The 96978-nt window shown below is 72.8% G+C and carries 88 protein-coding genes, 1 rRNA gene and 1 pseudogene (1 of these 90 only partly in view); 38 read left to right on the plus strand and 52 right to left on the minus strand.

Features of this window, described 5'->3' with window-relative positions; translation table 11 throughout:
• The 3 genes from ACFY3J_RS26785 to ACFY3J_RS26795 all read left to right on the plus strand — a co-directional run.
• A protein-coding gene (locus ACFY3J_RS26785) for a TetR/AcrR family transcriptional regulator (RefSeq protein ID WP_384175239.1) crosses the window boundary here: on the plus strand, positions 1 to 56 show its 3' portion. It extends 586 nt beyond the left edge of the window; 56 of the gene's 642 nt are visible here — the last part of the coding sequence; its start codon lies off the left edge, out of view; it ends in the stop codon at positions 54 to 56.
• Between the two features lie 46 nt (positions 57 to 102).
• Positions 103 to 837 (plus strand): ArsR/SmtB family transcription factor, encoded by a 735-nt coding sequence (locus ACFY3J_RS26790; RefSeq protein WP_384175237.1) that lies wholly within the window; start codon positions 103 to 105, stop codon positions 835 to 837.
• A 75-nt stretch (positions 838 to 912) separates the two neighbouring features.
• A complete protein-coding gene (locus ACFY3J_RS26795) occupies positions 913 to 1839 on the plus strand; it encodes a DMT family transporter (protein WP_376545143.1) in 927 nt (308 codons plus the stop codon).
• Positions 1840 to 1860: 21 nt separating this feature from the next.
• Here ACFY3J_RS26795 and ACFY3J_RS26800 read toward each other — a convergent pair whose 3' ends face one another.
• The 5 genes from ACFY3J_RS26800 to ACFY3J_RS26820 all read right to left on the minus strand — a co-directional run bounded on the left by ACFY3J_RS26800 (position 1861) and on the right by ACFY3J_RS26820 (position 7496).
• Entirely contained in the window at positions 1861 to 2943 is a 1083-nt protein-coding gene (locus ACFY3J_RS26800) for a Zn-dependent alcohol dehydrogenase (RefSeq protein ID WP_384175234.1), read from the minus strand.
• 14 nt (positions 2944 to 2957) lie between these two features.
• A complete protein-coding gene (locus tag ACFY3J_RS26805) occupies positions 2958 to 4346 on the minus strand; it encodes an aldehyde dehydrogenase family protein (RefSeq protein WP_384175232.1) in 1389 nt (462 codons plus the stop codon).
• Positions 4347 to 4480: 134 nt separating this feature from the next.
• Positions 4481 to 5857: an ABC transporter ATP-binding protein gene (locus tag ACFY3J_RS26810; RefSeq protein WP_390841894.1), complete on the minus strand. Its 1377-nt coding sequence runs from the start codon at positions 5855 to 5857 to the stop codon at positions 4481 to 4483.
• 359 nt (positions 5858 to 6216) lie between these two features.
• Complete coding sequence (locus ACFY3J_RS26815; RefSeq protein ID WP_384175228.1) at positions 6217 to 6852, minus strand: TetR family transcriptional regulator; 636 nt, start codon at positions 6850 to 6852, stop codon at positions 6217 to 6219.
• 68 nt (positions 6853 to 6920) lie between these two features.
• Positions 6921 to 7496, minus strand: coding sequence for a hypothetical protein (locus ACFY3J_RS26820; RefSeq protein ID WP_384175226.1), 576 nt, complete (start codon positions 7494 to 7496; stop codon positions 6921 to 6923).
• Positions 7497 to 7639: 143 nt separating this feature from the next.
• On the opposite strand from ACFY3J_RS26820, the gene hmgA reads away from it, so the two are divergent.
• Genes hmgA through ACFY3J_RS26835 form a run of 3 tightly spaced genes read left to right on the plus strand, consistent with a single transcriptional unit; the run spans position 7640 to position 10932 of the window.
• Complete coding sequence (gene hmgA / locus ACFY3J_RS26825) at positions 7640 to 8956, plus strand: homogentisate 1,2-dioxygenase (RefSeq protein WP_384175224.1); 1317 nt, start codon at positions 7640 to 7642, stop codon at positions 8954 to 8956.
• A gap of 27 nt (positions 8957 to 8983) precedes the next feature.
• Complete coding sequence (locus ACFY3J_RS26830) at positions 8984 to 9733, plus strand: GntR family transcriptional regulator (protein WP_390841895.1); 750 nt, start codon at positions 8984 to 8986, stop codon at positions 9731 to 9733.
• A gap of 26 nt (positions 9734 to 9759) precedes the next feature.
• Positions 9760 to 10932: a type ISP restriction/modification enzyme gene (locus ACFY3J_RS26835; protein WP_384175220.1), complete on the plus strand. Its 1173-nt coding sequence runs from the start codon at positions 9760 to 9762 to the stop codon at positions 10930 to 10932.
• Positions 10933 to 10939: 7 nt separating this feature from the next.
• Here ACFY3J_RS26835 and ACFY3J_RS26840 read toward each other — a convergent pair whose 3' ends face one another.
• Positions 10940 to 11653, minus strand: coding sequence for a TetR/AcrR family transcriptional regulator C-terminal domain-containing protein (locus tag ACFY3J_RS26840; RefSeq protein WP_384175218.1), 714 nt, complete (start codon positions 11651 to 11653; stop codon positions 10940 to 10942).
• Between the two features lie 64 nt (positions 11654 to 11717).
• Here ACFY3J_RS26840 and ACFY3J_RS26845 point away from each other — a divergent pair, with 64 nt between their 5' ends.
• The 3 genes from ACFY3J_RS26845 to ACFY3J_RS26855 all read left to right on the plus strand — a co-directional run bounded on the left by ACFY3J_RS26845 (position 11718) and on the right by ACFY3J_RS26855 (position 14952).
• A complete protein-coding gene (locus ACFY3J_RS26845; RefSeq protein ID WP_390841896.1) occupies positions 11718 to 12686 on the plus strand; it encodes an ATP-binding cassette domain-containing protein in 969 nt (322 codons plus the stop codon).
• Complete coding sequence (locus ACFY3J_RS26850) at positions 12683 to 13465, plus strand: ABC transporter permease (protein ID WP_390841897.1); 783 nt, start codon at positions 12683 to 12685, stop codon at positions 13463 to 13465. Before ACFY3J_RS26845 ends, ACFY3J_RS26850 begins: the two co-directional genes overlap by 4 nt.
• 290 nt (positions 13466 to 13755) lie before the next feature.
• A complete protein-coding gene (locus ACFY3J_RS26855) occupies positions 13756 to 14952 on the plus strand; it encodes a CaiB/BaiF CoA transferase family protein (protein ID WP_390841898.1) in 1197 nt (398 codons plus the stop codon).
• A 43-nt stretch (positions 14953 to 14995) separates the two neighbouring features.
• On the opposite strand, the gene ACFY3J_RS26860 is transcribed toward ACFY3J_RS26855, so the two are convergent.
• The 3 genes from ACFY3J_RS26860 to ACFY3J_RS26870 form a co-directional block, all read right to left on the minus strand.
• A complete protein-coding gene (locus ACFY3J_RS26860) occupies positions 14996 to 15262 on the minus strand; it encodes a hypothetical protein (protein WP_384175210.1) in 267 nt (88 codons plus the stop codon).
• Between the two features lie 115 nt (positions 15263 to 15377).
• Positions 15378 to 16190 (minus strand): anti-sigma factor domain-containing protein, encoded by an 813-nt coding sequence (locus ACFY3J_RS26865; protein WP_384175207.1) that lies wholly within the window; start codon positions 16188 to 16190, stop codon positions 15378 to 15380.
• Positions 16187 to 16729 carry a sigma-70 family RNA polymerase sigma factor gene (locus ACFY3J_RS26870; protein WP_141362409.1) on the minus strand — a complete coding sequence of 181 codons (543 nt, stop codon included), beginning with the start codon at positions 16727 to 16729 and terminating at the stop codon, positions 16187 to 16189. The genes ACFY3J_RS26865 and ACFY3J_RS26870 overlap by 4 nt, the downstream gene beginning before the upstream one ends.
• A gap of 208 nt (positions 16730 to 16937) precedes the next feature.
• Here ACFY3J_RS26870 and ACFY3J_RS26875 point away from each other — a divergent pair, with 208 nt between their 5' ends.
• From ACFY3J_RS26875 to ACFY3J_RS26890, 4 genes are all read left to right on the plus strand, one after another.
• A complete protein-coding gene (locus ACFY3J_RS26875; protein ID WP_390841899.1) occupies positions 16938 to 18497 on the plus strand; it encodes a DUF4331 domain-containing protein in 1560 nt (519 codons plus the stop codon).
• A gap of 127 nt (positions 18498 to 18624) precedes the next feature.
• Positions 18625 to 20268: a tetratricopeptide repeat protein gene (locus ACFY3J_RS26880; protein WP_390841900.1), complete on the plus strand. Its 1644-nt coding sequence runs from the start codon at positions 18625 to 18627 to the stop codon at positions 20266 to 20268.
• Positions 20265 to 20471, plus strand: a complete 207-nt coding sequence (locus ACFY3J_RS26885; RefSeq protein ID WP_390841901.1) for a hypothetical protein — start codon at positions 20265 to 20267, stop codon at positions 20469 to 20471. The genes ACFY3J_RS26880 and ACFY3J_RS26885 overlap by 4 nt, the downstream gene beginning before the upstream one ends.
• Positions 20468 to 21958, plus strand: coding sequence for a nickel transporter (locus ACFY3J_RS26890; RefSeq protein WP_390841902.1), 1491 nt, complete (start codon positions 20468 to 20470; stop codon positions 21956 to 21958). Before ACFY3J_RS26885 ends, ACFY3J_RS26890 begins: the two co-directional genes overlap by 4 nt.
• A gap of 113 nt (positions 21959 to 22071) precedes the next feature.
• Here the strand turns inward: ACFY3J_RS26890 and ACFY3J_RS26895 are convergent, their stop codons facing one another.
• Entirely contained in the window at positions 22072 to 22881 is an 810-nt protein-coding gene (locus tag ACFY3J_RS26895; protein ID WP_384175199.1) for an SGNH/GDSL hydrolase family protein, read from the minus strand.
• A gap of 261 nt (positions 22882 to 23142) precedes the next feature.
• On the opposite strand from ACFY3J_RS26895, the gene ACFY3J_RS26900 reads away from it, so the two are divergent.
• The 6 genes from ACFY3J_RS26900 to ACFY3J_RS26925 all read left to right on the plus strand — a co-directional run bounded on the left by ACFY3J_RS26900 (position 23143) and on the right by ACFY3J_RS26925 (position 31823).
• On the plus strand, positions 23143 to 23568 hold the full coding sequence (locus ACFY3J_RS26900) for a hypothetical protein (protein ID WP_384175197.1): 426 nt from the start codon (positions 23143 to 23145) through the stop codon (positions 23566 to 23568).
• 1 nt (position 23569) lies between these two features.
• Entirely contained in the window at positions 23570 to 24664 is a 1095-nt protein-coding gene (locus ACFY3J_RS26905) for a GNAT family N-acetyltransferase (RefSeq protein WP_384175195.1), read from the plus strand.
• 392 nt (positions 24665 to 25056) lie between these two features.
• Complete coding sequence (locus ACFY3J_RS26910; RefSeq protein ID WP_384175193.1) at positions 25057 to 25887, plus strand: glycosyltransferase family 2 protein; 831 nt, start codon at positions 25057 to 25059, stop codon at positions 25885 to 25887.
• Positions 25884 to 26972 carry a glycosyltransferase gene (locus ACFY3J_RS26915; RefSeq protein WP_390841903.1) on the plus strand — a complete coding sequence of 363 codons (1089 nt, stop codon included), beginning with the start codon at positions 25884 to 25886 and terminating at the stop codon, positions 26970 to 26972. Before ACFY3J_RS26910 ends, ACFY3J_RS26915 begins: the two co-directional genes overlap by 4 nt.
• On the plus strand, positions 26969 to 27784 hold the full coding sequence (locus ACFY3J_RS26920; RefSeq protein ID WP_384175189.1) for a polysaccharide deacetylase family protein: 816 nt from the start codon (positions 26969 to 26971) through the stop codon (positions 27782 to 27784). Before ACFY3J_RS26915 ends, ACFY3J_RS26920 begins: the two co-directional genes overlap by 4 nt.
• The gene (locus ACFY3J_RS26925; RefSeq protein ID WP_384175187.1) at positions 27777 to 31823 is read left to right on the plus strand and encodes a lipopolysaccharide biosynthesis protein; all 4047 of its coding nucleotides are present in this window, start codon (positions 27777 to 27779) and stop codon (positions 31821 to 31823) included. The genes ACFY3J_RS26920 and ACFY3J_RS26925 overlap by 8 nt, the downstream gene beginning before the upstream one ends.
• Positions 31824 to 31853: 30 nt before the next feature.
• Here ACFY3J_RS26925 and ACFY3J_RS26930 read toward each other — a convergent pair whose 3' ends face one another.
• Positions 31854 to 33272 (minus strand): xylan 1,4-beta-xylosidase, encoded by a 1419-nt coding sequence (locus tag ACFY3J_RS26930; protein WP_390841905.1) that lies wholly within the window; start codon positions 33270 to 33272, stop codon positions 31854 to 31856.
• A gap of 143 nt (positions 33273 to 33415) precedes the next feature.
• Here ACFY3J_RS26930 and ACFY3J_RS26935 point away from each other — a divergent pair, with 143 nt between their 5' ends.
• Complete coding sequence (locus ACFY3J_RS26935) at positions 33416 to 34510, plus strand: DUF5925 domain-containing protein (RefSeq protein WP_384175183.1); 1095 nt, start codon at positions 33416 to 33418, stop codon at positions 34508 to 34510.
• A gap of 37 nt (positions 34511 to 34547) precedes the next feature.
• Positions 34548 to 35339 carry a DUF72 domain-containing protein gene (locus ACFY3J_RS26940; protein ID WP_390841906.1) on the plus strand — a complete coding sequence of 264 codons (792 nt, stop codon included), beginning with the start codon at positions 34548 to 34550 and terminating at the stop codon, positions 35337 to 35339.
• Between the two features lie 21 nt (positions 35340 to 35360).
• Here the strand turns inward: ACFY3J_RS26940 and ACFY3J_RS26945 are convergent, their stop codons facing one another.
• On the minus strand, positions 35361 to 35732 hold the full coding sequence (locus tag ACFY3J_RS26945; RefSeq protein ID WP_384175179.1) for a GntR family transcriptional regulator: 372 nt from the start codon (positions 35730 to 35732) through the stop codon (positions 35361 to 35363).
• Positions 35733 to 35818: 86 nt separating this feature from the next.
• Here ACFY3J_RS26945 and ACFY3J_RS26950 point away from each other — a divergent pair, with 86 nt between their 5' ends.
• Together ACFY3J_RS26950 and ACFY3J_RS26955 are read left to right on the plus strand one after the other, a co-directional pair.
• Positions 35819 to 36748, plus strand: a complete 930-nt coding sequence (locus ACFY3J_RS26950) for a GNAT family N-acetyltransferase (protein ID WP_384175176.1) — start codon at positions 35819 to 35821, stop codon at positions 36746 to 36748.
• On the plus strand, positions 36729 to 37247 hold the full coding sequence (locus ACFY3J_RS26955) for a DUF402 domain-containing protein (protein WP_390841907.1): 519 nt from the start codon (positions 36729 to 36731) through the stop codon (positions 37245 to 37247). Before ACFY3J_RS26950 ends, ACFY3J_RS26955 begins: the two co-directional genes overlap by 20 nt.
• 21 nt (positions 37248 to 37268) lie before the next feature.
• On the opposite strand, the gene ACFY3J_RS26960 is transcribed toward ACFY3J_RS26955, so the two are convergent.
• Positions 37269 to 37895: a class I SAM-dependent methyltransferase gene (locus tag ACFY3J_RS26960; protein WP_390841908.1), complete on the minus strand. Its 627-nt coding sequence runs from the start codon at positions 37893 to 37895 to the stop codon at positions 37269 to 37271.
• Positions 37896 to 38035: 140 nt separating this feature from the next.
• Here ACFY3J_RS26960 and ACFY3J_RS26965 point away from each other — a divergent pair, with 140 nt between their 5' ends.
• The gene (locus ACFY3J_RS26965) at positions 38036 to 38170 is read left to right on the plus strand and encodes a hypothetical protein (protein ID WP_361416568.1); all 135 of its coding nucleotides are present in this window, start codon (positions 38036 to 38038) and stop codon (positions 38168 to 38170) included.
• Between the two features lie 22 nt (positions 38171 to 38192).
• On the opposite strand, the gene ACFY3J_RS26970 is transcribed toward ACFY3J_RS26965, so the two are convergent.
• Entirely contained in the window at positions 38193 to 38654 is a 462-nt protein-coding gene (locus ACFY3J_RS26970; protein ID WP_384175731.1) for a GNAT family N-acetyltransferase, read from the minus strand.
• 212 nt (positions 38655 to 38866) lie between these two features.
• Between ACFY3J_RS26970 and ACFY3J_RS26975 the strand changes: the two genes are divergently transcribed.
• Entirely contained in the window at positions 38867 to 39940 is a 1074-nt protein-coding gene (locus tag ACFY3J_RS26975; protein WP_390841909.1) for a lytic polysaccharide monooxygenase, read from the plus strand.
• A gap of 60 nt (positions 39941 to 40000) precedes the next feature.
• Here the strand turns inward: ACFY3J_RS26975 and ACFY3J_RS26980 are convergent, their stop codons facing one another.
• Entirely contained in the window at positions 40001 to 40861 is an 861-nt protein-coding gene (locus ACFY3J_RS26980; RefSeq protein ID WP_384175171.1) for an esterase/lipase family protein, read from the minus strand.
• Positions 40862 to 41046: 185 nt separating this feature from the next.
• Positions 41047 to 41493 carry a MarR family winged helix-turn-helix transcriptional regulator gene (locus ACFY3J_RS26985; protein ID WP_384175169.1) on the minus strand — a complete coding sequence of 149 codons (447 nt, stop codon included), beginning with the start codon at positions 41491 to 41493 and terminating at the stop codon, positions 41047 to 41049.
• A 100-nt stretch (positions 41494 to 41593) separates the two neighbouring features.
• Between ACFY3J_RS26985 and ACFY3J_RS26990 the strand changes: the two genes are divergently transcribed.
• Positions 41594 to 41968 carry a cupin domain-containing protein gene (locus ACFY3J_RS26990; RefSeq protein ID WP_384175167.1) on the plus strand — a complete coding sequence of 125 codons (375 nt, stop codon included), beginning with the start codon at positions 41594 to 41596 and terminating at the stop codon, positions 41966 to 41968.
• 17 nt (positions 41969 to 41985) lie between these two features.
• On the opposite strand, the gene ACFY3J_RS26995 is transcribed toward ACFY3J_RS26990, so the two are convergent.
• The 7 genes and pseudogenes from ACFY3J_RS26995 to ACFY3J_RS27025 all read right to left on the minus strand — a co-directional run bounded on the left by ACFY3J_RS26995 (position 41986) and on the right by ACFY3J_RS27025 (position 51835).
• Positions 41986 to 42993, minus strand: a complete 1008-nt coding sequence (locus tag ACFY3J_RS26995) for a hypothetical protein (protein WP_384175165.1) — start codon at positions 42991 to 42993, stop codon at positions 41986 to 41988.
• Positions 42990 to 46457 carry a DNA polymerase III subunit alpha gene (locus ACFY3J_RS27000; RefSeq protein ID WP_390841910.1) on the minus strand — a complete coding sequence of 1156 codons (3468 nt, stop codon included), beginning with the start codon at positions 46455 to 46457 and terminating at the stop codon, positions 42990 to 42992. The genes ACFY3J_RS26995 and ACFY3J_RS27000 overlap by 4 nt, the downstream gene beginning before the upstream one ends.
• Positions 46458 to 46682: 225 nt before the next feature.
• Positions 46683 to 47762 carry a S1 family peptidase gene (locus tag ACFY3J_RS27005; protein ID WP_390841911.1) on the minus strand — a complete coding sequence of 360 codons (1080 nt, stop codon included), beginning with the start codon at positions 47760 to 47762 and terminating at the stop codon, positions 46683 to 46685.
• A gap of 257 nt (positions 47763 to 48019) precedes the next feature.
• Positions 48020 to 48848: pseudogene (locus ACFY3J_RS27010) on the minus strand (slipin family protein); the annotation flags it as partial.
• Between the two features lie 169 nt (positions 48849 to 49017).
• Positions 49018 to 49923 carry a S1 family peptidase gene (locus tag ACFY3J_RS27015; protein WP_384175159.1) on the minus strand — a complete coding sequence of 302 codons (906 nt, stop codon included), beginning with the start codon at positions 49921 to 49923 and terminating at the stop codon, positions 49018 to 49020.
• Positions 49924 to 50193: 270 nt separating this feature from the next.
• Positions 50194 to 50535 (minus strand): hypothetical protein, encoded by a 342-nt coding sequence (locus ACFY3J_RS27020; protein ID WP_384175157.1) that lies wholly within the window; start codon positions 50533 to 50535, stop codon positions 50194 to 50196.
• A gap of 103 nt (positions 50536 to 50638) precedes the next feature.
• Positions 50639 to 51835 (minus strand): DUF5685 family protein, encoded by a 1197-nt coding sequence (locus tag ACFY3J_RS27025; protein WP_384175155.1) that lies wholly within the window; start codon positions 51833 to 51835, stop codon positions 50639 to 50641.
• A 290-nt stretch (positions 51836 to 52125) separates the two neighbouring features.
• Between ACFY3J_RS27025 and ACFY3J_RS27030 the strand changes: the two genes are divergently transcribed.
• Entirely contained in the window at positions 52126 to 52563 is a 438-nt protein-coding gene (locus ACFY3J_RS27030; RefSeq protein WP_225076049.1) for a cell division protein SepF, read from the plus strand.
• Between the two features lie 35 nt (positions 52564 to 52598).
• Here ACFY3J_RS27030 and ACFY3J_RS27035 read toward each other — a convergent pair whose 3' ends face one another.
• The gene (locus ACFY3J_RS27035; RefSeq protein ID WP_384175153.1) at positions 52599 to 53810 is read right to left on the minus strand and encodes an acyl-CoA dehydrogenase family protein; all 1212 of its coding nucleotides are present in this window, start codon (positions 53808 to 53810) and stop codon (positions 52599 to 52601) included.
• A gap of 133 nt (positions 53811 to 53943) precedes the next feature.
• Positions 53944 to 55545, minus strand: a complete 1602-nt coding sequence (locus ACFY3J_RS27040) for an MFS transporter (protein WP_390841912.1) — start codon at positions 55543 to 55545, stop codon at positions 53944 to 53946.
• A 291-nt stretch (positions 55546 to 55836) separates the two neighbouring features.
• On the opposite strand from ACFY3J_RS27040, the gene ACFY3J_RS27045 reads away from it, so the two are divergent.
• On the plus strand, positions 55837 to 57039 hold the full coding sequence (locus ACFY3J_RS27045; protein WP_384175149.1) for a hypothetical protein: 1203 nt from the start codon (positions 55837 to 55839) through the stop codon (positions 57037 to 57039).
• Between the two features lie 238 nt (positions 57040 to 57277).
• On the plus strand, positions 57278 to 58315 hold the full coding sequence (locus tag ACFY3J_RS27050; protein WP_384175147.1) for a phosphatase PAP2 family protein: 1038 nt from the start codon (positions 57278 to 57280) through the stop codon (positions 58313 to 58315).
• 39 nt (positions 58316 to 58354) lie between these two features.
• Here the strand turns inward: ACFY3J_RS27050 and ACFY3J_RS27055 are convergent, their stop codons facing one another.
• Together ACFY3J_RS27055 and ACFY3J_RS27060 are read right to left on the minus strand one after the other, a co-directional pair.
• Entirely contained in the window at positions 58355 to 58570 is a 216-nt protein-coding gene (locus tag ACFY3J_RS27055; RefSeq protein WP_281155720.1) for an I78 family peptidase inhibitor, read from the minus strand.
• Positions 58571 to 58973: 403 nt separating this feature from the next.
• The gene (locus ACFY3J_RS27060; RefSeq protein ID WP_390841913.1) at positions 58974 to 59690 is read right to left on the minus strand and encodes a transglycosylase family protein; all 717 of its coding nucleotides are present in this window, start codon (positions 59688 to 59690) and stop codon (positions 58974 to 58976) included.
• Between the two features lie 542 nt (positions 59691 to 60232).
• Between ACFY3J_RS27060 and ACFY3J_RS27065 the strand changes: the two genes are divergently transcribed.
• Together ACFY3J_RS27065 and ACFY3J_RS27070 are read left to right on the plus strand one after the other, a co-directional pair.
• Positions 60233 to 61066 (plus strand): hypothetical protein, encoded by an 834-nt coding sequence (locus tag ACFY3J_RS27065; protein WP_384175142.1) that lies wholly within the window; start codon positions 60233 to 60235, stop codon positions 61064 to 61066.
• A gap of 37 nt (positions 61067 to 61103) precedes the next feature.
• Entirely contained in the window at positions 61104 to 61478 is a 375-nt protein-coding gene (locus ACFY3J_RS27070) for a hypothetical protein (protein ID WP_384175141.1), read from the plus strand.
• Between the two features lie 71 nt (positions 61479 to 61549).
• On the opposite strand, the gene der is transcribed toward ACFY3J_RS27070, so the two are convergent.
• From der to aroH, 5 genes are all read right to left on the minus strand, one after another.
• Entirely contained in the window at positions 61550 to 63034 is a 1485-nt protein-coding gene (der, locus tag ACFY3J_RS27075; protein ID WP_384175139.1) for a ribosome biogenesis GTPase Der, read from the minus strand.
• Positions 63035 to 63101: 67 nt separating this feature from the next.
• Complete coding sequence (locus ACFY3J_RS27080; protein WP_384175137.1) at positions 63102 to 63845, minus strand: lysophospholipid acyltransferase family protein; 744 nt, start codon at positions 63843 to 63845, stop codon at positions 63102 to 63104.
• Positions 63803 to 64498, minus strand: a complete 696-nt coding sequence (cmk, locus tag ACFY3J_RS27085) for a (d)CMP kinase (RefSeq protein ID WP_384175135.1) — start codon at positions 64496 to 64498, stop codon at positions 63803 to 63805. The genes ACFY3J_RS27080 and cmk overlap by 43 nt, the downstream gene beginning before the upstream one ends.
• 89 nt (positions 64499 to 64587) lie before the next feature.
• On the minus strand, positions 64588 to 65673 hold the full coding sequence (locus ACFY3J_RS27090) for a prephenate dehydrogenase (RefSeq protein ID WP_384175133.1): 1086 nt from the start codon (positions 65671 to 65673) through the stop codon (positions 64588 to 64590).
• A complete protein-coding gene (gene aroH / locus ACFY3J_RS27095; protein ID WP_225076036.1) occupies positions 65670 to 66032 on the minus strand; it encodes a chorismate mutase in 363 nt (120 codons plus the stop codon). The genes ACFY3J_RS27090 and aroH overlap by 4 nt, the downstream gene beginning before the upstream one ends.
• A 217-nt stretch (positions 66033 to 66249) precedes the next feature.
• Here aroH and ACFY3J_RS27100 point away from each other — a divergent pair, with 217 nt between their 5' ends.
• A complete protein-coding gene (locus ACFY3J_RS27100; protein WP_384175131.1) occupies positions 66250 to 66723 on the plus strand; it encodes a Rieske (2Fe-2S) protein in 474 nt (157 codons plus the stop codon).
• A gap of 22 nt (positions 66724 to 66745) precedes the next feature.
• Entirely contained in the window at positions 66746 to 67438 is a 693-nt protein-coding gene (locus tag ACFY3J_RS27105) for a DNA polymerase beta superfamily protein (RefSeq protein ID WP_384175129.1), read from the plus strand.
• A 25-nt stretch (positions 67439 to 67463) separates the two neighbouring features.
• Here ACFY3J_RS27105 and ACFY3J_RS27110 read toward each other — a convergent pair whose 3' ends face one another.
• From ACFY3J_RS27110 to ACFY3J_RS27150, 9 genes are all read right to left on the minus strand, one after another.
• A complete protein-coding gene (locus tag ACFY3J_RS27110) occupies positions 67464 to 68525 on the minus strand; it encodes a pseudouridine synthase (RefSeq protein ID WP_390841914.1) in 1062 nt (353 codons plus the stop codon).
• Positions 68525 to 69199 (minus strand): SMC-Scp complex subunit ScpB, encoded by a 675-nt coding sequence (scpB, locus tag ACFY3J_RS27115; RefSeq protein ID WP_384175125.1) that lies wholly within the window; start codon positions 69197 to 69199, stop codon positions 68525 to 68527. The genes ACFY3J_RS27110 and scpB overlap by 1 nt, the downstream gene beginning before the upstream one ends.
• Positions 69196 to 70329: a segregation and condensation protein A gene (locus tag ACFY3J_RS27120; protein WP_390841920.1), complete on the minus strand. Its 1134-nt coding sequence runs from the start codon at positions 70327 to 70329 to the stop codon at positions 69196 to 69198. The genes scpB and ACFY3J_RS27120 overlap by 4 nt, the downstream gene beginning before the upstream one ends.
• Before the next feature lie 497 nt (positions 70330 to 70826).
• Positions 70827 to 71396, minus strand: coding sequence for a hypothetical protein (locus ACFY3J_RS27125; protein WP_384175123.1), 570 nt, complete (start codon positions 71394 to 71396; stop codon positions 70827 to 70829).
• Positions 71381 to 72517, minus strand: coding sequence for a ParA family protein (locus ACFY3J_RS27130; protein WP_384175121.1), 1137 nt, complete (start codon positions 72515 to 72517; stop codon positions 71381 to 71383). The genes ACFY3J_RS27125 and ACFY3J_RS27130 overlap by 16 nt, the downstream gene beginning before the upstream one ends.
• 400 nt (positions 72518 to 72917) lie before the next feature.
• Positions 72918 to 74042, minus strand: coding sequence for an alanine dehydrogenase (gene ald, locus ACFY3J_RS27135; RefSeq protein WP_141362313.1), 1125 nt, complete (start codon positions 74040 to 74042; stop codon positions 72918 to 72920).
• Between the two features lie 135 nt (positions 74043 to 74177).
• Positions 74178 to 76265: a tetratricopeptide repeat protein gene (locus tag ACFY3J_RS27140; RefSeq protein ID WP_384175118.1), complete on the minus strand. Its 2088-nt coding sequence runs from the start codon at positions 76263 to 76265 to the stop codon at positions 74178 to 74180.
• Positions 76266 to 76425: 160 nt separating this feature from the next.
• Entirely contained in the window at positions 76426 to 77052 is a 627-nt protein-coding gene (locus ACFY3J_RS27145; protein WP_384175116.1) for an NUDIX domain-containing protein, read from the minus strand.
• 85 nt (positions 77053 to 77137) lie between these two features.
• A complete protein-coding gene (locus ACFY3J_RS27150) occupies positions 77138 to 78805 on the minus strand; it encodes a CTP synthase (protein WP_225076028.1) in 1668 nt (555 codons plus the stop codon).
• 515 nt (positions 78806 to 79320) lie between these two features.
• On the opposite strand from ACFY3J_RS27150, the gene ACFY3J_RS27155 reads away from it, so the two are divergent.
• Together ACFY3J_RS27155 and ACFY3J_RS27160 are read left to right on the plus strand one after the other, a co-directional pair.
• Entirely contained in the window at positions 79321 to 81123 is a 1803-nt protein-coding gene (locus tag ACFY3J_RS27155; protein ID WP_384175725.1) for a glycoside hydrolase family 15 protein, read from the plus strand.
• A 116-nt stretch (positions 81124 to 81239) separates the two neighbouring features.
• Positions 81240 to 82907, plus strand: coding sequence for a PucR family transcriptional regulator (locus tag ACFY3J_RS27160; RefSeq protein WP_384175114.1), 1668 nt, complete (start codon positions 81240 to 81242; stop codon positions 82905 to 82907).
• Between the two features lie 3 nt (positions 82908 to 82910).
• Here the strand turns inward: ACFY3J_RS27160 and ACFY3J_RS27165 are convergent, their stop codons facing one another.
• The 5 genes from ACFY3J_RS27165 to ACFY3J_RS27185 all read right to left on the minus strand — a co-directional run bounded on the left by ACFY3J_RS27165 (position 82911) and on the right by ACFY3J_RS27185 (position 88896).
• Positions 82911 to 84041 carry a glycosyltransferase family 4 protein gene (locus ACFY3J_RS27165; protein WP_390841915.1) on the minus strand — a complete coding sequence of 377 codons (1131 nt, stop codon included), beginning with the start codon at positions 84039 to 84041 and terminating at the stop codon, positions 82911 to 82913.
• A gap of 961 nt (positions 84042 to 85002) precedes the next feature.
• A complete protein-coding gene (gene recN / locus ACFY3J_RS27170) occupies positions 85003 to 86754 on the minus strand; it encodes a DNA repair protein RecN (protein ID WP_384175110.1) in 1752 nt (583 codons plus the stop codon).
• Between the two features lie 90 nt (positions 86755 to 86844).
• Complete coding sequence (locus tag ACFY3J_RS27175; RefSeq protein ID WP_384175108.1) at positions 86845 to 87750, minus strand: NAD kinase; 906 nt, start codon at positions 87748 to 87750, stop codon at positions 86845 to 86847.
• Positions 87747 to 88562 (minus strand): TlyA family RNA methyltransferase, encoded by an 816-nt coding sequence (locus ACFY3J_RS27180; RefSeq protein ID WP_384175106.1) that lies wholly within the window; start codon positions 88560 to 88562, stop codon positions 87747 to 87749. Before ACFY3J_RS27180 ends, ACFY3J_RS27175 begins: the two co-directional genes overlap by 4 nt.
• Before the next feature lie 7 nt (positions 88563 to 88569).
• The gene (locus ACFY3J_RS27185; protein ID WP_390841916.1) at positions 88570 to 88896 is read right to left on the minus strand and encodes a hypothetical protein; all 327 of its coding nucleotides are present in this window, start codon (positions 88894 to 88896) and stop codon (positions 88570 to 88572) included.
• A 42-nt stretch (positions 88897 to 88938) separates the two neighbouring features.
• On the opposite strand from ACFY3J_RS27185, the gene ACFY3J_RS27190 reads away from it, so the two are divergent.
• Complete coding sequence (locus ACFY3J_RS27190) at positions 88939 to 89286, plus strand: SCP2 sterol-binding domain-containing protein (RefSeq protein WP_384175102.1); 348 nt, start codon at positions 88939 to 88941, stop codon at positions 89284 to 89286.
• On the opposite strand, the gene ACFY3J_RS27195 is transcribed toward ACFY3J_RS27190, so the two are convergent.
• From ACFY3J_RS27195 to ACFY3J_RS27210, 4 genes are read right to left on the minus strand one after another with little or no spacing between them, the layout of a single operon-like run.
• Positions 89270 to 90154 carry an ABC transporter ATP-binding protein gene (locus tag ACFY3J_RS27195; protein ID WP_390841917.1) on the minus strand — a complete coding sequence of 295 codons (885 nt, stop codon included), beginning with the start codon at positions 90152 to 90154 and terminating at the stop codon, positions 89270 to 89272. The genes ACFY3J_RS27190 and ACFY3J_RS27195 overlap by 17 nt on opposite strands.
• Positions 90151 to 91239, minus strand: coding sequence for a FecCD family ABC transporter permease (locus tag ACFY3J_RS27200; protein WP_384175098.1), 1089 nt, complete (start codon positions 91237 to 91239; stop codon positions 90151 to 90153). The genes ACFY3J_RS27195 and ACFY3J_RS27200 overlap by 4 nt, the downstream gene beginning before the upstream one ends.
• Entirely contained in the window at positions 91236 to 92279 is a 1044-nt protein-coding gene (locus ACFY3J_RS27205) for a FecCD family ABC transporter permease (RefSeq protein WP_384175096.1), read from the minus strand. Before ACFY3J_RS27205 ends, ACFY3J_RS27200 begins: the two co-directional genes overlap by 4 nt.
• Before the next feature lie 58 nt (positions 92280 to 92337).
• Complete coding sequence (locus tag ACFY3J_RS27210) at positions 92338 to 93363, minus strand: HAD-IIA family hydrolase (protein ID WP_390841918.1); 1026 nt, start codon at positions 93361 to 93363, stop codon at positions 92338 to 92340.
• A gap of 73 nt (positions 93364 to 93436) precedes the next feature.
• Here ACFY3J_RS27210 and ACFY3J_RS27215 point away from each other — a divergent pair, with 73 nt between their 5' ends.
• Positions 93437 to 94729 (plus strand): DUF1015 domain-containing protein, encoded by a 1293-nt coding sequence (locus tag ACFY3J_RS27215; RefSeq protein ID WP_384175092.1) that lies wholly within the window; start codon positions 93437 to 93439, stop codon positions 94727 to 94729.
• 87 nt (positions 94730 to 94816) lie between these two features.
• Here the strand turns inward: ACFY3J_RS27215 and ACFY3J_RS27220 are convergent, their stop codons facing one another.
• Complete coding sequence (locus ACFY3J_RS27220) at positions 94817 to 95620, minus strand: hypothetical protein (protein ID WP_390841921.1); 804 nt, start codon at positions 95618 to 95620, stop codon at positions 94817 to 94819.
• A gap of 237 nt (positions 95621 to 95857) precedes the next feature.
• On the opposite strand from ACFY3J_RS27220, the gene ACFY3J_RS27225 reads away from it, so the two are divergent.
• Positions 95858 to 96805, plus strand: coding sequence for a hypothetical protein (locus ACFY3J_RS27225; protein ID WP_390841922.1), 948 nt, complete (start codon positions 95858 to 95860; stop codon positions 96803 to 96805).
• An 80-nt stretch (positions 96806 to 96885) separates the two neighbouring features.
• Here the strand turns inward: ACFY3J_RS27225 and rrf are convergent.
• Positions 96886 to 96978: ribosomal RNA gene (gene rrf, locus ACFY3J_RS27230) — 5S ribosomal RNA — on the minus strand; the annotation flags it as partial.

Below are 96978 nucleotides of genomic sequence, written 5' to 3' on the forward strand. Positions count from 1 at the left end.
CGGCACTGCTGGACGGGCTGGCTCGGCAGTACGAGCAGGTGGGGCGGAGCACGTGAGCACACTTCGGCGCGCGCCGAAGCGTCCGTGTCCCATGCTGGCCTCATGAGCACCGGAGAACGGACAGGGACCCGGCGTCAGGACCCCGTGGCACCTCCGCTGGCCGCGCTCGCCGGGCTGATCGCCGACGAGACGCGGGCCGCGTGCCTGCTGGCGCTGCTCGACGGACGGGCGTGGACGGCCGGCGAACTGGCCCGGCACGCGGGCGTCGCCGCCTCCACGCTCAGCGAGCACCTGGGCAAGCTCGTCGCGGGCGGGCTGCTCACCGAGGAGCGTCAGGGCCGGCACCGGTACGTACGCCTGGCCGACGCGCGGGTCGCCCAGCTCGTGGAGGACCTGGCCGCCCAGGCCGCCCCGCGGGCCGCGCGCCGGCCGCGCACGCTGCGGGAGTCGAGCGCCGGGTCGGCGATGGCCCGCGGGCGCACCTGTTACGACCATCTCGCCGGGCGGCTCGGCATCGCGCTCACCGACGCGTTCACCGCGCGCGGGCTGCTGCGCCAGGACCTCGGCTTCGCGCTCACGGACGCCGGGCTGACCTGGTTCGGCACGATGGGCATCGGCCTGGACCGCACGGGGCGGCGCCCGCTGGTCCGGGCCTGCCTCGACTGGACGGAACGGCGCCCCCATCTCGCGGGGGCCGCCGGCGCGGGCCTGTGCCGGCACGCCTTCGACGCGGGCTGGTGCGTGCGCATCGGCTCGGAGCGCGCCGTCGGGGTCACCCCGGCCGGCGAGCGCGCCCTGTCCGACCTGCTGGGGATCGAGACGGCGGCGCTGCGCTGAGCGCGCCGCCGGCCGGTCCTGGACGTCCGAAATCCGCGAGCCCCGCTCACCCCTGCCCACCTAACCTCAGGAAGCATGATGAACGTCTCCCCGTCCCGCCTGGCCGCCGCGGCCGCCACGGTCACCGTGGTGCTGTGGGCCTCCGCCTTCGTCTCGATCCGCAGTGCGGGTGCCGCGTACTCGCCGGGCGCGCTGGCCCTCGGGCGGCTGCTGGCCGGAGCCCTGACGCTGGGCGCGATCTGCCTGGTGCGGCGGGAGGGGTGGCCGCCGCGGGCGGCCTGGCGCGGGATCGCGATATCCGGGCTGCTGTGGTTCGGCTTCTACATGGTGGCCCTGAACTGGGGCGAGCAGCAGGTGGACGCCGGGACCGCGGCGCTGGTGGTCAATGTCGGCCCGCTGCTGATCGCGCTGCTCGGGGCGCGGCTGCTGGGGGATCCGATGCCGCCGAGGCTGCTGGCGGGCATGGCGGTGTCGTTCGCGGGGGCGGTGACCGTGGGCCTGTCGATGTCGGGCGGGGGCGGATCCTCGGTGCTGGGCGTGGTGCTGTGCCTGCTGGCGGCGGTCGCGTACGCCTCCGGGGTCGTCGCCCAGAAGCCGGCGCTGGGCCGGGCGAGCGTGTTGCAGGTGACGACGTTCGGGTGCCTGGTCGGCGCGGTCGTCTGCCTCCCCTTCACCGGCCAACTCCTCCACGAGGCCGCCCGCGCCCCGCTGCCGGCCACGCTCAACATGGTCTACCTGGGCGTGTTCCCGACCGCGCTCGCGTTCACGACCTGGGCCTACGCGCTGTCCCGTACGACCGCGAGCCGGATGGGCGCGACGACGTACGCGGTACCGGCCCTGGTCGTGCTGATGTCGTGGCTGGCGCTGGGTGAGGTGCCGGGTCCGGTGACCCTGGTGGGCGGGGCTCTGTGCCTGGCCGGAGTGGCGGTCTCCCGCTCCCGTCCGCACCGCCGGACCTCCCGGACGGCACGTGAGGAGCCCCGGCCGGAGCGCGTGTCCTGACCCCGGGACGACCGGCGGGCCTCAGAACACCACCAGCGCCCGGCCGCCCTTGCCGGCCAGCATGTTCTCGAAGGCGGCCGGGATGTCGTCCAGGGTGATCCGGTCGGTGACCAGGGTGGCCAGGTCGAGCCGGCCGGTGCGGACGTGTTCGGCGAGCACGGGCAGGTCCCTGGCCGGATCCGAGTTGCCGTAGACGCACCCGGTCAGGGTGCGGCCCCAGTGGAAGAGCTCCAGGGCGTTGAAGGTGACCTGCTCGTCCTTGCCGCCGATGCCGACGACGGTCGTGCGGCCGCCACGGCGGGTGGACTCCCAGGCGGCGCGGATGGTGACCGCGCGGCCCACGCATTCCACGGCGGCGTCGACCCCCTGTCTCCCGGTGAGGGCGCGGATCTCGCGGGGGGTGTCCCCGGTGGCCGGGAGGAAGTCGGTGGCGCCCGCCCGGCGGGCGAGTTCCTCCTTCTCCGGGGAGACGTCCACGGCGACGATCCTCCCGGCGCCGGCGATCCGGGCTGCCTGGAGGGTGGCGAGGCCCACTCCGCCGACGCCGAACACCGCGACCGTCTCACCGGGGCGCACCTTCGCCGCGTGGTGGACGGCACCGTAGCCGGTGAGGACGGCGCAGCCGAGGAGCGCGGCGTCGGTGACCGGGACGCCGTCCGGGAGGGGCAGCACGCAGGAGGCGGCGACCACCGTCTCCTCGGCGAAGGCGGCGACGTTCAGGCCGGGGTGCAGTTCGGTGCCGTCGGCGGTGCGGGCGTGGACGTCGGCGGCGCCGTTCATCGCGTTGGCGCACAGCCAGACCTCGCCGAGCGAGCAGGCGTGGCAGTTCCCGCAGGACGGCGCCCAGTTGAGCACCACCGTGTCCCCCGGCGCGACCTGGGTTACGCCTTCGCCGACCGCGACGACGGTCCCCGCGCCCTCATGACCGAGAACGGCGGGCACCGGCACCCGCAGGGTGCCGTTCGTCAGGGACAGATCGGAGTGGCAGACCCCGGCGGCGGCGAGCCGGACACGAACCCGTCCGGGCCCCGGCTCCGGCAACTCGATCCCGGTGATCTCCAACGGCGAGCCGACAGCGGGCAGGACGGCGGCACGTACGGCCATGAGGCGTGACTCCCTTAGAACTGGAGGGACTTGGTCTGGAGGTATTCGGTGAGGCCGTGCGTGCCGAGTTCGCGGCCCACGCCGGACTGCTTGTAGCCGCCGAAGGGGGCGAGGGGGTTGAAGCGGCCGCCGTTGATGTCGACCTGGCCGGTGTCCAGCCGGCGGGCGAAGGCCACCGCCTCCGCCTCGTCGCCCGCCCAGACGGCGCCGGCGAGGCCGTAGACCGTGCCGTTGGCGATGCGCAGGGCGTCCTCCTCGTCGTCGTAGCGGAGGATGGAGAGGACCGGGCCGAAGATCTCCTCCTGGGCGACGGTCATCCGGGGGGTGACGTCGGCGAGGACGGTGGGGCTGACGAAGTAGCCCCGTTCGCGCGGGGATCCGGGGCCGCCCGCGACGAGGCGGGCGCCCTCGGCGACGCCCTTCTCGATGTACCCGCGCACACGTGCCCGCTGCTTGGCGTTCACCACGGGACCGATGCGCTCGCCGTACTTGGCGGCGGCCGTCGCGGCCAGGGCGACCGCCTCCTCGTACTGGTCGTTGTGGACCAGCATGCGGGTCCAGGCGCTGCACGTCTGGCCGGAGTTGGACATGACGTTGGCGACGCCGACGTTCACCGCCCTGGCCAGGTCGGCGCTCGGAAGGATGACGTTGGCGGACTTGCCGCCCAGTTCCAGGGCGACCTTCTTGACGGCGGCGCCCGCGATCGCGCCGATCCGCCTGCCGACGGCCGTGGAGCCGGTGAAGGAGACCAGGTCCACGTCCGGGTGCTCGGCGAGCGCCTGTCCGGCGACCGGGCCGAGGCCGGTGACCAGGTTGAACACGCCCGCCGGCAGCCCGGCCTCGTCGACCGCCCGGGCGAACAGCCGGGCGGTGAGCGGGGTGTCCTCGGCGGGCTTGAGGACGACGGTGCAGCCGGCGGCCAGCGCGGGGGCGGCCTTGGCGACGATCTGGTGCAGCGGGTAGTTCCAGGGGGTGATCGCGCCGACCACGCCGACCGGCTCGTGGTACACGGTGGAGTTGCCGATCTTCTCCTCGAAGGCGTACGTCGCCGCGAGGCCGGCGTAGAAGCCGGCGACCGCGATCGGCACGCCCACGTGGACCGTCCGGGAGAAGGCGAGCGGCGCGCCGAGTTCGGCGGTGACGGTCTCGGCGATCTCCTCCTCGCGGGCCGCCAGCACGTCCCGCAGGGCGGCCAGGTGGGCGGCCCGCTCGGCGGGCGGAGTCGCGGACCAGCCGGGCAGGGCGGCGCGGGCCGCGCGTACGGCCGCGTCGACGTCCTCGGCGGTGCCCGCGGGCACGGTGCCGATCACCCGCTCGTCGGCCGGGTTCACCACCTCGATGACGTCCCGGCCCGCGGCGGGACGCCAGGCGCCGTCGATGTACATGCCGTCGTGTGCCTTCATCGTGCTCCTCCGGGGCGGGGGCCGTCGGTCTCGTCCGCGTGAAACAAGCTACTGACAGCCCACAAACTAGCGCTGGTAGCTTTCCGTCGGCCGTACGCCCCTCGTCCTGCCGGTCCCCGGCCTGCCGGGGCCCTTCACTCCTCCAGGTCGGGCAGCCGGTCCGGGGCCGGACAGATGCGCTCGCCGCGCTGGTCGAAGACGAACAGGCGGGCGAGGTCCACCAGGAGAGGCACCTGCATCCCGTGCCGCAGTTCGATGTCCGGCGTGGTCCGCACGACCAGGTCGCCGGGCAGGCGCGGCTCCGGCGCTGCGACCGGTTCCGGCGCGGGTCCGGCGGGGTGCTCCAGCACCACCACGGGTCCCGCACGCAGGGCGCCCGCCCGGTCCCGCAGCCGGTTCAGGACCGTGCCCTCCCGACGGCGCCGCCGGGTCGGGCGCCGGATGGGACGCGGGGCCTCCAGATCGGGTACGACGGCGGGGCGGGAGCCGGTGTTGAAGTGGACGAGGACCTCGTGGCCCTGGAACTCCATGTGCTCCACCAGCCCGGTGATCGTCACCTCCCCGGGCCGGGCGACGGGCGCGGGCGCTCCCGAGCGCCGGGACGAGGCCGAGAACTTGGGGGCGATCCGAACGGCCTCCGAGCGCAGCCCCACGATCACTTCGCGGCCCTGCTGCACGCGCAGCAACTGGTGGTCCAGGGACAGGGGTTCGGGCAGGCGCAGGAACTGCTTGCCCAGGCTGATGGTCATGGCGCCGTCGAGCGGGGCGCGGACCAGGCCCCGCAGCAGGTTGATGCGCGGGGTGCCGATGAAGGCGGCCACGAAGACATTGCGGGGCAGGGCGTACACCGCGCGCGGGGTGTCCACCTGCTGGAGGACGCCGCCGCGCAGGACGGCGACCCGGTCGCCCAGGGACATGGCCTCGGACTGGTCATGGGTGACGTAGACGGTGGTGACGCCCAACTCGCGGGTCAGCTTGGACATTTCGGCGCGCAGATGGTTGCGGAGCTTGGCGTCGAGGTTGGACAGCGGCTCGTCCATCAGGAAGGCGGAGGGGTGCCGGGAGATCGCGCGGCCCATGGCGACGCGCTGGCGTTCGCCGCCGGAGAGCTGGCTGGGGAAGCGGTCGAGGAGGTCCTCGATGCCCAGCATGCGGGCGGTGGCGTCGACGCGGCCGGCGGGGTCCGCGCCGGGCGACTCGATGCGCAGCGGGAAGCCGATGTTGTCGCGGCTGGTCATGTTCGGGTAGAGCGCGAAGTTCTGGAAGACCATCGCCATGTCCCGGCCGGAGGGAGGCAGATCGTTGCCGTACTCGCCGTCGAGCAGCAACTGCCCCTCGGTGATCTCCTCCAGCCCGGCGATCATCCTGAGCACGGTGGACTTCCCGCAGCCGGAGGGCCCGAGCAGCACCAGGAACTCGCCGGGCGCGATGTCGAGCGAGAGGCGGTCCACCACGCGGACGCCCTTGGCGTAGGTCTTGCTCACGTCGTGCAGAGAGATGGCGCGTGTCATGAGGCATTCCCCCGGGACTCACCAGAGCACTGAGGCTCCGCGGGTCGAACGCCTCGTGCGGGTCGTACGGGGCGTATGAGTCACGGAAGTTAACGGAATGTGCGCGCCGGGGGGAAGAGACCGGGCAGGATCGGACGCCGCCGTCCGCCGGACGAGGAAGCGGACGATCGCGAGGGTGGGCATGCATGTTCCTCTGAGTCAGGCGATTTTCACATAAATCGCCCTCTCATCTGACTGCCTTTCACATGCGTTCGCGTCGTGAAGCAACCGGCACCCGACCCGCCGTCAGCTTTCCCCCGCCCGGCGCAACCATTTCCCGCCCCTCCCCACCGGGACCTCACGGCACCGGGAAATCGGCCTCAGTCCAGCACCCGCGCCAGGTAGGCACGCAGCATCCGCCGCATCTCCTCGATGATCCGCTCGTCGCCCTGCGCGTCGACGCGGAAGGCGAGTTGGACCAGGGTGTCGGCGGTCTCGACGGCGATCAGGAAGGTGCGCCGCAGGTCGTCGTCGGGCGGGCGGCGCAGATAGCCGGACAGGAGGTCCGTGAGCCGGTCGGCGACGCGGTGGTTGGGTTCGGCGTGGCGGGCGCCGACGGGGATCTGGTTGCCGAAGTCGACGAGGGAGAACCCGGGGGCGGTCCGTTTCATGGCCAGGTACTCGTCCAGGACGGCGTCCATGACGGCACGCCATCCGCCGCTCGCCGCATTCCCGGCCTTCCCCTCCTTCTTCGCCTTCTTCAGCCGCTCGGTGACGCGGTCGGTGTACCGGTCGAGGTTGCGTTGGGCGAGCGCGTCCGCCATCGCCCGCTTGTTGCCGAAGAACCGGTAGACCGAGCCGATGGGCACACCGGCGCGCTCCGCGACGGCACGCGTGGTCAGCGCGTCGTAGCCGACCTCGTCGAGGAGATCGGCGCAGGCGTCGAGGATCCTGGTCAGCCGTTCGGCGCTGCGCCGCTGCACGGGCGCACGGCGAAGCGGGGTCGGGTGGGACACGGCTTCATCATGCCTTCCCCCGGCGGGCGGGTGAAGCGCGCCTCCCGGAAGGCCGGACCGCGACCCCGTTACGGCTTCGGAAACGCGGCCGGGGCGGGCTCCGGAGACACGGCCCGGGACGAATCCGGCGGCTCCGGCGCTTCCGGGGGCGCGGCCGTGATGTCGGCCGTGCTCTGGACCGGACGGCCCGCGACCGCCCAGACCGTGCCGTCGTCGGCGTAGAGGCGGACGGTGACGTGATGGGTGCCGTGGGGGACGAACCGGCCGGAGAGGCGGTACTCCGGGGCGCGCAGGCGGACGACGAGCCGGCCGTCCACCAGCAGCTGGGCGAGGCCGCGCCCGGCCGTCGCCCGGGCCGCCGTGCCGTCCGGGGAGAAGCGGAAGCGGCGCACGGACAGCCGTACGTCCCAGTCGCCGTCGGTGTCCGGCCGCACCTCGACACGGACCTCGGGGGCGGTCCTCCGGTCCACCTCGCGGTAGCGCCGGCCCTCCTCGTCGGTGTGGTCGAGGAGCTTGCCCACGGGCTCGGCCCGCTTCCCGTCCACCGGCCCGTGCGCGCCCTCCGGTCCACAGCCCGCCGGCCCGGCGAAGAGCAGGGCACAGACCGCGAGCGCAGCGAGTGATCCCCGCGTCCACGACGACATGACTCGGGAGCGTAGAGCAGCGACCGGACCCGCCGGATCCCCCTGAGGTCGGGTTCTGCCCTCCGCCCGGAGTAGGGGGTCTTGCGCCCCGGAATGCCCAATCCTACGGTGTCCCATAGGAATCAGGTTGCAAGGGAGCGATCATGAGCGGGGACGCACGCAAGACCGCCGAGAAACTGACCTACCTCTCCGGGTTCGGCAACGAACACGGTTCCGAGGCGCTTCCGGGCGCACTGCCCGAGGGCCGCAACTCCCCGCAGCGCGCCCCCCTCGGGCTGTACGCGGAGCAGCTCAGCGGTACGGCGTTCACCGAGCCGCGGGCCCACAACCGCCGCTCGTGGCTGTACCGGATCCGCCCGTCGGCCGCGCACCCGGCGTTCACCCGGACCGGCAACGGCACGGTCCGCACGGCGCCGTTCACCGAGACGGTGCCCGACCCGAACCGGCTGCGCTGGAACCCGCTGCCGGAGCCCGCCCGCGGCACGGACTTCCTCGCCGGGCTGTGGACGCTGGGCGGCAACGGCGACGCCACCCAGCGCACCGGCGTGGCCGTGCACCTCTACCACGCCGACTCCTCGATGGAGCGCGTCTTCAGCGACGCGGACGGCGAGCTGCTGATCGTGCCGGAGCGCGGCGGGCTGCTGCTGCGCACCGAGTTCGGGCTGCTGCACGCCGAGCCGGGCGACGTGGCGCTGATCCCGCGCGGGGTGCGCTTCCGCGTGGAGCTTCTCGACGCCACCGCCCGCGGCTACGTCTGCGAGAACTACGGCGCCCCCTTCCGCCTCCCCGACCTCGGCCCCATCGGCGCCAACGGCCTCGCCAACGCCCGCGACTTCCGCGCGCCGGTCGCCGCCTACGAGGACACCGAGGGCCCGGTGGAGGTGGTGAACAAGTTCTGCGGCAACCTGTGGACCGCCACCTACGACCACTCCCCGCTCGACGTGGTGGCCTGGCACGGCAACCTCGTGCCGTACGTCTACGACCTGCGCCGCTTCAACGTGATCGGCACGATCTCGTACGACCACCCGGACCCGTCGATCTTCACGGTGCTGACCTCGCCCTCCGACACCCCGGGCCTGGCCGGCGTGGACTTCGTCGTCTTCGCGCCGCGCTGGCTGGTCGGCGAGGACACCTTCCGGCCGCCGTACTTCCACCGGAACGTGATGAGCGAGTACATGGGCCTGATCGAGGGCGCCTACGACGCCAAGGCGGAGGGCTTCGTGCCGGGCGGCGGCTCGCTGCACAACATGATGTCGGCGCACGGCCCGGACCGGGAGACCTTCGACAGGGCGAGCGCGGCGGAGTTGAAGCCGCACAAGGTGGACGACGGGCTGGCGTTCATGTTCGAGACGCGCTGGCCGCTGACGCTCACGCCGCACGCGGCCGGGGCCGAGCACCTTCAGCGGCGGTACGACGACGTCTGGCAGGGGCTCGAGCGTCACTTCCACCCCTTGCCCTGATCGATTCCCTACCAGTACGGATGAACCGTGACCTCCTTCGCCCCGGATTCGATCGTCCTGAACCGCAAGTTGCCGCTGTGGTACCAGGTGTCGCAGTCGCTGCGCGCCTCGATCCTCGGCCGCTCGCCCCAGGACCCGCTGCGCCTGCCCACCGAGGAGCAGTTGGCGGGGCACTACGGCGTGAGCGTGCTGACCATGCGGCAGGCGCTGAAGGAACTGGAGGACGAGGGGCTGATCACCCGGCACCGGCGGCGCGGCACGTTCATCGAGCCCGGTGCCCGGCGGGGCGCCCCGGTGCGGCTGCTGGGCGCGGTGGACGCCATCGTGGCCCAGCAGTCCGGTATGACCACCGAGCTGCTGGCCCACGGCACGGGGGCGGTGCCCGCCGAACTGGCCGAGTTCTTCCCGGATCTGCGCGAGGTGGCGACGTACCACCGGCTGCGCGGTGACGAGAAGACCGGTGAGCCGACCAACCACGCCCGCAACTACCTCCGTCCGGAGCTGGCCCGCCGGATGGCGCCGGAGGATCTGGTGCGCTGGCCGATGACCAAGGTGCTGCGGGACGTGGTGGGCGCGGACATCAGCCGGATCACGGACACTGTCCAGGCCCGGCTGGCCGATCCGGAGACGGCGCGACTGCTGCAGGTCCCGCTGCTCAGCCCGATCCTGCACTACACGGGGATCACCTACGACGCGGCGGGGCGGCCGCTGGACGTGGCGGTGATCCACTACCGGGGGGACCGTTTCTCCTTCACGGTCACCCTCGACGCCACCTGACCCGGCCGTCCGGGTCAGGTCGTACGATGCCCGGCGTGACGCACGACGACGCTCCGCCGCTGGCCGACCTCATGCCGTGGTCCGTCGCACCGCCGCGGCTGGGCCGGGGGTGGCCGGCGGCTCCCGACGCGGGCTGCCTCAGGGCCCGCTGGGAGGCCCTGCTGAAGGCCGAGGGCCCCGACCGGGAGGCCCTGTTCGAGCCGACGCGCTCGCGCACGCCGTACACGGCGGTCGGGCAGTTGCCGGGCCGGACCGGCGGCACCGAGAGACTGATCCGCGCCTCGGGCCCCTGCCCGGAGCCGGTGCGTGTGCTCGTGGCGCCGTTCGACGAGCAGTGGCTGATCCCCGACCACCGTCTGATCGACGCGGCCCGCCCCGAGTTGTGGCGGGTGGCGGACGCCCGGCAGGTCTTCGTGGCGGAGACGGCCGCCGCGCCCGGCACCGGACCGCCGCTGCTGGCGACGTCCCTGCTGCCCGTCCTGCGTCCGGGACGCATCCGGCCCCTGTACCGCCGTCCGGCGGCGGCGGAGCCGAACCTGGCGCCCGGCCTGCTGGACCACCTGGCCGCCCGCCTCGGGCACCGCCCCGCCCCGGAGGACGTCCTCGCCTGGACGCTCGCGGCGGCGCGCCCCGGTCCGGACGGCCCGGTGGTCCCGCTCACCGGGGACGCCGGCGCCTGGGCGGCCGGAGTGGAGCTGGGCCGCCGGACGCTGTGGCTGATGCGCCGCGACGGCGAGCGCCCCAAGCTCCCCGGCGGCCGCCGCCCCTACGTCCGCGCCCCGCTGCCCGCGCGCCCGCTGACCCTGCGCTACGAGCGCGACGAGGAGACCCTGCACCTCGACGAGGGCCGTGTCTCCCCCGTCCCGCCGCAGGCCTGGGACTTCGAGGCCGGCTCGGTGCGGGTCCTGGAGCAGTGGTTCGCCGCGCGGACCGCGCGGGGCGAACCGGGCACCCTGGCGGCCGTCCGCCCGGCGACCTGGCCGCAGGCGTGGACGTCCGAGCTCCTGGAGCTGATCACGGTCCTCGCCCTGCTGGCTGAACTGAGGCCGCGCCGGCAGGCGTTGGAGGTGACGGACGCGATCACCGCGACCGGCCTGCGGTCCACGGGGATCCTGCCGGTGCCGGACGCGGCCCGCCGGCCGGCCTCGGTCCTCGACCACCGCGAGGAGGGCCCCGAGGGTCAGTTCGCCCTGATCTGAGGACGCCTCAGCCGCGCGGCGCGAACGCGTCCAGGACCCGCCCCAGCGCCCGCTCGAACACCGCCTCCAGGTCGATCGGCCCGGCGTCCTCCGCGAAGGCCGCCGCCATCCGCGGATACTCACCCGTGGCGATCCGCCCGCCGAGATAGGCGATCCGCACCGCGTGCTCCTGCTCCTCCGACCAGGGCAACGACCGGGCGCGCTCGGCGGTGGCCAGCTCGTTGGCCACGTACATGGTCACCACACTGTTGACCATCGCGACCAGTTCCATCTTGGTGCCGTAGGACACCTCGAGCGGGTCGAGGCAGGCCAGGCAGTGCTCCAGGTACCGCAGGGCGTTGGGGCTGAAGCCGTAGATGCCCGACATCAGGCGCGGCAGCCAGGGGTGGCGGCGCATGAGGCCGCGGGTCTGGTGGGCGACCCGCAGCGTGTCGGCGCGCCAGTCGCCCGAGGGCTCCCACAGTTCGTGCTCACCGCTGACGACGTCGACCATCAGCTCGTACAGGTCCTCCTTGCGGGGGACGTAGTTGTACAGCGACATGGTGCCGCAGCCCAGTTCGGCCGCCACGTGCCGCATGGAGACCGCGTCCAGGCCTCCGGCGTCGGCGATCCGCACCGCGGCGGCAGCGATGTCGGCACGGCTGTACGCCGGCCTCGGCCCCCGGCCCGCCCGCTCGGGACGGGCCCAGATCACCTCGGGTACGGCCGCTCGGCCAGTCATTGATCATCACCTCGCCCCACCATCGTAGTTACGTACACCGTACGTAGTGCGCTATCGTCGACACATGGCTACTACGTACGCTGTACTTAGTGAGGGACTGGAGAAACGGTTCGGCCAGGTCCACGCGCTGCGCGGGCTGGACCTGGCCGTGGTACAGGGCACCGTCTGCGGGCTGCTCGGGCCGAACGGGGCGGGCAAGACCACGGCCGTTCGGCTGCTGACCACGCTGCTGCGCCCGGACGCGGGGTCGGCACGGGTCGCGGGGCACGACCTCGTCCGGGAGGCGGCGGCGGTGCGCCGCAGGATCGGTGTCACCGGGCAGTACGCGTCGATCGACGGGGACCTCACCGGGCGCCAGAACCTGCGGCTGTTCGCGCGGCTGCACCGGGTCGGGAACGCGGCCGCGCGGGCCGACGAACTGCTGGAGCGGTTCGGCCTCTCCGAGGCGGCCGACCGGACCGCGTCCACCTACTCCGGCGGAATGCGGCGCCGCCTCGACCTGGCGGCCAGCCTGATCCGCCGCCCGGACGTGCTGTTCCTGGACGAGCCGACCACCGGGCTCGACCCGGCCAGCCGCAACCGCATCCGGGACGCCGTACGTGACCTGAAGCAGCAGGGGACGACGGTGCTGCTGACCACCCAGTACCTGGAGGAGGCCGACCAACTCGCCGACGAGATCGTCCTGGTGGACCGGGGCCGGGTCGCACACACCGGATCGCCCGCCCGGCTCAAGTCGTTGATCGGCTCCTACGCGGAGGTCGTCGTCGCGCAAGCCGACGCGCTGAAGGGAGCCGCCGGCGTCCTGGACCGGCTCACCGGGTCCGAGCCCGTGTTCGACCACGAACGGCACACCGTCGGCGCGGTCACCACCGATGCGACGCTCACCCTCCCGCGCCTCGTGCGCGAACTCGACGCGGCCGGCGTGCCGTTGCTCGACGCGAGTCTGAGGCCGCCGACCCTCGACGACGTCTTCCTCCGGCTGACCGGGCAGTCCCCCGGCGTCTCCCCCGACACCAAGGAGCTCGTGACATGAGCGCGCTGACGTACGACGGCATGGCGATGGTGGGCCGGCAACTGCGCCGGGTCCGCAACAGTCCGGGACTGGCGATCCTGACCCAGGTCATGCCGATCAACATGCTGCTGTTCTTCGGCTACGTCTTCGGCAGCGCGCTCGCGATGCCCGGCCGGGAGTACCGCTCCTTCCTGGTGCCGGGGCTGCTGGTGGCCACCGCCGCGGGCGGGATCATGACCGGGATGTTCCAGGCGGCCCAGGACACGCACCGGGGCGTGATGGACCGCTTCCGCACGATGCCGGTGAGCCGGGCGGCGGTGCCGCTCGGGCAGGCCGTGGCGGACCTCGTCGTCACCGCCGCCGGAACGGTGCCGCTGCTGCTGGTCGGGCTCGCCGTGGGCTGGCGGTTCGAGGGGTCGGCGCCCGAAGCGCTGGGCGCCGTGGGCCTGTTGCTGTTGTTCCGGTTCGCGTGCACCTGGATCGGGATCTTCCTCGGGCTGCTCACCCGCAGCGAGGAGGCCGCCGGACAGCTCGGCGCCGCCACCTTCGTGCTGCCACTGTTGTCCAACGCCTACATCCCGACCGACAACCTGGCGGGCTGGCTGCGCACGACGGCCGAATGGAACCCGATCAGCGCGGTGACCACCGCCCTGCGGGACCTCTTCGGCAACGCGCCCGTCCCCGAGGGGGCCGCCTGGCCGGTGGCCCACCCCGTCGCCGGGTCGATGGTCTGGTGCACGCTCCTGATCGCCCTGTGCGGCCCCCTCGCCGTCCGGCGTTACGCCCGCGGAGAGGGCTGACAGCCGCCGCCGGAATGCCCTGACCGTCGGCGGGAAGACGCCGCCCGGCCGGCCGGCGGCAGCGGTCTCCCGCCGCCCGGCCGGCCGCCCGCGCCGCCATGTCCGTCGATCCGCCGGAAGACCAGGACCCGCCGCCGGGTCCGTCGACCGCCGGCCGGCGGCGCCCCCAGTCGGCACCCCACCGCAGCAGTCCCGCCCTCCTCCCCCCGACTGGCGACGTGGCGACCCGTCGGTGACCGGCCATGCCCCGCTGCTGACAAAGCCACCGGTCGCGGGACATGATCCCGGTCATGGACCGGCTTCCCCCGCCCCTGGAGGGCATCACCGTCGTCGCTGTCGAGCAGGCCGTGTCGGCACCGTTCGCCACCCGGCAGCTCGCCGACCTCGGGGCTCGGGTCATCAAGGTCGAGCGGGTGGACGGAGGTGACTTCGCGCGGGGGTACGACACCGCGGCGGGCGGACTCGCCTCGCACTTCGTGTGGTGCAACCGGGGCAAGGAGTCCGTGGCGCTGGACCTGAAGGACCCGCGGGGCCTGGACGTCGTACGGCGGCTGATCACCCGCGCGGACGTGTTCGTGCAGAACCTCGCCCAGGGCGCGGCGGCCCGGCTCGGTCTGGACGCGGCGACGCTGTGCGCGGGGCACCCGCGGCTGATCGCCGTCGACATCTCGGGCTACGGGTCGGGCGGTCCGTACGCGCACAAGCGGGCCTACGACATGCTCGTGCAGTGCGAGGCGGGGCTGGTCTCCGTGACCGGCACGCCGGAGCAGCCGGTGAAGGCGGGGATCCCGGCGGCGGACATCGCGGCGGCCATGTACGCCTTCTCGGGCGTGCTGGCCGCGCTGGTGCGGCGTGGCACGACGGGGCGCGGCGGTCCGGTGGAGGTGTCGATGCTGGAGGCGCTCGCCGAGTGGCTGGGGCATCCGCTGCACCACGCGATGCACGGCGGGACCGCCCCGGCGCGCACCGGCCTCGCGCACGCCGTCATCGCCCCCTACGACGCCTTTCCGACCGCGGACGGCGGGCGGGTGCTGCTGTCGGTGCAGAACGACCGGGAGTGGCGCCGGCTCGCCGAACACGTGCTGCGGCAGCCGGAGTCGGGGGACGATCCGATGTTCGCGACGAACGCGGCACGGGTCGCGCACCGGGAACGCACCGACGAACTGGTCGGCAGGGCGCTCGGCGCGCTGGACACCGACGAGGCGCTGGCCCGGCTGGAGGGCGCGGGTATCGCCTGCGCACGACTGAGGGACGTGCACGAGCTCGCGGAGCATCCGCAGCTCGCTGCCCGGGAGCGGTGGCGGGAGGTGGGTACGCCGGCCGGCCCGCTCAGGGCGCTGCTGCCGCCGATCACGCTGCCGGGCGGGACCGGGCCGTGCATGGGGGATGTTCCCGCGCTCGGACAGCACACCGGGGCGCTGCTGCGTGCCGTGGGAATGACGGACGGCGAGATCGCGGCGCTGCGCCGGGACGGCGTGGTGGCCTGAGCGCGGGTCGGGTGAACGGGCCTTGGGAGACGCAGGTCGGGACTCAGCGCGCGCCGAACAGCGAGCGGCGCAGCCTGCGCAGCGGCGCGAACAGCGACACACGGTGGACCCTGGCTCGCCTGCCCGTGCGGTCGTGCGGGCCACGTGCGGTCAGCTCGCGCATCAGCGACGTCGCCTCGACCGTCTCCCGCTGCGGCACGGCGGGGCCGCCCAGCACCGACAGATGGCGGTCGAGACGCGAGCTGGTCGCGCTGCTCCCGCAGGTGATCGCAGGGACCCTGGCCCTGCTGCGCACTGTTATCTGCTCCATGTCACTCCCCACCCGTACGAGTCCACCCGGCCCGGGCAGAGTAACCCTATCGCCCCGTTGGGGCACTCGTGTATCGCGGTGGCAGGATTCACCTTCCCTGGAGGGGTGTTGACGATTACTCTCCGAATCCGACCGCTTTCAAGGTGAGTTGAACAATTGGCCGTGTAGTGGGGCCGGGTGACCCCCCGTCGGGTTCGACGGTCACGGCGAGTGATGTCGCCGACCGGGTGAGACCCGAGACGACCAAGGGCGCTTCACCCTCGAACAGGCCGAGGGAACGCGGCGGTGCGCCGGGGCGCATGAGCCACAGCTGGCGCACCCGGCCACTGGGCGGATCCGCGTACCCGCCCAGGGTCACCACGGCCCGCTCCCGTGAAGCGGAAGCGATCACTCCGATACTGCGGCCCTCCGCGTCCCGGCTGGTGGCGGCCCGGGTGTCCGGGGCGGCGAGAACGTGGGCGATCTCACGTGCCCGGTCCCGCTGGGCCGCCAGCTCGTCCTGGGTCCGGTTCGCCTGCACGGCGAAGAGCGCGGCGACCACGAGGGCCGCGGCGGCGGTCACGGTGGCGAACGGCACGAACAGGGGGCGCGGCCGGGGCGCACGGGTGCGCGCGGGCGGCGGCCGGGTGCCCCAGACGTGCGGGGGCAGTTGGGGCGTGTGCTCACGTGCCGGAGCGGGATCCTGAGGGGTGTCGCGTATCGCTGCCAGCACCCGCCCGCGCAGCGCGGCGGGCGCCGGGGTGGCGGCGGACCAGGCCAGACGCACCGCGTCCTCGGACAGGGCACGCACCTGGGCGGCGCATGCCGAGCAGTTCCGCAGGTGCTTGTCGAAGCGGACCCGTTCGGCGGGCTCCAGGGCGTGGAGGGCGTAGGGCGCGGCGAGGGAGTGCGGGTCCTCGCGGCGCAGCAGGCGGTCGAGCAGGCTCATGCGGCACATCCCAGGCACTCGCGCAGCCGGATGAGCCCGTCGCGCATCCGCGTCTTGACCGTGCCCAGCGGCAGGGACAGCCGCTCGGCCACTTCACGGTAGGTGTAACCGTCGTAGTAGGCGAGGGTGACCGACTGGCGTTGCAGCGCGGTGAGGCGGTCCAGGCAGCGCCGTACCCACTCGCGTTCCAGGCCGGCCTCGACCTCCTCGGCGACGTGGTCGAAGGCGGGCGAGGCGGCGCGCACCGCCTCGCGCCGCTCCCGCTCGCCGGCGGCGCGGACGCTGCGCACCCGGTCGACGGCGCGGCGGTGGGCGAGGGTGAGCACCCAGGACAGGGCGCTGCCCCGCCCGGGGTCGAACCTCGGGGCGGAGCGCCACAGTTCGAGCAGCACCTCCTGGGCGACCTCCTCGGACTGGGCCGGGTCGCGCACCACGCGCCGCACCAGCCCGTAGATGGGTCCGGACACCAGCCCGTACAGCTCCTCGAACGCCTTGTGGTCGCCCCCCGCCACGAGCACCAGAAGCTCGTCCGCCTCCACCCGCCGCCCCCTCTCCGCCGGCCGCCGTGGGCCCGTCCTCACGCACGCGGGGCGCGCAGCGTGCGCGCCCTTCGGATGAGGTACGGATCCGCGGGCCGAAAACGCGGGTCGAGCGGTGGGAAAAGAAATTCGCCGGCGGACCGATCCGTCCCGGCCCCGTCTCCGAATCCCCGTACGACAGGCAAGTCGGCACTGAGGACGGATCGGCATGACACCTTTCTCCAGTCTCTCCAAGCGCGGTGGGGGCACCCCCGGGCGTTCGGCTCCCGGGGAGGGACGCAGAGGCCTCGCCTCCCTCGTCTGCGGCGCGCTGGCCGCCGGGGGGCTCGCGGCCGCCGGCACGGCCGTGCTCGAACCCGGGCGGGCCGCCGCCTCCAGTCACCGGGAGGCGCCGCTCGTCTCGGGCGCCCCGCAGTACGACAACACGGACCTGTACGCGTTCGTCAGCCCGGACAAGCCCGACACCACGACCGTCGTGGCGAACTGGATACCGTTCGAGGAGCCGGCCGGGGGTCCGAACTTCTACACGTTCGCGGACGACGCCCAGTACGACCTGCACATCGACAACGACGGTGACGCGCGGAGCGACCTGGTCTTCCGGTACACGTTCAGGACGCACGTCAAGGACAAGCACACGTTCCTCTACAACACGGGTCCGGTGCACAGCCTGGACGACCCGAACCTGAACGTGACCCAGACGTACGACGTCGATCTGATCAGGCTGCGCCACGAGCGGCAGGTGTCCACGACGCGGCTCGCGGACGGTGTGCCGGTGGCGCCGTCGAACGTCGGCAAGGCGTCGATGCCGGACTACGGCGCGCTGCGGAAGCAGGCCGTCCACCGGACGGCGAGCGGTGCGGCGACGTTCGCCGGGCAGGCCGACGACCCGTTCTTCGCGGACCTCCGCGTCTTCGACCTGCTGTACGGCGGGGACCTCTCCGAGGTCGGCAACGACACGCTCAAGGGCTACAACGTCAACACGATCGCCCTCCAGGTGCCGAACGACCTGATCCGCGAGTCGGCCGGGCAGCCCGTCGTGGGCATCTGGTCGACCACGCAGCGCAGGAACGCCCGTGGCGGCTTCACACAGGTCTCGCGTCTGGGCAACCCGCTCGTCAACGAGGTCGTCAACCCGCAGAAGGACAAGGACCGGTTCAACGCCTCCTCGCCCCACGGCGACGCGCAGTTCCTCCGGAACGTCACCCATCCCGAACTGCCGAAGCTCGTCGAGCAGATCTACAAGATCAAGGCGCCCGCCGAGCCGCGCGACGATCTCGTGGAGGTGTTCCTCAAGGGCGTGAAGGACCTCAACCAGCCGCCGTACGTGCGGCCGTCGGAGCAGCTGCGGCTGAACACCTCGATCGAGCCGAGCCCGCATCCGAAGCGGCTGGGCGTCCTCGACGGCGACAACGCGGGCTTCCCGAACGGCCGCAGGCTCACCGACGACGTGATCGACGCGGCGCTCCAGGTGATGGAGGGCGCGCTGCTCGGCGCCAAGAACGACCTGGGCGACGCGGTCGACGCGAACGACAGGAAGTTCGAGGGCTCGTTCCCGTACGTGGCCGAGCCGACGTCCGGTTCGCGCGGGCGGGTCGCCGAGAGCACGAGCGCCGACGTGCGCAGCGGGCTGGGCGACGCGTTGCGGCCGGCGGGCGCCTCCGGGGACACGATGCTGATGGCCGGTTCGGCGGCCGCGGGAGCGGCCGGGGTCCTGCTGATCGGCACGGGCCTGTCCTGGTGGCGCCGCCGCTCGCAGCGCCCGTACTGACGCACGCCCCCACCGGCCGGCGCGGCCCGCGTTCCACACATCCCCCACGACGCGGGCCGCGCCACCCCACGCGACCACGGCCGTACCGGCGGTTCGGCCCGAACACCCAGGCGACCAAGGAGAGGGCATGGCCCGGCGCGACGACCCCACCCCACCTGACCGCGGACCCCACGCCACCGGTCCCGCGACGCCCGCGGAGAACCGGCCCGCCGAGCCCGACCACGGCCCGGCCGGCCCACCGAGGGAACACCACCGCGAACACCCGCACGACGACACCCCCACGGAACCGGCGGAGCGCGAGGCCGAAGGCCCGCCGGACGGTACCCCCACCGCCCCCGGGGAGCGCGAGGCGAAGGGCAGTGCCCTGGGGGTGCGGCCGCCGGTGTCCCGCGAGGGTGGCGACCGAGCCGTCGCGGACGGGCGCGACGGCGCGACGGTGCGCCGTCGGCGGCGGGGGCCGCTCGCCGGGTTCGTGGTGCTGCTGGCCATGGTCATGACCGGGGGTGCCCTGGCCGTGGGGGCGGGGCGCGACGGCCATGAGGCGACCGGCCTCGCGGGCGGGGCCGTGGCTCCGGAGCTGCTCGCCGGGGGAAGTCCGGGCACCGACATCACGTCGCTTCAGGCGCGTCTGCGGGCGCGGCCGAAGGACCACGCCGGCTGGGCCGCCCTCGGGCTCGCCCATGTCGAGGAGGCGCGGACCAAGGGCGATCCCTCGCGGTACCCGCAGGCCGAGAGGGCGCTGGCGCGGTCGCTGAAGCTGGCGCCCGGAAACGACCTGGCCCTCGCCGGCCGGGCCGCGCTCGCCGCCGCCCGGCACGACTTCGCCGGCGCGCTGACCCACGCGGACCAGGCCCTGGACCAGAACCCCTACAGCGAGCGCGCCCTGTCCTCCCGGATCGACGCCCTCGTCGAACTCGGCCGGTACGACGAGGCGTCCGAGGCCGCCGACACCGCCGACGCCCGGCGCCCGGGCGTGCCGGTCTTCACGCGCTACGCCTACGTGCGCGAACTGCGCGGCGACGTCACCACCGCCCGCCGTGTCCTCGAGCAGGCGCTCGCCGCCGCCACCTCCCGCGGCGACATCGCCTACGTCGCCACGCAGCTCGGCCAACTCGCCTGGAACCAGGGCGACTACAAGGCCGCCCTCGGCCACTGCGCGCGGGCCCTCGCCGCTGACGACGGCTACCTGCCCGCTCTGGAGGGCCGCGCCCGCGCCCGGGCGGCGAGCGGTGACCTCGCCGCCGCCGTCAGGGACCTGGAGGACGTCGTCTCCCGCTACCCGCTGCCCGGACCGCTCGTCGCGCTCGGGGAGCTGTACGAGGCCCGCGGCGCCGCCGGTGACCGGGCGAAGGCGGGGAACCAGTACGCCCTGGTCGACGCCTGGATCGCGCTCGCCCGCGCGGGCGGCGTCAACGCCGACCTCGACACAGCGCTCGCCGCCGCCGACCACGGTGACGCCGGGGCGGCGCTGCGCGCGGCCCGCGCCGAGTGGGCCCGCCGGCACACCGTGCACACCGCGGACGCCCTCGCCTGGGCGCTGCTCAGGAACGGCCGCGCCCGGGAGGCCCTCCCCTATGCCCGGCAGGCCACGGCCACCGGCTACCGCAACGCCGCGTTCCTCTACCACCGCGGCATGATCGAGCACGCCACCGGCCACACCGCCGCCGCCCGCACCCACCTCACCGCCGCACTGAAACTGAACCCCGGCTTCTCCCCCCTCGCCGCCCGCACGGCACGCACGACCCTGAAGTCCCCGGAGGCAACCCGGTGAAGCACCTCCACCCACTCCACGCCATCGCCGCCGCCGCCAGGGCGCCGCACAGGAACGGCCGCACCCGGGAAGCACTCCCCCACGGCCGGCAGGCCACGGCCACCGGCTACCCCAAGGCCGCACTGAAACCGAACCCCGGCCTCTCCCCCCTCGCCGCCCGCACGGCACGCACGACCCTGAAGTCCCCGGAGGCAACCCGGTGAAGCACCTCCACCCACTCCACGCCATCGCCGCGGCCCTCGCCGCGGCCTGCGTGCTCGTCCTCGTCCCGGCCGGCGCCGCGAGCGCGCATCCGCTCGGGAACTTCACCGTCAACCGCTACGACGGACTGGTCGCCTCCCCCGGCGCGCTCCGCGTGGACCACGTCGAGGACCTCGCCGAGATCCCGGCGACCCAGGCCAAGCCGGACATCGAGCGGATCGGCCTGGCCGCGTGGGCCCGGCAGCGGTGCGAGCAGGCCGCGCGGGACAGCTCCGTCACGGTCGACGGACGCACGGTCGCGCTCACCGCGCACGGCAGCCACGCGCGCGTGCGCCCCGGCCAGGCGGGCCTCGACACCCTGCGGGTGGAGTGCGGGCTGAGCGCGCCGCTGCCCGAGAGAGCCACCGCCGCCGTCGGCTTCCGCGGCGCGGAGGCGTCCTCCGGGCCCGGCTGGCGGGAGATCACGGCGCGCGGCGACCGGATGACGCTCACCGCGTCCGATGTGCCGAGGACCTCCGTGTCCCGCGAACTGACCAGCTATCCGGCGCGGTTGCTGTCCTCCCCCGCCGACACCTCCGCCGCGTCCCTGCGGGTGCGGCCGGGCGGCCCCGCGCTCGCCGACGAGCGGCGCGACGCGCCCGCCGCCTCCGTGCTGCCCCGCGGCGCCGACCGCTGGACGCGGGCCCTGGACCACCTGGTCGCCCGGCACGAACTCACCCTCGGCTTCGCCGCCCTCGCCCTGGTCGTCGCCGTCGGGCTCGGCGCCCTGCACGCCCTGGCCCCGGGCCACGGCAAGACCGTCATGGCGGCGATGGCGGCGGCGCGCGGCGGCCGGGCCCGCCCGAGGGACGTCCTGCCGCTGGCCGCCTCGGTGACCGTCACCCACACGCTCGGCGTGATCGCCCTCGGGCTGCTGGTCGCGGCCGGCTCCTCGGCCGCGCCCTCGGTGATCGCCTGGCTGGGAGTCGCCGGCGGCGTCCTGGTCACCCTGGCGGGCGCCGGCCTCGTGCGCCGCGCCTGGCGCAACCGCGACCACGGGCACGGTCACAGCCACGGGCACGGGGATGCGCACAGCCACGATCATGATCACTCCCACGGCCTGGAACACACCCACGGCGGCCACACCCACACCCACCTCGCGGCCCCCACCCTCCGCGGCACCCTGTTCCTGGGATTCGCCGGCGGGCTCGTGCCCAGTCCGTCCGCCGTGGTGGTCCTGGTGGGCGCGGCGGCGCTGGGGCAGGCCTGGTTCGGGCTGCTGCTCGTGGTGGCGTACGGCGTCGGACTGGCCCTGACCCTCACCGCGGCCGGGATCGCCGTGGTGAAGCTGGGCAGCGGCGTGCACCGGCTGCTGGACGGGCGCCCCCGCTGGACCGCGGGCCCGGCGGCGGCCCTGGTGCGCAGGACCGCGCCGCTCGGGTCGGCGTGCGTGGTCGTCGCCCTGGGGGCCGGGCTGATGCTCAAGGGGGCGGCAGCGGCGCTGGGCTGAGCGATGGCCGAGGGGTCCCGGAGTCTCGGCCCGGGGGCGGGCCGGCGCGGCGGAGACCCCGGCGTGCGGGGTCTCCGCTTCGGGCGCGAAGAGGGCCTGGTGGTGACGGTGGGTCAGGCCGCCTTGGTGAGCACCGGGAGGTAGCCACCGGAGTGGCCGGCCGCCGTCGGGTGGTAGGACTCGCCGACGCTCAGCCAGTTGACGCTGTGCAGCCAGGAGCTGCCGGAGCAGATCTCGTGGCCGGTGAAGGTGGAGCGGACGTCGCCGAAGACGAAGCCGTGGTTGGCGGCGATCTTGGCGGTGGCGGCGTCGATGTAGTCGGCGGCGCCGTTGATGGCGGAGCGCTTGGCCTCGCTGAGGCCCAGGCAGAGCTGTCCGAGCAGGTAGAAGCGGGGGTAGCCGATGACGACCACGCGCGCGTTGGGAGCCTTGCTGCGGATCGTCGAGTAGAGGTTGTTCAGCTTGCCGGGCAGCGTCGAGTCGATGTACGCCCTGGCGGTGTTGATGCGCGAGATGCAGTCGTTGTCGGACTGGAGCACACAGGTCGTCATGACGTCGGAGAAACCGGCGTCGTTGCCGCCGGCGGTGATCGAGACGAGGGCGGTGGCGGAGTTGAGCGGGCCGAGCTGGTTGGCCAGTACGTCGTCGGTCCTGGCACCCGAGCAGGCGGTGAAGGAGAACGACGACGGGGAGTTGGCGGCGTTCCACAGGTAGGGGTACGCGTTCGTGCTGCGGTTGCAGCTGCCGCTGGAGCTGATGTAGCTGCCGGCGCCCACCCCGGAGGAGTAGGAGTCGCCGAGGGCCACATACGGGCCGTTCGCTGCCAGTTGGGCCGCCTGCGCCGTCGTCGCCCCGCTCAGGGCGAGGCCGATGGCCAGGAGGAGGGAACCGATATAGGCGGAAATTCGGGAACTTCGTCTCATGGAACCTCCCTTTAGCAGGATCTCTGCCGTAACCGTGGTAGCAGCTACGCGTGTTGACAGGGAAGTGTCCATGTCAAAACTTTTCAGCAAGCAACGAAATCCGTTGTGGCACAAGAGGCTTGGGAGGTCGGGAACCGGCCACTCGAAAGGGGGACGCAAGCAGGCGAGAACCCGTACGGGCGGCTTCCGCATCTTGACGGGCGCCGCGGGCTGCGCGACATTGAAGCCCGGCATCCGGCGCTTCGGGGGGCAAAGTCGCCAATGCAGACCATACGCATCAAGACAGCTTCAACAGCGGGCACACAGCGGGCGCGGCCAGGGCCGGGGAGGGACCTGTCACCGCTGCTCGCGGGCGCCGCGACGGCAATCGGGGGGATCGGTGCGCTGCTCGCGCTCACCGGCTCCAACTCCCCTCTGCGTGGCCCGTTGACGCTGTTCTTCCTGCTCGCGGCGCCGGCCGCGGCCATCGCCGCCGCGCTGCGCGGGCTGGATCCTTTCGGCCGCGCCCTCGTCTCGGTGGCGGGCGCGGTCGTCCTCGACATGCTGGTGGCCCAGGGGATGCTGGCCGTGCACCGATGGTCCGTCAGCGGCGGACTGCTGGCCGTCACCGCGTTCAGCTCCCTCGTTCTCCTGCTGGTTCTGGTGCGGCGGCAGCGCGGCCGCACGGCGAGAAGACAGGGCTCCTGACGTGGACATCAGCGTGTACCGCCCCGGCGAGCTGAGCGCCGCCGACCGGGCGGCGTGGACCGCGATGCAGTCCAAGGCTCATCTGCACGGTGCGGAGGAACTGGCGAACCCCTTCCTGTCCGCCGAGTTCACGCTCGCGGTGGGCCGGTGCAGACGCGGGGTGCGGATCGCGGTGGTCCGCGAGGACGGCGAGCCCGTCGCGTTCTTCCCGTTCCAGAGATCGGCCACCGGCGTCGGCCGGGCCGTCGGGCTCGGCGTCTCCGACTGCCAGGGCCTGGTGCACCGGCCCGGCTTCACCTGGGACGCCCGTGAGCTGCTGCGGGCCTGCTCACTGGCCGTCTGGGAGTTCGACCACCTGGTGGCGGGCCAGGAGCCGTTCGAGGCGGGAGCCTCCGGCAGCTTCCCGTCCCCGGTCATGGACGTCGACCAGGGCTACGACACGTATGTGCGCGAACTGCGCGCCCGGTCGCCCAAGTTCACCCGGACCACGCTCGCCAAGGACCGCAGGCTGGGCCGTGACGCGGGCCCGGTGCGATACGTCCACGACGAGCGCGACCCCGCCGCGCTGCGCAGGCTGATGGCCTGGAAGTCCGCCCAGTACCGGCGGACCGGGCGCAGCGACCGCTTCGCGCACGAGTGGATCACCCGCCTGGTGACACAGCTGTTCCACACCCGTTCCGACTCCTTCGCGGGGATCCTGTCGGTGCTGTACGCGGACGGCCGGCCGGTCGCAGCCCACTTCGGGCTGCGCTCCGAACGGGTGCTGGCCTGCTGGTTCCCGGCCTACGACCCGGCGTACGCGAAGTTCTCCCCGGGGCTGATCCTGCATCTGCGCATGGCCGAGGCGGCCGCCGCCGACGGCATCGCGTACCTGGACCTCGGCCGGGGTCAGAAGGAGTACAAGGACTCCCTGAAGACGCGCGAACTCAGCGTGTGCGAAGGGTGGGTGACACGACGTCACCCGGTGGCGGTCGGGCATCGGGCGCGCCGCGCCCCGGTCCGGGCGCTGCGCAACGCGGTGCTGTCGCGGCCGGAACTGTTCGAGCCCGCGGACAGGATCCTCAAACGCATGGGACAAATCCGTTCCAGGCGCTGAACAGTACGTACAGGGTTGCGTTACGGCAAAACCAACAAAAACGTGAGGCCTCGTTCCAGGTCTTGCCATACTGGTTCAATCATCAATACCGTCGTACATCTCACCCGCATCGGTCCGTCGGCAAGCGGCTCAAGGGGAGGGCTCGGGGCCGAGACGTTCCGGCGCGGAGCGCGGTAGGGGGGTGCCGTGCTCGGTGACCGCAGGTGTGACCGAGCCGTGCCGCGCGACCGGCTGCCGTTCTTCCGGCAGGCCGGACAGCTTTGCCAGCTCACCCGGTGTGTTCGGACAGCCGTTCCGGCGCGCCCCGGGTGATCAACCCCCCTTTCGAACCGGATACACAGCCGGGCCGCCCGAGGGGCGGGCGGTCCGCCGGACGAGAGGGAACACGACTCATGAGCTCCGTTCTGCACTCGCCTTCGTCGGAACAGGATCCGACGCTCGCCGCGGAATACCGGCCCATTTCCTCGCACTTGGCCATCACACCGCCGGTGAGCGTGGTGATTCCCGCCATGAACGAGGCCGAGAATCTGCCCTACGTCTTCAAGACACTTCCGGACTGGATTCACGAAGTAGTCCTCGTGGACGGCAATTCCACCGACGACACCGTCGAAGTGGCCCGGGAACTGTGGCCCAAGGTGAAGGTCGTCGGCCAGCGCGGCAAGGGCAAGGGGGATGCCCTGATCACCGGTTTCGAGGAGTGCACCGGCGACATCATCGTGATGGTCGACGCGGACGGCTCGGCCGACGGCGGCGAGATCGTCTCGTACGTCTCGGCCCTGGTCTCGGGCGCGGACTTCGCCAAGGGCTCCCGGTTCGCCAACGGCGGCGGCACCGACGACATGACCTTCATCCGCAAGCTCGGCAACCGGGCCCTGTGCGCCGTGGTCAACCGCAAGTTCGGCGCCCGCTACACCGACCTGTGCTACGGGTACAACGCGTTCTGGCGGCACTGCCTGGACAAGATCGAGCTGGACTGCACCGGCTTCGAGGTCGAGACGCTGATGAACATCAGAGTGGTCAAGGCCGGACTGAAGGTGCAGGAGATCCCCAGCCACGAGTACCTGCGCATCCACGGCGCCAGCAATCTGCGCGCCGTACGGGACGGGCTGCGGGTGCTGAAGGTGATCCTCAAGGAGCGCTCCAACCGGCGAGAACTGCGCCGCCAGGGCCGCCAGGCCCGCCGGTCACCGATGCTCGACGCGGTACGGGGAGAGGCGTCTTGAGCAGTCTCGGCATCTCCGTCGTGATCTGCGTCTACACCGAGGACCGCTGGGAGGACATCCTCGCGGCGGTCTCCTCGGTGCGGGCGCAGTCCCGGCCGGCCCTGGAGACCCTCCTGGTGGTGGACCACAACGCGGCGCTGCTGGAGAGGCTGGCCAAGGAGTACAAGGAGTACGGGAACGGCGGCGAGGTGCGGGTGCTCGCCAACGCGGGCCCGCGCGGCCTGTCCGCCGGCCGCAACACGGGCATCGCCGCCTCCCGCGGCGAGATCGTCGCCTTCCTCGACGACGACGCCGTGGCCGAGCGGGACTGGCTGCGGCACTTCGCCGAGGGGTACGCGGACCCGCGGGTCATGGCCGTCGGCGGCCGGACGGTCCCGGTCTGGGCGTCGGGCCGCCGGCCGGCCTGGTTCCCGGAGGAGTTCGACTGGGTGGTGGGCTGCACGTACAAGGGGCTGCCGCCCGGCCGGGTCCGGGTGCGCAACGTGCTCGGCGGCAACGCCTCCTTCCGGCGCACGGCGTTCGACGCGGCGGGCGGCTTCGCGACCGGCATCGGCCGCGACGGCGACAAGCGTCCGCTGGGCTGCGAGGAGACGGAGCTGTGCATCCGGCTCACCCGGGCCCGGCCGGACGCGGTCCTCCTGATCGACGACCGGGCGGTCATCCACCACCGGGTGCCCGAGGCGCGCGAGCACTTCCGCTACTTCCGCACCCGGGTCTACGCGGAGGGCCTGTCGAAGGCGCTGGTCGCGCGGAGCGTCGGCGCGCAGAAGGGCCTCGAGTCCGAGCGCCGGTACACCACCCGGGTGCTGCCCGCGGGGGTGGCCCGCGGGCTGCGGGACGCGCTGCTGGCCCGGCCGGGCGGCGCGGGCCGGGCCGGCGCGATCGTCGCCGGGGTGCTGACGGCCGCGGGCGGCTACGCCGTCGGCAGTGCCAGGGCCCGGCGGGGCGGCACGGCGTTCTCGGTGGTCTCGGTGTCATCGGTGTCATCGGTGGCCGGGATCGCGCACGCCCCGCGGGACGGAAGGACCGGGCAGGCCCCGAAGACCGGGGGGACCGGGCAGGACGAGGGGGGACGCACCACATGAACGGCCGTACCAGCGCACCCGTGCCGGTGCTCATGTACCACGCGGTCGCGCCGGAGCCCAACGAGGCCACCCGGGAACTGTCCGTGACGCCCGAGGCGTTCGCGGAGCAGATGGCCGTGCTCAAGGACCGGGGCTTCCAGCCGGTCACCACGGCGCGGCTGGCCGGGCACTGGCGGGGCACGGGCCTGCCGCCGCTGCCCGCGAACCCCGTCCTGATCACCTTCGACGACGGCTACGAGGGCGTGCACCGCTACGCCCTGCCGACGTTGGACCACTACGGCTTCCCCGCCACGCTGTTCGTCTCCACGGGCTGGATCCGCGGCGCCCACGACACCGGCGGGGGCCTGGACACCATGCTCGACTGGGACCAGGTGCGCGAGCTCGCGGCCGGCGGGGTCGAGATCGGCGGGCACAGCCACACCCACCCGCAGCTCGACCAGCTCGACGACGACACCCTGTGGTCGGAACTGATCCGCTGCAAGCAGATCGTCGCCGGTGAACTGGGCACCGTGCCCGCCTCGTTCGCCTACCCCTACGGCTACTCCAGCCGCCGGGTGCGGGCTCTGGTGCGGGCGGCGGGCTTCGCCCAGGCCCTCGCCGTCGGCAACGCCATGGCCCGCCGACGGCAGGGCCCGTACGCGCTGCACCGGCTCACGGTGCGCCGCAGCACGACCACCGAGGAGTTCGAGCGGATCGTCCAGGGCCGCGCGATCACCCGGAACTTCGCCAGGGACCGCGCCCTCACCAAGGGCTACGCCATGGTCCGCAGAGCCCGACAGGTCCGCCGGAAGGCCATCCGTACCCGTGTCTGACACGACCACCACCACCGAGGCATCGGCCACCGGGCCCGAGGCGCCCGAGCAGCCGGGGCGCCGTCTGCGGCTGCCCGGACGGGGCCGGTCCCCCGGCGGCAATCCGCTGTTCCGCAACGCCTACGCACTGATGCTCAACACCGGGATCTCCGCGGTGCTGGGCCTCGGCTACTGGCTGGTCGCGGCCCGCTACTACTCCGACGACGCGGTCGGCCAGGGCTCGGCCGCCATCGCCGCCATGAAGCTCCTCGCCGGGCTGACCGCGGTCACGCTCACCGGGGCCCTGGCCCGCTTCATCCCGATCTCCGGCCGCGCCACCGGACGGCTCATCGCCCGTACGTACGTGGGCAGTTCGCTGATCGTGGCGTGCGCGGCCGGGTTGTTCCTGCTCACCCTCGACGTGTGGGGGCCTTCGTACCGCTTCCTGCACGGGCTCGCCCACGGCCTCGGCTTCGTCGTCGCCGTCATGGCGTGGAACCTGCTCACCCTCCAGGACGGGGTGCTGACCGGGCTGCGCAGCGCGCCCTGGGTCCCGGTGGGCAACACCGTGTTCTCGGCGGTGAAGCTGGCCCTGCTGGTGGGGCTCGCCGTCGCGATCCCGACGACCGGCGTCTTCGTCTCCTGGGTCGCGGCGATCGCCTTCTCCATCGTTCCGCTGGGCTGGCTGGTGTTCCGGCGCCTGGTGCCCCGGCACGTACTCGCGACCGAGGACCACGCCAGGCCGCCGACGGCGAAGGAACTCGGGCGGTTCCTGGCGGGTGACTACACCGGCTCGCTGTTCTCCCTCGCGGTCGTCTACCTGGTGCCGGTGATCATCGCCGCGCAGGTCAGCTCCGCGGACAACGCGTACTTCTACATCACGACCACCATCGGCGGCACGGTCAACCTGCTGGCCATCAACATGGGTGCCTCACTGACCGTCGAGGGGTCGCACGACCCGGCCCGGCTGGCCGCCAACACCCGCGCGGCGCTGAAGCGGATGGCCCGCATCATGCTGCCCATCTGCGGGCTGCTGTTCCTGCTGGCCCCGTACATCCTGCACGTCTTCGGCGAGGGCTACGCGCACGCGGCCACCCCGCTGCTGCGCTGGTTCGCCGTCGGCGCCCTGCTGCGGGTCGTGATGGAGACGTACTTCGCGGTGCTGCGCGCCCAGAGCCGTACTGCCGGACTGGCTTGGCTCCAGGGCCTGTTGTGCGCGCTGGTGCTGGGTCTGACGCTGCTGCTGCTCCCCCGGATGGGGCTGACCGGCGCCGGTGTCGCGGAGATCTCCAGTCTCGCCGTGATCGTCGCGATCGCCGCGCCGAGGCTGTACCGGACCGTCAGGGCCGTGTCCGCCGCCGACGTCCCCGACGACGCCGCACCCGACGGGGACCTCGCCGACCTGGGGGCGCGCGAGGTCCCCGCCGGGACCGCACCGCACCGGCGGCCCGCCTGGGCCGTGGAGTCCGACACCCTCGCCCTGGGCATCCACGTCGACTTCGACCACGTGGAGCGTCGGCCGGACGTACGGCCCGGACCGGGCACCCCGCCCGCCGGCACCGCCGCGATGGACCCCGACCGGCCGCCGGCCGGGCCGCACGGTCCCGAGGCGCTGGGGCTGCCGGTGGAGGAGCTGAAGCCGGTCTCGCCGTCCTCGCCGGGACCGGCCGGGCGGGAGGTGGACGCCCCGTTCGAACCGGAGGACCGAGCCGTCGTACCGGACGGCCCCTACTCCGCCGGAGAGCGAGCCGTCGTACCCGGCGGTCCCAACACCACCGGAGAGCAAGCCGCAGTACCCGGCGGTCCCAACACCACCGGAGAGCGAGCCGCAGTGACGGACGGCCCCTACTCCACCGGAGAGCGAGCCGTCGTACCCGGCGGTCCGTACACCCCCGGCGAGCGGGCCGTCGTACCGGAGGCGGACTTCGCGGCCGGGGCCCGGGTCGTCGTGCCGAAGGTGGGGACCTCGCCGCGGGAGGCCGCGGCGGAGGAGGACCCTCTCGCCCGGAGCGGGCCCGAACCGTCCTGGCGGGAGCGTCTCGCGCCCACCCGGGCCGGCGTCCTGCTCGGTTGTCTGCTGACCGCGGCACTGCTGCTGTACTGGGTGCCCGCGCTGCGCCTGGACGACGCCGACCTGGACCGGATGGGCGGCCTCGGCCTCGTCTCGGTGCTGCCGCTGCCGACCCTGGCCGGCGCCGCGCTGCTGATCGGGGTGTTCGCCGCGCTGCTGTGGCTGCGCCGCGAACACCGAGTGCTGCTGCTGGTCACCCTGGTCGCCACCGTCGTCTCCCTGCACGCGCTGCCCGCGGTGATCGAGAGCGAGCCGCGCTTCGCCACCGCCTGGCAGCACCTCGGCTTCATCGACTTCATCGACCGCACCGGATCGGCCGTGCCGGACCTGGACGCGCGGTGGAGCTGGCCCGGGTTCTTCGCGGTGGCCGCCTTCGTCGCCCGCGCGTGCGGTCTGAGCGACTTCACCGAGGTCATCCGCTGGTGGCCGTTGACCGTCCAACTGCTCTACCTGCCCCCCATGTTCCTGCTGACCCGTTCGCTGCGGGCGAGCTGGCGGGCCAGGTGGACCGGCGTGTGGATCTTCGTGCTCAGCGGCTGGGTGGGCCAGGACTACTTCTCCCCACAGGGCTTCACCTATCTGCTGTACCTGGCCTTCGTGGCGATCCTCCTCGTCTGGTTCCGGGCGCCGCGGATGCTGTGGACCAAGGCCCGGCCGGGCGAGGCGGAGGTGGAGCCGGCCGACCGGCGGCAGCGGGCGGTGCTGCTCCTGGTGGTGATCGGCCTGTTCGCCGCCAGCGTCCCGGCGCACCAGCTCACCCCGTTCGTGATGCTGGGCGTGCTGGCCGTGCTGGTCCTGGTCCGCAGATCCGAACTGCGCGGCCTGCCCGTGCTGTTCGCGGTGCTGGCGGCGTTCTGGCTGGGCTTCATGGCCGAGCCGTACTGGTCCGGGCACTTCGACGAGCTGTTCGGCGGGGTCGGCGGCGTCGGCAGCAACGTCTCGACGTCCGTCTCGGGCCGGATCCAGGGCGGCGACTCGACCCACCAACTCGTGCTGTACGCGCGCGTGCTGCTGGCCGGCTCCGTGATGGCCTTCGCCTGCTGGGGCTGGTGGCGGCGGCGCGAGCACAAGTACCGCGAGCGGTCGCTGCTGGTGCTCACCTTCGTGCCGTTCCTCGGCTTCGGCATGCAGTCCTACGGCGGCGAGATGGCGCTGCGGGTCTTCATGTTCGCCCTGCCCGGGGCCGCCCTGCTCGCCGCGCTCGCGCTCTTCCCGCGCACCGGCGCCACCGTGGGGGAACGGGACAAGGACCGGGTGAGCCTGGCGCCGCTGGCCGCGCTGATGGCGGGCCTGCTGCTCATGGGCGGCTTCCTGGTCGCCCGGTGGGGCAACGAGACCTTCGAGCGGATCCGGCCCGGCGAGGTCGCGGCCATGGACTATGTGTACGCCCACGACAGGCCGACGGTACGGCTGCTGTGGCTGAGCAACGACCCGGCCACCAACGTCACTCCGGCCATGCCGTGGGGAGCGCGGGACATGGAGCGCGTCGACTACGTGCCCACCCTGGCACCGGCCGACCCGGTGCTGGTCTCCGGCCTGGTCAAGTCGCTCAAGGACGCGGGTCCGAACGCGTACCTGATGATCAACCGCAGTCAGGTGACGTATCTGCGGATGGACGTGGGCTACTCGGCCACCTGGGAGTCGCGGCTGGTGCGCCACCTCGACGACCGGCGGGAGCTGAGGAAGGTCCTCGGCAACGACGACGTGACCCTGTACGAGCTGCGCGAGCAGCCCTCCGGTCCCGTGCCCGAGCCGAATCCGGGGCCGATCGGGCCGAGGGTGACGTGGACGCCGTGGTCGGTGGTCGGCGGAGTCGCGGCGCTGGCGCTGACCGTGCTGCTGACGGCGCGGGAGGTCGTCCGGGTCGCGATGCGGCCCAGTGTGCGCCGGCTGCGGTGGCTCCAGGGCAGCTTCTGGTTCTCGCTGCCGCTGCTGGCGGTGCTGTTCGCCTCGCTGGTGCAGCGGTTCCTGACCATGGGAGGCGGCTGAGCGGACGGCGGGTGGAGCGGCTCCGGCGGGTTACCGCTGGAGCCACTTCACCTCGTACGCCTTCATGTCGAAGCGCCTGCCGTCGATCCGCGCGCTGATCGTGCGGTTCAGGGTGTTGACCACCAGGACCGTCCGGTCGTCGGCCAGCACGCGCACGTTGGGCACGTCGTCCGGGGCGACGGACACCGTCCGGTACCCGGTCCCCGGCGGGAACGCCCGGTTGAACCGGGAGACCAGGTCGTACATGGGAAGCGCCCGGCCGCCGCCGGAGGAGTCGGTCGGGGTCCACAGGCAGCCGGGGCAGTCGCCCGTGCGGTTCTCCGGGTTCCAGTAGAAGCCGGTGGAGGCGCCGCCCTTGGCCATGGCGATCAGGCCGGCGGCCTGGACGGCGACGCGGTGCTGTTCGGACCAGTCCTTGCGGTCGTCGTTGCGGTCGGCGGGCTCGACGTAGTACTCGGCCCACCACAGCGGCAGGCCGCCCGTCTGCGACCGCACCCACCGGCCGACGTCCGTCAGCTTGTCGGTGGCGCGGAACTCGTCGGGCAATAGGTCGTCGTCCTTGGTGTAGCTGGAGCCGTCCACGACGACGAAGTCGGCGCCCGCCTTGTGCTGGTTCCAGTAGGCGAAGGCGTCCAGGACCCGCTGGTCCAAGGCTCCCCAGGGGCCGCGCAGGACGGTGGAGGCGTCCAGCTTCTGCCGCGGGTCGACGCTGTCCATGACCAGGTACGGTCCCCCCACCATGATCTTGGGGTCGACCTGCTTGAGCGCCTTGTGAACCAGGTTGTAGAGCTCGGTGTAGCCCTCGTAGTCCCAGCGGCCCTCGGCGTTGTTCCAGAAGCCCTTGAACTCGTTCCAGACGATGAAGTGGCGCACGTCCGGATAGCGTTCGGCGACGGTCGCGGCGAGTGCGGCGTAGTCCTTGTAGTGGTCGCGGGTCGGCGCGGTCTCCAGGGCGTCCTGGCTCCAGTCAGTGTTGTCCACGCCGGCCCGGCCGCCCTTCATCCAGTCGGGCGCACAACACAGCGTGATCACCGGAGTGCCGCCCGAGGCACGGACGAAGTCGATCCGCCGGTCCAGCGCCTCGAAGTCGTAACGCCCCTTGACCGGCTCGGGGTTGTCTGCGCCCCAGCCCATGATCGCCTGGTTCTGCGGCAGGCCGCCGTCCTTCGACAGCAGCGCCTCGGCCCGGCCGGTCGCGGCCGCGCTGCCCTCGTCGGCGCTGAACTGGGTGTGGGTGAAGCCCCAGCCGACGTCCGGCTCGTCCGCGTTCCGCGGAGTCGCCGGTGTCCCGTGCACCTTGCCGCCGTCGCGTGTGGTGCCCTCGGTGCTCGCGCCGCCGGGCAGCGTGCTGAGCAGGGCCACGAGCAGGGCCACCGCCGTCACTCCCACGCCGAGCAGCGCGGTGAGCCGCCACCGCCCCGCCTCCGGATTCCCCCCATGACGTCTCATCAAGGACAACAGTAAGGGCGGAAATCATCCGCGGGACAGGGTTCCGGCAGGCTCGGCCCGCGACGGGCTCCGTCCGGGCGCCGGCACGGGACGCGCGGGGGAAACCGGGTGCGCGCGGCGCCCGCGTGACAGATCATGGCGGCATGCCCGCGAACCCGCACGACGCTCTGCCGATCCGGCTCACCGTCGACGACTCCGACTCGCCGTCCGACGTCGTCGACGCGCTGTTCCTCGGCCGCTTCGCGACGGGCGAGCAGCCGTACTCGCACGCGGCGAACATCGACCGCGTGCGCCCCGGCGCCACCCTGCTGCCCAAGGACGCCCGGGTGCTGCGCGCGGCCCGCGACGACGACCGCAGCGCGACCCTCGCCGAGGGCGAGGGCTGGACGCTGCTGATCTCCCGGTGGAACCGGGGAGCCGACGTCACGGTCACCGCGACCAGCGCCGAGCTGGCCGCGAAGGTGCTGGAGCAGGCGACGGACGGCGCCGCGGACGAGCCGGAGCCGCAGCCGGAGAACGTGACGATGGGCTTCTGGTACGTCTCGCCCCGCCGCGGCCCGCACCGCACCACCCGGCAGATCTCGGCGGGCACCTGGGACGAGCTCCGGCCGAACTACACCGCCCCGGTCGCGGACGCCATGGACCGGCTGATGAAGACGACCCCCGAGGACATCGCGGGCCGGCTGCTCCTGCTGCACGGCCCGCCGGGCACGGGCAAGACCTCGGCGCTGCGGACCCTGGCCCGGTCCTGGCGCGACTGGTGCCAGGTGGACTGCGTGCTGGACCCGGAGCGGCTGTTCAGCGACGTCGGCTACCTCATGGACATCGCCATCGGCGAGGAGGACACGGCGGGCAAGGGGCGCTGGCGGCTGCTCCTGCTGGAGGACTGCGACGAGCTGATCCGCGGCGAGGCCAAGCACACCGCGGGCCAGGCGCTGTCGCGGCTGCTGAACCTCACCGACGGACTGCTCGGCCAGGGGCGCAACGTGCTGGTCGGGGTGACGACCAACGAGGACCTCGAGCGCCTGCACCCGGCCGTGGTGCGTCCGGGCCGGTGCCTGGCCCGCATCGAGGTGGGCCGGCTGACCCGCCGGGAGGCGGTGAACTGGCTGGGCACCGAGGAAGGGGTGGGCCGCGACGGGGCGACCCTCGCCGAGCTGTACGCGCTGCGGCGGGGCACGTCGCCGACGGCGCTGCCGGAGCCGCGCGAGGGGGCCGACGCGGGTCTGTACCTGTGACGGGCCCCCGTGCGGGCACCGGTGCTTTGATGGGCGTATGACCCTGTTCGTCGGGACGTCGGGCTGGCAGTACAAGGACTGGCGGGGCGTGCTGTACCCGCAGGGGTGCCCCACACGGCTGTGGCTGGAGGAGTACGCCGCGGCCTTCGCCACCCTGGAGGTCAACAACGCCTTCTACCGGCTGCCCGCCCGGGAGACCTTCGAGGCCTGGCGGGAGCGGGTCCCGGCGGACTTCGTGGTCGCGGTGAAGGCGAGCCGGTACCTCACCCACATCAAGCGGCTGAAGGACCCCGGGGAGCCGGTGCACCGCCTGATGGCGCACGCGGCGGGCCTCGGCGACCGGCTGGGCCCGGTGCTGCTCCAGCTCCCGCCGACCCTGCGCGCGGATCCGGGACTGCTGGACGCCTGCCTGGCGTGCTTCCCGTCCGGCACCCGGGTCGCGGTCGAGCCGCGCCACGAGTCGTGGTGGACTCCGGAGGTGCGCGAGGTCCTCCGGGCCCGGGGCGCCGCCCTGTGCTGGGCCGACGCCTACGCCCGCCCGGTCACGCCGCTGTGGCGGACGGCCGGCTGGGGGTACGTCCGCTTCCACGTGGGCCGCGCCCGGGCCTGGCCGCACTACGGCCGGCGGTCGCTGGAGACCTGGGTCGACCGGATCGCCACGACCTGGCCGGACACGCGGGACGTGTACGCCTACTTCAACAACGACCCGACGGGGGCGGCGGTCCAGGACGCGGTGGTGTTCGCACGGGCGGCCAGGAGCGCGGGCCTGACGGTGACCCGCACTCCCGCGCTCACGGGTGACCGGCAGAAGGTCCCGCCGAGCCGGTGACTTCGCGGGGCCGCCGCTCCCCTACCGCTCCCCGTAGACCGCCCGCAGGGCGTCCCGCACGGCGGTGAGCGCGTCGTCCTCGGTGAGCCCGAGCCGTCGCACCCGCTCGGCGTACGCCTGGGCGGCGGCCGCGGTCTCCCGCGCCGCCGCCGAGTCCGCGGCGGCGACGAACGTGCCGTTGCGCCCACGCGTCTCGATCACGCCGTCCGCCTCCAGTGCCCGGTAGGCCTTGGCGACCGTGTTCGCCGCGAGCCCGAGCGACTCGGCCAGCCCGCGCACCGTGGGCAGCCGGTACCCCACCGGCAGCACCCCCGACCGCGCCTGCTCGGAGATCTGCGCCCGCACCTGCTCGTAGGGAGGTGCGCCGTCCTCGATGTGGATCTTCAAGGTCACGGGGTGATTGTCCCGCACCCGCACGCGTACGGCCCAGCGGAAAATGGGAGGCACCCCGCCCGGTCTCCGCCGTAGCGTGCCCCTCCATGACCGTGATCATCCGTGACCTCCGCCCCGACGCGCCGGCCGACCTCGAGGGCTTCGCCCGCGTCCGGCACCTCGCGCTGCCGTTCATACTGTTCACCCCCGGCTCACTCGTCCACGACCTCACCCACCTGCACCCCGACGCCCACTACCGGCCGCTGGTCGCCGTGGCGGACGGCGAGGTGATCGGCACCGCGCAGGTGCACCTGTCCCACGAGAGCACCGAGCCCGGCCAGGGCAACATCAACGTGTACGTGCATCCCGAGCACACCCGCCGCGGCGCCGGCACGCTCCTCGTACGGGCCGCCGAGGAACATCTGGCCGCGCACGGGGCGACCAGGCTGCACTCCTGGGTCCTGGACGAGCCGGGCAACCGCGCCTTCGCCGAGCGGCACGGCTACCGCGCGAGCCGGAGCGCTCATTTCCTTCGCCTGGACCTGGCGGGCGGCACCCTGCCGCCGCGGCAGGACCCGCCGCCGGGCGTGGAACTGCGCCGGGGCACGGACTTCGCCGACGACCCGCGCCCCCTGTTCGAGCTGGACGCGGAGACCACGGCGGACGAACCCGGCGACGTGGACCACGAGTTCACCGACTACGCGGCCTGGCTGGCGGAGTCCTGGCGGCACCCGCTGCTCAGCCTCGAACTGACGTCGGTGGCGGTGGTCGACGGCCGTCCCGCCGCCTTCACCGCGGCCCGTACGGACGGCCGCACCCGCTACTCCACCGCCATGACGGGCACCGCCCGCGCCTTCCGCGGCCGGGGCCTGGCCAAGCTCGCCAAGAACGACTCGCTGCACCGCGCCCGGGCCGCCGGGTACACGGAGGCGTTCACGGGCAACGACACCGGCAACGCGCCGATGATCGCGATCAACGAGTGGTTCGGGTACGCGGTCTGTGGGACGGAGGTGCGCCATGTCCGCGAACTCGGCTGAGGCCGGCGGCCGGCCGCCGGCGCCGACGGAGGTGGACGTCGTCCTCGTCAAGGGCGGCCGCACCAAGATCCGCTACCGGGGCGTGCTCGTGTCCGACGACGGCACCCGCCTCACCGTCCGGGCCGCGTGGGCGGGCGAGGGGGCCCGCGACTTCGGCTTCGTACGTTTCGAGCCGGGCGACGTCTTCACCGAGCACTACTGGCGGGACCGCTGGTACTCGGTGAAGGAGGTCCGCGACGCCGGCGGCGCGCTGAAGGGCTGGTACTGCGACATCACCCGCCCCGCCACCCGCTCCGGCACGGACCTCGTCGTCGAGGACCTCGACCTGGACCTGTGGCGCTCCGCCGACGGCACGGACGTACGGCGCCTGGACGAGGACGAGTTCGCGGCGAGCGGCCTGGCACGCACCGACCCCGGGGCAGCGGCCGCCGCCCTGGCCGCCCTCGACGAACTGGAGGGACTGGCCCGCGAGGGCGGCTTCCGGGCGCTGCTGTCCTGATTCCCGGCCCGGCTCGCGCGCTCAGTTCGAGGCCACCACCGCGTACCGCTCGTCGTCCACCTCCCGGCCCCACAGCCGCGCGTCCTCCGACAGTGACTCCAGGTGGATGTGGGAGACGAGTGGCCGCAGAAGCATGGTCAGCCGGTCCGGGGGTATGCCGACGGGGGTGAGCGTGCCCCAGACACCCTCGACCAGGACCAGCCGTCCGTCCGGCCGCAGCAGCCCCTGCCAGTGCCGCAGCGCGCGGGCGGGGTCGGGCAGTGTCCACAGGACGTGCCGGACCAGGACGGCGTCGAAGCGCTGCCCGCCCACCGGCGGGTTCGCCGCGTCACCGGCCAGGAACACCGCGTCGTGGCCGGCGAGCTTCGCCCGGGCCCGCTCCACCATCGCCGGGGACAGGTCGACGCCGGTCACCCGGTGCCCCTGCTCGGCCGCGAGGAGCGACAGGCTGCCGGTGCCGCAGCCGAGGTCGAGGATCTCGGCGGGGCGCCCGGGCAGCCAGCCGCGCAGCCGTTCGGCCCAGGCGGCGCGCACCCCCGGGTCGCGCAGCCCGTGATCCGGCTCCTCGTCGAAGACGGCGGCCTGGGCGTCCCAGTCCACCCCGGCCCCGCCCGCCCCGTCACCGTCGGTCGTCGTATGCGCACTCATGCACCCCAGAGTGACACCGGCCACTGACAAACCGAATCGTGACAGCCGCCACAGACAGACCCGCACCGATAAGCGACTCTCGCCCGAAAGGTCCTACCTCCGTACGAAGACGGACCCGGTAGGCCTCGAAGGAGGCAGCCATGCGCCGAGTGACAGTGCAGAAGCCCCTGAGGAAGACGGACACCCGCCGCGTCCGCGAGGAAGCCGACGAGCGTCCCGCCGGGCGGCCCGAGGTCCGCAAGGACATCGCGCGCACGTGGTGGCCGGACACATGACCGGCGGCCGGGCCATGAGACGTCAGACCAGCCGCTTGCGGTAGTGGACGCGGTCGTAGGGCCCGTCCACACGGCGCTCGACGACCTCGTAGCCGAACCGCGGATAGATCCGCTGGTTCTCCCACATCAGCGCGTTCGTGTAGAGCCTGACCTCGGGCAGGCCCAGCGCACGCGCGCGCGTGTCCACGAACTCCAGCAGCCGCCGTCCCACCCCCGTGCCGTGCGCGTCGGGGTGGACGGCGATGCTGTCGAGGAAGAGATGGTCCGCGCGCGCCTCGATCACGACGAGCCCCGTCACCCGGCCTCCTTCGGGCTCCCGGACGACGAACACCTTCCCCGCCGTCACGTTCGCCGCGTGGTCCGCCTCCATGGGCGCCGGGACGACTCCGATGCGCTCGATGTAGGGGCGGTAGGCCGCGTCGGTCACCGCCTTCACGGCCGGTACGTCGGCGGCGGACGCCGCCCTGATCCCCTCGTCCGCCATGCCCTGCGTGCCCACCGCTCAGCCCCTGCCCCATCGCCACCTGAGCGCAGCCTCAGCGCTCCCTTAACGCGAGCATAAGGATCTCCCCGCACCGCCTCCAACCGGCGTTTTCGCGGTGCGTTGCGGCTAGCTTCTGATCACCCCCACGGGATCCGTCCCGCCCACGGGATCCGCCCCGCCGTGTCAGAACGACCGCCCCGAGGAGTCCCCCGATGCCCGCACGCCGCACGGCCGCCGCTTCCGCCGTCCTCGGCCTGGCCCCGCTGGCCCTGACCGCGCTCGCCGCGGCGCCCGCGGCCGCGCACGGCTCCATGGGGGACCCGGTCAGCCGGGTGGCCCAGTGCTACGCCGAGGGGCCGGAGAGCCCGAAGTCGGCGGCCTGCAAGGCGGCCGTCGCAGTCGGCGGCACCCAGGCGCTGTACGACTGGAACGGCATCCGGATAGGCGACGCGGACGGCCGCCACCGTGAGCTGATCCCGGACGGCAGGCTGTGCAGCGCCGGCAACGAGGAGTTCAGGGGCCTGGACCTGCCCCGCTCGGACTGGCCCGCGACGGGCGTGCACAGCGGCACGTACCCCTTCAGGTACCGCGTGACCGCCCCGCACAAGGGCACTTTCACGGTCTACCTCACCAAGCCCGGCTACGACCCGGCCAAGTCGCCGGCCTGGGACGACCTCGATCTGGCGCATCCGGTGGCGACGGCCACCGACCCGGTCGCCGCGGACGGCTTCTACACCTTCTCCGGCACGCTGCCCGAACGCTCGGGCAGGCACCTGCTGTACGCGGTGTGGCAGCGCTCGGACAGCCCGGAGGCGTTCTACTCCTGCTCGGACGTCACCTTCGGCGGCGGGAGCGGCGGCGCGTCCGGCGGCTCCGCCCCGGCCCCGGCCGCCTCGGCGCCGACCGAGCGGCAGATCGAGGACGGTGCCGGCAGGTCGTCGGTCGAACACCACGGCCACGGGGACGACGACGCCCGGACCACGACGGACCCGGTGGCGCCCGCGTCGGCGGAGCCGGCCGCGAGCCCGGCGTCGGACCCGGCGTCGGAGCCGGCCGTGCGGTCGGCCGGGGACACGGCCGCGGCGGACCGCGCCGCACAGGCCGCCGCCGACCAGCCGAACCGGCCTCGGGCCGCCGGCAGCCCGGTGAACCTGGCCGAGACCGGCGGCGACAGCCGCACGGCGTACCTCGCGGTCGGCGGCGCGGCCGCCCTGGCGCTCGGCTCGGCGGCCCTGTTCGCCTCGGTCCGCCGTCGCGCCGCGGCCGGCGGCGGGCGAGGCCGCTGACGCGGCCCGTCGAACGCGGGGCCTGTCCGGCGGCTCAGGCCGGGCAGGCCCCGAGCCACGTCAGCTGAAGACCGACGCGCAGGTGGTGGCGGTGGCGTGCGCCGGGTCGAGCGCGTTGGCCACCTCGTGGAAGGCGATGCGGTCGATCGTGCCGATCGTCACGTGCTCGGACAGGTCGACCGCGCACAGGTCCTGCAACAGGACGTTGCGCACGTCGGGGCCGGTCAGGTACTGGCTGCGCCACGGCGTGACCACCTCGTCGTACTTGGTGGCGATGACCGTGTAGTGCACGCCGGGCACGGTGTCGCCGCCCTCGTTGAGCTTGGTGAGGAAGGCGGACCCGGCGATCTGGTCGGCGAGGCCGGGGGTGGCGGCCTTGAGCAGGTCGCTCGCGCCCGGGAAGTAGGGCAGGAGGTTGGTGAGGCCGCTGAGGGTGGTGCCGTGGTTGTCGGGCGCGATGCCGACGAGGGCGTTCACCTTGGCGGCTCCGCCGAGGAACTTCAGGTAGTGGCGGGGCATCATCCCGCCCTGTGAGTGGCCGACGAGGTCGGCCTTGGCGGCGCCGGTCGCGGCGAGCACCTTGTCGACGAAGGCGGACAGCTGCTCGGCCGACTTGTCGATGGGGCCGAGGCCGTAGAAGAGCGGGACGCCCGGCAACTGGCCGTAGTCGAGGGAGAAGACGCAGTAGCCGCGGTCCTTGAGGTACGGCGCGAGAGACAGCCAGTTGTCGACGGAGTTGCCGAAGGTGCCGTGGACGAGGACGACCGGACGGGGGTGGGCGGCGGAGGGCTTGCAGCTGTAGTTGTTCCAGCCGCTGCTCGGACCAGTGGCCGCGTGAGCGGTGGCGGCGGGGGCGGTGGCGAGGGCGGCGGCCAGCAGCAGGGCGGCCAGTGGTCTGAGGGCGCGCTTGAAGGGCAGCATCGGGTGATCTCCTTGCGGCTCAAGGGAGGTGCGACGGCACTACGCCCTGTGATCCGGATCACGGGATGCTGTTCACTCGTCAAGTTACGGACGAGTAGTACAACTGTGAAGTTACGCGTCAGTAAAAACTTCGGGCGGCGTCCGGCCACGACCGAGGGCCGTGAGGCAACGCCCCTGACGAACCGTCACCAAGTGGGCCGGATCGGACCGTGCTGCGCGAGACGCGCCAACTGCCCCCACAGTGCGCGCACTTCACTCTCACCGATCGCCTCGCCCCACGCCCGCACCGCGTCGGCGGCCGACTCCTCCGCCGCGCGGGTGCAGGCCCGGCCGCGCTCGGTCAGCACGACCAGGCGGGCCCGCGCGTCCTGGGGATGAGGGAGGCGCTCCGCGTATCCCTTGCGCACGATCTCGTCGACGAGCTGGCTGGCGGCCTGCTTGGTGACCCCCAGATGGGCGGCCAGCTCGGTGACCGTCGCCCCGTCCGGGGCGAGCCGCGCGAACGCGAAGCCGTGCGCCGGCCGGAGCCCCTCGAAGCCGCGGGCGACGACGCCGTCATGGATGCGCTGGGTCAGCTCGCCGGCGACGGCCAGCAGGGTGGCGGACAGGGCCATGGCTTCGGAGTTCTGCACGGAGGCATTGAAACACCCTTGACGAAATGGTCAAGCAGCTTGACCATGACTCCAAGGCACTTGGTCAAGCAGCTTGACCATCACTTCCGAGGAGACACCCATGCCCGTCGTCCGCCCGTCCGACGCCGTGACCCACGAGATCCACGGCGCCCGCTTCGTCTCGTACGCCACCCCGCAGACCGGGTCCAGGCAACTGTGCGCCTGGCGCGGCGAGATCCCCGCCGGCACCAGGGCCCCGGCCCACACCGTCACCCACGAGGAGATCCTCCACCTGCTCGACGGCGAACTCCTGATCACGCTCGACGACCGCACCGAACGCGTCGCCGCGGGCGACACGGTGATCATCAACGCCGGTGCGACACTCACCGTGGAGAACCCCGCGGACCGCACCGCGGTCTCCTGGGTCACCACGTCCATCGGCCTTCGGGCCCGCCTGGCGAACGGCACGGTGCTCACTCCGCCGTGGGCCAACTGACCTCGATTCGACGTGAGTCACGCGGCCAGCGTGCCCGGCATCACCGCCCGCGGGCCGAACCGGGCTCGCGCGCGGTCCGCGACCTCCTCGATACGGCGGACCTTCTCGTCGACGGGGTCGAAGGTGAGCTGGTGGGAGGCCTGTTCGGCGGGCCCGAGGCCTTCGGCGCGCAGAACGAGCGCGCGGACCCGGGCGCGCTGGAGCCCCAGGGCCTCGTACAGGGCGTACGCGACTCCGGTCAACGCGGCCGAGTGCGCGGTCGGTTCGGCCAGCGTGCGGCTGCGGGTGGTGCCGGGGGTCCCCCCGCTCGAGCCCGTTCGAGAGCGGGAGAGGTCGGCGTAGCGCACGGTGAGGGTCAGGGTGCGGCAGACCTTGCCCAGGGCGCGCAGCCGGGAGCCCAGTTCCCCGGCGGCCGACAGCAGCGCCCTGCGGTGCCGGTCGGGGTCCAGTTCGTCCCGGTCGAAGGGGCGTTCCGCCGCGAGCGACCTGGAGACGGCGTTCGGTACGACCCGACTCCGGTCGACACCGTTCGCCTTCTCATGAAGTTCGCGGCCGAACTTGGCGCCGACCAGGCGCTGGAGGGTCGGCAGAGGCGCGGCGGCGACCCGGCCCAGGGTGTCGAGGCCGTACTCGTCCAGGGTGCGGGCCGTCGCCGCGCCGACGCCGGGCAGCACGGTGACGGGCCGCTCGGCCAGGAACCCCGCCACGGCGTCCGGCTCGCCGGGCACCGCGCACGTAAGTCCGGGCCGGGCGTCGCGCAGGGCCATGCGGGCCAGCATCGGGCCCGGCCCGGCGCCGATCACGCAGTCCACGCCGTGCAGCGCGAGGGCGCGGACCCGGATCACCGACGCCAGCTCGACCGCGTCGCGCCCGAAGTACCGTTCGGCGCCCCGCAGATCGGCCAGCGCCCCGTCCGGCGGCAGCGCCTCGACGACCGGGGTGAACTCCTCGAGGAGCCCGAGCAGCCCCGGCAGGGCGGCCTCGTACATCGGCGGCAGCTGGAAACGTACGCAGAGAACCGTCATCCCGCACTCCCTGGACTCTGGTGCCACAACTTCCTTCCACCCGGCGGGCCTTCGCCCGCGGGACGCAGATCGGCCCAGGGGTGCATCTCGTACCCCGTGGACATGCGGATCGTCCGGCCGCGCGCGGGGGCGCCGTCGCCGGACTCCTCCGGTGCCGGTCCGGCCAGGCGCGCCGCCACTTCGTCGAGTCCGCCCTCGGCGCGCAGTTCGGCGAGTTCGGCCAGGTTCCAGGCGGCGGCGCCCACCACGCTGAGGCTGCGCGGGCCGCGCCGCTGCACCACGCCGCGCACCAGCAGCAGCCAGGAGTGGAAGACGGTGTGCGCGCAGGCGTCGTGGGAGTCGTCGAAGAAGGCGAGGTCGACCAGGCCGGTGCCGTCGTCCAGCGTGGTGAAGATGACCCGTTTGCCGGACCGGACCGGCGGGGTCTGGGTGGCCACCTTGGCGCCCGCGACCAGTACCGTCTCGCCGTGCCGGGCCTCGCGCAGCCGGCGCGCCGGGACCACGCCCAGCTCGTCGAGGAACTTCCGGTGGTCGTCCATCAGGTTCCGCGAGACGTCCATGGACAGCACGCCCAGCTCGGCGCTGAGCCGTTCGGCGTCGGACAGGTCGGGGAGCCCGGCCGCGGCCGTCTTCCTCCCGCCGGCCAGCGGCAGTTGGCCGCCGCCCGCGCCGCGGGCGCCGCGGTGCAGCTCGGTCAGGTGCAGTTGCAGGTCGCGGCGGTTGGCGCCGAACGCGTCCAGCGCGCCCACCTGGGCGAGCCGGGCGGCGACCGGACGGCTGGGCCGGGCCCGTTCCCAGAAGTCGAGCAGCGAGGCGTAGGGCTGTCCGTCCGCGATCCGCGCCGCCTCGGCCTCGCTGATGCCGTGCACATCGGAGAGAGCCAGCCGAAGTCCCCACATAACGGAAGAACCAGGCTTCGACTCAGACACCAGTTCGATACGGTGGGCGACTCCCGACCGGTTCACGTCCAGCGGCAGGATCGGCACCCCGCGCCGCCGCGCGTCCGCCAGCAGCAGCCGCTTCGGGTACATCCCGGGGTCGTGCGTGAGCAGCCCGGCGTAGAAGGCGGCCGGGTGATGGGCCTTCAGCCACGCCGACTGGTACGTCGGCACGGCGAAGGCGACCGCGTGCGCCTTGCAGAAGCCGTAGGAGCCGAACGCCTCGACGATCTCCCAGGTACGGTGAATCGTTTCCGCGTCGTACCCCTTCGCCGCCGCGTGCTGCGCGAACCACACCTTGATCCGCCCCTGCGCCTCCGGGTCGGACAGCCCGCGCCGCACCCGGTCCGCCTCGTCGCGTCCACAGCCGGTCATGAGGTGCAGGATGTGGATGATCTGCTCGTGGAAGACGACGACCCCGTACGTCTCCTCCAGTGGTTCCCGGAGGTCGGGGTGCGGATAGCGCACCGGTGCCCGCCCGTGCCGGGCCTCGATGAACGGCCGCACCATGTCGGCGGCGACCGGACCGGGCCGGAACAGGGAGATGTCGACGACCAGGTCGTGGAAGCCGGCCGGCTGGAGACGCCCGACCAGGTCGCGCTGGCCCGGGGACTCGATCTGGAAGCAGCCGAGGGTCTCGGCGGAGCGGATGAGCCGGTACGTCGCCGGGTCGCCGTCCGGCAGGGAGTCCAGGTCGATCCGCTCCCCCGTGGTCCGCTCCACCTCCGCGACCGCGTGCGCCATCGCCGACTGCATCCGCACGCCCAGCACGTCCAGCTTGAGCAGCCCGAGGTCCTCCACGTCGTCCTTGTCGAACTGGGACATGGGGAAGCCCTCGCCGCTGGTGGGCACGACCGGTGTGCGGGACGGCAGGGAGGCGTCGGAGAGCAGGACCCCGCAGGGGTGCATGGCGACCCCGCGCGGAAGGGCGTCCAGGGCCTCGACCAGCTCCCACAGCCTGCCGTACCTGTCCCGCTCCCCCGCCAGCGCCCTGAGTTCGGGCAGTTCGTCGAGCGCCGCGCGGGCGTCGCGGGCGCGGATGTGCGGGAAGGACTTGGCGATGCGGTCGATGTCGGCGGGGTCCATGGACAGGGCGGCCCCGACATCGCGGATGGCATGCCGTACGCGGTACGTCTCCGGCATGGCGACGGTCGCGACCCGTTCGGTGCCGAACCGGCCGATGATCTCGCGGTAGACCTCCAGCCGGCGCGCGGACTCCACGTCGATGTCGATGTCGGGCAGGGCCGTGCGCCGCTTGGACAGGAAGCGCTCCATCAGCAGCCCGTGCTCGACCGGGTCGGCGTGGGCGATGCCGAGGAGGTGGTTGACGAGGGAGCCGGCGCCGGAGCCGCGGGCGGCGACCCGGATGCCCATCTTCCGCACGTCGTCGACGACTTGGGCGACGGTGAGGAAGTAGGTGGCGAAGCCGTGGTGGGCGATGATGTCCAGCTCCTGGTGCATCCGCTCCCAGTAGTCCCGGCGGCCGGCGTAGCCGCGCAGCACCATGCCCGCCGCCGCCCGGGAGGCGAGTACGCGCTGGGCGGTGCGGCGGCCGGCGCCGACGAGGTGCGGCTCGGGGAAGTGGACGGTGCCCAGACCGAGGTCGTCCTCGGGGTCGACCAGGCACTCGGCGGCCGTCGCCCGGGTCTGCTCCAGCAGGCGGTGGGCGGCCTCGGTGCGGAAGCCGGCGGCCTCCACGATCCGTTCGGCAGCGCGCAGCATGGCGTCCGGTTCCTTCAGCCAGGCCTCGCCGGAGTCCAGCTCCTTGGCCGGGTCGATGGGGACGAGCCGGCGGGCGGCGTCCAGCACGTCGGCGACCGGGCCCTGGCCCGGGTCGGCGTACCGGACGGCGTTGCTGAGCACGGGCCGGATCCGCTGCTCGGCGGCGAAGCCGACGGTGCGGGCGGCCAGGCGCAACGAGCCGGGCCCGGTGCCCGTTCGGCCGTGCCAGACGGCCTCCAGGCGCAGGGCGTCGCCGTAGGTCTCACGCCAGGGCACGAGGAGTCTCGCGGCGCGGTCGGGGCGGCCGGCGGCGAGGGCGCGGCCGACGTCGGAGTCGGGCCCGAGCAGGACGGTCAGGCCGTCGGCGTGGTTGCCGGGCCAGGGCAGCAGCGGGGTGCACGGAGACGGGGGTCCCCCCTGTTCGCGCGCAGCCGTGAGCCCGGAGTGGGCGGCGGTGACCAGGCGGCACAGATCGGCCCAGCCGCGGGCGCCGGCGCGGGCGAGGAAGGTGGCCCGGTGGGCCGACTCGTCGACGAAGGCGCCTCCGCGCACGGGGGTGCGGCGCCGCTCCCGCCGTACGGGCTCCGCGGTCTCCACCGCCAGCTCCACACCGAACAGCGGGCGGACGCCCGCTGCGGCGCAGGCCTTGGCGAAGCGGACCGAGCCGGCCAGGGTGTCGCGGTCGGTGAGCGCGAGCGCCTCCATGCCCCGTTCCGCGGCGCGCTCGGCCAGCCGCTCCGGGTGCGAGGCGCCGTAGCGCAGGGAGAACCCGGAGGCGGTGTGCAGATGCGTGAAGTCCGGCATCCGCACCTCCCGCACTCGTGAGCCATGACCGCCCTCGAACATCAGTTCCTATCTCTCTCACCCCCACCATAAACCAATTTCCGAACGTCTGTGCGACATCCGTTCGAGCGTGTTCCACCTGCGCAAACGCCCGGCACCCGGAGCGCGAGGGACGTGACAGCCATACGAAAGCCCCGCCCTCGTGAAGGCGGGGCTTTCGCGGCTGCGTGAAGGCCGGGGCCGGGATCAGCCGATCCGGGCGCCGGTCGCCGACAGGGCCTCGGTGACCGGCTGGAAGAAGGTCACACCGCCCGAGGTGCAGTCGCCGCTGCCACCGGAGGTGAGGCCGATCGCGGTGTCGCCGTCGAACAGGGAGCCGCCGCTGTCACCGGGCTCGGCGCACACATCGGTCTGGATCAGACCGCTGACCGTGCCCTCGGAGTAGTTCACGGTGGCGTTCAGACCGGTGACCGTGCCGCTGTGCACCTGGGTCGTCGAGCCGCTGCGGGTCACCTTCTCGCCGACGGTCGCCTCGCCCGCCCTGGCGATCGCCCGCGTCGAGCCGTCGTAGAGGTTCACCGCGCTCGGGTGGTCCACGCTCGCGGTGTACCTGACCAGACCGAAGTCGTCGCCCGGGAAGCTGGACCGCTCGTTCTGGCCGATCACCGTGCCCCCGGCGTCCGACCAGGTGGAGATGGCCTCCGTGCAGTGGCCGGCGGTGAGGAAGTACGGCCGGCCGTCCTTGACCACGTTGAAGCCGAGCGAGCAGCGGCCGCCGGAGCCGGTGATCGCGTCACCACCCGCGACGAAGGGCTTGAACTCCCCCTTCGACCGCCTGAGTTCGGCCTTGGCGCCGAGCCCGTCGACGACCTCGCTCAGCGTGGTCCACTCGGCCCCGGAGACCGTGCTGTCGGCGGTGACGACGACCTTGTTGGTCACGGGGTCCGTCGCCCACGAGGTGCCGGGGATGGCCGCGTTCTTCTCCAGCGTGGTACGGGCGCCGGTCAGTTCGGCGAGGGAGTTCCGTACGACTCTGGCCTTGGCGCCCGCCTGCTCGACGGTCTCGGCGGTACTCGCGTCGAGCACGTTCACCACGAGGCTCTTCGTCGTGGCGTCGTAGTACGTGCCCGCGGTGTCGGCGCCGAGGTCCCGCACGAGCGTCGAGGCGAGCTTTCCGGCCGCCGCGGACGAAAGGGTCCGGATCTCGGGGACCTTCGCGGGTTCACTGGCGTTCGCACTCTGGAAGGTGACTCCGGCGACGAGCAGGGCTGCGATGCCCGCACCCGCCACGGCCGCACGGCGTCCGGGTATGCGTCGATGCTTCAACTGACGTCCTCCTGTGGGGGACCGGCCCGTGAGGTAGTGGGGACCCGACGAGCCGGAAGGCGGTTGAACGGCGCCCACTATTCCGACGCCCCCCGGGGACACACAAGGTCGAGTTCTGGACGCGTGTAGGTCAACCGGCGTATGTCCCCTGCGTATCGGCCTGCCCTCCGAGGCCACCACAGAGGCGTTCACGCAACATTCACGGCGCAAACACCAAGTGCCGATGATCGGCCCACATTCCGCGAGGTCTAGCCCTGGCTCGAATTCGGCCCCTCGGGCGCGGGATCCACCCGGGGCGCGGGCGCCGGAGCCGCCGCGGGAAGTTGCTGCTGCGCCCTCTCCAGGAACCGCAGCAGCTCGACCGGGAAGGGCAGGACCAGAGTGGAGTTCTTCTCGGCGGCGACCGCCGTCACCGTCTGGAGCAGCCGCAGTTGCAGCGCGGCGGGCGTGTCCGCCATCTGCTGGGCCGCCTCGGCCAGCTTCTTCGACGCCTGGAGCTCCGCGTCCGCGTTGATGACCCGCGCCCGGCGCTCACGGTCGGCCTCCGCCTGCCGGGGCCATGGACCGCTTCATCGTCTCGGGCAGCGACACGTCCTTGATCTCCACCCGGTCGATCGTGACGCCCCACTCCACGGCCGGGCTGTCGATCATCAACTCCAGCCCCTGGTTCAGCTTCTCGCGGTCGGACAGCAGATCGTCCAGTTCGCTCTTGCCGATGATGGACCTCAGCGAGGTCTGCGCCATCTGCGAGACCGCGAAGCGGTAGTCCTCCACCTGGACCAGCGCCTCGGCCGGCGAGGTCACCTTGAAGTAGACGACGGCGTCCACACGCACCGTCACGTTGTCCCGGGTGATGCCCTCCTGCGCCGGCACGGGCATGGTCACGATCTGCATGCTGACCTTGTGGAGCCGGTCCACGAACGGGACGATCAGCGTGAGTCCGGGGCCGCGCACCTGTGGGCGCAGCCTGCCGAGGCGGAACACCACGCCCCGCTCGTACTGCTTGACGACCCGCGCCGCCGCCATCAGGCCCACCGCTCCGGCGGACGCGAGCGCCGCCCCCGCCGTCACCAGTTCCTCGACCATCACGGCCCCCCAATCCGGCACGGGCGCGCCGGCTCACCGTCCTTCGACCGTAACCCGCGCCGCGCCCAAGGGCGAGCCCCCGCACGCCGGTTGCGTACGGGGGCTCTTCGCTGTCGAGCGCGGGGCGGGCACCGGGCCGCGCACTCCGCGGCCCGGCGACAGGGGGACGTCAGCCGACGTGGACCCCGTAGGCGCTCAGCGCCTTGGTGACCGGCTGGAAGAAGGTCGTACCGCCGGAGGTACAGTTGCCGCTGCCCCCGGAGGTCAGACCGTAGGCGATGCCGCTGTTGGAGTAGAGCGGGCCGCCGGAGTCACCGGGCTCGGCGCAGACCGTGGTCTGGATGAGTCCGGAGACGATGTCGCCGCCGCCGTAGTTGACCGTCGCGTTGAGCGCCGTGACGCGGCCGCTGTAGGTGCCGGTCGTCGAACCCCGCCGGTAGACGGTGGTGCCGACGGACGGCGTGGCCGCGCTGGTGATGGTCACGCTGCCCACGGCGCTCGGCTTGGCCACCGAGGTGTTGGTGTAGCGGACGATGCCGTAGTCGTTGCCGGGGAAGGAGGAGCCGGCGGTGGTGCCGAGCGTGGTGGTGTGGGAGGAGTTCGACCACCAGGTGCCCGCGCCGTCGGTGCAGTGACCGGCGGTCAGGAAGTAGGAGTTGCCGCTGTTGTCCTTGACGTTGAAGCCCAGCGAGCACCGCCAGCTACTCGCATAGATGGCGTCGCCGCCGGAGATCAGCTTGTTGAACTTGCCCGCGGTGTGCTTGATGGTCAGGGCGCCGGAGTTGCCCCCCGCCTGCTGCTTGATCCGGGTGATGTCGGCCTGGGAGACCGTGCTGTCGACGGTGACGACGACCCGGTTGGTCTTGCTGTCGACGACCCAGGCGGTGCCCGGGATGTCGGCCTTGAGCACGGAGTCGCTCGCGGTGGTGAGCTGGGACGCGCTGAAGGTGGTGGGAGTGTCGGCCGCGTTCGCATGGGGGACCGCGAACGCGGCTGCGGCCACGAAACCGGAGGCGATGGCGATCAGCCGGGTCCGTCTCGTCACGCCGTGGGGAGTGGTGCGCTTGATCCTCACTTGTCGTTCCTCCACAAAGGAAGTCGGGGGCCCGCGTGGGGTCGGGGCCCGTGAGGCGCAGTCAGCGGACGACTGTTCGGATTCCGAACATGCCGTGCCCCTGACAAGCGCTGTGGGGGAGTATTCGGCCGAACGACCGGTCGGCGCAAGGGCGCCTTTCGGCCGCGCGACCATGTGCGATTCGAGTGAACTATGTGCGATCAGGCCGAATTGACGTGTGGCCAGCAGCGCGAAGGCGACCCCGGGCAGGGCCCGTGTCCTGCGCCGCTGTCACGACCCCGGGGTCCACGCACCCCATATGCCCTCACGGCGCCGTCCGGCCGGGCGCTCGCGCAGGTCGACCCGGGAGGCCCGCTCCGGTCCGGCGCCGGCGGCGAGCCGCACCCGGCCGCCGAAGGGCCGTCCGTCGAAGGCCGGTTCGTCCGCCTCGGCAGCGGTGACCGCGACCGCTGCGCCCTCGGCCGTCCAGGCTCGAGGGATGTCCGGAACTCGATGCTCCGGATAGTCCCCGGGCCCGGACGCGCCGGTCCGGGCGAGCGGGTCGCGGGGCGCCGGCACCGTCTCGGCACGGTGCCGGCGCCCCTGCTTCCGCTGGTCGGATGGGTCCATCATGAGATGAGCCCTTCCATGCGCGGCCCGGCGGCCAAACCCCGCCGCCGCCCACCGTCCGGGCCCGGAGCCCGTGGACGCGGTGTACGGCCGGCCGCGGCGGCGGTCAGCAGTCGCAGCACGAGCAGCCGTCACAGCAATCGCAGCCGTCACAGCAGCAGTCGCACCCGTCACAGCACGAGCAGTCGCAGTAGCTGCGGCAGCCCGAACGCTTCTTGCCCGACCACGGACCCTCGAACTCGTCGGCGCAGCACACCTTGCAGGTGCAGCACAGCCCGACGGCCACCGCGCACCCGGCCCAGAACCCGCGCCCGCCGGGCCGCGGCGGCTCACCGCCCCCGGCGTACGGGAGGTTCGGATGGTTCGGGTCGTACGGAGCCTGCGGGGCGTACGGTCCCTGCGGTGGGCCGAAGGCCCCCTCGGGCGCGTGCCCGCAGGACTCGGTACCGAAGGCGCGGTCGACGGAGCGCCGGAGTTCGTGCACGAGCAGTCGATGGGCGAGCCGTCCGTCGCCGAACTCCACCTCGCTCAGGGCGAGCCGGATGCCGTGCACCGCGTCGTCCGCGAGCCGGCGTGCCTCGCCGAGCGACGTTCCGGTGGCGGTGAGCGGATTCCAGGCGCCGGTGGCGGCGTCGGACTCGCGGTCCTCCACGGCGTCCAGGAGGTGTGCCAGCCGTCCGAACAGGCGCCCGGCCTCGGCGAGCGGGGCGGCGTTGCCCGGCCGCCCGGCAAGGACCGCGGTGTGCGCGAAGGCCGCGGCGGTCGCGGTCTCGGTGGGCTCGGTGACGGCCAGGAGCGGCGTCCCGGGACCGGCGAGCGCCTCGACGCCCGTCTGCCGGTCCACCGCGTCCAGGAGCACCGCGGTGTCGAATCCGACACCGGCCCCCGTACGGGCCCCCGCCCGGCTCCAGTTGTCGGCGACCCGGCGCGCGGCGAGCGCCACCGGCCGGCGCGCCAGCAGTCCGTCGCCGTCGGCGACGTGGTCGCGCACCTTGGCCGAGGCCAGCACCAGTGAGACGGCCGCCGCCAGTCGCGGCCCCTCGCCGAGGGCGACGGACGCGGTGCGCATCCCGCGCAGCGGGCACGGCCCGGCGGTACGCCGCAGGCCCCCGGCCCGCCCGGTCTTCTCCGCCTGAGCCTCCGTCAGGACCGAGACGAGCAGCCCGTCGTAGTTCGTCACGATCCGCGCGAACTGCCCGTGGTCACCGCGCAGAGCCAGACACAGTCCGCACAAGTGGGCCATCCACTCGGCGCCGAGTCCTTCCCCGAGCCGGTGACGGCAGGGCCTGACGATTCCGAACACGACCATCCCCCTTGGTGTGCAGGACGTTGAGTCGCGGCATCGTACCGACCCCTTCGTTCACCCGTACGCCCCGACCGTCACCCATATGCTGAGAACAATCATATTTCACTCTCAGTCAGCAGTCGTGTAGGGCAAAACCCTTGGGGCATACGGGCTCTCGACGTATTCGTCGTGCACCAGTACCGTCACAAACCCCCCGTGCGCCGCCTGTTCACTTGGCGCGTTGTCAGCATCATGGATGACCATAGGGATGCGGAATGCAGGAAAGACCGCTGTGAGAGGAGGCGTCCATGGGATCGGTACGCAAGGCGAGTGCGTGGCTCGGCCTCGTCGACGACAACGATGACGAGCGCTACTACGACGACGACTACACGGAGGGGACCGAGTCCGGGGACGCCTGGGTCACCGATCCCCGGGTGAAGGTGGCCACGGACACGGCTGAGGACAAGGGCCGCCGGATCGGCACGGTGACACCGGACAGCTTCCGGGACGCCCGCGCCATCGGCGAGCTGTTCCGGGAGGGCGTGCCCGTCATCATGAACCTGACGGCCATGGAAGCCTCCGACGCCAAGCGCGTGGTCGACTTCGCGGCCGGCCTCGTCTTCGGGCTGCGCGGCTCCATCGACCGCGTGTCCACCCGGGTGTTCCTGCTGTCCCCCGCCGACACCGAGATCGTCAACGGGGACCCGGCGGTGCACCGCGCGGACGGGTTCTTCAACCAGAGCTGAGGCAGGGCCGTACACCGGCCCTGCCCCGTTCGGGCTCACCGGAAGGCGTCGAACCCGGTGAGCGCCTTGCCCAGCACGAGCTGGTGCATCTCGACGGTGCCCTCGTAGGTGAGCACCGACTCGAGGTTGGTCGCGTGCCGCATCACGGGGTACTCCAGGGAGATCCCGTTCGCCCCGAGAATCGTCCGCGCCGTACGGCAGATCTCGATCGCCTCTCGTACGTTGTTGAGCTTGCCGAAGCTGACCTGCTCGGGACGCAGCCGGCCGGCGTCCATGCGCCGCCCCAGATGGTGGGCGAGCAGAATCCCCTTGTGCAGTTCGACCGCCATGTCGGCGAGCTTGGCCTGGGTGAGCTGGAAGCCGCCGATGGGCCTGCCGAACTGCTCGCGCGACTTGGCGTAGTCGAGGGCGGCCTCGAAGCTGGTGCGGGCCGCGCCCATGGCGCCCCAGACGATGCCGTAGCGGGCGTGCGAGAGACAGCCGAGCGGTCCGCGCAGCCCGGTGGCCTCCGGCAGTACGGCGTCGGCGGGCAGCCGTACGTCGTCCATGACCAGCTCGCTGGTGACGCTCGCCCGCAGGGACCACTTGTGCTTGATCTCCGGGGCGGAGAACCCGGGGGTGCCGGCCGGCACGAGGAAGCCGCGGATGCCGTCCTCGGTCTGCGCCCAGACGACGGCGACACCGGCCACGGAGCCGTTGGTGATCCACATCTTGCGGCCGTTGAGGACCCAGTCGGTGCCGTCACGCTTGGCATGGGTGCGCATGGAGCCGGGGTCGGAGCCGTGGTCGGGCTCGGTGAGCCCGAAGCAGCCGATCACCTCGCCGGCGGCCATCGGAGGCAGCCACCTCTGCTTCTGCTCCTCGCTTCCGAACCGGTGGATGGCGTACATGGCGAGCGAGCCCTGCACCGAGACCAGGGACCGGATGCCGGAGTCGGCGGCCTCGAGCTCGAGGCAGGCGAGCCCGTACTGGACGGCGGTGGCGCCCGCACAGCCGTATCCGGTCAGGGACATGCCGAGGGCGCCGATACTGCCGAGCTCGCGGGACAGTTCCCGGATGACGGGCAGCTCGCCCTTCTCGTACCACTCGGTGACATGGGGCAGGACGCGGTCGGCGGCCCACTGCCGCATGGTGTCGCGGACGGCCAGGTCCTCCGGGTCCAGCAGGTCGTCGATCCCCAGCGGGTCGGCGGGGTCGAACGAGGGCACCGGGGACGACGAGGACAATGGGGACGACTGCGAGGACATGAGGACACCCTCCGGCAATTGAAACCTAGCACCGCTAGTTGTGCGACTCCGGCCCGACGTTACGACGCGGAGCGGCGCACGTCCAGCGTGCTCCTCCCCCGCCGCGGCGCCGACCGCGGGAACGGGAGAGCGCTCATGCCGAGACGCGGGGCCTCTCCGCCTCCCGCTGCGCGGGCAGTTCGACCGCCGGCTCCTCACAGTGCATCACCCGCGGCAGCCGCAGCGCCATCACCGCCCCCAGCAGCAACAGCCCCGCGCTCACCAGCAGCGTCACATGCAGCCCGTGCACGAAGGCATCCCGGGCGGCCCGCCGCAGGGCGGCCCCGACCGGCCCGCCGAGCTGTTCGGAGATCTCGTACGCCTCCCCCAGCGAGTGCGCCGCGGCTCCGGACTCCTTCGCCGGCACCCCCGGCACATCGGCGAGTCCGGGCGCGTACGCCGCGTTCATCACCGTGCCCAGCAGGGCGATGCCCATCCCCGCGCCCAACTGGTAGGACGTCTCCCCGATCGCCGCCGCTCCGCCCGCCTGCGCCGGCGGCGCCTCGCTCAGCATCGACTCGTACGCCCCGAACAGCGTCGTCTCCAGGCCGAAGCCGAGCAGCGCGAAGCCGGCGAGGAGCAGCCCCGGGTTGTCCCGGCCGCCCATCCCTGTGAGCACCACCACCGCGGCGGCGGTCACACAGAACCCGAAGCACACCATCCGCCGTGGCCCGAGCCGCCGCAGCATCCGCGCCCCGGCCAGCCCGGCCGCCATCGCGGCGAACGTCAGCGGCAGCAGCCGCAGCCCCGTGGCGAGCGGCGACAGCCCGAGCACCAGTTGCAGGTACTGCGCCGCGATCAGTTCGAGCCCGACCAGTGCCAGCATGGCCAGCACGATGCAGCCCACCGAGGTGCTGAACGCCGGGCGCGCGAACATCCTGAGGTCCACCAGCGGTTGCGTCCGCCGACGCTGCCGTCGTACGAACGTCACCAGCAGCGCCGCGCCGACCACCAGCGGCCCCACGGTGAGCGCGCTCAGCGCCGTCTCCCCGCCGCCGAGCCGCTTCACGCCCAGCACCACACCGAACAGTCCGGCCGCCGCCAGCAACGCGCCGACCACGTCCCAGGGCCCGTTCCCGTCGCCGGTCGACTCGGGCAGCAGCAGCCGGCCCACCGGCAGGCTGACCAGCATCAGCGGGATGTTGACGAGGAAGACCGACCCCCACCAGAAGTGCTCGAGCAGGAAGCCGCCGAGCAGCGGCCCGACCGCCGCGCCCACCGCGGCGACCGCGCTCCAGATCCCGATCGCCAGCGCCCGCTCGCGCCGGTCCGGGAACACCTGCCGCAGAAGTGACAGCGTGGCCGGCATGATCATGGCGCCGCCGACGCCGAGCAGCGCCCGCGCGAAGATCAGCATCTGGGGGTTGGGGGCGAAGGCCGCCACGCCGGAGGCGATGCCGAAGAGGGCATAGCCCAGCAGCAGGATCCGTCTGCGGCCCACCCGGTCGCCCAGCGTGCCGAACAGGATCAGCAGCGAGGCGCAGACAAGGGGATAGGTGTCGACGATCCAGAGCAGTTCGATGGCGCCGGGCTTGAGATCCTCGGTGACCGCGGGCACCGCCACGTGCAGCACGGTCGCGTCCACCGCCACCAGCAGCAGGCTGACGCAGAGGACGACCAGGACGACCCAGCGGTTGGCACCGGCACCCGCCGCCCGACGGCGCAGCCGGTCGGCGGCCGCGGTCGTCCCGGACATGTACATACCTCCCAGATGAGCCCTCGCGTTCGGCGGCCCGCGGGGTGGGGACTCCCCGTGGCCCGGCCGGAGCGGAGCGGCCCCCGACCTGCGCGACGACGTGCGAGTGACACGTCAGAGTACGCTCATTCGCCCGGATGGCACGTGGCTCACCTCTCAGAGCAGGTGCTCAACCCGTGTGGCGTACGCCACTCCGCTTCCCCGCGAGTCCCCCGTAAGTCCCCGGTGAGCGCCCCGTGGGCGTGCCCCCGGTGGCCGCTCCGGTTCCCGGCAGCGCCGATAATCGAGTCCGTGAGCGATCTCGCGACGCGCGTGGCAGTGGTCCGCGCCGGGGCCCTGCGCAGGGCCGCCCCGGCGCTCCTCGGGTACGCCGCCGTGCGCGCTCTGGGCCTGATCACCCTGGCACTGTGGAGTGCCGAGCGCGGCAAGAGCGCCTACACGCTGCTGACCGCCCGCTGGGACTCGCTCTGGTACGCCGGGGTGGCCGGGCTCGGCTACGGATACGAGGTGCGCCTGCCGAACGGGGACGTGCACTCGAACCTGGCCTTCTTCCCGCTGCTGCCCTGGCTGGAGCGGCTGCTCGCCGCGGTGAGCCCGCTGTCGTACGCCGACGCGGGCTTCGCGGTCAGCCTGTCGGCCTCCCTCGCCGCGGCCTGGGGGATCTTCGCGGTCGCCGATCACGTGTACGGCCGCGAGACCGGCGTCGCGGCCGTGCTGCTGTGGGCGGTGCTGCCGGTCGGGATCGTGCAGTCCATGGCCTACAGCGAGTCGCTGTTCACGGCACTCGCCGCCTGGGCGCTGTACGCCGTGCTCACCGGCCGCTGGGTGACGGCGGGCACCCTGGCCCTGCTGTCGGGACTGACCCGGCCGGTGGGTCTCGCGGTGGTCGCGGCGGTGTGGGCGGCGGCGCTTGCCTCGTTCGTGGGAGACCGGAGCGCGACGGCGGCGGACGGCGCACGGGACACGCACCGCGCCCCGGCCGCCACCGGGCACGCCACCGCCCGCCGCCTGCTCGGCATGGCGCTCGCCCCGCTCGGCGCCGCCGGATACGTCCTGTGGGTCGGCCACCGCACCGGCAAGGGCCCTTTCGGCTACCTCCACGTCCAGGCCGGCTGGCGCAACGGCTTCGACGGCGGGTACGCCTTCGCCCGCTTCGTCGCCGACAAGTTCACGTCCTTCCCCTCGGCCCTCGCCGGGGCCGGGCTGATCCTCGGGGTCGCCGGGGTCATCTGGCTGTACGTCACCGGCGTACGGCAGCGGCAGCCGCTCGCGCTGCTGGTGTACTCGGGCGTCGTGACCGCACTCGCCCTGTGCGCGTCGAGCTACTTCGGCTCCAAGCCGCGCCTGCTGCTGCCCGCCTTCCCACTGCTGCTGCCGCTCGCGTCGGCGCTCGCCCGGACGCGCGTGGCCCGGTCGGCGCTGATCGTGGGCGGCGTCGCGGTGGCTTCGGCGGTCTACGGGGCGTTCTGGCTGAACGGCTCCGGTCCCCCGTGACCGGCCGGCTCCGATCGGCCGAGGGCGCAGGGAATTTCATCCGGGCGTTCGGTCAACGCATTCATAAGCACCGCATAAGCGTCCGCCGGAATGATCAAAGGAAATGCGGGACGGGTTCGTTCGTGATTGCGGATTCCGTGGATATAAAGCCCCGTTGAGAGCAATCCCACATCACGTGGTCATCACAAATCACGTGCTTCGTCAGGGAACACACCTCACTCGCTGTAACGTCGATTGGGTGCGTACCGAACGAACCCTCACCCGCCTGGACCGGGTGTTCGCCAGGCTGGACCGTGAGCCGCAACGGCCGGCGCACATCGACATGCCGCGAATGAGCCGCCACCGGTTCGTGCTCTTCTCGGCGACGCTCGCCTTCTACCTGGCGATCGTCTGGGCCGTGGTCACCACCTCGTGGCTGGTCCGGCTCGACTGGCAGGTCATGTTCTTCCGGCCGTACCAGCAGTGGCCGCAGATCCACGCGTTCCTCGACTACTACGTGGTGCTCGGCCAGCGTGGCCCCACCGCCGTGATGGTCTGCGCTTGGCTGGGCTGGCGATCCTGGCGGCAGCACACGCTGCGCCCGCTGCTGACCCTCGCCGCCTCGCTGCTGCTGCTCAACGCCACTGTCGGCGCCGCGAAGATCGGCATGGGGCGTCTGGGACCCCACTACGCGACTGTCATCGGCTCGAACGAGATGGGCCTGGGCGGCGATATATTCCCCAGCGGCCACACCGCCAACGCCGTGGTGACCTGGGGCATCCTGGCCTATCTGGCCTCCACCCCGAGAGCGCGCCGCTGGCTGTCGGCACTGTCCGCGGTGACGGCGCTCGGCGTCGGTCTGACCACGGTCTACCTGGGGACGCACTGGCTGAGCGACGTGCTCCTCGGCTGGGCCGCGGGGCTGCTGATCCTGCTGGCGCTGCCGTGGTGCGAGCCGCTGATCGCCAGGACCGAGGTCGCCCTGTTCGACCTGCGCGACCGCTGGCGTGCCCGTCGCGGCCGCCCGGCACCCGTGCCCGCGCCCGCGCCCGCCGCACCCGTCGGCGCGCCCGTCGTGTTCACCCCACGGGCCCCAGCCTCGGACGAGACCCCGGTGGCCCACGAGACGGTCGGCGCCGGACGCACGTCCCGGACACCGGCCCACCTCGCGCCGGGCCGGCACACGGGCCGCTCCGAGCGCACGACGGTCACCCCGGCCGGCAGCCGCAGACCGCCGCACCCCGACCGCGTCCCGCGCGGCACGGCCTCGGCGGCCCGCCCCCTGACGGGCAGTTGACGACGGACCGCCGCGGGATCCGGTAGCGCCGGCGGCGGTTCAGCCCTTCCAGGCCCGTGCCACGCGACCGTCCCGGACCTCGAAGTTCAGCCGTCCGAACCGGTACTCCATGGTGATGATCGCGCCTGGCGGCAGTGACCGCACCGGGCTCCAGCCCCGTTCACGTGCGAGCCGTTCGGCCTGTCCTGCCTCGAGGCCGACGTATGCGTCGGGGTTGTCCTGGGGTTCCGCCGGCGGAGTGGGAATCGGTGCCATACCGCCACGCTAGGTGCCGGCTCGCGGTGGGGAAAGCCCACCCCGGCACGCGGGTCACTCGATCCCCTCCTGTCACACTTGTGTCACAGGCCCCAGCCTCCGGAACGGTCTCGCTCCGTCACACGTACGGGCGGTTCCGTCCCTCTTCCGCAGTCCCGCGAACGCAATTCCCAGCGGCCGGGACAGCGCCCGGAAAAGTCCGGCCGAATGCGCCGCGAGAAGCGTTCCCGAACCGCACCGGGACGCCCTCGCATTCCGAATGCGCGGCCGTTCCCGGAAGCTGACACGGCATGGGAATTCCACCGTTCCGCTGCCGGAGCGAGCGCCCCGCCGGACGGCGGAAGGCCCCGCCCGGTCGGTGGACCGGACGGAGCCTGGCGCCCGTGGTGGGAGCCGGAGCGGCTCAGAGTTCGAGGCGCTGACCGGGCACGATCAGATCGGGATCGCCCCCGATGACGGACCTGTTGACGGAGTGGAGCCACTGCCAGGTGGTCCCGTGCCGGGCGGCGATGCCGCTCAGCGTGTCGCCCGCGCGCACGGTGTACGCGCCGTGGGAGGCGCCGCGGGTCGGGTGGCCCGCCTCGCGCGCCGGCGCCGTCGACGGCCGCCGCGGCGGGACCGCGTCCCGTGTCTGCTGCCGGCCGCCCTCCTGGACCGGCCTGTTCGCCGACTTGTGTGTGCTGTGCGCCGATTCGGTCGTCGCCCCCGCCCCGGATCCGGCCGCGGGTGCGCTGCCGTACGCCCCGGCCCGGGCCGAACAGACCGGCCAGGCGCCCCAGCCCTGGGCCTGCTGGACCCTGGTGGCGACGGCGATCTGCTGGGCCCTGGAGGCCCGGTCGGCGGTGGGCGCGTAGGCCGTGCCGCCGTAGGCGCGCCAGGTGCCGGCGGCGAACTGGAGCCCGCCGTAGTAGCCGTTTCCGGTGTTGATGTGCCAGTTGCCTCCGCTCTCGCACCGGGCGATGCGGTCCCACACGCCGCCGTCCGCCGCGTGGGCGTTGCCGGTGGCGGCCAGCAGCCCGAGCGGGGCGAGCAGGGCCGCTCCGGCGAGAGCCGCCGTCGTCCGTGCCCTGCGGGCGTTGTCGCGCGTGGTGTCGTGGCTCTTATCGGCACATTCGGACATGTGGATCCCTCTCGAAGCACTCGGGGTCCCCCAAGGCGGGCGCGGCCACCGCGCATGGACGCGGTCGGCGCGCTCGCCCCGTCCGCCGCACGAGGTCGTGCCGAGCCGTGCTCGGCCCGGTGCGGTCGGCGGACGTACCCGAGTGGTGCTCGTTGCACACGGCTGAGGAATGTAAGGAGCGGGCGGAGCCCGGATCAACCAACTGCCTGTTCTGGCAGGCCAGTTCGCCGTTACCGGCGGTATCGACTTTTTTTCCGCCACCCACTTCATTCGCTTATTTCCTGATTTTTCGACCATCGGCACCGTCGATCTGTGACTCACTTCACCGACCCAACCCCCTTGCACAGGCGACGAGTTGACCGTGAGTGCCGGATTCCGTACCGGCCGTCACCCTCCGCACGGGGTGGTTCGATTCCGTTCGCCGGAGGGCGTGACTCCCGCCACAGATCACCCGTTGTCTTCTTCATGAGCCGGGTCCCTCCCGGTTCATGGGCCGGGAGCCACCCGGCTCCGCCACGCACCGCATCCCGAGGGAGCCACCCGTGCCGCGCATGCTCGACGTCAGCGACGCCGTACGCGCCGAGATCGGCGACGAAGAAGCCGACCGGCTGCTCGCCGGACAGAACGCCCCGGGCAGTTACGACTGCACGTCCTGCCGCACCCCCGGCGACTCCGAACAGGAGCGCACCAGCACCGTCCTGTTCATCGGGGACGAGACCGCCGTCCTCGCCTTCGCCCACGCCACCTGCCTGCCCTCGCAGGTCGTCCAGGTCACCGAGGAGCAACTGCGGGGCGCGGTCCGCTCCATCAACGGGAACACGGGCCCCTCCAGCAGGGTGCCGGAGCAGACTCCGCCCCAGTGGAGCGCGCCCGAGCAGGCCGTGCCCCAGAAGGTGATGCCGGAGCAGGCCGTGCTCGGGATCACCAGCGGACTCGTCCTGATCGCCGGGGAGTTGCACCCCGCCCTGGTCGTCGAGCCGACCGCGCCCATCGTGCGTCCGGGCTCGCTGGGCGGCGCCGACGAGTTCCTGCCGCTGCTCATCGAGCAGGGCTACGCCCCGGTGACCGAACTCGCCGCCGTGCCGCCGGTACTGCACGGCTGGTCGGTGCTGCTCGCCGTGGGCCAGCTGCACGCCGTCCTCCAGCCCCAGGCCAACGGCGGCCAGCCGGTGGCCTGGTGGCAGGCGCACCAGCCGCTCCAGGTCACCGACGGCTGGCGGGCGGCCGCCAACAAGCACCAGCAGGTGATCATGTTCGCCGCGCCGGTCGGGTCCATCGGGCGGCAGCCGCGGGAGGACCTGCTCCGGGACGCGCTGGACAAGGCCGCGGCGGGCGGAAGGCTGGTCGCGGCGACGCTGCCGCTCGCCGGGACCTGAGCCGCATCCCTTCCGGTTCGGGGTCGTTTGGAGATACGTGCACGCATATGACGTTCCCCGCCGCCAGCCCTACCCGCCCATCCCCTCCGCGCGGACGCCCCAGGATCCTCACGGCGGCCCATCGGCCACGCCGATCTACGACGCGCTCTACGCCGAGTACGTCAAGTCCTACCGGACCCTGCCGGGTGACCGCAGCGGCGAGGAGGATCTGGGTTTTGTAGCGTTCGGGAACCTGCCGCACGATACGGGCTCCACCGTGTACGGCGCCTACAGCCTGGGGGCCTACAGCACCCGCCATGGCACGGGCCGGCAGCAGACGCAGTGGCAGCGGGTCGGGACGATCGGGCGGCAGGAGACCGGGATGCACCACGTTCCCGCGGCCCTGCCACCGGCTCCGCGGCGCGGAGTCTGATCCGCCGACGGCGAAGGGGCGGCCCCCGTTCGGGGCCGCCCCTTCGCCGTTGCCGCTGTTCTTCTTCGCCGCTACTTCTTCTTCGCGCCGCGCTTCTCGCGCACGCGCACCGAGATGTGGATCGGCGTGCCCTCGAAGCCGAACTCCTCGCGCAGCCGTCGCTCGATGAACCGCCGGTAGCCGGCCTCGATGAACCCGGAGGCGAACAGCACGAACCGCGGCGGCTTGGTGCCGGCCTGGGTGCCGAACAGGATGCGCGGCTGCTTGCCGCCCCGGATCGGGTGCGGATGGGCGGCGACCAGCTCGCCGAGGAAGGCGTTCAGGCGGCCGGTCGGAACCCGGGTCTCCCAGCCGGCCAGCGCCGTCTCGATCGCCGGGACCAGCTTCTCCACGTGCCGTCCGGTGTACGCCGAGACGTTGACGCGCGGGGCCCACGCGATCTGCGCGAGCTCGGTCTCGATCTCCCGCTCCAGGTAGTAGCGGCGCTCCTCGTCGAGGGTGTCCCACTTGTTGTAGGCGATGACGAGCGCGCGGCCCGCCTCCACGGCCATGGTGATGATCCGCTGGTCCTGCACCGAGACGGACTCGGAGGCGTCGATCAGGATGACGGCGACCTCGGCCTTCTCGACGGCGGCCGCGGTGCGCAGCGAGGCGTAGTAGTCGGCGCCCTGCTGGAGGTGGACACGCTTGCGGATACCCGCGGTGTCGACGAACTTCCAGGTCTTGCCGCCCAGTTCGATCAGCTCGTCGACCGGGTCCCGGGTGGTGCCGGCCAGCTCGTTGACGACGACGCGCTCCTCGCCCGCCACCTTGTTCAGCAGCGAGGACTTGCCGACGTTCGGGCGGCCGATGAGGGCCACCCGGCGCGGGCCGCCGATGCCGCCCCCGCCGAACATCTCGCGCGGCGCCTCGGGGAGCGCCTCCAGGACGCGGTCCAGCATGTCGCCGGTGCCGCGGCCGTGCAGGGCCGAGACCGGGTGCGGCTCGCCGAGGCCGAGCGACCACAGGTACGTGGCGTCCGCCTCGCCGCTCGGGCCGTCGACCTTGTTGGCGCACAGCACGACCGGCTTGCCCGCCTTGCGCAGGAGCCGTACGACGGCCTCGTCGGTGTCGGTGGCGCCGACCTTGGCGTCGACGACGAACACCACGGCGTCGGCGGCCTCGATGGCGTACTCGGCCTGCGCGGCCACGGAGGCGTCGATGCCGAGGACGTCCTGCTCCCAGCCGCCGGTGTCGACGACCTTGAAGCGGCGGCCCGCCCACTCGGCCTCGTAGGTGACGCGGTCGCGGGTGACGCCCGGCTTGTCCTCGACGACCGCCTCACGGCGGCCGATGATGCGGTTCACCAGAGTCGACTTGCCGACATTGGGGCGGCCGACGACGGCGAGGACGGGCAGCGGGCCGTGTCCGGCGGCCTCGATGGCGCCCTCGACGTCCTCGATGTCGAAGCCCTCTTCCGCGGCGAGCTCCATGAACTCCGCGTACTCGGCCTCGCCGAGCGACCCGTGCTCGTACTCGTGCTCGGCCGAGCCGTCGGGCTGGATGTCGTCGTTCATGAAGTCCGTACCTCGTCGTTCATCGTGGTGATCGGTGGAACACCACCGGTTCGCGGTGATCCACTACTCAAGTGTCGCCCAGGGCCTGTCCGGCGGACAGGCCCTGGCGCCCGGTCAGTCGCCGGGCGTTCTCCAGGTGGTCGGTGAGCTGCTTCTGGATCCGCTCGGTCGCCTCGTCCAGGGCCCGGCGCGTACGCCGCCCGCCCTCGTCGCCCGCTTCGAACGGGTCGCCGAAGACGACGTCGACCCGGTGGCGCAGCGGAGGCAGCCCCTTTATCAACCGTCCGCGCCTCTCGGAACTTCCCAGCACGGCCACCGGGACGATCGGGGCGCCGCTGCGGACCGCGAAGTAGGCGAGCCCGGCCCGCAGGGAGGCGAAGTCGCCCTCGCCGCGGGTGCCCTCGGGGAAGATCCCGAGGGCTCCGCCCTGCTTCAGGACGCCGAGCGCCCGTGTGATCGCCGAACGGTCGGCGGAGTGCCGGTCCACCTGAAGCTGGCCGATGCCGGTCAGGAAGGGGCCCAGCGGGCCGACGAACGCCTCCTTCTTGATCAGGAAGTGCACCGGCCGGGGTGCCACGCCCATGACCATCGGGCCGTCGACGTTGTGCGCGTGGTTGACCGCGAGGATCACCGGGCCAGTGGCGGGCACCTTCCAGGCGCCCAGCACGCGCGGGCGCCACAGCCCGTACATCAGCCCGACGCCGATCCGCCGGCCGACGTCGGCACCGCGCTCCGACGGAGGGCCCGCCGCACGCTCCGGCGGACGGCTCACTTCGCGGCCCGCTTCTCCTCGACGAGGGTGACCACGCACTCGATGACCTGTGCCAGCGTCAGCTCGGTGGTGTCCACCTCGACCGCGTCGACGGCCTTGGCCAGCGGGGAGGTCTTGCGGCTGGAGTCGGCCGCGTCGCGCTTGATCAGGGCCTCGCGGGTGGCGTGGACGTCGGCGCCCTTGAGCTCGCCGCTGCGCCGGGCGGCGCGGGCCTCCGGGGAGGCGGTGAGGAAGATCTTCAGATCGGCGTCCGGCAGCACGGTGGTGCCGATGTCGCGGCCCTCGACGACGATCCCGGCCGCGGTGGACACGGCCAGCGAGCGCTGGAGCTCGGTGATCCGGGTCCGCACCTCCGGTACGGCGCTGACCGCGCTGACCTTGGCGGTGACCTCCTGGGTGCGGATCGGACCGGCCACGTCCACGCCGTCGACGGTGATCGTCGGGTGGGCGGGGTCGGTGCCGGAGACGATCTCGGGCTTGCCGGCCACCGCGGCGATCGCGGTGGGGTCGTCCATGTCGATCCCGTTGGTCACCATCCACCACGTGATCGCCCGGTACTGGGCGCCGGTGTCCAGGTAGCTCAGGCCGAGCTGTGCGGCCACGGCCTTCGATGTGCTCGACTTGCCCGTGCCGGAAGGACCGTCGATGGCGACGATCACGGGCTGGGCGGTCCGGGCGGCGCCGTATTCCACAGCGGGGCACCTTCCTGGTGAAGGGTGGTGGGTGGTGTGCGGGACGCGAGAGCGCCCCGCACAAGGTTACTGGCTTCCCGGACGCCCTCTTACTGGCGGATGTCCCAGCCCCGCTCCCGCAGGGCGGAGGTGAGGACCGGTGCCGCCTTCGGCTCGACCATGAGCTGCACCAGACCGGCCTGCTGCCCGGTGGCGTGCTCGATGCGCACGTCCTCGACGTTGACCCCGGCCAGTCCCGCGTCCGCGAAGATGCGGGCCAGTTGGCCGGGCTGGTCGTCGATGAGGACCGCGACGACCTCGTACACCCGCGGCGCGGACCCGTGCTTGCCGGGGACCCGGACCTGGCCGGCGTTGCCCCGCCGCAGCACGTCCTCGATGCCGGCGGCGCCCTCGCGGCGCTTGGCCTCGTCGGAGGACTGGAGGGCGCGCAGGGCTTGCACGGCCTCCTCCAGGTCGATGGAGATGTCGGAGAGCAGGTCGGCGACCGGTCCCGGGTTGGCGGACAGGATGTCGATCCACATCCGCGGGTCGGAGGCCGCGATCCGGGTCACGTCCCTGATGCCCTGCCCGCACAGCCGTACGGCCGCGTCCTCGGCGTTCTTCAGACGCGCGGCGACCAGGCTGGAGACCAGGTGGGGCATGTGGGAGACGAGGGCCACGGCACGGTCGTGGGCGTCGGCGTCCATGACGACCGGGACCGCCCGGCAGTGCGAGACGAGCTCCAGGGCGAGGTTGAGGACCTCGGTGTCGGTGTCCCGGGTGGGCGTGAGCACCCAGGGGCGGCCCTCGAAGAGGTCACCGGTCGCCGCCAGCGGACCCGACTGCTCGCGGCCCGACATGGGGTGCGTGCCGATGTAGCCGGTCAGGTCCAGGCCCATCGACTCCAGCTCACGGCGCGGGCCGCCCTTGACGCTGGCCACGTCCAGGTAGCCGCGGGCCGCGCCCCGGCGCATGGCGTCCGCGAGCACTCCCGCCACGTGCGCCGGCGGCGCGGCGACGATGGCGAGGTCGACCGGCCCGTCCGGGGCCTCGTCCGTGCCGGCGCCGAGCGCCGCGGCCGTACGGGCCTGCTCCGGGTCGTGGTCGGCGAGGTGCACGACCACCCCGCGCTGGGCGAGAGCCAGGGCGGCGGAGGTGCCGATCAGCCCGGTGCCGATCACGAGTGCGTTTCTCACTGGGCGATGTCCTTGCGCAGGGCGGCCGCCGCGCCGAGATAGACGTGGGCGATCTCGTCGCGCGGCCGGTCGGACTCGATGTGCGCGAGGACGCGGACGACGCGGGGCATGGCGCCCTCGATGTCCAGTTCCTGGGCGCAGATCAGCGGTACGTCGACGATGCCGAGCTTGCGGGCCGCGGCGGCCGGGAAGTCGCTGTGCAGGTCGGGGGTGGCCGTGAACCAGATGCTGATCAGGTCGTCCGCGGTCAGGCCGTTCCGCTCCAGGACGGCGGTGAGCAGCGCCCCGACCTGCTCGTCCATGTGCCCGGCCTCGTCCCGCTCGAGTTGGACGGCCCCCCGGACCGCTCGTACCGCCACGGCGCTGCTCCTTGCTGAGGTGAATCGGGTCTCGTGTCCAGCCTAGTCAGACCGCGTGGGACGGGTGACCGGCGCCCGCCCGCTGAGACGACCGGGGAAACGGGTGGTTTATTACGCGCTGTCACGATGTGCTTCGACTTGACCGTATTCGATGCGAAGATGCTGATGCTCCGCTCGGAGCTCTTCCCTCCCTCCCCCGGAATCCCGGAGTGACGACATGACCCAGGGCTCGACGCGGCGCACGGTTCTGGCCACGAGTGCGGTGGCGCTCGCGGCGGCGGGCTGCGGCACCAAAGGCAGCAGCACATCCGAGACGTCACCTTCCACGGAGGCGGCCTCCCCCTCGGGCGGGACGACGTCCCACCCTTCGGCGGCCTCCGGCGCCACGGAGGGGTCCGCCACCGGACCGGAACTGGCGAGCACGGCCGACATCCCGGAAGGCGGCGGCAAGGTCTTCGCCGAGCAGAAGGTCGTGGTCACCCAGCCGAAGAAGGGCGAGTTCAAGGCCTTCTCGGCGATCTGCTCGCACCAGGGCTGCACGGTGAGCAAGATCGCCAACGGCATGATCGACTGCCCCTGCCACGGCAGCAGGTTCCGCATCGCCGACGGCTCGGTGGCCAACGGGCCGGCGGTCAGCCCGCTGGACGCCAAGCAGATCAAGGTGGAGGGAAATTCCATCCACCTGCTGTGAGGATCCGCGTACGCTCCCGGGCATGCAGCCCGAGGACCTGGTGCGTGACCACACCATCTACGCCTGTGTCATGGGGTCGCGGGCCTTCGGGCTGGCGACGGACGACAGCGACACGGACCGCAGGGGCGTGTTCGTCGCGCCCACTCCCCTGTTCTGGCGCTTCGAGAAGCCGCCGACGCATGTGGAGGGACCCCTCGACGAGCAGTTCAGCTGGGAGCTGGAGCGCTTCTGCGCGCTGGCGCTGCGCGCGAACCCCAACATCCTGGAGTGCCTGCACTCGCCACTGGTGGAGTACGTGGACGACACCGGCCGCGAACTGCTGTCCCTGCGCGGCGCGTTCCTCTCCCGGCAGGTGTGCGGGACGTTCACCCGCTACGCGCTGAGTCAGCGCGGGAAGCTCGAAGCCGATGTCCGCACGCACGGCGCCCCGCGCTGGAAGCACGCGATGCACCTGCTGCGCCTGCTGACCAGCGCCCGCGACCTGCTGCGCACCGGCACGCTGACGGTCGACGTCGGCGACCGGCGCGAACCGCTCCTGGAGGTGCGGCGGGGTGAGGTCCCGTGGCCCGAGGTCGAGTCCCGGATGGCCCGCCTGGCCGCCGAGACCGAACAGGCCGCCGACCGCACCCCGCTCCCTTCGGAGCCCGATCACCGACGCGTGGCGGACTTCCTGCGCCGTGTCCGCCACGCGTCGGCCTGCCGGGGAGACGTCTGAGCCGGCCTGATCCAGACGGAGGACCCTAGAGGTCGACCTCGTTCATCAGCATGCCGACCTCGGTGTTCGACAGGCGGCGGAGCCAGCCGGACTTCTGGTCGCCCAGGGTGATGGGGCCGAAGGCGGTGCGGACGAGCTTGTCGACCGGGAAGCCCGCGGCGGCGAGCATACGGCGCACGATGTGCTTGCGGCCCTCGTGGAGGGTGACCTCCACGAGGTAGTTCTTGCCGGTCTGCTCGACGACCCGGAAGTGGTCCGCGCGCGCGTAGCCGTCCTCCAGTTGGATGCCGTCCTTGAGCTTCTTGCCCAGGTCCCGCGGGATGGGACCGACGATGTGCGCGAGGTAGGTCTTGCGCACGCCGTACTTCGGGTGGGTCAGCCGGTGCGCCAGCTCGCCGTGGTTGGTGAGCAGGATCACACCCTCGGTCTCGGTGTCGAGCCGGCCGACGTGGAAGAGGCGCGTCTCGCGGTTGGTGACGTAGTCACCGAGGCACTGGCGGCCCTCCGGGTCCTCCATGGTGGAGACGACACCGGCGGGCTTGTTCAGCGAGAAGAACTGGTACGACTGCGTGGCCACGGTCAGGCCGTCGACCTTGACCTCGTCCTTCTCCGGGTCGACCCGGCGGCCCTGCTCCAGGACGATCTCGCCGTTGACCTCGACCCGGGCCTGCTCGATCAGCTCCTCGCAGGCGCGCCGCGAACCGTATCCCGCGCGGGCGAGCACCTTCTGAAGCCGCTCGCCCTCCTGCTCGGCGCCCGGGAAGGTCTTGGGCAGCTTGACGTCCTTCTTGCCCGCGTACCGCTCGCGGTTGCGCTCCTCCATCCGCGTCTCGTACTCGCGGGAGCGGGCCGGAGCCGTACGGCCGCCCTGCTGGGGCTGCCTGGGGCCGCCCTTGGCGCCACCGCGCGCGGATCCGCCGCGCCCGGCCTTGGGGCCGTCCTTGGTCGCGCCGGGGCCGACGTCGTAGCGGCGCTCCTCGGGTCGGGGCTTGCGGGGGCGGTCCTGCCCCTGCCGCTCGTCCCTGTTGTTGCCGGCACCGCGGTAGTTGCCGCGCCCGCCGTTCCTGCCGCTGCCGCTGCTTCGCATCAAAGTTCCGTCGTCGTGTTCGTCGTGTGGTCGCCGTCTGCGCCCGGCGCGTCATCGGGAGCGTCCGGGTCGAACGACGGTACGCCCTCCTGGGTCTCGGCCTCGATCGCCTCCGCCTCGGGGAGGAAGGGCGCGAGTTCCGGGAGCTCGTCCAGACCGCGCAGGCCCATCCGCTCCAGGAAGTAGTTCGTCGTCCTGTACAGGATCGCACCTGTTTCGGGTTCCGCGCCCGCCTCCTCGACCAGACCGCGTTGGAGCAGCGTACGCATGACTCCGTCGCAGTTGACTCCGCGGACGGCGGAGACGCGGCTGCGGCTGACCGGCTGGCGGTAGGCGACCACGGCGAGGGTCTCCAGGGCGGCCTGGGTGAGCCGGGCCTGCTGGCCGTCCAGGACGAAGCCCTCGACGGCGGCCGCGTACTCGGGGCGGGTGTAGAAACGCCAGCCGCCGGCGATCAGCCGCAGCTCGAAGCCGCGGCGCTGCACGGTGTACTCGTCGGCCAGTTCGCGCAACGCGTCCGCGATCTGCCGGCGGGGCCGTTGCAGGATCTTCGCCAGGTGCTCCTCGGTCGCGGGCTCGTCCACGACCATGAGGACGGCCTCCAGGGCAGGCTTGAGGTCGAGGTCGGCGACGGTGCTCGGACCCGCGGACGGGTCGGTGGTCTCCTCGTTCACGCCTTCTCCTCCTTGGGCTCCTCGGGCACCTCGGGATCCTTGGGCTCCTCGGGCGGACGGTCGAACTCGTCCGTCACGGTGGGCGTCTCGTCCCCGTCACCGCCGGTCCAGCGCACGATCAGCTCGCCGAGGGCGGTCTCCTGGTCCAGGGCCACGGCCTTCTCGCGGTACAGCTCCAGCAGGGCGAGGAAGCGGGCCACGACGGTGAGCGTGTCGTCGGTGTCGGCCACCAGTTCCCGGAAGCCGGCCTCACCCAGCTCCCGCAGCCGCGCGATCACGATCCCCGCCTGCTCCTGCACGCTGACCAGCGGCGCGTGGATGTGGTCGACGTACACCTGTGGCTTGGGCTTGGGCTGCATCGCCTTGACCGCGAGTTCGGCGAAGCGCGCCGCGCCGATGCTGATGACGACCTCGGGCAGCAGTTCGGCGTGGTGGGGTTCCAGCCCGACGGTACGGGGGTGGCGCCGGCCCTCCTCGTCCAGTCGGCGGCTGAAGATGTCGGCGATCTGCTTGTACGCGCGGTACTGGAGCAGTCGGGCGAACAGCAGGTCGCGTGCTTCGAGCAGCGCCAGGTCGGCCTCGTCCTCGATCTCGGCCGCGGGCAGCAGCCGGGCCGCCTTGAGGTCGAGCAGGGTGGCGGCCACGACCAGGAACTCGGTCGTCTGGTCCAGGTCCCAGTCGGGTCCCATGGCCCGGATGTGCGCCATGAACTCGTCGGTGACCTTGGACAGGGCCACCTCGGTGACGTCCAGCTTGTGCCTTGAGATCAGCTGGAGCAGCAGGTCGAACGGCCCCTCGAAGTTGGCCAGCCGAACCTTGAACACCCCGTCGCCGACAGCACCGTCCCCGTCGCCGGCCCCCTCGGACGACGGCCCGGCCTCGGCCCCCATGCCGGAAACAGCCCTGGGCACCGAGGAGGCCTCGGCCTGGTGCCGCCCATCGATCTCCGATCCGAGGGCAACGCGGACCTCCACCCGCGCATCGGGGGCGAACGCCGACTGCGCCGAAGCCCCGGAGTCCGGCGTGGCTTCCGCCCGGCGCCCCTCATCAGCTTCCGCTTCGGAAGCAGCACGAGCCTCCGCCCGGGAACCGCCCGCGACCGCCGGCTCCGAAACGTCCCCCGGCTCCAGCACGGCCTCCACCCGGCGCCCCGCGTCAGCCTTTGGTCCGAGGACGCCACGAGCCTCCGCCCGGGAACCGCCCGCGACCGCCGGCTGCGAGACATCCCCGGCCCCCGGCCCGGCCGTCGTGTCGGAACCGGCGCGGGGCACGGTCGAGCCGCCTGGCCCGGCCGCCGCAGTCTCGGCAACGCCGATCGCCGGCTCGGCCGGCTGCCCGGCGGCCGGGCCCACCGGGCCGTCCCCTGAGAGGTCCACCGGAGGCTCAGGAGCCCGTACCGACGGCTCGGAAGGCTGCTCGGCGGCCCCGGGTGCGGACATGGGCTCCGGAGGCGCGGCCGGCGGTTCGGGGCGCTCGTCCTGGGACGCGGGCGGCTCGGGTGGGTGAGCCGGGGGTGGGGATGCCGTTCCCGGGCCGCGGCCGAGGGCGCGTCTGCGGCCAGTGGGGGTGGGAGCGTCGTTCGAGGTCATGGCCGTCGCAGGCTACCGCTTACCGCCCGCGCGGACGGCTAACGGCCGCGCAGCCGCCGTACCAGGATGCTCGCCTCGCCACGGGACTCCAGGTCGGCCAGCACCACGGCGACCGCCTCGCGGACGATGCGCCCGCGGTCCACGGCGAGCCCGTGCTCGCCGCGGAGCACCAGCCGGGCGTGCTCCAGGTCCATGAGCTCCTCGGCGGACACGTACACGGTGATCTTCTCGTCGTGCCGTTCCCGCCCGCTGGGCCGGCGCGCCGCGCCGCGGCCCCGCTTGCGTGGCTGCGCGGCGGCAGAACCTTCCTGCGCCGCCGCCGAACGCCGTGCGGGGCGCTCCGCGGTCGCGGACCGGCTGCGGGACTCGCCCGCGTCCGTCGGTCCCGCCTCCACCGCCACGTGCTCCGCGCCCTCGCCGTCGCCGCCCTGCGCGGGCACCGACTGCGGCGCGTCCTCCGCCGAGGCGGCCGCGTCGCCCTCCGCCGCGGGGGCGGGCACCCGGGCCTCGCCGCCTGCCTGGCGTCGGGGAGTGGACGGCTGGAGCGCCGTTCCCCCTGTCGTACGGAACAGTTCGTCGGCCCCCGGCAGACTCACTCGGCGTGACACCGGGCGAGCACCTCCCTGGCGAGCTGGCGGTAGGCGGCGGCACCGACGGAGTTGGAGGCGTACGTGGTGATCGGCTCACCGGCGACCGTGGTCTCCGGGAAGCGGACCGTGCGTCCGATGACCGTGTGGTACACGTGGTCGTCGAACGCCTCGACGACACGCGCGAGCACCTCACGGCTGTGCACGGTGCGCGAGTCGTACATCGTGGCCAGGATCCCGTCGAGCTCCAGCTCCGGGTTGAGGCGCTCCTGGACCTTCTCGATGGTCTCGGTCAGCAGCGCCACACCACGCAGCGCGAAGAACTCGCACTCCAGCGGCACGATCACCTTGTGCGCGGCCGTGAGGGCGTTGACGGTGAGCAGGCCGAGCGAGGGCTGGCAGTCGATGACGATGTAGTCGTAGTCGTCCATCAGCGGCTTCAGGGCGCGCTGGAGCGTCGACTCGCGCGCGACCTCGCTCACCAGCTGGACCTCGGCGGCCGACAGGTCGATGTTGCTGGGCAGCAGGTCCATGTTGGGGACCGCCGTCTTCAGCAGGACCTCGTCCGCGGACATGCCCCGCTCCATGAGCAGGTTGTAGACGGTGAGGTCGAGCTCCATGGGGTTGACGCCGAGACCCACCGAGAGCGCGCCCTGCGGGTCGAAGTCCACGAGCAGCACCCGGCGGCCGTACTCCGCGAGCGCGGCACCCAGGTTGATGGTCGACGTGGTCTTGCCGACGCCGCCCTTCTGGTTGCACATCGCGATGATCTTCGCGGGGCCGTGGTCGGTCAGCGGACCCGGGATCGGGAAGTACGGCAGCGGGCGTCCGGTCGGGCCGATGCGCTCACGGCGCTGGCGGGCCGCGTCGGGCGCGAGCGTGGCCGCGTACTCGGGGTCGGGCTCGTACTCGGCGTCGGGGTCGTAGAAGTGCCCCTCGGGCAGTTCGTCGTAGTCGGCGAAGTGGTTGTGGGGCGCGCCACTTCCGTCGCCGGCCATGGCGTTCACGTGATGGCCATCCATGCTTGGGTGTGCTGGCTGAGTCACCCCTGATGTCCGGTGACTCTGGTGGGCTGCGAAGGTGCGCACAGCAACGGAGCCGACAGCCTCGAGCCGCGTGGGGCCCTGGCCCGTCGCAGGCATTCCTGGTTGACCACCCCCGGGAGAAAATGTCGACTCATTCACAAGTCGTCTTACCTCCTTGGTGACCAGGGGACTTCTAGACAGGTCAGCGTGGCACCATGCCGACGATTGGCGACTCTATGGCGTGTCGGCGGTCCGCAGCAACACAATCCGCCGGACCCGGCCCGATGTGTCGGTAATGGAACATCCCTCTGTCAAGGGCGTACGACCGTCGCACGGCAGGTTTCACCGGTGCGTGAATCGGTCGAATGGTTGCGTTCGAGGCGAGTTGACCGAGTGCGGCGAAGTGACCATACACACATCCGGCCGGACCTTGTGGGACAAGGTCCGGCCGGTCGTGCGAGGTTGACGACGCGTGTTGACGTATCGCCTTTCACACCTTGGCGACTTGGCGACCCGCTCAGCCGAGCAGGGACTCCAGCGCGACGTGCTCCAGGCCGAGGGCCTCGGCGACCTCGCGGTAAACGACCTTGCCCTCGTGGGTGTTGAGGCCCTTGGCCAGCGCCGGGTCACGGCGCAGCGCCTCCACCCAGCCGCGGTTGGCGAGTTCGACGATGTACGGCAGCGTGGCGTTGGTCAGCGCGTAGGTGGAGGTGTTGGGCACCGCGCCCGGCATGTTGGCGACGCAGTAGAACACCGACTCGTGGACCTTGAAGGTCGGCTCGGCGTGCGTGGTCGGGTGGGAGTCCTCGAAGCATCCGCCCTGGTCGATCGCGATGTCGACAAGGACACTTCCGGCCTTCATCCGGGACACCAGCTCGTTGCTGACCAGCTTCGGGGCCTTGGCGCCCGGGACGAGCACGGCGCCGACCACGAGGTCGGCCTCCACGCAGGCCTTCTCCAGCTCGAAGGCGTTGGAGACGACGGTCTTGATCTTCGTACCGAAGATCTTGTCCGCCTCCTTGAGCTTGTTGATGTCCTTGTCCAGGAGGGTCACGTGGAAGCCCAGACCGATGGCGATCTGCGCGGCGTTCCAGCCGGAGACGCCACCGCCGATGATGACGGCCTCGCCGGCCGGCACGCCCGGGACGCCGCCCGGCAGCACACCGCGGCCGCCCGCGGCGCGCATCAGGTGGTAGGCGCCGACCTGCGGCGCGAGGCGGCCCGCGACCTCGGACATCGGGGCGAGCAGCGGCAGCGCGCGGTTCGGGAGCTCGACGGTCTCGTAGGCGATCGCCGTGGTGCCGGACTCCAGCAGGGCGTCCGTGCACTCCTTGGAGGCGGCCAGGTGCAGGTAGGTGAAGAGGATCTGGTCCTTGCGGAGGCGGTGGTACTCCTCGGCGATGGGCTCCTTGACCTTCAGCACCATGTCGGCGGCGGCCCAGACCTCGTCCGCGGTCTCGAGGATCCGGGCGCCGGCGGCCACGTACTCCTCGTCCGGGATCGAGGAGCCGACGCCCGCGTTCCGCTCGACGACGACCTGGTGGCCGTTACGCACGAGCTCGTGCACGCCGGCGGGGGTGATGGCCACCCGGAACTCGTTGTTCTTGACTTCGCGGGGGATGCCGACCTTCACGTCGATCACGGTCCTTGGCTCAGAGAATGTGGGGCAATATCAGACGTACCCCGGCATGCGGGGGCATACCAGGCAGCACCGCAGGAGAACGAGCGGCAGACCCAGTCTAATGAAGGCTTTCTCTCTGTCTAGCCTTTCATTGCATCAATCTTCAGTGGATGCACTGCGGATTTCGCAGGCATTGGCTTCTCCTGCCGTCAATGGGCCCTCCGGACCGCCTTCCACGGCCGCAGGGACCTCGTCGCCGAGCATGCGCCGGGCCGTTCCGCGGTGCAGGGCCGCCGTGACCGTGTCGCCCAGCCGTTCCAGGGTGTCGGCGAGCCGCAGCTGGAGCGCCGCCTGGAGCCGTACGTCCTCGGCGTGGCGGGCCCACTCCACCGCCTCCTGGCAGGTGCGCAGGCAGTCCTCGGGCCGCCCGGCGTACTCCTGGACGCGCGCCAGCTCGCTCAACGCCCGCGCGTGGGCGGCGACATCGCCCGCCTTGCGGTGGGCGGCGGCGGCCGCCCGCCAGTTGCGCAGGGCCTCGCCGTAGCGGCCCGTGTAGGTGTGCGCGGTGGCGATACGGCCGTAGAGGCGGGCGGCGTCCTCGCGCTCCTCGCGCGCGAGCCGCTGCGCCAGGGCGCGGCCGAACCAGTCGGCGGCCCGGTCGTAGTCCCCCAGCTCCTGGTGGGCGCTGCCTACGGATTCCATGGCGCGGCTGATCGCGTACGGGTCGTCGGCCTCCCGTCCGGCGTCCAGCGCCGCCCGGTAGCGGGCCAGCGCCCCCGCCGTACGCCCGGTGCGGGCGTCCAGGTCGGCGAGGTTCAGCAGGGCGGCGGCCTTCTCCCGGGGCAGCCCGCGCCGCTCGGCCACGTCCAGGACGAGCCGGTGGATGCCGTAGAGGTCACCGGCGGCGGCCTGGGTGCCGATGTGCGCCACCATGGCCCGCACCAGCTGGGACATCAAGCGGCGGGCCAGGGTGTCCAGTTCGCCGTCGGCGACGGCGAGTCGGGCCGCGGCGAGCAGGGCGGGCCTGCGGGCGCGCAGCCACTTCTCGGCGGCCCGCGGAGTGGCGAAGCGCAGCCCGGGAGGCAGGCTCTTCAGCCTCTCCCTGGTCTCGGGACTGTCGGTCTCGGTGATCGCCCGGCAGGACTGGAGCAGCCGCACGGTCCGCTCCAGCATCCGGGCGCGGGCGAGCCGCAGCTCGGCGGGGCGGTCCTGGCGCTCGGCGAGGTCCGCCAGCAGCGGGTGCAGGCAGCCGGGGACCTCGTAGCACGGCAGCGGCGAGGGGACGGCGCGCAGCACGCCGAGTTCGGCGAAGTCGTCGAGGAAGCCGCGGGCGGCCTCGACCGAGCAGCCGGCGAGCGCGGAGGCGGTCTGCGGGTCGACGTCACCGGCCGGGGCGAGGGAGAGCAGGCGCAGCAGCCGGGCGGCCGGGCCGGACAGGGTGCCGTGCACGAACCGCAGCACCCGGTCGAGGACGGAGCGCTCGTCGGGATCGGCGCGCAGCTGCTTGGCGAGGTCGGCGACGGCCGCCTGGGGGTGGGCGGCGAGCCAGCCGCCGGCCAGGGTCAGCGCGGCGGGCTGGCCCTGGCAGACCTCGACCAGGCTCTCGGCGGCGCGCGGGTCGACGGTGATGCGCACCGGGTCGATGCGCTGCGCCAGCAGCTCCACGCCGGACTTGGTGTCCAGGCCGCCCAGGGTGCACGGACGGACGTCGGCGATCCCGGTGAGCGGGCCCCGGGCGACGGCGACGAGCAGGCAGTCGGCGTTCTCCGGCAGCAGCGCGTCGACCTGGTCCGCGCCGGCCGCGTCGTCGAGCAGGAGCAGCGCCCGGCGCTCGGCGAGGGCGGTGCGCAGGGCCTCGGTCAGGTCGTCCTCGGCGGCGCCGGGCGGGGTCGGCAGATCGAGGGCGGTGAGCAGGTCGCGGGCGACGGCCTCGACGGGTACGGGGGTGCCGTCGGGCTCGGTGAGCCTGGCGCGCAGCACACCGCCGGGGTAACGCTGCGCGACCTGCCCCACCAGTTCCTCGGCGAGCGCCGTACGGCCGGAGCCGGGCCTGCCCGCGATCAACAGGACGCGTGCGCGTGGCTCCTTGCGGCCGGCCAGGGTGTCGAGGCCGGCCCGCTCGATGTCGGCGCACAGCTCCTTCAACTCCCGTGTGCGGCCCAGGAAGAGACTCTTCGCGGCCGCGGCGAACCGGTCCCCGCCGGACAGGTTCACGCCACCTGCGTCCACCGCCTGATCCGTCACGGGCCACACTCCCGTCCCACGCACGTGCAAGCCCGCCGGGACTCCGGTTCGGGCGTTTCCAGAGCCTAGTTCACGCTCTGCGACGAACCGTGAGGAGCACGGCGGACACGTCGCCCGATCGGATCAGGCGATCGTCACACCGCAGGGGTCGACAGTGTGTTCAGGACGCGAAGGGGCGCGCCGGCCAGGGCGCCTCGGCCGGGCGCAGAGCGTCCAGTCCGTCCCCCCGGCGCGCGGCGACCAGCGACAGGACGCCCACCACCAGACAGTTGTTGTGCAGTTCGCCCGCGAGCACGCCCCGTACCAGTTCGTCCACCGGCATCCGCGCGTGCTCCATGTCGGTCTCCTCGTGCTCCGCCGCGAAGCGCTCGCCGACCGCCTCGGACAGGCCCCGGGCGAGGAAGATCCGCACGGACTCGTCGCAGCCGCCCGGGGTGGTGTAGACGTCGGTCAGCACCCGCCAGTCCTCGGCCTTGACGTGGGCCTCCTCGTACAGCTCGCGCTGGGCGGCGTGCAGCGGGTTCTCGCCGGGCACGTCGAGCAGGCCCGCCGGGATCTCCCACAGCCGCTGACGCACCGGGTGGCGGTACTGGCGGATCAGCAGCACCCGGTCCTCCTCGTCGAGGGCGAGGACGGCCACGGAGCCCGGATGCACCTGGTAGTCGCGGGTGACCACGGAGCCGTCGGGCATGACGACGTCGTCGGTGCGGACGGAGGTCTTGCCGCCGACGAACGGGGTGCTGGTGGCCCGGATCTCCCACTCCTCCGGGATGTCCTTGATCGTCATGCCCTGGCCTTTCCGACGTGCGCAAACAGAACGGGGGTGCGCACCTGTGACGGTACGCACCCCCGCAACCGTACAACCGGGTGTGCTACTTGGAGTTCTTCCGCTCGACGGCGGCCTTCACCAGGCCCGCGAACAGCGGGTGCGGACGCGTCGGGCGCGAGCGCAGCTCCGGGTGCGCCTGGGTGGCGACCAGGTAGGGGTGGACCTCGCGCGGGTACTCCACGTACTCGACGAGCTTGCCGTCCGGGGAGGTGCCGGAGAAGACGATGCCCGCCTTCTTCTCCAGCTCCGCGCGGTAGGCGTTGTTCACCTCGTAGCGGTGGCGGTGGCGCTCCTCGACGTACTCCTTGCCGTCGTAGACCTCGCGCACGATCGAGCCCTCGGCCAGCTTCGCCGGGTACATGCCGAGCCGCATCGTGCCGCCCATGTCGCCCTCGCCGGCCACGATGTCCATCTGCTCGGCCATGGTGGAGATCACCGGGTGGCCGGTGGCCGGGTCGAACTCGGTGGAGTTGGCGTCCGCGATGTCGGCGAGGTTGCGCGCGGCCTCGATCACGATGCACTGCAGGCCCAGGCACAGGCCCAGCAGCGGGATCCCGTTCTCACGGGCGTAGCGGATGGCGCCGACCTTGCCGAGCACGCCGCGGTCGCCGAAGCCGCCCGGGATGCAGATGCCGTCGACGCCGGCGAGCTGCTGCTCGGCGCCGGCCGCGGTCTTGCAGTCGTCGGAGGTGACCCACTTGATCTTCACCCGGGCCCTGTTGGCGAAGCCGCCGGCGCGCAGCGCCTCAGTCACCGACAGGTAGGCGTCGGGCAGGTCGATGTACTTGCCGACCAGGGCCAGGGTGATCTCGTGCTCGGGCTTGTGGACGCGGTCCAGCAGGTCGTCCCAGGTCGTCCAGTCCACGTCGCGGAAGGGCAGGTCCAGCTTGCGCACGACATAGGCGTCCAGGCCCTCGGAGTGCACGACCTTCGGGATGTCGTAGATCGACCGGGCGTCGGGGCAGGCGACCACGGCCGCCTCGTCGACGTCGCACATCAGGGAGATCTTGCGCTTGATCGCGGTGGGCACCTCGCGGTCGCAGCGCAGCACGATCGCGTCCGGCTGGATGCCGATGTTGCGCAGCGCGGCGACCGAGTGCTGGGTCGGCTTGGTCTTCAGCTCCCCGGAGGGGCCGATGTAGGGAAGCAGCGAGATGTGCACGACGAAGACGTTGTCCCGGCCGACCTCGTGGCGGACCTGGCGGACGGTCTCCAGGAACGGCAGCGACTCGATGTCGCCGACCGTGCCGCCGACCTCGGTGATGACGACGTCCACCTCGTCGGTGGCCATGCGCCGGATGCGGTGCTTGATCTCGTTGGTGATGTGCGGGATGACCTGCACCGTGTCGCCCAGGTACTCGCCGCGCCGCTCCTTGGCGATGACCGTGGAGTACACCTGACCGGTGGTGACGTTGGCGGAGCCGTCCAGGTCGCGGTCGAGGAAGCGCTCGTAGTGGCCGATGTCCAGGTCGGTCTCGGCGCCGTCGTTGGTGACGAACACCTCACCGTGCTGGAAGGGGTTCATCGTGCCCGGGTCGACGTTGAGGTACGGGTCCAGCTTCTGCATCACGACGCGCAGGCCCCGGGCCTTCAGCAGCATGCCCAGGCTGGAGGCGGTGAGGCCCTTGCCGAGCGAGGAGGCGACACCCCCGGTGACGAAGATGTGCTTGGTCGTCGTGGCTTTGCTGTTTCGGAAAGCAGCGGGCGGCATGGCCAAGAGGGGGCTCCCGTGGTCGCGGTTTGTCGTGCGGTACGGCTGGCCGGTCCGGGGAACCCGGGTGTCCGGCTGAGGCGCCGTCGCTGCGGTTCGGGGGTTTCGAGCCCACCGGTCCACGGGCTACCAGGGTATCAGCGCCTGACGGGCATGGCTCCCGGCCACGCTCCGCGCACGCCCCGACACGTGCGCGTACCACTCACAGGTCCCTCACCCATGGCTCACTCGTTCGGCGCACCCGGGTTGCCCGGAGCGGCACGCAGATCATCTACGTGCGTCGTATCCTGCTCGGACACTCGCTGAGGAGCCCGGCCGGCAAAACGGCACCACCCCGTCCGTATGACCCGGAACAACAAGAGCTCGTCAGTTCGTTGAGCAAGGGTTGTCGTTCTGCCCCCACGGCCGACCGGCGGTTCCCCCCACCGCTCGACGACGCATTACAACCACCCCTTGACCGCACTAGCGACAGCCCCTTCGCGGGGTGTGACGTGGCCGTTCGACTGGAGTTGCACGTGGCCGGGCGCATCGAAGACTACGCACTCATCGGAGACATGCAGACCGCTGCCCTGGTCTGCCGGGACGGGACAGTCGACTGGCTGTGCCTGCCCCGCTTCGACTCCCATGCCATCTTCGCCGGCCTGCTGGGCACCGACGAGCACGGTTTCTGGCGGATCGGCCCGGCGCACGCGGCCGGCACACAGCCGCCCACGGCGGCCCGGCGCAGCTACCGCGGCGACTCGCTGATCCTGGAATCCGAGTGGGACACCCCGCGCGGCACGGTCCGCGTGACCGATTTCATGCCCCCGCGCGACGGCGCCCCGCAGCTGATCCGCATCGTGGAGGGCGTCACCGGCCGGGTGCCGATGCGCTCGACGCTGCGCATGCGCTTCTCCTACGGCCGGGTCGTGCCGTGGGTGCACCGGCACGAGGGCCGCACGGTGGCGGTGGCGGGTCCGGACTCCGTGTGGTTCGACACATCGGTGAAGACCTACGGCAAGGAGCTGACCACGTACGCGGACTTCACCGTCGCTCCCGGTGACCGGATCGCGTTCACCATCTCCTGGCAGGCGTCGCACAAGGAGCCGCCGCCGCTGCCGGAGCCGGAGCAGTCGCTGGAGGCGGCGGAGGAGTTCTGGCGCGAGTGGGTCGGGCACTGCACGTACCACGGCCCCTATCGCGAGGCCGTGGTCCGCAGCCTGATCACGCTCAAGGCCCTGACCTACGCCCCGACCGGCGGCATCGTGGCGGCCCCCACCACGTCCCTGCCCGAGGACATCGGCGGCGTACGCAACTGGGACTACCGCTACACCTGGCTGCGCGACGCGGCGATCACCCTGTCCTCGCTGCTGCGCACCGGCTACCGCGAGGAGGCCCGCGCCTGGCGCGAGTGGCTGCTGCGGGCCGTCGCCGGCGACCCTGACAACCTCCAGATCATGTACGGCATCGCCGGCGAGCGCGAGCTGGGCGAGGCGGAGCTGGACTGGCTGCCCGGCTACGAGAACTCCGCGCCGGTCCGGGTGGGCAACGGCGCAGCGCACCAGCTCCAGCTGGACGTCTACGGCGAGGTCACCGAGGCCCTGCACCTGGCCCACATGACGGGCCTGGCCCGCAACGACTACGCCTCACTGCTCCAGCTCAAGCTGATCCAGTACCTGGAGAAGCACTGGCAGGAGCCGGACGAGGGCATCTGGGAGGTGCGCGGGCCGCGCCGCCACTTCGTGCACTCCAAGGTCATGGCCTGGGTCGCCGTCGACCGCACCATCAAGCTCATCGAGTCCGGGGAGGCCGACGGCCCGCTGGAGCGCTGGAAGGTGCTGCGGGACGACATCCACCGCGAGGTGTGCGAGAAGGGTTACGACAAGGAGCGCAACACCTTCACGCAGTCCTACGGTTCGCGGGAGCTGGACGCGTCCTTGCTGCTCATCCCGCAGATGGGCTTCCTGCCGCCGGACGACAAGCGGGTCATCGGCACCATCGAGGCGATCCAGCGCGAGCTGTCCACCACGGACGGGTTCATCCTGCGCTACCCCACCGACGGCGACCACGCGGGCGTCGACGGCCTGCCCGGCGACGAGGGCGCCTTCCTCGCCTGCTCCTTCTGGATGGCCGACGACCTGGCGATGATCGGCCGCGTGGACGAGGCGCGCAAGCTCTTCGACAAGCTCCTCTCGCTCCGCAACGATTTGGGCCTCCTCGCCGAGGAGTGGGACCCGCGCCGCCAGCGCCAGGTGGGCAACTTCCCCCAGGCCTTCAGCCATGTGCCGCTGATCGACACGGCCCTGCGCCTGACGGCGAGCGGCGCCTACGGAGGCTGACCCGGCGCCGGGCGGGCGAGCGCGCCCGCCCGGCGGTCAGCCCAGCTCAGGGTGGTCGGACCGCTCCGGCCACCCGGCGCTGCCGCCGCGTCGCGGGCAGAGGTAGCGTCCGCTTCATGGACCGCAGATTCGACACCGAGGGCACCGGCATCACCGTCCGGCGCGCCCTCGAACTGCCCGGCCTGCGCAGCGGCCTCCCCGAGGTCCTCGCCGGCGCCGACAAGCTGACCCGCACCGTCCGCTGGGTGCACGCCGGCGAGGTCCCCAACATCGCCTCCCTCCTCAAGGGCGGCGAACTCCTGCTGACCACCGGCTACGGACTCGGCACCCGCCCCGCCGACCAGCGGGCCTTCGTCCGCACCCTCGCCGACCGCGGCATCGCGGCCCTGGTGGTGGAGCTGGGCCCGCGCTTCACCCGGCTGCCCACCGCCCTCGTCGAGACCGCGCGGTCCGCCGGCCTCCCCCTCGTCCAGCTGCACCGCGAGGTGCCGTTCGTGGCGGTCACCGAGGAGATCCACACGGAGATCGTCAACGGCCACTACGCGCTGCTCCAGCGGGCCGAGGAGGTGCACCGCCGCTGCACTCAGGCACTGCTCGGCGGCGGCGGGGTGCCGCAGGTGCTCGGCATCCTGGCCGACTTCGGCGGCAACCCGGTCTTCCTGGAGACCCCGGACGGGCAGTTGTTGTACGCGGCCGGCTCCGGTCCCGAGGGCGCCGATCCGCTCCAGGTCTGGGAGGGACTGCGCGGCCAGCGCAAGGACGCGGCGCCGACGGCCGGTTCGGTCGTCGTGGACGTGCCCGGCGGCGGACCCGGCACCGGCTCGGTGCGCGCCCGGCTCGTGCTGCTGCCGGTCCGCTCGCCGCTGGCCCCGGTGCACCGCATGGCCGCCGAGCGGGCGGCCGGTCTCCTGGCCGTGGTGCTGATGCAGGCCCGCCAGGAGGAGGAGCTGGCGGCGCGGGGCCGCGGCGACTTCCTCACCGACCTCGCCGAGGGGCGTATCGCCGCGGAGGACGCTCCCGCGCAGGCCCGGGTCCTCGGCTTCAAGCCGGGCAACAGCCCGCTGCTGCCCGTGGTGATGCGGCTCGGCGACGCGCTCGCCTCCACCGGGGACACCGCCCGGCCGAGCGCGGCCGCCGGCGGCGGAGGCTGGGCGGTACTGGCCCGCGCGGTCGCCGAGGAACTCGCCTCGGTGGGCGTGCCGGTGCTGCTGGGCGTGCGGCCGGTCGAGGGCCGGGTGCCGCTGCTGATCGGCCTGCGCGCGGAGGCGGAGCGGCCCACCGTCGCGGACCGGGTCGCGGCGGCCCTGCGGGCGGGTGTGGAGCGGGCCGGGATGCGGCGGCCGGGCGGGCAGCCGGAGGTGGTGGTCGTCGGTGTGGCGGGTGGCTGGGCGGCCGCCTCGGCGGGCCTGCGGCACGCGGCGGAGGCGGCGACGGCGGCGCAGGGGCTGCCGGACCGGCCCTGGTACGACGCCCGCCGCCTGGACATCGACCTGCTGCTGTGGCGGCTGCGCGACCACCCCGACCTGGCGGCCTTCGTGGACCGCGCGATCGGCCCGCTGCGGGACCACGACCGGCGCTCGAAGCCGCCGCTGCTGCCCACCCTTCAGACGTATCTGGCGCACGCGGGCCGCAAGGCGGAGACCGCCCGCGAGCTGCACCTGAACCGGCAGACGCTCTACAACCGCCTGGCCCGGATCGGGGAGTTGCTGGGCACCGACCTCGACGACCCGCAGACGGTCCTGGCTCTGAGTCTGGCCCTGCGGGCCCGCCGGCACGTGTCGTGAGCGTCAGGTCAGCGGCCGGGGCCGGGTCAACTCGTCGTAGACGCTGAGCACCTGGGCGACCGTGTCGTCCTCGGTGGGCCAGGTGGCGGCCTGCCGGGTGCCCATGTCCCGCAGTGCCTCGCGGCGTTCGGGGTCGCCGAGCAGCCGTATGACGGCGCCGGTGAACGCGTCCACGTCCTGGTCCGGTACAAGTTCGGCCGCGTCGCCCACGAGTTCGGGGATGCCGCCGGTCCGCGCGGCGACGAGCGGCACCCGCGCGTGCAGGGCCTCCTGGGCGAGGACGGAGCGGGCCTCCCAGCTCCTGGGCAGCAGCGCCAGGTCGGCGGCGGCGAGCAGCTCGCCGACGTCGTCCCGCCGCCCGAGGAGCCGGACCGGCAGTTCCTCGTCCTCGATCCGCCGCTGGAACTCCGCACGCAGGGGCCCCTCCCCCGCGACGACGAGCAGCGGCACGGGTTCGATGAGGCGCCAGGCGCGGGCCGCGTCCAGCAGCAGCTCGTGGCCGCGGCCCGGGTCCAGGGAGGCTACGGCGATCAGCAACGGCCGGTCGATGGCGCCGAGTTCGGCCCGCACCTTGGAGCATGAACGGTCCGGGTGCTCATATCCGGCGGTCGGCCGGGGCACCGCGACGGCGGCGAGCCGGGCGTCCCGCGCGCCCCTGCCGCGGGCCCGGTCGACGAGTTCGGAGGTGGTGCCGAGCACGACGGTGGCGGCCTTGACCACACGGCGCTCCAGCAGCCGCATCAGGTGCGCGCGGGCCCCTTCGGCGTGCGCGTGGTTGTGCCAGGTCACCACGAGGGGCGTGCTGCGGCCGCTGAGCGCCAGCACGGCGCGGAAGGAGGCGTGCAGCCCGTGCGCGTGCACCAGGTCGGCGTCCGCGCAGACCGTGCGCAGCGCGGCCACGGACACCGGGTCGCTGCTGCGCGGCACGTGCACGTGCTGGGCGCCGACGCCGGTGAAGGAGTAGGCGCGGTCGGCCTCGGCGGGGGCGCACACCGTCACCCGCACGCCCCGGGCGACCAGGCCCGCGGCCAGCGACCGCACGTGCGCGCTGCTGCCGGCGCTGCCTCCGCCCAGCACCTGCACGGTGCGCAGCGTCGACTGACCGTGCGATACGTGGCTGCTCACGGGGCTCACGCGGCCGGGGCTCCTGGGTTCGGCATCGGGAGGGTCACGGGGAAACGTACAGAAGGTATCGAGCCGGGGTACAAAGCCGCACATGCTGTCCCGGCTCACTGCCCCCGGCGTCCAAGGATGCCAGTACGTACGGGTGTTCCGGGTCGGCGCGGGGTGCCGGGCGCCTGCGGGAACGGTTCGACAGCTTGACGCCGGATCACCCGTAAGAGTGAAACCGGCGGGTCGGCATCGCCCTCGGCGCGTTCACTTTCTCCCCATGCGCGGGAGCGGCGGCCACCGCGAGGGCGTACGCGACCGGTCCGCCGCGCCCGTCGCACGCGACGGCGCCACGCCAAGGGCGTGCGCTCCCGTACCACCGCTCACCACCCGCTCCCCGAGCGCGCGGGGCAGCACCGCCGCGGCGACTCCCCCGACGGCGCCCCGTCCACCGCGCGGCGGCGCGAACACCGCGCCGGCCAACCGACCGGGCCGCACGTCCAGGAGGGGTGTGACGACGCACGCGATCGCCACCCCGTCGAGCGGCCTTTCCTTCGGTCGCGCCCCTGCGGCGGGGATCCGCGGTGGCTCGACCGTCCCGCGGGTGACCTCACCGCGCCGCAGGGCGGCAAGGCACGCCCGGAAGCCGCGCCGCGAGCCACCGTCGACGTCGTCGTGGCCCCCGCGACTTCCAACGGCCGACACCGCCAAAGCCACCTCGGGCCGCACGCGCCCAACCCCAACCTCAGCCACAGCCACAGCCACAGCCACCGTCGCCGAACCGGCACACGCAGCCGCCATCCCCAGACCCACCACGGACCACACCCGTCCGACCCCGGACAGGCCGTCGCCGGTCCGGTGTGCCGCCCGATGGGCCGTCCCGCGTGGTGCTTGCGGCACCAACGCTCGCGTCCGGCCGGTGGTGTGGGGGGATGTGTGCGCGAGGTGGCGGCGCGGGAGATCATTTCGCCACCCCATGCACTTCCTAGGCGTCCGCCCGGGCCGCGGCGAGCAGTTCCTCGGCGTGTGCCCGGGCCGTCTGCGAGTCCTCCTGGCCGGCCAGCATCCGGGACAGCTCCCGGACGCGGTCCTCGCCCTCGAGCACCTTCACGCCCGACCGGGTCACCGAGCCGTCGTTGGTCTTCTCCACCAGCAGTTGCCGGTCGGCGAAGGCGGCGACCTGGGGCAGGTGGGTGACGACGACGACCTGGGCGCTCTTCGCCAGCCGGGCCAGGCGCCGCCCGATCTCCACGGCCGCCTTGCCGCCGACGCCCGCGTCGACCTCGTCGAACAGATACGTCGGCACCGGATCCGTCCCGGCGAAGACGACCTCGACGGCCAGCATCACGCGCGACAGCTCACCGCCGGAGGCGCCCTTGGCGATCGGCCGGGGCGGCGCCCCGGGGTGCGGGGCGAGCAGCAGTTCGACCTCGTCGGCGCCGGTCGGCCCGCAGGCGACGGCACGGCCGCCGACCTCGACGCCCTCGGGGTCCTCGGTCTGCCGGATGTCGAACGACACGCGCGCGTGCGGCATGGCCAGGGAGGCCAGCTCCGCCGTCACGGCGGCGGCGAACCGCTCCGCGGCCTCCGTCCGGGCGTCCGTCAACGCCTGGGCCAGACCGCCCAGTTCGATGCGCAGTGCGTCCCGCTCGGCGGTCAGCTCCCCGATCCGCTCGTCGTCGCCGTCCAGCTCGGTGAGGCGGGCGGCGCTCCGCTCGGCCCAGGCGAGTACGGCGGCGACGCCCTTCTCGTACTCGCCGTACTTGCGGGTCAGCGCGCCGAGCGCGGCCCGCCGCTCCTCCACCGCCGCCAGCCGCAGCGGATCGGCGTCCAGGTCGTCGGCGTATCCCGCCAGTTCCCCGGCCACGTCGCCGAGCAGGATGCCGATCTCGCCGATGCGGTCGGCGAGCGCGGCCAGCGCCGGATCGTGCGACCGCACGGCCTCCAGGGCCCGCTGGGCGCCCGCGACGAGCGTGGCCGCGTCGATGCCCTCGGGGTCCTCCGGATTGCCCGCGAGAGCGGCGTGCGCGGCCGTCGCGGCGGCGGACAACGCCTCGGCGTGGCCGAGCCGCTCCGCTTCCTCGGCCAGCTCGGTGTCCTCCCCGGCCCGCGGTTCGACCCCGGCGATCTCGTCGAGGCCGTAGCGCAGCATGTCGGCCTCCTGGGCCCGCTCACGCGCACGCGTGGTGATCTCGTCCAGCTCCGCGGTCACGACGCGGAGCCGGCGGTAGGCCTCGGCGTACTTGGCGAGCGGCACGGCGACGGCGTCGCCCGCGTACCGGTCGAGCGCCTGCCGCTGCCGGGACAGCTTGAGCAGTCCCTGCTGGTCGGTCTGCCCGTGAACGGCCACCAGTTCGTCGGCGAGTTCGGCGAGCAGCCCCACCGGCACGCTCCGTCCGCCCAGGTGCGCCCGGGAGCGGCCCTCGGCCGAGACGGTACGGCTGATCAGCAGCGCCCCGTCGTCGAGCTCGGCGCCGGCCTCCTCGGCCCGTACGGCGGCGGAGGCGTCCGCGGGTACGGTGACCCGCCCCTCCACGACCGCTTTACCCGCGCCGATCCGCACCAGCGCCGGATCCGCGCGTCCGCCCAGCAGCAGTCCCAGACTGGTGACCACCATGGTCTTGCCCGCACCCGTCTCACCGGTGACGGCGGTGAACCCCGGCGACAGCTCGACGACCGCGTCGTCAATCACTCCGAGTGACCGTATCCGCATCTCCTCCAACACGACCACGACCATACGAGGTTTTGGTCGCGTCGTGCGACGCCACCCCACCCATAGAGGGGCACCCGGGGCACGCCCGTCCACCCGTGTCCCGGGACGGCGGTCCTAGTGCGGCGCCCCGCGCCACCCCGAGACCGGCAGCGCGAACTTGGCGACCAGGCGGTCCGTGAACGACGCGTGGTGCAGGCGGGCCAGCCGGACCGGTACCGCTCCGCGGCGCACCTCCACGCGCGCGCCGGGCGGCAGTTCGACCGTGCGCCGCCCGTCGCACCACAGCACGCCCGGCGGGACGTGCGGCAGCACCTCGACGGCCAGCACGGAGTCGGGCGACGTCACCAGGGGCTTGGCGAACAGCGCGTGCGCGGAGATCGGCACCACCAGCAGCGCCTCCACCTCCGGCCACACCACGGGCCCGCCGGCGGAGAAGGCGTACGCGGTGGACCCGGTGGGGGTGGCGCAGACGATGCCGTCGCAGCCGAACCCGGTCACCGGACGCCCGTCGATCTCGAGCACGATCTCCAGCATCCGCTCGGCGGACACCTTCTGCACGGCCGCCTCGTTCAGCGCCCAGTCGGTGTGCACGATGTCCCCGTTGCGGTGCACGACCACGTCGACGGTCATGCGCTCCTCGACCTCGTACGCCTTGCTGACCACCCGGTCGACGACCTTGTCGAGGTCGTCCCGCTCGGCCTCGGCGAGGAAGCCGACCCGCCCGAGGTTGACCCCGAGCATCGGCACGCCCGAGGCGCGGGCGAACTCCGCGCCGCGCAGCAGGGTGCCGTCACCGCCCAGCACTATGAGCAGCTCGCACCCGTCGAGACACTGCGGGGTGGCCTCCTTGACGAGCTCCACCTCGTCCGGCAGCGGCAGGTCGCGTGCCTCGGCCTCCAGGACGCGTACGCCGATGCCGGACAGCAGCAGCCCTTTGACCACGAGCTCGGCACTGCGGATGGCGGCCGACCGGCCGGTGTGGGCCAGCAGGAAAACGGTTCGAGCTTGGGTCTGTGTCAACGCGGCCCCTCCGCCACTGCGCGGTCAACATCGGCCGGGTCCAGGGCGGGCGCCCCGGCACGCAGCCACAGAAAGTATTCGACGTTCCCGGAGGGTCCGGGCAGCGGACTGGCGGTGACGCCCTCGGCCCCCAGTCCCAGTTCCCACGCCTTCCCGGCCACGGTCCGCACGGCCTCGGCCCGCAGCTGCGGACTCCGTACGACGCCCCCGCTGCCCAGCCGTTCCTTCCCCACCTCGAACTGCGGCTTGACCATCATCACCAGATCGGCGTCCGGCTTCGCGCACCGCACCAGGGCGGGCAGCACCAGGCCGAGCGGGATGAAGGACAGATCCCCCACGACAAGATCCACAGGCTCCCCATCGATCGCTTCGAGCGTCAACTCGCGTACGTTCGTACGGTCCTTGACGGTGACGCGTTCATCGCTCTGCAAAGTCCAGGCGAGTTGTCCGTATCCGACGTCGACGGCGACGACGTGTGCGGCGCCCGCGCGCAGCAGCACGTCGGTGAAGCCTCCGGTGGACGCGCCGGCGTCCAGTGCCCGCCGGCCCTCGACGACCAGCCCGCGTGGTACGAAGGCCTTCAGCGCGCCGGCCAGCTTGTGCCCGCCCCGGGAGACGTAGTCGGGGTCACTGTCGTCGGCGGCGACGACGATGGCGGCGGCGGTCTCCACCTGGGTGGCGGACTTGGTCGCGACGGTCCTGCCGACGGTGACCCGCCCTGCGGCGATCAGCTGGCCGGCGTGCTCGCGCGAGCGTGCGAGCTTCCGGCGGACCAGCTCCGCGTCGAGACGGCGGCGTGCGACTCCTGCCACGTTCGGTTCAGCTCCTGTGTCGGTACGGCGGTGACTGCGCGGGGGGCGCCGGAGGTGCCGGACGGGCGTCGAGCGCGGTGAGCGCGTCGCGCAGCCCCCCGTGTACATCCTCGTACACCTCGAGGTGTCCGTCCGTGGCGAGGTGATCGGCGTCACCGAGCCGTTCCAGGGCCGCGTCGACACGGGCGTCGCCGGTGGGGGGGCGGGGCACGAGCAGCGGGGCGGGGTCGTGCCCGCCGGTCGCGTCGGCCGCCTCGCCGCCGGGCGGTGGGGCCTCCCCCTCGGGGTCCGCCGCCTCCTCCCGGACCTCCGTCCCGGTCACAGAGTCGCTCATGCCCAGACGCTACCGCGAAGCCCTGGGGTAACGTCGGTGGTGATGGCAACGATCGAGGAGTGCCGCAGCGCACTCGAAAGACTCTCCGACAACATGGCGACAGCGGAAGGGGACGCCCGCGAGGCGGCGGCCCTGGACCGCTCGGTGAGCTGCCACATCAAGGATCTGGACGTCACCTTCCTGGGCCGCCTCGTCGGCGGCCGGATAGAGGTGCGGGACACCGTTCAGGGCCCGCCGCCCCAGAAGGCCGAGATCCGGCTCGCCATGACCGGCGACGACCTGCTCGCGCTGGTCGGCGGGGAGCTGGCGTTCGCCAAGGCCTGGGGATCGGGGCGGGTGAAGCTCCAGGCGAGCCTGTTCGACCTGATGCGGCTCACGAAGCTTCTGTAGCGGCCAGGCCGGCGGCAGCGCCGTGGGCCGCCGCACGCGCGCGGGCCGCGCGCGCCGCCGGCACCACCAGCGGCGTACCGGTCTCCGGGTCCTCGATGACCTGGCAGTGCAGCCCGAACACCTCCTCCACCAGTTCGGCGGTGACGATCTCGTTCGGCGCGCCCTGGGCGATGACCCGGCCGCCGCGCAGGGCGACGAGGTGGGTGGCGTAGCGGGCGGCGTGGTTCAGGTCGTGCAGCACGGCGACGAGGGTGCGCCCCTGCTCCTCGTGCAGTTCGGCGCACAGGTCGAGGACGTCGATCTGGTGCTGGATGTCCAGGTACGTCGTCGGCTCGTCGAGCAGCAGCAGCGGCGTCTGCTGGGCCAGCGCCATGGCGATCCACACGCGCTGCCGCTGGCCGCCCGACAGCTCGTCGACGTACCGCTCGGCGAGCTGGGCGACGCCGGTCCGTTCCATGGACTCGCGCACGACCCGCTCGTCCTCGGCGGACCACTGCCGCAGGATCCCCTGGTGCGGGTAGCGGCCGCGGCCCACGAGGTCGGCGACGGTGATCCCGTCGGGCGCGATCGAGGACTGCGGCAGCAGGCCGAGCGTCCGGGCGACCTTCTTGGCGGGCATCGACTGGATGACCTGCCCGTCGAGCAGCACCCGGCCCCGGCTGGGCCTGAGCATCCGCGACAGTGCCCGCAGCAGTGTGGACTTGCCGCACGCGTTGGGGCCGACGATCACCGTGAAGGAGTTGTCGGGTATCTCCACCGACAGCTGCTCGGCGATGACGCGCTGGTCGTAGGCGAGGGTGACGTTGTCGGCGGACAGGCGGTTCACGGTGCTCCTTCGGTTGCTCACTGCGTTGTTGCGGGCGCTCATATCCGCCCGGCCCTGCGCTCGGTGACCAGCAGCCACAGCAGGTAGACCCCGCCGAGCACGCCGGTGACCACGCCGACCGGCAGCTGGTCGGCGCCGAAGGCCCGCTGCGCGGTCAGGTCGGCGGTGACCAGCAGTGCGGCGCCCATGCACAGGGAGGGCACCAGGTTGGGGCCCGGGGTGGGGGCACCTCCCGCGCCGTTCAGGCAGCGGGGGAGGGTGAGGCGCCGGGCGAGCTGCGGCGCGGTCAGGGCCACGAAGCTCACGGGGCCGGCGGCCGCGGTGGCGGCGGCGACCAGCAGGACGGCACAGCCCATCAGCAGCAGCCGTACGCGTTCGACGCGCACCCCGAGGGCGTAGGAGATGTCGTCGCCCATCTCCAGGATCCGCAGGGCGCGCGCGCCCGCGAGGACGACCGGGAGGACCACGGCGCACAGCACGGCCAGCGGTCCGACCTGGGTCCAGTCGCGCCCGTTCAGCGAACCGGTCATCCAGACCACCGCGCGGGCCGCGTCCACGAAGTCGGCCTTGGTGATCAGGTAGCCGTTGACGGCGGTGACCACCGCGGAGACGCCGATGCCGACCAGGACCAGCCGGTACCCGTGCACGCCCTGCTTCCAGGCCAGCAGGTAGATGGCCACGCCGGTGACCAGGCCGCCCACGAGCGCGCCGAGGGTGACCGCGGTGGCGCTGCCCGAGAACAGGACGATGACGGTGAGCGCGCCTGCGGCCGCGCCCTGGGAAAGGCCGAGCACGTCCGGGCTGCCCAGCGGATTGCGGGAGACGGACTGGAACAGCGCGCCGCCGACGCCGAGGCAGCCGCCGACCAGGAGACCGACGAGGACGCGCGGCAGCCGCAGTTCGCGGACGACGAACTCCTGCCCCGGATCGCCCTGGCCGACGAGCGTCCTGAGCACGTCGGAGGCCGGGATCGGGAAGTCTCCGGTGCCGATCAGCACGACGCTCGCCGTGAGCGCGGCCAGCACCAGGAGGGCGACGACCGCGCACGTGCGAACGTCGATGCGCAGGGACAGCCCGCCGGGGGTGCGCAGGGCCCGTACGGGGCGGGGGGTGCGGGTGGTCTTCACAGCTGGGCCGTCCTCCGCCGCCGTACGAGCAGGATGAACACGGGGCCGCCGATGATCGCGGTGACGACCCCGACCTGGAGCTCGGCGGGCCGGGCGACGATCCGCCCCACGACGTCGGCGCCGAGCAGCAGCACGGGGGACAGGACCGTGGCGTAGGGCAGGATCCAGCGCAGGTCGGGTCCGGTGAAGGAGCGCACGACGTGCGGGACCATCAGCCCGACGAAGACGATCGGCCCGCAGGCGGCGGTCGCGGCCCCGCACAGCACGGTCGCGGCGAGCATGGCGAGCGCCCGGGTGCGGTTCAGGTCGGCGCCCAGGGCGCGGGCGGTGTCGTCGCCCATGGCCATGGCGTTGAGCGGCCGGGCCAGCAACAGGGCGACGACCGTGCCGACCGCGAAGAACGGGAGCACCTGGATGACGGTCGCCGGCGTGGCGGAGGCGAGGGAACCCACGGTCCAGAACCGCATCCTGCCCAGCGCCGCCCCGTCCATGATCATCACGGCCTGGACGTAGCCGTACAGCGCGGCGCCGATCGCGGTTCCGGCGAGCGCGAGGCGTACGGGCGTGGCGCCCCGGCTGCCGCCGAGGAACCACACCAGGGCGCCCACGGCCGCGGCGCCGAGGAAGGCGAACCAGACGTAGCCGCTCAGGCTGGTCACGCCCAGGAAGGTGATGGCGGTGACGACGGCGGCGGACGCGCCCGCGTTGATGCCGAGGATGCCCGGATCGGCGAGCGGGTTGCGGGTCAGCGCCTGGAGCACGGCCCCGGCCAGCCCGAGCGCCGATCCGGCGAGCAGGCCGAGGACGGTGCGGGACAGCCGCTCGCCGACCACGACGTCGCCGTACGTCCCCGAGTCCTGGAACAGGCCGTGCCAGACCTGGACCAAGGACAGCTCCTTCGCTCCGATCGCGATGCTCGCCAAGGCGACGAGCAGCAGTATCGCGACGGAGGCGAGGAGCCCAACGGCCCGCGCGCCTCGATGGGTTGGGGGCGCGGCGGCGGCCGCCGCGCGCTCTTCTGGGGGACTGTCGACCAACACGAGGTTAGGTTAGCCTACCCTCTCCACCGGTTCGACGGTTCCCGGCGCCTCACCGGATTCAGAGCCCCAGTCGCGCCAGCGCCTTCCCCCCGTCCAGCTCGCACGCGTCCTCGCCGCCCGCCGTCCATGCCGCCGCGCACAGCGCGCGCAGCCCGTCCAGCGCCTCCCCGTCGCCGTTCAGCTCAAGACCGGTGTCCGCCGTCGCCGTCCACCCGCCGCACCGAAAACCGTCACCCTCCCGAGTGATTTCCGGCTGCCCGGTGAGCAGCCCCCGCAGGTCAGCGTCGACATACGTCGGCCGGTGCCGAGGGGGCGCGGCGAGCAGCTTCGCGCCGTCGGTCACCCCGGTCAGGACCAGCAGCGAGTCGACCCCGCCGTTGAACGCGCCCTCGATGTCGGTGTCCAGTCGGTCCCCGACCACCAGCGGCCGCTCGGCACCGGTGCGCAGGATCGTCTCGCGGTGCATGGGCGGCAGCGGCTTGCCCGCCACCTGCGGCTCCGCGCCCGTGGCGATCCGGACGACCTCGACCGCCGCCCCGTTGCCCGGCGCGATCCCGCGTGCGCCCGGAATCGTCAGATCGGTGTTGGAGGCGAACCAGGGCACCCCGCGCGCGATGGCGTAGCACGCCTCCGCGAAACGCCCCCACGCCAGCTCCGGACCGCCGTAACCCTGCACCACCGCCGCCGGATCGTCGTCGGCCGACTCGACCGGCTCCAGCCCGCGCTCGCGCAGCGCCGTGCGCAGCCCCTCACCGCCGATCACCAGCACGCGCGCCCCCTGCGGCACCTGGTCCGCGATCAGCCGGGCCACCGCCTGCGCGGAGGTGACCACATCGGCCGCCTCCGCCCGTATGCCCAGCTCGGTGAGGTGCGCGGCCACCGCGTCCGGGGTGCGCAGGGCGTTGTTGGTGACGTACGCCAGATGCATCCCGCCCGCTCGGGCGGTACCCAGCGAGTCGACCGCGTGCGCGATCGCGTGGCCGCCCGCGTAGACCACTCCGTCCAGGTCGAGCAGCGCCGTGTCGTACGCCTCGCTCAGGGCCTGTGCACTGCCTTCGGGCCTCGTCCTGACGCCCTGGGTCATTCCGCATCTCTCCTCATGAAACCCGTTTTCCCCCGATCATCCCCCACGCCCCTGACACACGTACGATGCCGGGATGAACACAGCAGGTCCCCCACCGGCGACACCGCGCCCGGGCCTCGAACTCACCCCGTTCCGCGGGCTGCGCTACGACCCCGACCGGGTCGGCAGCCTGGCCGCCGTGACGTCCCCGCCGTACGACGTCGTCGTCCGGCCCGACGGCCTGCACCACCTCCAGTCGGCCGATCCGTACAACATCGTCCGGCTGATTCTGCCGCAGGCCGAAACGCCCAGCGCCCGCAACAAACAGGCGGCGGAGACCCTGCGCCGCTGGCTCTCCGAGGGCGTCCTGGCCGCCGACCCGGAACCGGCCCTGTACGTCTACGAGCAGCGCGACGGCGACGGCATGCTGCAACGCGGACTGATCGGCGCGCTGCGCGTGTCGGAGCCGGCGGAGGGCGTGGTGCTGCCGCACGAGGACGTCATGCCGCACGTGGTCGCGGACCGCGCCGCCCTGATGCGCGCGACCAGTGCCAATCTCGAACCGCTGCTGCTCACCTACCGCGGCGACGGCTCGACCGCCGCCACCACCATGATCATCGAACGCGTCGCGGAGCGGCCGCCGCTGCTGTCGACGACCACCGAGGACGGCTTCGGCCACCGCCTGTGGGCGCTCACCGACCCCGACGATCTCGCCCGCGTGCAGGGGGACCTGGCCCGGCACCAGGCCCTGATCGCCGACGGCCATCACCGCTGGGCGACCTACCGCCGGCTGCGCGCGGAGCACCCCTCCCCCAGCGCCTGGGACTACGGTCTGGTCCTCCTGGTCGACACGGCCCGCTACCCGCTCCGGGTTCGCGCCATCCACCGCCTGCTGCACGGCCTGCCGGTCGCCGACGCGCTGTCCGCCCTGGAGGGCCTGTTCCGCGTACGGCGTCTGGACCTGCCCCTGGCGGAAGCGCTGGAGGTGCTCGCGGACGCGGCCTGCGAGGGCAACGCCTTCCTGTTCGCCGGCGACGGCAGCTTCCATCTCGTGGACCGCCCGGACCCGGCCCTGCTGGCCCGTACGATCCCGGCGGAGCACCCCGCCGCCTGGCGCACCCTCGACGCGACCGTCCTGCACGCCACGCTCCTCGAGCACGTCTGGCACATCCCCGAGGATTCCCCGGCCCACATCGCGTACATCCACGACACGGTCGCCACCGTGGAGAAGGCCGAACGCGACGGCGGTACGGCCGTCCTGATGCACCCGGTCCGCGAGGAGGTCGTCCGCGACCTGGCCCGCCAGGGTGTCACGATGCCCCGCAAGTCGACGTCGTTCGGCCCCAAGCCGGCGTCGGGACTGGTACTGAGGGCACTGGATCTCTGAAAACGACGAAGGGCGGGCCCCGGTGACCGGGGCCCGCCCTTCTGCCTGTGACGGCCGGCGTGACGGCCTGACGGCCGCTGGTGTCCGTCAGTCCTTGCCGGCCGGGCCGGCGTCACCGCTCTCGCCGGTCACGCCGTTGTCGTCACTCTCGGCGGTCTCGGCGGTCTCGTCGCTCGCTGCGGTCTCGTCGCTCGCGTCGTTCGCGTCGTTCTCGTCGAGGGCGTCGGTGAACTCCACACCGTCCAGCTCGGCCAGCCGGTCGGAGGCGTCGGTGCTGCCGTCCCGGTCGGCCTCGACAGCCTTGGCGAACCACTCCCGTGCCTCGGAGTCCCGGCCGGCGGCGAGCAGCGCGTCGGCGTAGGCGTAGCGCAGGCGCGCGGTCCACGGCTGGACCGAGCCGGAGGCCAGTTCGGGGCTCTGCAGCGTCACGATGGCCGCGTCCAGCTGGCCCATGTCGCGCCGGGCGCCGGCCGCGACGAGCCGCATCTCCACCTGCCCGGCCTTGTCGAGCTTGTGCACATCCGGCGCCCCGGCCATGTCCAGCGTCTTCTCCGGCCGTCCGAGACCGCGCTCGCAGTCCGCCATGACGGGCCACAGGTCCACGTTCCCGGTCATCCGCCGGGCGGCCCGGAACTCGGCGAGCGCCTCGCCGTACTTCTGGCTCGCGTACGCGGCGAACCCGGCCGCCTCCCGTACGGCGGCGACACGGGACGCCAGGCGCAGGGCCACCCTGGAGTAGCCGTAGGCGCCCTCGGGGTCCTCGTCGATGAGCCGGGCGACCATCACCAGGTTCTTGGCGACGTCCTCGGCGAGCGTCTTGGGCAGGCTCTGCAGTTCCTGCCGTACGTCCTTGTCGATCTCCTCGCCCGTGACGTCCTCCGGGATCGGCAGCCGCTTGATCGGCTCACGTTCCCGGTCCCGGTCCCGGTCGTCGCGGAAACGCCCACCGCCGCGCCGGTCGTCACGGCCGCCCCGGAAGCCACCCGGGCGCCCGCCCCGGTCGTCACGACGCGGGCCGCGCCCACCACGGTCGTCACGGCCACGGAAGCCGCCGCGGTCACCGCGGTCGGATTCACGGCGGTCGTCACGACGGTCACCGCGGTCGAAGTCCCGGCGGTCGTCACGGCGGTGATCGCGGCGCTCACCGCGGTCGAAACTACGGCGGTCGTCACGGCGGTCTCCGCGCTCGTCGCGGCGGTCGTCGCGGCGCTCATCACGCCGGTCGTCGCGGCGGTCACCGCGGTCGAAATCACGGCGCTCGTCGCGGCGGTCATCGCGGCGGTAGGTGGGGCGGTCGCCTTCGCGGCGGAAGCCCCGGTCGCGGTCGTCACGACGGCCGTAGCCCCTGCGGTCACCGTCCCGCCGGTCGTCCCGCCGGTCGTCCCGCCGGTCGTCACGTCGGTCGTCGCGGCGGAAGCCGCCACGATCCCCGCGCTCGCCCCGCTCGGGGCGATCGCCCCGCTCGGGCCTGTCGTCACGACGGAAACCACCACGGTCGTCACGCCGCCCGTAACCACCGCTACGGTCGTCGTCACGACGGAAGCCTCGGCGATCGTCACGGCGCTCGCCCCGGTCGTCGCGGCGCTCACCGCGGTCGAAACTACGGCGGTCGTCACGGCGGTCACCGCGGTCGAAATCACGGCGCTCGTCACGCCGGTCGTCACGCCGGTCGTCACGCCGGTCGTCACGCCGGTCATCGCGGCGGTCATCGCGGCGGTAGGTGGGGCGGTCGCCTTCGCGGCGGAAGCCCCGGTCGCGGTCGTCACGACGGCCGTAGCCCCCGCGGTCACCGTCCCGCCGGTCGTCCCGCCGGTCGTCGCGGCGGAAGCCGCCACGATCCCCGCGCTCGCCCCGCTCGGGGCGATCGCCCCGCTCGGGCCTGTCGTCACGACGGAAACCACCACGGTCGTCACGCCGCCCGTAACCACCGCTACGGTCGTCGTCACGACGGAAGCCTCGGCGGTCATCGCGGCGCGGTCCTCCGCGGTACCCGCCACGGTCACCGCGGTCACCACCGTCCCGGCGGTGCTGACCGCGCTCCGGGCGCTCGTCGGGAGAGTTGGCGGACATCGGTGACTCCTGTCTTCTGTACGGGAAATGCGAAAAGGACCCCTGGTCCCAGCTGAACGCTGGTGACCAGGGGTCCTCCAAAGATTGTTCGGCGGCGTCCTACTCTCCCACAGGGTCCCCCCTGCAGTACCATCGGCGCTGTAAGGCTTAGCTTCCGGGTTCGGAATGTAACCGGGCGT

The organism is Streptomyces sp. NPDC001231, assembly GCF_042896885.1.
Classification (GTDB): Bacteria; Actinomycetota; Actinomycetes; order Streptomycetales; family Streptomycetaceae; genus Streptomyces.

Excerpts from the sequence above, each read along its gene's own strand:
- ACFY3J_RS26790 (WP_384175237.1), top strand. The coding sequence starts at position 103 with ATGAGCACCGGAGAACGGACAGGGACCCGGCGTCAGGACCCCGTGGCA.
- ACFY3J_RS26795 (WP_376545143.1), top strand. The coding sequence starts at position 913 with ATGATGAACGTCTCCCCGTCCCGCCTGGCCGCCGCGGCCGCCACGGTC.
- ACFY3J_RS26800 (WP_384175234.1), bottom strand. The coding sequence starts at position 2,943 with ATGGCCGTACGTGCCGCCGTCCTGCCCGCTGTCGGCTCGCCGTTGGAG.
- ACFY3J_RS26805 (WP_384175232.1), bottom strand. The coding sequence starts at position 4,346 with ATGAAGGCACACGACGGCATGTACATCGACGGCGCCTGGCGTCCCGCC.
- ACFY3J_RS26810 (WP_390841894.1), bottom strand. The coding sequence starts at position 5,857 with ATGACACGCGCCATCTCTCTGCACGACGTGAGCAAGACCTACGCCAAG.
- ACFY3J_RS26820 (WP_384175226.1), bottom strand. The coding sequence starts at position 7,496 with ATGTCGTCGTGGACGCGGGGATCACTCGCTGCGCTCGCGGTCTGTGCC.
- hmgA (WP_384175224.1), top strand. The coding sequence starts at position 7,640 with ATGAGCGGGGACGCACGCAAGACCGCCGAGAAACTGACCTACCTCTCC.
- ACFY3J_RS26835 (WP_384175220.1), top strand. The coding sequence starts at position 9,760 with ATGCCCGGCGTGACGCACGACGACGCTCCGCCGCTGGCCGACCTCATG.
- ACFY3J_RS26840 (WP_384175218.1), bottom strand. The coding sequence starts at position 11,653 with ATGACTGGCCGAGCGGCCGTACCCGAGGTGATCTGGGCCCGTCCCGAG.
- ACFY3J_RS26845 (WP_390841896.1), top strand. The coding sequence starts at position 11,718 with ATGGCTACTACGTACGCTGTACTTAGTGAGGGACTGGAGAAACGGTTC.
- ACFY3J_RS26850 (WP_390841897.1), top strand. The coding sequence starts at position 12,683 with ATGAGCGCGCTGACGTACGACGGCATGGCGATGGTGGGCCGGCAACTG.
- ACFY3J_RS26855 (WP_390841898.1), top strand. The coding sequence starts at position 13,756 with ATGGACCGGCTTCCCCCGCCCCTGGAGGGCATCACCGTCGTCGCTGTC.
- ACFY3J_RS26860 (WP_384175210.1), bottom strand. The coding sequence starts at position 15,262 with ATGGAGCAGATAACAGTGCGCAGCAGGGCCAGGGTCCCTGCGATCACC.
- ACFY3J_RS26865 (WP_384175207.1), bottom strand. The coding sequence starts at position 16,190 with ATGAGCCTGCTCGACCGCCTGCTGCGCCGCGAGGACCCGCACTCCCTC.
- ACFY3J_RS26875 (WP_390841899.1), top strand. The coding sequence starts at position 16,938 with ATGACACCTTTCTCCAGTCTCTCCAAGCGCGGTGGGGGCACCCCCGGG.
- ACFY3J_RS26880 (WP_390841900.1), top strand. The coding sequence starts at position 18,625 with ATGGCCCGGCGCGACGACCCCACCCCACCTGACCGCGGACCCCACGCC.
- ACFY3J_RS26895 (WP_384175199.1), bottom strand. The coding sequence starts at position 22,881 with ATGAGACGAAGTTCCCGAATTTCCGCCTATATCGGTTCCCTCCTCCTG.
- ACFY3J_RS26900 (WP_384175197.1), top strand. The coding sequence starts at position 23,143 with ATGCAGACCATACGCATCAAGACAGCTTCAACAGCGGGCACACAGCGG.
- ACFY3J_RS26910 (WP_384175193.1), top strand. The coding sequence starts at position 25,057 with ATGAGCTCCGTTCTGCACTCGCCTTCGTCGGAACAGGATCCGACGCTC.
- ACFY3J_RS26920 (WP_384175189.1), top strand. The coding sequence starts at position 26,969 with ATGAACGGCCGTACCAGCGCACCCGTGCCGGTGCTCATGTACCACGCG.
- ACFY3J_RS26930 (WP_390841905.1), bottom strand. The coding sequence starts at position 33,272 with ATGAGACGTCATGGGGGGAATCCGGAGGCGGGGCGGTGGCGGCTCACC.
- ACFY3J_RS26935 (WP_384175183.1), top strand. The coding sequence starts at position 33,416 with ATGCCCGCGAACCCGCACGACGCTCTGCCGATCCGGCTCACCGTCGAC.
- ACFY3J_RS26940 (WP_390841906.1), top strand. The coding sequence starts at position 34,548 with ATGACCCTGTTCGTCGGGACGTCGGGCTGGCAGTACAAGGACTGGCGG.
- ACFY3J_RS26950 (WP_384175176.1), top strand. The coding sequence starts at position 35,819 with ATGACCGTGATCATCCGTGACCTCCGCCCCGACGCGCCGGCCGACCTC.
- ACFY3J_RS26955 (WP_390841907.1), top strand. The coding sequence starts at position 36,729 with ATGTCCGCGAACTCGGCTGAGGCCGGCGGCCGGCCGCCGGCGCCGACG.
- ACFY3J_RS26960 (WP_390841908.1), bottom strand. The coding sequence starts at position 37,895 with ATGAGTGCGCATACGACGACCGACGGTGACGGGGCGGGCGGGGCCGGG.
- ACFY3J_RS26965 (WP_361416568.1), top strand. The coding sequence starts at position 38,036 with ATGCGCCGAGTGACAGTGCAGAAGCCCCTGAGGAAGACGGACACCCGC.
- ACFY3J_RS26970 (WP_384175731.1), bottom strand. The coding sequence starts at position 38,654 with ATGGCGGACGAGGGGATCAGGGCGGCGTCCGCCGCCGACGTACCGGCC.
- ACFY3J_RS26975 (WP_390841909.1), top strand. The coding sequence starts at position 38,867 with ATGCCCGCACGCCGCACGGCCGCCGCTTCCGCCGTCCTCGGCCTGGCC.
- ACFY3J_RS26980 (WP_384175171.1), bottom strand. The coding sequence starts at position 40,861 with ATGCTGCCCTTCAAGCGCGCCCTCAGACCACTGGCCGCCCTGCTGCTG.
- ACFY3J_RS26990 (WP_384175167.1), top strand. The coding sequence starts at position 41,594 with ATGCCCGTCGTCCGCCCGTCCGACGCCGTGACCCACGAGATCCACGGC.
- ACFY3J_RS26995 (WP_384175165.1), bottom strand. The coding sequence starts at position 42,993 with ATGACGGTTCTCTGCGTACGTTTCCAGCTGCCGCCGATGTACGAGGCC.
- ACFY3J_RS27000 (WP_390841910.1), bottom strand. The coding sequence starts at position 46,457 with ATGCCGGACTTCACGCATCTGCACACCGCCTCCGGGTTCTCCCTGCGC.
- ACFY3J_RS27020 (WP_384175157.1), bottom strand. The coding sequence starts at position 50,535 with ATGATGGACCCATCCGACCAGCGGAAGCAGGGGCGCCGGCACCGTGCC.
- ACFY3J_RS27030 (WP_225076049.1), top strand. The coding sequence starts at position 52,126 with ATGGGATCGGTACGCAAGGCGAGTGCGTGGCTCGGCCTCGTCGACGAC.
- ACFY3J_RS27035 (WP_384175153.1), bottom strand. The coding sequence starts at position 53,810 with ATGTCCTCGCAGTCGTCCCCATTGTCCTCGTCGTCCCCGGTGCCCTCG.
- ACFY3J_RS27040 (WP_390841912.1), bottom strand. The coding sequence starts at position 55,545 with ATGTCCGGGACGACCGCGGCCGCCGACCGGCTGCGCCGTCGGGCGGCG.
- ACFY3J_RS27055 (WP_281155720.1), bottom strand. The coding sequence starts at position 58,570 with ATGGCACCGATTCCCACTCCGCCGGCGGAACCCCAGGACAACCCCGAC.
- ACFY3J_RS27060 (WP_390841913.1), bottom strand. The coding sequence starts at position 59,690 with ATGTCCGAATGTGCCGATAAGAGCCACGACACCACGCGCGACAACGCC.
- der (WP_384175139.1), bottom strand. The coding sequence starts at position 63,034 with ATGAACGACGACATCCAGCCCGACGGCTCGGCCGAGCACGAGTACGAG.
- ACFY3J_RS27100 (WP_384175131.1), top strand. The coding sequence starts at position 66,250 with ATGACCCAGGGCTCGACGCGGCGCACGGTTCTGGCCACGAGTGCGGTG.
- ACFY3J_RS27105 (WP_384175129.1), top strand. The coding sequence starts at position 66,746 with ATGCAGCCCGAGGACCTGGTGCGTGACCACACCATCTACGCCTGTGTC.
- ACFY3J_RS27110 (WP_390841914.1), bottom strand. The coding sequence starts at position 68,525 with ATGCGAAGCAGCGGCAGCGGCAGGAACGGCGGGCGCGGCAACTACCGC.
- ACFY3J_RS27130 (WP_384175121.1), bottom strand. The coding sequence starts at position 72,517 with ATGCCTGCGACGGGCCAGGGCCCCACGCGGCTCGAGGCTGTCGGCTCC.
- ACFY3J_RS27145 (WP_384175116.1), bottom strand. The coding sequence starts at position 77,052 with ATGACGATCAAGGACATCCCGGAGGAGTGGGAGATCCGGGCCACCAGC.
- ACFY3J_RS27150 (WP_225076028.1), bottom strand. The coding sequence starts at position 78,805 with ATGCCGCCCGCTGCTTTCCGAAACAGCAAAGCCACGACGACCAAGCAC.
- ACFY3J_RS27160 (WP_384175114.1), top strand. The coding sequence starts at position 81,240 with ATGGACCGCAGATTCGACACCGAGGGCACCGGCATCACCGTCCGGCGC.
- recN (WP_384175110.1), bottom strand. The coding sequence starts at position 86,754 with ATGGTCGTGGTCGTGTTGGAGGAGATGCGGATACGGTCACTCGGAGTG.
- ACFY3J_RS27185 (WP_390841916.1), bottom strand. The coding sequence starts at position 88,896 with ATGAGCGACTCTGTGACCGGGACGGAGGTCCGGGAGGAGGCGGCGGAC.
- ACFY3J_RS27190 (WP_384175102.1), top strand. The coding sequence starts at position 88,939 with ATGGCAACGATCGAGGAGTGCCGCAGCGCACTCGAAAGACTCTCCGAC.
- ACFY3J_RS27195 (WP_390841917.1), bottom strand. The coding sequence starts at position 90,154 with ATGAGCGCCCGCAACAACGCAGTGAGCAACCGAAGGAGCACCGTGAAC.
- ACFY3J_RS27210 (WP_390841918.1), bottom strand. The coding sequence starts at position 93,363 with ATGACCCAGGGCGTCAGGACGAGGCCCGAAGGCAGTGCACAGGCCCTG.
- ACFY3J_RS27215 (WP_384175092.1), top strand. The coding sequence starts at position 93,437 with ATGAACACAGCAGGTCCCCCACCGGCGACACCGCGCCCGGGCCTCGAA.